97 protein-coding genes, 3 tRNA genes and 3 pseudogenes (2 of these 103 only partly in view) are annotated in these 115,343 nt (G+C 63.8%); 47 read left to right on the top strand and 56 right to left on the bottom strand.

The window, feature by feature from the left end; genetic code table 11:
* Window positions 1-927: the 3' portion of a folate-binding protein gene (locus tag P9239_RS11405; RefSeq protein WP_309750796.1), read on the top strand. Its footprint begins 60 nt before the window's first position; the window shows 927 of its 987 coding nt (coding positions 61-987); its start codon lies beyond the left edge, outside the window; the stop codon is at window positions 925-927.
* 6 nt (window positions 928-933) lie between these two features.
* Entirely contained in the window at window positions 934-1,752 is an 819-nt protein-coding gene (locus tag P9239_RS11410) for an NRDE family protein (protein WP_309750798.1), read from the top strand.
* Between the two features lie 3 nt (window positions 1,753-1,755).
* On the opposite strand, the gene P9239_RS11415 is transcribed toward P9239_RS11410, so the two are convergent.
* From P9239_RS11415 to P9239_RS11450, 8 genes are all read right to left on the bottom strand, one after another.
* Window positions 1,756-2,712 carry an alpha/beta hydrolase gene (locus P9239_RS11415; protein WP_309750800.1) on the bottom strand — a complete coding sequence of 319 codons (957 nt, stop codon included), beginning with the start codon at window positions 2,710-2,712 and terminating at the stop codon, window positions 1,756-1,758.
* Between the two features lie 51 nt (window positions 2,713-2,763).
* Window positions 2,764-3,630 carry an SDR family oxidoreductase gene (locus P9239_RS11420; protein ID WP_309750802.1) on the bottom strand — a complete coding sequence of 289 codons (867 nt, stop codon included), beginning with the start codon at window positions 3,628-3,630 and terminating at the stop codon, window positions 2,764-2,766.
* Between the two features lie 19 nt (window positions 3,631-3,649).
* The gene (locus P9239_RS11425) at window positions 3,650-4,654 is read right to left on the bottom strand and encodes an NADP-dependent oxidoreductase (protein ID WP_309750804.1); all 1,005 of its coding nucleotides are present in this window, start codon (window positions 4,652-4,654) and stop codon (window positions 3,650-3,652) included.
* 14 nt (window positions 4,655-4,668) lie between these two features.
* Window positions 4,669-5,154, bottom strand: coding sequence for a PaaI family thioesterase (locus P9239_RS11430; RefSeq protein ID WP_309750807.1), 486 nt, complete (start codon window positions 5,152-5,154; stop codon window positions 4,669-4,671).
* A 5-nt stretch (window positions 5,155-5,159) separates the two neighbouring features.
* Window positions 5,160-5,462 (bottom strand): Dabb family protein, encoded by a 303-nt coding sequence (locus P9239_RS11435; protein ID WP_309750809.1) that lies wholly within the window; start codon window positions 5,460-5,462, stop codon window positions 5,160-5,162.
* 57 nt (window positions 5,463-5,519) lie between these two features.
* On the bottom strand, window positions 5,520-6,152 hold the full coding sequence (gene pncA / locus P9239_RS11440; RefSeq protein ID WP_309750811.1) for a bifunctional nicotinamidase/pyrazinamidase: 633 nt from the start codon (window positions 6,150-6,152) through the stop codon (window positions 5,520-5,522).
* Between the two features lie 7 nt (window positions 6,153-6,159).
* Entirely contained in the window at window positions 6,160-8,244 is a 2,085-nt protein-coding gene (locus P9239_RS11445) for a 3-hydroxyacyl-CoA dehydrogenase NAD-binding domain-containing protein (protein WP_309750813.1), read from the bottom strand.
* 129 nt (window positions 8,245-8,373) lie between these two features.
* The gene (locus P9239_RS11450) at window positions 8,374-10,032 is read right to left on the bottom strand and encodes a 3-(methylthio)propionyl-CoA ligase (RefSeq protein WP_309750815.1); all 1,659 of its coding nucleotides are present in this window, start codon (window positions 10,030-10,032) and stop codon (window positions 8,374-8,376) included.
* A gap of 117 nt (window positions 10,033-10,149) precedes the next feature.
* Here P9239_RS11450 and P9239_RS11455 point away from each other — a divergent pair, with 117 nt between their 5' ends.
* From P9239_RS11455 to P9239_RS11475, 5 genes are all read left to right on the top strand, one after another.
* Window positions 10,150-11,757 carry a protein adenylyltransferase SelO gene (locus tag P9239_RS11455; RefSeq protein WP_404980028.1) on the top strand — a complete coding sequence of 536 codons (1,608 nt, stop codon included), beginning with the start codon at window positions 10,150-10,152 and terminating at the stop codon, window positions 11,755-11,757.
* A 52-nt stretch (window positions 11,758-11,809) separates the two neighbouring features.
* Entirely contained in the window at window positions 11,810-12,232 is a 423-nt protein-coding gene (msrB, locus tag P9239_RS11460; RefSeq protein WP_309750817.1) for a peptide-methionine (R)-S-oxide reductase MsrB, read from the top strand.
* Between the two features lie 140 nt (window positions 12,233-12,372).
* Window positions 12,373-12,909: a septation protein A gene (locus P9239_RS11465; RefSeq protein WP_175940289.1), complete on the top strand. Its 537-nt coding sequence runs from the start codon at window positions 12,373-12,375 to the stop codon at window positions 12,907-12,909.
* Window positions 12,910-12,926: 17 nt separating this feature from the next.
* A complete protein-coding gene (locus P9239_RS11470; protein ID WP_309754005.1) occupies window positions 12,927-13,220 on the top strand; it encodes a BolA family protein in 294 nt (97 codons plus the stop codon).
* 95 nt (window positions 13,221-13,315) lie between these two features.
* On the top strand, window positions 13,316-14,098 hold the full coding sequence (locus tag P9239_RS11475) for a peptidylprolyl isomerase (RefSeq protein WP_309750821.1): 783 nt from the start codon (window positions 13,316-13,318) through the stop codon (window positions 14,096-14,098).
* Window positions 14,099-14,228: 130 nt separating this feature from the next.
* Here P9239_RS11475 and purL read toward each other — a convergent pair whose 3' ends face one another.
* A complete protein-coding gene (gene purL / locus P9239_RS11480; protein WP_309750822.1) occupies window positions 14,229-18,266 on the bottom strand; it encodes a phosphoribosylformylglycinamidine synthase in 4,038 nt (1,345 codons plus the stop codon).
* A gap of 412 nt (window positions 18,267-18,678) precedes the next feature.
* On the opposite strand from purL, the gene P9239_RS11485 reads away from it, so the two are divergent.
* The 3 genes from P9239_RS11485 to pgi all read left to right on the top strand — a co-directional run bounded on the left by P9239_RS11485 (window position 18,679) and on the right by pgi (window position 23,456).
* Window positions 18,679-19,971, top strand: a complete 1,293-nt coding sequence (locus tag P9239_RS11485) for an FAD-dependent oxidoreductase (RefSeq protein ID WP_309750823.1) — start codon at window positions 18,679-18,681, stop codon at window positions 19,969-19,971.
* A 112-nt stretch (window positions 19,972-20,083) separates the two neighbouring features.
* Window positions 20,084-21,637, top strand: coding sequence for an NAD(P)H-hydrate dehydratase (locus P9239_RS11490; RefSeq protein ID WP_309750825.1), 1,554 nt, complete (start codon window positions 20,084-20,086; stop codon window positions 21,635-21,637).
* Window positions 21,638-21,833: 196 nt separating this feature from the next.
* The gene (gene pgi / locus P9239_RS11495) at window positions 21,834-23,456 is read left to right on the top strand and encodes a glucose-6-phosphate isomerase (protein ID WP_309750827.1); all 1,623 of its coding nucleotides are present in this window, start codon (window positions 21,834-21,836) and stop codon (window positions 23,454-23,456) included.
* A 51-nt stretch (window positions 23,457-23,507) separates the two neighbouring features.
* On the opposite strand, the gene P9239_RS11500 is transcribed toward pgi, so the two are convergent.
* Entirely contained in the window at window positions 23,508-24,323 is an 816-nt protein-coding gene (locus P9239_RS11500; RefSeq protein ID WP_404980026.1) for an ABC transporter ATP-binding protein, read from the bottom strand.
* Between P9239_RS11500 and P9239_RS11505 the strand changes: the two genes are divergently transcribed.
* On the top strand, window positions 24,208-24,885 hold the full coding sequence (locus P9239_RS11505; protein ID WP_404980025.1) for an arylesterase: 678 nt from the start codon (window positions 24,208-24,210) through the stop codon (window positions 24,883-24,885). The two genes, P9239_RS11500 and P9239_RS11505, sit on opposite strands and share 116 nt — an antisense overlap.
* A 119-nt stretch (window positions 24,886-25,004) precedes the next feature.
* Complete coding sequence (locus tag P9239_RS11510; RefSeq protein ID WP_309750830.1) at window positions 25,005-25,346, top strand: hypothetical protein; 342 nt, start codon at window positions 25,005-25,007, stop codon at window positions 25,344-25,346.
* 119 nt (window positions 25,347-25,465) lie between these two features.
* Here P9239_RS11510 and P9239_RS11515 read toward each other — a convergent pair whose 3' ends face one another.
* The 8 genes from P9239_RS11515 to tig form a co-directional block, all read right to left on the bottom strand.
* A complete protein-coding gene (locus P9239_RS11515) occupies window positions 25,466-27,391 on the bottom strand; it encodes a SurA N-terminal domain-containing protein (protein WP_309750832.1) in 1,926 nt (641 codons plus the stop codon).
* A gap of 244 nt (window positions 27,392-27,635) precedes the next feature.
* Window positions 27,636-27,712, bottom strand: a tRNA-Asp gene (locus P9239_RS11520).
* A 38-nt stretch (window positions 27,713-27,750) separates the two neighbouring features.
* Window positions 27,751-27,826 (bottom strand) — tRNA-Val (locus P9239_RS11525).
* 59 nt (window positions 27,827-27,885) lie between these two features.
* On the bottom strand, window positions 27,886-28,158 hold the full coding sequence (locus P9239_RS11530) for an HU family DNA-binding protein (protein WP_309750834.1): 273 nt from the start codon (window positions 28,156-28,158) through the stop codon (window positions 27,886-27,888).
* 223 nt (window positions 28,159-28,381) lie between these two features.
* Window positions 28,382-30,805, bottom strand: a complete 2,424-nt coding sequence (gene lon / locus P9239_RS11535; RefSeq protein ID WP_159836124.1) for an endopeptidase La — start codon at window positions 30,803-30,805, stop codon at window positions 28,382-28,384.
* 187 nt (window positions 30,806-30,992) lie between these two features.
* Window positions 30,993-32,264, bottom strand: coding sequence for an ATP-dependent Clp protease ATP-binding subunit ClpX (clpX, locus tag P9239_RS11540; protein ID WP_106855990.1), 1,272 nt, complete (start codon window positions 32,262-32,264; stop codon window positions 30,993-30,995).
* A gap of 170 nt (window positions 32,265-32,434) precedes the next feature.
* Window positions 32,435-33,088, bottom strand: coding sequence for an ATP-dependent Clp endopeptidase proteolytic subunit ClpP (clpP, locus tag P9239_RS11545; RefSeq protein WP_014191278.1), 654 nt, complete (start codon window positions 33,086-33,088; stop codon window positions 32,435-32,437).
* A 138-nt stretch (window positions 33,089-33,226) separates the two neighbouring features.
* Window positions 33,227-34,573 carry a trigger factor gene (gene tig, locus P9239_RS11550; protein WP_309750844.1) on the bottom strand — a complete coding sequence of 449 codons (1,347 nt, stop codon included), beginning with the start codon at window positions 34,571-34,573 and terminating at the stop codon, window positions 33,227-33,229.
* Window positions 34,574-35,013: 440 nt separating this feature from the next.
* Between tig and P9239_RS11555 the strand changes: the two genes are divergently transcribed.
* Window positions 35,014-36,165 (top strand): glycerate kinase, encoded by a 1,152-nt coding sequence (locus tag P9239_RS11555; protein WP_404980024.1) that lies wholly within the window; start codon window positions 35,014-35,016, stop codon window positions 36,163-36,165.
* Between the two features lie 27 nt (window positions 36,166-36,192).
* Window positions 36,193-36,318, top strand: a complete 126-nt coding sequence (locus tag P9239_RS11560) for a hypothetical protein (protein ID WP_309750846.1) — start codon at window positions 36,193-36,195, stop codon at window positions 36,316-36,318.
* A gap of 2 nt (window positions 36,319-36,320) precedes the next feature.
* On the opposite strand, the gene P9239_RS11565 is transcribed toward P9239_RS11560, so the two are convergent.
* The 3 genes from P9239_RS11565 to P9239_RS11575 all read right to left on the bottom strand — a co-directional run bounded on the left by P9239_RS11565 (window position 36,321) and on the right by P9239_RS11575 (window position 40,636).
* Entirely contained in the window at window positions 36,321-37,736 is a 1,416-nt protein-coding gene (locus P9239_RS11565) for a PepSY domain-containing protein (protein ID WP_309750848.1), read from the bottom strand.
* A gap of 31 nt (window positions 37,737-37,767) precedes the next feature.
* Complete coding sequence (locus P9239_RS11570; protein WP_309750850.1) at window positions 37,768-40,116, bottom strand: TonB-dependent receptor; 2,349 nt, start codon at window positions 40,114-40,116, stop codon at window positions 37,768-37,770.
* Between the two features lie 94 nt (window positions 40,117-40,210).
* On the bottom strand, window positions 40,211-40,636 hold the full coding sequence (locus P9239_RS11575) for a DUF2946 domain-containing protein (RefSeq protein ID WP_309750852.1): 426 nt from the start codon (window positions 40,634-40,636) through the stop codon (window positions 40,211-40,213).
* 270 nt (window positions 40,637-40,906) lie between these two features.
* Between P9239_RS11575 and P9239_RS11580 the strand changes: the two genes are divergently transcribed.
* Window positions 40,907-40,993, top strand: a tRNA-Leu gene (locus tag P9239_RS11580).
* Window positions 40,994-41,019: 26 nt separating this feature from the next.
* Here P9239_RS11580 and P9239_RS11585 read toward each other — a convergent pair.
* Window positions 41,020-41,406: a hypothetical protein gene (locus P9239_RS11585; RefSeq protein WP_309750854.1), complete on the bottom strand. Its 387-nt coding sequence runs from the start codon at window positions 41,404-41,406 to the stop codon at window positions 41,020-41,022.
* A 215-nt stretch (window positions 41,407-41,621) separates the two neighbouring features.
* On the opposite strand from P9239_RS11585, the gene P9239_RS11590 reads away from it, so the two are divergent.
* Entirely contained in the window at window positions 41,622-42,452 is an 831-nt protein-coding gene (locus P9239_RS11590) for a squalene/phytoene synthase family protein (RefSeq protein WP_309750856.1), read from the top strand.
* A 148-nt stretch (window positions 42,453-42,600) separates the two neighbouring features.
* Here the strand turns inward: P9239_RS11590 and P9239_RS11595 are convergent, their stop codons facing one another.
* Both P9239_RS11595 and P9239_RS11600 read right to left on the bottom strand, forming a co-directional pair.
* Entirely contained in the window at window positions 42,601-43,548 is a 948-nt protein-coding gene (locus P9239_RS11595) for a DUF1501 domain-containing protein (RefSeq protein ID WP_309750858.1), read from the bottom strand.
* 20 nt (window positions 43,549-43,568) lie between these two features.
* The gene (locus P9239_RS11600) at window positions 43,569-43,967 is read right to left on the bottom strand and encodes a hypothetical protein (RefSeq protein WP_309754011.1); all 399 of its coding nucleotides are present in this window, start codon (window positions 43,965-43,967) and stop codon (window positions 43,569-43,571) included.
* A gap of 241 nt (window positions 43,968-44,208) precedes the next feature.
* On the opposite strand from P9239_RS11600, the gene ompR reads away from it, so the two are divergent.
* The 4 genes from ompR to P9239_RS11620 all read left to right on the top strand — a co-directional run bounded on the left by ompR (window position 44,209) and on the right by P9239_RS11620 (window position 47,760).
* The gene (ompR, locus tag P9239_RS11605) at window positions 44,209-44,934 is read left to right on the top strand and encodes a two-component system response regulator OmpR (protein WP_008349770.1); all 726 of its coding nucleotides are present in this window, start codon (window positions 44,209-44,211) and stop codon (window positions 44,932-44,934) included.
* An 84-nt stretch (window positions 44,935-45,018) separates the two neighbouring features.
* Window positions 45,019-46,389 carry an ATP-binding protein gene (locus tag P9239_RS11610; RefSeq protein WP_309750875.1) on the top strand — a complete coding sequence of 457 codons (1,371 nt, stop codon included), beginning with the start codon at window positions 45,019-45,021 and terminating at the stop codon, window positions 46,387-46,389.
* Window positions 46,390-46,591: 202 nt separating this feature from the next.
* Window positions 46,592-47,140: a peroxiredoxin gene (locus P9239_RS11615; protein WP_309750877.1), complete on the top strand. Its 549-nt coding sequence runs from the start codon at window positions 46,592-46,594 to the stop codon at window positions 47,138-47,140.
* A 95-nt stretch (window positions 47,141-47,235) separates the two neighbouring features.
* Window positions 47,236-47,760, top strand: a complete 525-nt coding sequence (locus P9239_RS11620; RefSeq protein ID WP_159836112.1) for a carboxymuconolactone decarboxylase family protein — start codon at window positions 47,236-47,238, stop codon at window positions 47,758-47,760.
* Between the two features lie 52 nt (window positions 47,761-47,812).
* Here the strand turns inward: P9239_RS11620 and ispF are convergent, their stop codons facing one another.
* The gene (gene ispF, locus P9239_RS11625) at window positions 47,813-48,304 is read right to left on the bottom strand and encodes a 2-C-methyl-D-erythritol 2,4-cyclodiphosphate synthase (RefSeq protein WP_206468103.1); all 492 of its coding nucleotides are present in this window, start codon (window positions 48,302-48,304) and stop codon (window positions 47,813-47,815) included.
* 34 nt (window positions 48,305-48,338) lie between these two features.
* Entirely contained in the window at window positions 48,339-48,998 is a 660-nt protein-coding gene (gene ispD / locus P9239_RS11630; RefSeq protein WP_309750880.1) for a 2-C-methyl-D-erythritol 4-phosphate cytidylyltransferase, read from the bottom strand.
* A 203-nt stretch (window positions 48,999-49,201) separates the two neighbouring features.
* On the opposite strand from ispD, the gene mfd reads away from it, so the two are divergent.
* Window positions 49,202-52,684 carry a transcription-repair coupling factor gene (gene mfd, locus P9239_RS11635; protein ID WP_309750882.1) on the top strand — a complete coding sequence of 1,161 codons (3,483 nt, stop codon included), beginning with the start codon at window positions 49,202-49,204 and terminating at the stop codon, window positions 52,682-52,684.
* Window positions 52,685-53,202: 518 nt separating this feature from the next.
* On the opposite strand, the gene P9239_RS11640 is transcribed toward mfd, so the two are convergent.
* The 4 genes and pseudogenes from P9239_RS11640 to P9239_RS11655 all read right to left on the bottom strand — a co-directional run.
* On the bottom strand, window positions 53,203-53,784 hold the full coding sequence (locus P9239_RS11640; RefSeq protein WP_309750884.1) for a hypothetical protein: 582 nt from the start codon (window positions 53,782-53,784) through the stop codon (window positions 53,203-53,205).
* A gap of 937 nt (window positions 53,785-54,721) precedes the next feature.
* Window positions 54,722-55,132 carry a hypothetical protein gene (locus P9239_RS11645; RefSeq protein WP_309750886.1) on the bottom strand — a complete coding sequence of 137 codons (411 nt, stop codon included), beginning with the start codon at window positions 55,130-55,132 and terminating at the stop codon, window positions 54,722-54,724.
* Between the two features lie 10 nt (window positions 55,133-55,142).
* Window positions 55,143-57,545, bottom strand: a complete 2,403-nt coding sequence (locus P9239_RS11650) for a M23 family metallopeptidase (RefSeq protein WP_309750888.1) — start codon at window positions 57,543-57,545, stop codon at window positions 55,143-55,145.
* 3 nt (window positions 57,546-57,548) lie between these two features.
* Window positions 57,549-58,322, bottom strand: a pseudogene (locus P9239_RS11655) (DUF2345 domain-containing protein); the annotation flags it as partial.
* A gap of 678 nt (window positions 58,323-59,000) precedes the next feature.
* Between P9239_RS11655 and argE the strand changes: the two are divergent.
* The gene (gene argE / locus P9239_RS11660; protein ID WP_309750890.1) at window positions 59,001-60,233 is read left to right on the top strand and encodes an acetylornithine deacetylase; all 1,233 of its coding nucleotides are present in this window, start codon (window positions 59,001-59,003) and stop codon (window positions 60,231-60,233) included.
* Between the two features lie 27 nt (window positions 60,234-60,260).
* Complete coding sequence (locus P9239_RS11665) at window positions 60,261-61,265, top strand: threonine/serine dehydratase (protein WP_309750892.1); 1,005 nt, start codon at window positions 60,261-60,263, stop codon at window positions 61,263-61,265.
* 50 nt (window positions 61,266-61,315) lie between these two features.
* Here P9239_RS11665 and P9239_RS11670 read toward each other — a convergent pair whose 3' ends face one another.
* From P9239_RS11670 to P9239_RS11685, 4 genes are all read right to left on the bottom strand, one after another.
* Entirely contained in the window at window positions 61,316-62,134 is an 819-nt protein-coding gene (locus tag P9239_RS11670; RefSeq protein ID WP_309754014.1) for an ABC transporter permease subunit, read from the bottom strand.
* Complete coding sequence (locus P9239_RS11675; RefSeq protein ID WP_309750894.1) at window positions 62,134-63,042, bottom strand: ABC transporter permease subunit; 909 nt, start codon at window positions 63,040-63,042, stop codon at window positions 62,134-62,136. The genes P9239_RS11670 and P9239_RS11675 overlap by 1 nt, the downstream gene beginning before the upstream one ends.
* A complete protein-coding gene (locus P9239_RS11680) occupies window positions 63,039-64,211 on the bottom strand; it encodes a polyamine ABC transporter ATP-binding protein (protein WP_309750895.1) in 1,173 nt (390 codons plus the stop codon). Before P9239_RS11680 ends, P9239_RS11675 begins: the two co-directional genes overlap by 4 nt.
* A gap of 120 nt (window positions 64,212-64,331) precedes the next feature.
* On the bottom strand, window positions 64,332-65,435 hold the full coding sequence (locus P9239_RS11685; protein WP_309750897.1) for a polyamine ABC transporter substrate-binding protein: 1,104 nt from the start codon (window positions 65,433-65,435) through the stop codon (window positions 64,332-64,334).
* A 532-nt stretch (window positions 65,436-65,967) separates the two neighbouring features.
* Here P9239_RS11685 and P9239_RS11690 point away from each other — a divergent pair.
* The 3 genes from P9239_RS11690 (at window position 65,968) to P9239_RS11700 (ending at window position 68,934) form a co-directional block, all read left to right on the top strand.
* Window positions 65,968-67,299: an Nramp family divalent metal transporter gene (locus P9239_RS11690; RefSeq protein ID WP_309750899.1), complete on the top strand. Its 1,332-nt coding sequence runs from the start codon at window positions 65,968-65,970 to the stop codon at window positions 67,297-67,299.
* 127 nt (window positions 67,300-67,426) lie between these two features.
* Window positions 67,427-68,707 carry a phospholipase A gene (locus P9239_RS11695; protein WP_309750901.1) on the top strand — a complete coding sequence of 427 codons (1,281 nt, stop codon included), beginning with the start codon at window positions 67,427-67,429 and terminating at the stop codon, window positions 68,705-68,707.
* A 23-nt stretch (window positions 68,708-68,730) separates the two neighbouring features.
* Window positions 68,731-68,934, top strand: a complete 204-nt coding sequence (locus P9239_RS11700; RefSeq protein ID WP_309750903.1) for a DUF1289 domain-containing protein — start codon at window positions 68,731-68,733, stop codon at window positions 68,932-68,934.
* 214 nt (window positions 68,935-69,148) lie between these two features.
* Here the strand turns inward: P9239_RS11700 and P9239_RS11705 are convergent, their stop codons facing one another.
* The 4 genes from P9239_RS11705 to P9239_RS11720 form a co-directional block, all read right to left on the bottom strand.
* Window positions 69,149-70,741, bottom strand: coding sequence for an ABC-F family ATPase (locus tag P9239_RS11705; RefSeq protein WP_309750905.1), 1,593 nt, complete (start codon window positions 70,739-70,741; stop codon window positions 69,149-69,151).
* 203 nt (window positions 70,742-70,944) lie between these two features.
* On the bottom strand, window positions 70,945-72,390 hold the full coding sequence (thrC, locus tag P9239_RS11710) for a threonine synthase (RefSeq protein WP_309750907.1): 1,446 nt from the start codon (window positions 72,388-72,390) through the stop codon (window positions 70,945-70,947).
* 15 nt (window positions 72,391-72,405) lie between these two features.
* Entirely contained in the window at window positions 72,406-73,722 is a 1,317-nt protein-coding gene (locus tag P9239_RS11715; RefSeq protein WP_309750910.1) for a homoserine dehydrogenase, read from the bottom strand.
* Window positions 73,723-73,747: 25 nt separating this feature from the next.
* Window positions 73,748-74,986, bottom strand: coding sequence for a pyridoxal phosphate-dependent aminotransferase (locus P9239_RS11720; RefSeq protein WP_309750911.1), 1,239 nt, complete (start codon window positions 74,984-74,986; stop codon window positions 73,748-73,750).
* 468 nt (window positions 74,987-75,454) lie between these two features.
* Between P9239_RS11720 and P9239_RS11725 the strand changes: the two genes are divergently transcribed.
* From P9239_RS11725 to P9239_RS11780, 12 genes and pseudogenes are all read left to right on the top strand, one after another.
* Entirely contained in the window at window positions 75,455-75,829 is a 375-nt protein-coding gene (locus tag P9239_RS11725; RefSeq protein WP_309750914.1) for an Mth938-like domain-containing protein, read from the top strand.
* Window positions 75,830-76,126: 297 nt separating this feature from the next.
* On the top strand, window positions 76,127-77,800 hold the full coding sequence (locus P9239_RS11730) for a glycosyltransferase family 39 protein (protein WP_309750916.1): 1,674 nt from the start codon (window positions 76,127-76,129) through the stop codon (window positions 77,798-77,800).
* A gap of 85 nt (window positions 77,801-77,885) precedes the next feature.
* The gene (locus P9239_RS11735; RefSeq protein ID WP_309750919.1) at window positions 77,886-78,257 is read left to right on the top strand and encodes an SMR family transporter; all 372 of its coding nucleotides are present in this window, start codon (window positions 77,886-77,888) and stop codon (window positions 78,255-78,257) included.
* A 36-nt stretch (window positions 78,258-78,293) separates the two neighbouring features.
* A complete protein-coding gene (locus P9239_RS11740) occupies window positions 78,294-79,451 on the top strand; it encodes a DegT/DnrJ/EryC1/StrS aminotransferase family protein (protein WP_309750921.1) in 1,158 nt (385 codons plus the stop codon).
* A 16-nt stretch (window positions 79,452-79,467) separates the two neighbouring features.
* Complete coding sequence (locus tag P9239_RS11745; RefSeq protein WP_309750923.1) at window positions 79,468-80,511, top strand: glycosyltransferase; 1,044 nt, start codon at window positions 79,468-79,470, stop codon at window positions 80,509-80,511.
* On the top strand, window positions 80,508-81,494 hold the full coding sequence (locus P9239_RS11750; protein ID WP_309750924.1) for a formyltransferase: 987 nt from the start codon (window positions 80,508-80,510) through the stop codon (window positions 81,492-81,494). Before P9239_RS11745 ends, P9239_RS11750 begins: the two co-directional genes overlap by 4 nt.
* The gene (locus P9239_RS11755) at window positions 81,491-82,537 is read left to right on the top strand and encodes a bifunctional UDP-4-keto-pentose/UDP-xylose synthase (RefSeq protein WP_309750925.1); all 1,047 of its coding nucleotides are present in this window, start codon (window positions 81,491-81,493) and stop codon (window positions 82,535-82,537) included. Before P9239_RS11750 ends, P9239_RS11755 begins: the two co-directional genes overlap by 4 nt.
* A gap of 9 nt (window positions 82,538-82,546) precedes the next feature.
* A complete protein-coding gene (locus P9239_RS11760) occupies window positions 82,547-83,443 on the top strand; it encodes a polysaccharide deacetylase family protein (protein WP_309750927.1) in 897 nt (298 codons plus the stop codon).
* A gap of 63 nt (window positions 83,444-83,506) precedes the next feature.
* Window positions 83,507-83,968 (top strand): peroxiredoxin, encoded by a 462-nt coding sequence (locus P9239_RS11765; protein ID WP_309750929.1) that lies wholly within the window; start codon window positions 83,507-83,509, stop codon window positions 83,966-83,968.
* Between the two features lie 391 nt (window positions 83,969-84,359).
* Entirely contained in the window at window positions 84,360-86,231 is a 1,872-nt protein-coding gene (locus tag P9239_RS11770) for a PhoH family protein (protein ID WP_309750930.1), read from the top strand.
* 192 nt (window positions 86,232-86,423) lie between these two features.
* A pseudogene (locus P9239_RS11775) lies at window positions 86,424-87,467 on the top strand (NlpC/P60 family protein); the annotation flags it as partial.
* Between the two features lie 750 nt (window positions 87,468-88,217).
* Window positions 88,218-89,024: an SDR family oxidoreductase gene (locus P9239_RS11780; protein ID WP_309750932.1), complete on the top strand. Its 807-nt coding sequence runs from the start codon at window positions 88,218-88,220 to the stop codon at window positions 89,022-89,024.
* A 48-nt stretch (window positions 89,025-89,072) separates the two neighbouring features.
* Here P9239_RS11780 and P9239_RS11785 read toward each other — a convergent pair whose 3' ends face one another.
* From P9239_RS11785 to P9239_RS11820, 8 genes are all read right to left on the bottom strand, one after another.
* Window positions 89,073-90,083, bottom strand: coding sequence for an anion permease (locus P9239_RS11785; protein ID WP_309750934.1), 1,011 nt, complete (start codon window positions 90,081-90,083; stop codon window positions 89,073-89,075).
* A gap of 102 nt (window positions 90,084-90,185) precedes the next feature.
* Entirely contained in the window at window positions 90,186-90,812 is a 627-nt protein-coding gene (locus P9239_RS11790) for a DUF47 domain-containing protein (RefSeq protein WP_159836082.1), read from the bottom strand.
* 138 nt (window positions 90,813-90,950) lie between these two features.
* A complete protein-coding gene (locus P9239_RS11795; RefSeq protein WP_159836081.1) occupies window positions 90,951-92,339 on the bottom strand; it encodes a replicative DNA helicase in 1,389 nt (462 codons plus the stop codon).
* A 121-nt stretch (window positions 92,340-92,460) separates the two neighbouring features.
* The gene (gene rplI / locus P9239_RS11800) at window positions 92,461-92,916 is read right to left on the bottom strand and encodes a 50S ribosomal protein L9 (protein ID WP_309750941.1); all 456 of its coding nucleotides are present in this window, start codon (window positions 92,914-92,916) and stop codon (window positions 92,461-92,463) included.
* A gap of 28 nt (window positions 92,917-92,944) precedes the next feature.
* Window positions 92,945-93,220, bottom strand: a complete 276-nt coding sequence (gene rpsR / locus P9239_RS11805; protein ID WP_007000150.1) for a 30S ribosomal protein S18 — start codon at window positions 93,218-93,220, stop codon at window positions 92,945-92,947.
* A gap of 2 nt (window positions 93,221-93,222) precedes the next feature.
* The gene (priB, locus tag P9239_RS11810; RefSeq protein ID WP_309750953.1) at window positions 93,223-93,522 is read right to left on the bottom strand and encodes a primosomal replication protein N; all 300 of its coding nucleotides are present in this window, start codon (window positions 93,520-93,522) and stop codon (window positions 93,223-93,225) included.
* A gap of 45 nt (window positions 93,523-93,567) precedes the next feature.
* Complete coding sequence (gene rpsF / locus P9239_RS11815; RefSeq protein WP_061117413.1) at window positions 93,568-93,939, bottom strand: 30S ribosomal protein S6; 372 nt, start codon at window positions 93,937-93,939, stop codon at window positions 93,568-93,570.
* Between the two features lie 132 nt (window positions 93,940-94,071).
* Window positions 94,072-95,034: a LysR substrate-binding domain-containing protein gene (locus tag P9239_RS11820; RefSeq protein WP_309750959.1), complete on the bottom strand. Its 963-nt coding sequence runs from the start codon at window positions 95,032-95,034 to the stop codon at window positions 94,072-94,074.
* 171 nt (window positions 95,035-95,205) lie between these two features.
* On the opposite strand from P9239_RS11820, the gene gcl reads away from it, so the two are divergent.
* Genes gcl through P9239_RS11835 form a run of 3 tightly spaced genes read left to right on the top strand, consistent with a single transcriptional unit; the run spans window position 95,206 to window position 98,763 of the window.
* The gene (gene gcl / locus P9239_RS11825) at window positions 95,206-96,981 is read left to right on the top strand and encodes a glyoxylate carboligase (protein ID WP_309750961.1); all 1,776 of its coding nucleotides are present in this window, start codon (window positions 95,206-95,208) and stop codon (window positions 96,979-96,981) included.
* Between the two features lie 44 nt (window positions 96,982-97,025).
* Entirely contained in the window at window positions 97,026-97,826 is an 801-nt protein-coding gene (hyi, locus tag P9239_RS11830; protein WP_309750964.1) for a hydroxypyruvate isomerase, read from the top strand.
* A gap of 28 nt (window positions 97,827-97,854) precedes the next feature.
* Window positions 97,855-98,763, top strand: a complete 909-nt coding sequence (locus P9239_RS11835) for a 2-hydroxy-3-oxopropionate reductase (protein WP_309750967.1) — start codon at window positions 97,855-97,857, stop codon at window positions 98,761-98,763.
* Window positions 98,764-98,926: 163 nt separating this feature from the next.
* On the opposite strand, the gene P9239_RS11840 is transcribed toward P9239_RS11835, so the two are convergent.
* From P9239_RS11840 to P9239_RS11865, 6 genes are all read right to left on the bottom strand, one after another.
* Window positions 98,927-99,928, bottom strand: a complete 1,002-nt coding sequence (locus P9239_RS11840; protein WP_309750968.1) for an asparaginase — start codon at window positions 99,926-99,928, stop codon at window positions 98,927-98,929.
* Window positions 99,929-99,961: 33 nt separating this feature from the next.
* A complete protein-coding gene (locus tag P9239_RS11845; protein WP_175940234.1) occupies window positions 99,962-100,888 on the bottom strand; it encodes a CysB family HTH-type transcriptional regulator in 927 nt (308 codons plus the stop codon).
* A 39-nt stretch (window positions 100,889-100,927) separates the two neighbouring features.
* Window positions 100,928-101,998, bottom strand: a complete 1,071-nt coding sequence (locus tag P9239_RS11850) for a sulfate ABC transporter ATP-binding protein (protein ID WP_309750971.1) — start codon at window positions 101,996-101,998, stop codon at window positions 100,928-100,930.
* A gap of 15 nt (window positions 101,999-102,013) precedes the next feature.
* On the bottom strand, window positions 102,014-102,916 hold the full coding sequence (gene cysW, locus P9239_RS11855; protein ID WP_404980022.1) for a sulfate ABC transporter permease subunit CysW: 903 nt from the start codon (window positions 102,914-102,916) through the stop codon (window positions 102,014-102,016).
* The gene (cysT, locus tag P9239_RS11860; RefSeq protein ID WP_309750973.1) at window positions 102,913-103,797 is read right to left on the bottom strand and encodes a sulfate ABC transporter permease subunit CysT; all 885 of its coding nucleotides are present in this window, start codon (window positions 103,795-103,797) and stop codon (window positions 102,913-102,915) included. Before cysT ends, cysW begins: the two co-directional genes overlap by 4 nt.
* Window positions 103,798-103,903: 106 nt before the next feature.
* Window positions 103,904-104,950: a sulfate ABC transporter substrate-binding protein gene (locus P9239_RS11865; protein ID WP_309750974.1), complete on the bottom strand. Its 1,047-nt coding sequence runs from the start codon at window positions 104,948-104,950 to the stop codon at window positions 103,904-103,906.
* A gap of 248 nt (window positions 104,951-105,198) precedes the next feature.
* On the opposite strand from P9239_RS11865, the gene lexA reads away from it, so the two are divergent.
* The 3 genes and pseudogenes from lexA to P9239_RS11880 all read left to right on the top strand — a co-directional run bounded on the left by lexA (window position 105,199) and on the right by P9239_RS11880 (window position 107,029).
* Complete coding sequence (gene lexA, locus P9239_RS11870) at window positions 105,199-105,867, top strand: transcriptional repressor LexA (RefSeq protein ID WP_309750976.1); 669 nt, start codon at window positions 105,199-105,201, stop codon at window positions 105,865-105,867.
* Window positions 105,868-106,014: 147 nt separating this feature from the next.
* On the top strand, window positions 106,015-106,350 hold the full coding sequence (locus P9239_RS11875; protein WP_309750978.1) for a hypothetical protein: 336 nt from the start codon (window positions 106,015-106,017) through the stop codon (window positions 106,348-106,350).
* A 92-nt stretch (window positions 106,351-106,442) separates the two neighbouring features.
* Window positions 106,443-107,029: pseudogene (locus tag P9239_RS11880) on the top strand (DUF2939 domain-containing protein).
* A gap of 36 nt (window positions 107,030-107,065) precedes the next feature.
* Here P9239_RS11880 and P9239_RS11885 read toward each other — a convergent pair.
* Complete coding sequence (locus P9239_RS11885) at window positions 107,066-107,575, bottom strand: universal stress protein (protein ID WP_309750980.1); 510 nt, start codon at window positions 107,573-107,575, stop codon at window positions 107,066-107,068.
* 294 nt (window positions 107,576-107,869) lie between these two features.
* Between P9239_RS11885 and nodI the strand changes: the two genes are divergently transcribed.
* A complete protein-coding gene (nodI, locus tag P9239_RS11890; RefSeq protein WP_309750983.1) occupies window positions 107,870-108,823 on the top strand; it encodes a nodulation factor ABC transporter ATP-binding protein NodI in 954 nt (317 codons plus the stop codon).
* Between the two features lie 7 nt (window positions 108,824-108,830).
* Window positions 108,831-109,679 (top strand): ABC transporter permease, encoded by an 849-nt coding sequence (locus tag P9239_RS11895; RefSeq protein ID WP_404980021.1) that lies wholly within the window; start codon window positions 108,831-108,833, stop codon window positions 109,677-109,679.
* A gap of 55 nt (window positions 109,680-109,734) precedes the next feature.
* Here P9239_RS11895 and gnd read toward each other — a convergent pair whose 3' ends face one another.
* From gnd to P9239_RS11910, 3 genes are all read right to left on the bottom strand, one after another.
* Window positions 109,735-110,724 (bottom strand): phosphogluconate dehydrogenase (NAD(+)-dependent, decarboxylating), encoded by a 990-nt coding sequence (gene gnd / locus P9239_RS11900; protein ID WP_309750986.1) that lies wholly within the window; start codon window positions 110,722-110,724, stop codon window positions 109,735-109,737.
* On the bottom strand, window positions 110,721-112,811 hold the full coding sequence (gene tkt, locus P9239_RS11905) for a transketolase (protein WP_309750987.1): 2,091 nt from the start codon (window positions 112,809-112,811) through the stop codon (window positions 110,721-110,723). The genes gnd and tkt overlap by 4 nt, the downstream gene beginning before the upstream one ends.
* Window positions 112,812-113,136: 325 nt before the next feature.
* Window positions 113,137-114,189 (bottom strand): NADP(H)-dependent aldo-keto reductase, encoded by a 1,053-nt coding sequence (locus tag P9239_RS11910; protein ID WP_309750990.1) that lies wholly within the window; start codon window positions 114,187-114,189, stop codon window positions 113,137-113,139.
* 200 nt (window positions 114,190-114,389) lie between these two features.
* On the opposite strand from P9239_RS11910, the gene P9239_RS11915 reads away from it, so the two are divergent.
* Window positions 114,390-115,343: the 5' portion of an MFS transporter gene (locus P9239_RS11915; RefSeq protein WP_309754017.1), read on the top strand. 495 nt of this gene lie beyond the right edge of the window; 954 of the gene's 1,449 nt are visible here — the first part of the coding sequence; it begins with the start codon at window positions 114,390-114,392; its stop codon lies off the right edge, out of view.

Here is a 115,343-nt window from a genome sequence, read left to right on the forward strand (position 1 = left end):
GTCCACATGCCGCTCACGCAGTTCGGCGTGATCGACGTGAAAGGCGAAGACGCAGTCGCCTTTCTGCATAACCAGCTCACGAACGACGTCCAGCATCTCGATGCCTCCACCGCGCGCCTCGCGGGCTATTGCTCCGCGAAGGGCCGGCTGCTCGGCTCGTTCCTGATGTGGCGTACAGCCGACGCCGTGCGTCTCTTGATCTCGCAGGACATTCAGGCGCCCGTGCAAAAGCGCCTGTCGATGTTCGTGCTGCGCGCGAAGGCGAAGCTCTCCGACGCGACGCCCGAAGTCGCCGCTGTCGGCTTCGCGGGCGATGTGCGCGCGGCGCTCTCGGGCATCTTCGACGCGCTGCCGGACGGCGTCCACGTGAAGGTGGAAGGCCCGCACGGCGCGCTGATCCGCGTGCCGGATGCCGCAAGCCGGCCGCGCTTTCTGTGGGTCGGTCCGAAGGCCGACATCGAGGCGCACCTGCCGACGCTCGACGAGAAGCTCAGGCGCGCGCCCGCCGAGCTCTGGGACTGGCTCGACATTCACGCGGGCGAGCCGCGCATCACGCAACCGACTGTCGAGCAATTCGTCCCGCAGATGGTCAATTTCGACGTGCTCGGCGGCGTCAACTTCAAGAAAGGCTGTTATCCAGGGCAGGAAGTGGTGGCGCGCAGCCAGTATCGCGGCACCATCAAGCGGCGCACGGCGCTCGCGCACGGCGAAACGGCCACGCCCGGCGCGGCGCTCTTTCATTCCGACGATCCCGGCCAGCCGTGCGGCATGGTCGTCAACGCGGCGCCGGCCGAAGGCGGCGGTGTCGATTGTCTGGTGGAAATCAAGCTCGCGGCGCTCGATAACGGCTCCGTGCACGTCGGTTCCGTCGACGGTGCGCGCCTCGACTTTCTGCCGCTGCCCTACGCGTTTCCTGCGGACGTCTGAGCGCCCATGTGCCTGATCGTATTCGACTGGCAACCCGGCGCGCGTTCCGACGACGGCCGCGCGCTGCTGACGCTTGCCGCCAACCGGGACGAGTTCTTCCGCCGCGACGCCCAGCCGATGCACTGGTGGACCGATGCGCCCGGCGTGCTGGCCGGCCGCGACATCACCGGCGGCGGAACATGGCTCGGCGTGAGCCGCGACGGTCGCTTCGCGGCGCTCACCAACTATCGCGCGCCGAGCGAAATGCGCCCTGATGCGCCCACCCGCGGCACGCTCGTAAGCGCGTTTCTTTCGGGCGAACGCGAAGCGCCGCTGGACTATCTGCGGCGCGTCGCCGAGCAAGGGCATCGCTATAACGGCTTTAACTTGCTTTGCGGCGATTTCACGCGACGCGAGCTCGGCTGGTACGGCAATCGTGCCGATGCGCCGCCCACGTTGCTCGACGCCGGCGTGCACGGTCTGTCGAACAGCCTGCTCAATACGCCATGGCCGAAGCTCGTCGTGCAGCGTCAGGCGCTCGCGGACCTCATTCGCGCAGACGAACATCCGACGCTCGATGTGCTGATCGACACGCTGCGCGATCCGCGCATCGCCGATGACGAACATCTGCCGTCCACGGGCATTTCGATCGAGCGGGAGCGCGTGCTGTCGGCGGCGTTCATCGAGACGCCCGAATACGGCACGCGCAGCACGACTGCCCTGCGCGTGCTGCCGACTGCACGCGGCCTTTCGCTCTCGATCAAGGAACGCAGCGATGACGACGGCTCGCATCGCATCGTCAGGCCGGGGAATGTGGAGCGGGCGTTTTCGTTTGAGATTGCGTAAGGCTCAGCTTCCGAACGCCGCCTTCAGCGCCCGCACCGCATCCGCATGTGCCTGCGCCACTTCCGGCACGAAGCCGCCCATCTTGAAGAACTCGTGGATCATGCCTTCATAGCGCGCGAGCGTCACCGGTACGCCCGCGGCTTCCAGCTTCGCCGCATATGCGATGTCTTCGTCGTAGAGCGGATCGTGGTCCGCCGCCGCGATCCACGCCGGCGCGACGCCCGCGAAATCCGGCTGGCCGCCCGCTGCATCGAGCGGGGCGAAGCGCCAGTCGTCGCGGTCGCGGTCATCGCGCAGATACTGAGCGAAGAACCACTGAATGGTCTCGCCCGACAACAGATAGCCTTGCGCGAGACGCGCATGCGATTCGCTCTCTTGCCGCGCGCTCGTGCCCGGATAGATCAGCAGTTGCAGCCGCAGCGCGATGCCTGCGTCGCGCGCCAGCACCGCGCAGACGGTGGCGAGCGTGCCGCCCGCGCTGTCGCCGCCGATCGCGAGCCGCGCCGGATCGATGCCGAGCATCGGCGCTTCGCGCGCAAGCCATTGCAGCGCGTCGAAGGCGTCGTTCACGGCGACCGGGAACTTGTGCTCCGGCGCCAGCCGGTAATCGACCGAAACGACTGTGCAGCGCGCGTCGTGCGCGAACTTGCGGCAGAGCGCATCGTGCGTCGCGATGCTGCCCACCGTGAAGCCGCCGCCATGCAGATAGAGCAGCGCGGGCGCAGGCTCGGCCCAACTCGGCGCGACGGAATGGTAGACGCGCACGCCGATCTCGCCGCCATCGCGCGTGGCAATGCGCATATCCTCGACGCTGTGCAACGGCAACGGCGCGATATCGAGGATGGGCGCGCTCATCGCATAGGCGGCGCGCGCTTCGTCGGGCGTGAGCGTGTGATACGGCGGACGGTTCGCGCGCGCGACCATTTCTAGGATCTGCGCGATCTTGGGATTGAGCGGCATCGGGCAAGCGCGAGGCGGATACGAAGGCTCACGATAATGCCACGAACGCCGCTAGCCCTGCTTCGGCTGCGATTTGAGCGACATCGGATCGCTCGGATTCCGCAGTTGCGCGATATCGTCCAGCCGCAGCCGAATCGACGCCATGATGCCCGGATGCGTGATCACGTAGAAGCGGCCTTCGCGGACCGCGTCGAACGTGAGTTCGGCGATGTCGCGCGCCGACAGCCGCCCGCTTTCCACCGCGCGCGTCAATTGCCGCGCGGCCATTTTCTGCGATGCGGTCAGCGGCGCGTCGTTGGCGAGCGCGTCGGGCCGCGAGCGCTCGGCATCCGCAATGCCGGTCGGCACGAACGCCGGGCACAAAAGCGACACGCCGATGGACGCACCCGCGAGCCGCAGATCGTGATGAAGCGTCTCGGTGAGCGCGACGACCGCGTGCTTCGATGCGTTGTAGACGCCCATCGCGGGCGCGGCGAGCAGCCCGGCCACCGACGCCGTGTTCACGATATGCGCCGGCTCCGCCTGCTTCAGCATGATCGGCGTGAAGGCGCGCACGCCGTTCGCCACGCCCATCACGTTCACGCCGAAGACCCACTGCCAGTCCTTCGCGCTGTTCTCCCAGACGAAGCCGCCCGCGCCCACGCCCGCGTTGTTGAAGAGCAGATGCACGCCGCCGTATGCATCGAGCGCAGCGCGCGCGAGCGCATCGACTTGCGCCGCGTCGGAGACGTCCGTGCGCACGCCGAGCGCGTCGCCGCCTTGCGCGCGCACCGCATCGACGGTGGCGGCGAGCGCGGTGTCGTCGATATCGGCGAGCACCAGATTCATGCCGAGCGACGCAGCCTTGTACGCGAACTCGCGGCCGAAACCGCTGCCCGCGCCGGTGATGACGGCCACCTTGCCTTCGAAGCTGTCCACGCGAATTCCTTTGCTGTCGTCAGATCAGCTTCACGAGTTGCTTGCCGAAGTTCTTGCCGCGCAAGAGGCCGAGAAACGCTTCCGGCGCGCTTTCGATGCCTTCGGCAATCGTCTCGCGATACTTGAGCTTTCCGGACGCGACCGCAGCGCCGAGTTCTTTCAGCGCCTGCGGCCACACGTCCATGTGCTCGCTGACGATGAACCCTTGCAGCTTCAGCCGCTGCGTGAGCAAGAGCGCGGGCGCTTTCATCGGCAAGGGCTTGCCCTCGTAGCCGGAGATCATGCCGCACAGCGCGATGCGGCCGAACGCGTTCATGCGCGCGAGCACCGCGTCGAGCACTTCGCCGCCGACGTTCTCGAAGTAGCCATCGACACCGTTCGGCGCGGCCGCCTTCAGATCGTCGCGCAGGTTGCCGGCCTTGTAATCGACGCACGCGTCGAAGCCGAGCGTCTCCACCACATAGCGACACTTCTCCTCGCCGCCCGCGATGCCGACCGCGCGGCAGCCCGCCGCCTTCGCGAGCTGGCCGACCACACTGCCGACCGCCCCGCTCGCCGCCGATACGACGACCGTCTCGCCCGCCTTCGGCTCGATGATCCGGTTGAGGCCGTACCAAGCGGTGACGCCCGGCATGCCGACCGGCCCGAGATAAGCGGAAAGCGGCACGTGTGTCGTGTCGACGATCTGCATGCCTTTGCCATCGGACGTGCCGTATTCCTGCCAGCCGAACATGCCGACGACCTTGTCGCCCGTCTTGAACGCCGGATTGCGCGACTCGATCACTTCGCCGACGGTCCCGCCGATCATCACTTCGTTGAGCGGTTGCGGCGGCGCATACGATTTTGTGTCGTTCATCCGTCCGCGCATGTACGGGTCGAGCGAGAGAAAGTGATTGCGCACGCGCACCTGCCCTTCGCCGAGCGGCGCGAGCGGCGTCTCGACGAGCTTGAAATTGTCCGCCGACGCTTCGCCTTCTGGACGCGAAACGAGGAGGATCTGACGGTTGATCTGTGCGTCTGCCATGTGGAGTCTCCTTATCAGGCGTCGCTCGGGCCGGGCGTGGCTTCGGGATCGGAACGCAGTTTCTGGCGCACGACGTCGCGGCCTACCGCAAGCCGCTTCATGTATTTGAACGTGCCGAGCGCCTTCGCGACGAAATGGCCTTCGCTGTCGCGGATTTCGCCTTCGCAGTAGGCCATCGTCGTCGAGCGGTGCAGCACGCGCCCGTAGCCGCGCAACTCGCCGCGTCCCGGCTGCATGAAGTTCACCTTCATCTCGACCGTGACGACGCCGACGCCATCGCCCGCGACACTGCGCGCCGCAATGGCGAGCGCGGCGTCGAGCAGGGTCATCGTGACGCCGCCGTGCGCGATGCCCCACGTGTTCAGATGCGATTCACCGAGCGGCAGGCGCACTTCGCCTTCGCCATCGACGGCTTTCACGAGCTGCACGCCGAGCGCGTCGATGAACGGGCTTTCTATCGCGGCGCCGTGGTTCGCGGCGTTGTTGGACGTATCGTTCATCGCGGTCACACCTCGTAGTCGAGGCATTGACGCGCTTCGTGGACCGCTGTCACGAAGTCCTTCACGGCGAGATGCTTCGGGTGGACCTGATACGCGTGCAGCGAAGCGGCGTCGTCGAAGTCCGAGACGAGCACGACGTCATACGTGCAGTCGAAGCCCGGCTGCGCGATGCCGACTTCGAAGTGCCCTTGCCCTTTCACGAGGCTGCGGCAGGTTTCGAGCCTGGTCTTGAGCTTTTGCGCGTTTTCCGCGCGATCCGCGCCCTCGGCGGATTCCTTCAGCTTCCACATGACGATATGACGTAGCACGGCGGCTCCTGTTATGCGAATGAACGAACGAAGCGCCAAGCGTAGCAAAAATCGCGTTCAGCCTTGTCGCAGTACATCGTCCGACTGCACCCGCGCGACGCCCGCCGCGCGCATGTCGGACCACGCGCGTTCCAGCGAGCCGTTCAAGTCGATGGCGCGGCACGCATCTTCGATCACGCTGGCTTCGAAGCCCGCAGCGCGCGCATCGAGCGCGGACCACGCAACGCAATAGTCGGTCGCCAGACCCGCGAGCCACACGCGCTTCGCGCCCACTTCGCGCAGATAGCCGGCGAGACCGGTCGGCGTCGTGCGATCCGCCTCGACGAAAGCCGAATAGCTGTCGACGCGTTCGTGATGCCCCTTGCGCACGATCAGCCGCGCATGAGGCGCGTCGAGATCGCGATGCAGCGCCGCGCCCGGCGTGCCCTGGACGCAATGCGACGGCCAGAGGACCTGTTCTCCATAAGGCATCGCGATGGTTTCGAAGGGCGCGCGGCCCGCATGATTCGTGGCAAACGAAACATGCGATGCCGGATGCCAGTCCTGCGTCAGCACGACGTGCGAGAACGCCTTTGCGAGCCGGTTGATGACGGGCACCACTTCGTCGCCCCGCGCGACTGCGAGCGCGCCGCCGGGCATGAAGTCGTATTGCACATCGATAAGGAGCAGCACGTCTTCGGCTGGTTTCATGTCGGACTCATGCGTTGAAGCGGCCGTTCGCAGCCGCCAGTTCGGTTACGCGCGCCGCCGGTTGCCACGCTTCGCCGTTGCGCTTTTCTGCGTACTTGCGCATGGCGCGCTCCACGTTCGGCAGGCCGAGCGTGTCGGCGTAGAACATCGGGCCGCCGCGCCACAGCGGAAAGCCGTAGCCCGTCAGATACACGATGTCGATATCCGAGGCCTTCGCCGCGATGCCTTCCTCCAGAACCTTCGCGCCCTCGTTCACGAGCGAGAGCACGAGCCGCTCGACGATCTCGTCGTCGCCTATTTCGCGCCGCGTGATGCCCTGCTCCTTCGAATACGCGACGATCATGTCGTCCACCGCTTGCGACGGCTTCGCCTCACGCGAGCCCGCTTCGTAGTCGTACCAGCCCGCGCCTGTCTTCTGCCCGAAGCGGCCCGATTCGCATAACCGGTCCGCAACGCCCGAATAGCGCATGTCCGGCTGCTCGCGATAGCGGCGCTTGCGGATGGCCCAGCCGATGTCGTTGCCCGCGAGATCGCTCATGCGGAACGGACCCATCGCAAAGCCGAAGCGCTCGATCGCGCGGTCGATCTGCGCCGGCAGCGCGCCTTCTTCGAGCATGAAAAGCGCCTGCCGCACATATTGCTCGATCATGCGGTTGCCGATGAAGCCGTCGCAGACGCGCGCCACCACCGCCGTCTTGCCGATTTTTCTGGCAAGCTGCATGACGGTCGCGAGCACGTCTTTCCCGGTCTTCTCGCCGCGCACCACTTCGAGCAGCTTCATGACGTTGGCCGGACTGAAGAAGTGCATGCCGATGACATCTTCGGGACGCGCGGTGAATGCTGCGATCTTGTCGAGATCGAGCGTCGATGTATTCGACGTGAGGATCGCGCCCGGCTTCGCGATTGCGTCGAGTTGACGGAAGACCTGCGCTTTCACGTCGAGATCTTCGAACACGGCTTCGATGATCAGATCGGCTTGCGCGAGATCGGCGTAGTCGAGCGTCGGCTGGAGAAGCGCCGTGCGCGCTTCGAGCTGTTCCGGCTTCAGCTTGCCCTTTTGTACCTGCGCTTGGTAGTTGCGCCGTATCGTGGCGAGGCCGCGGTCGAGCGCGTCTTGTCTGCTTTCCAGCAGCACAACGGGCAAGCCCGCGTTGATGAAGTTCATCGCGATGCCGCCGCCCATCGTTCCCGCACCGACCACGCCGATGCGTTCGATCGTCCGAACCGGCGTATTCGACGGCACGTCCGCGATCTTGCTGGCCGCGCGCTCGGCGAAAAACGCATGGCGCAGCGCGCGGCTTTCCGGTGTCTGCACGAGGAAGAGAAAGCACTCGCGCTCGAAGGCAAGACCGCGATCGAAGCCTGCGTTCGCGCCCATCTCGATGGCATCGATGCACTTGTGCGGCGCGGGAAAGTGCTTGGCTTTCTCGGCAATCGCCTGGCGCGCGGACTCGAAGCAACGCGCGGCGTCGTCATGCGCGATTGGCCGATCGCGCACCTTCGGATGCGGGCCGCTTCTTTCGGCCACGCGGCGCGCGAAGGTAACGGCGGAATCGCGCAGATCGCCTTGCGCCATTTCGTCGAAGAGCGCGGTGTCGGCGAGCTTTTCCGAACGCACCGGCGTGCCGGACACGATCATGTCGAGCGCCCGCTCGAGCCCGACCACGCGCGGCAAACGCTGCGTGCCGCCCGCCCCGGGCAAAAGGCCGAGCTTCACTTCCGGCAGCGCGATCTGCGCGCCCGGCGACGCGATGCGATAGTGCGCGCCCAGCGCGAGTTCAAGCCCGCCGCCCATTGCGACTGCGTGAATCGCCGCGACGACCGGCTTCTCGCTGCCCTCGACGGCCTTGATGACGGTGGCGAGCGTCGGCTCCTGCGTCGCCTTCGGCGTGTTGAACTCGGTGATGTCCGCGCCGCCCGAGAACGCCTTTCCCGCGCCGATCAGCACGATCGCATGCACCGACGCATCGCTGCGCGCCCGCTCGATGCCTTCGACGATGCCAAGCCGCGTCGAATGTCCGAGGCCGTTGACCGGCGGATTGTCGAGCGTAATGACGGCAACGCCTTCACGGACCGTATAGTCGACTGCCATGAATGATTCCCCTCTCGCGTGATGGCTCATTGTGGGCGATCGGGAAAGAATATACAAAGGCGAACGGCCGTTCAATTCGGCTATGCCCGAACGCGATGCAAGCAGGCACGCGCCGCGGCGCAGGGCGTATCAGAGCGCTTTCTCTTCCGCGACAGGCAGCACATGATCGCGGTACTGCTCGCGCAGGCGCACCTTCTGGAGCTTGCCCGTGGCCGTGTGCGGCAGCTCGTCCGCGAAGACGACGTCGTCCGGAATCCACCACTTCGCGACCTTGCCTTCGTAGAACGCGAGCAGTTCATCGCGCGTGAGCGTCGCGCCCGGCCGCAGCACGGCGACGATCATCGGCCGCTCGGTCCACTTGGGATGCGAACACGCGATGCACGCGGCCTCCGCCACTTGCGGATGCGACATCGCGATGTTCTCCAGATCGATCGAGCTGATCCATTCGCCGCCCGATTTGATGACGTCCTTGCTGCGGTCAGTGATGTGCATGAATCCGTCAGCGTCGATGGTTGCGACGTCGCCGGTCGGGAACCAGCCGTCGACGAGCGGGGATTCGTCGCGGCGGTAATAGCGGTCGATGACCCACGGCCCGCGCACGTAGAGATCGCCGAACGACTGGCCGTCCCACGGCAGTTCCTGGCCGTCGTCGCCGACCACTTTCATGTCCACGCCGAAAAGCGCATGGCCCTGCTTTTCGCGCGACGCGCGCTGCTCCTCCGGCGTGCGCTGCTTCTGGCGGAATGACAGGCGCGCGAGCGTGCCGAGCGGCGACATCTCCGTCATGCCCCACGCATGAATCACTTCGACGCCGTATTCTTCTTCGAACGTGCGCAGCATCGCGGGCGGACACGCGGAGCCGCCGATCACGGTGCGCTTGAGCGTTGAAAAACGCTTGTCCGCCTGCTTCATGTAATTAAGGAGTCCGAGCCATACCGTCGGCACGCCCGCCGAATATGTGACGCCTTCGGCTTCCATCAATTCGTAGAGCGACTTGCCGTCGAGGTCTTTGCCCGGAAACACGAGCTTCGCGCCGACGAGCGGCCCCGCGTGCGGAATGCCCCATGCGTTGACGTGAAACATCGGCACGACGGGAAGAATCGCATCGCTCGACGAAGCGCCCATCGCATCGGGCAGCGCGGCGGCGTACGCATGCAAAACAGTCGAGCGATGCGAATACAGCGCGCCCTTCGGATTGCCGGTCGTGCCGGACGTATAGCAGAGAAACGAGGCTTGCCGTTCGTCGAGCACCGGCCATTCGAACACGCCGTCTTGCGCCGCGATGAGGCTTTCGTAGCTCAAGACGGGCACGCTCATGTCGCCAAGATGTTCGGCGATGCACGCGGCGTCGCCTAGCGCGATCCAGCCTTTCACGTTCGGGCAATGCGGCGCGATGCGTTCGACGAGCGGGCCGAACGTCATGTCGAAGAAGACGTACGAATCGTCGGCGTGGTCGATGATGAACGCGATCTGATCCGGAAAGAGCCGCGGATTGATGGTGTGGCACACGGCGCCCATGCCGCTCACGCCGTAATAGCACTCCAGATGCCGGTAGCCGTTCCACGCGAGCGTGCCGATGCGCTCGCCCTGTTCGACGCCGAGCGCGGCGAGCGCCTGCGCGACTTGCTTCGCGCGTTTCTCGCAGTCGCGATACGTGTAGCGATGGATATCGCCCTCGATGCGCTTCGACACGATCTCCGTATCGCCGAAGTGGCGCGCCGCATGCGAGAGCAATGATGACGCGAGCAGCGGGATGTCCATCATCTGACCGTAAAGCGGCGACGCCATGTGTGAAGTCCTCGACGAGTGGATGGTTCCGACAGATGGTCCGACAGCTGCCCGAGTGCCGCCCTGCAGGCCCGCGGGCGCGGAATTACAATATCGTTTAACTCTGAGGCGCTCAACATGTCGTTTTCCCCAAGCAATGCCGTGCGCGCATCGACCGGCGCAGCCGAGCCCGATCTTGGCGAGCAGTCGATGCCGCAGTCGATGGAAGCCGTTGCCGAGTCGATTCAAAGCAACCGTCCCGGTTCGTTCGCGTCGCTCGGTCCCGCGTTTTTCACCCGCCTTCCCGCCACGCCCGTTCCCGATCCGTATGTCGTCGCCGTGTCGCGCGAGGCGGCCGAACTGCTCGGCTTCGACGCGCGCATCGCGGAAGACGAACCAGCCGCGTTCGCCGCTTACTTCGCGGGCAACCCCACGCGCGAATGGCCGCCCGAAGCGCTGCCGTATGCGGCGGTCTATTCCGGGCATCAGTTCGGCGTGTGGGCCGGTCAACTGGGCGATGGCCGCGCGCTCACGCTCGGCGAAGTCGATCGCGCCGGCGCGCGCCTCGAAGTGCAGCTGAAAGGCGCGGGCCGCACGCCGTATTCGCGCATGGGCGATGGCCGCGCGGTGCTGCGCTCGTCCATCCGCGAATTTCTGTGTTCGGAAGCGATGCATCATCTCGGCATTCCGACGACGCGCGCGCTCGCCGTCATCGGCTCGGACTTGCCGGTGCGCCGCGAGACCATCGAGACGGCGGCGATCGCCACGCGCATCGCGCCGAGCTTCGTGCGCTTCGGCAACTTCGAGCATTTTTACGCGAACGAGCGCGTGGACGATCTCAAGACGCTGGCGGATCACGTCATCGAGCGTTTCTATCCGCAGTGCCGCGACGCCGACGATCCGTATCTCGCGCTGCTCGATGAAGTCGTGCGACGCACGGCGGAACTCATGGCGCAATGGCAAAGCGTGGGTTTCTGCCACGGCGTGATGAATACCGACAACATGTCGATTCTCGGCCTCACGATCGACTACGGTCCGTTCGGCTTCATGGACGGCTTCAACGCGCATCACATCTGCAATCACACGGATACGCAGGGCCGCTATGCGTATAGCCGGCAGCCGCAGGTCGGGTACTGGAACCTGTTCTGTCTCGCGCAGGCGCTCGTGCCGCTCTTCGGCGCGAATCTGCCGGAAGAAGGCCGCGCGGAACGCGTGGTGGAGGAAGCGCAGAAGGTGCTCGAACACTACAAGACCTATTTCGCGCCCGCGCTCGAAGACAAGATGCGCGCGAAGCTCGGTCTCGAGACCGCGCGCGAAGGCGACGACAAGCTCGCCAACGGTCTGCTCGAGATCATGCACGCCAATCGCGCGGACTTCACGCTGACGTTCCGCAATCTGTCGAAGATCGCGAAAGCAGACGCTTCGGCCGACGCGCCCGTGCGCGATCTCTTTCTCGACCGCGCGGCCTTCGACGCGTGGGCGGTGCAGTATCGCGAGCGCCTCGCGTATGAATCTCGCGACGATGCGGCCCGCGCGGCGGCGATGAATCGCGTGAATCCGAAGTACGTGCTGCGCAATCACCTCGCCGAGCAGGCCATCCGTCAGGCGAACGAGAAAGACTTCTCGGAAGTTGCGCGCTTGCTTGACGTGCTGCGCCGTCCATTCGACGAACAACCCGAGAACGAGGCATACGCCGGCCTGCCGCCGGACTGGGCGAGCGACCTGGAAGTCAGTTGTTCTTCCTGAGCCCGCCCCCAACTACACTGCCCAGAGCAACGAGAGCAACGAAAGGAAGACCATGAACCGAGACGACACCCCCGGCGCCACCGAGCATCCGCTGCAAAAGGACGACGCGGCCTATCGCCGTGAACTCAACGAGATGCAATACCAGGTCACGCGCCACGCGGCGACCGAACGGCCGTTCACTGGCGAATACTGGGATCATTTCGAGCGCGGCGTGTACGACTGCGTGTGTTGCGGCACCCCGCTTTTCGAATCCGACACCAAGTTCGACGCCGGCTGCGGCTGGCCGAGCTATTTCAAGCCGATCAACGGCGAAGTGATCAAAGAAAAGACCGACCGCTCGCACGGCATGCTGCGTATCGAAGTGCAGTGCAAGAACTGCGGCGCGCATCTCGGCCACGTGTTCGAGGACGGCCCCGCGCCGACGGGCCTCCGGTATTGCATCAACTCGGCTGCGCTACAATTCGAACCCAAGTAAGCGGGTTCAGCCTTGAGCGGACGCGGGCGAGCAGACTCGCTCGTGGCCGCCGCCCGACCCGCGCCCGCTCTTTTCGAGCGGGCGTTCGTTTAGCGTCATCGCGCCCCGCATCGCACCATTCGCCTCATCTCCGGACGCCAATGAAATTCCTGTTCGATCTGTTTCCGATCATCCTCTTTTTCGTCGCTTTCAAGATTTGGGGCATCTATACGGCGACAGCCGTCGCGATCGCGGCGACGCTCGTGCAGATCGCTTGGGTCGCGTTCCGGCACCGCAAGGTCGATCCGATGTTGTGGGTGAGCCTGGGCGTCGTCGTCGTGTTCGGCGGCGCAACGCTCGTCCTGCATAACGACACGTTCATCAAATGGAAGCCCACTGCCCTTTACTGGCTCTTCGCGTTCGCGCTGATCGTCGCGCAAGTCGGCTTCAGGAAGAACCTGATCGAAGCGATGATGGGCAAGCAGATCGTGCTGCCGCATCGCGTGTGGGGACAGTTGAATATCGCGTGGGCGGTGTTTTTCGCGCTGCTCGGCATCGTGAACCTCTTCGTCGCCTATCACTTCACGACCGACCAGTGGGTCAACTTCAAGCTCTTCGGCGCGACGGGCTGCCTCGTGCTCTTTATCGTCGCGCAGAGTTTCTGGCTCGCGAAATACATGAAGGAGGACAATCAGTGAACGCTGCCTTCGATTTCATGGCCGCCAGCGCGCAGGACAAGATTGCGCATCTTGAAGCGCGTCTCGAAGCGGCGCTGAGTCCGCAATCCGTCCATATCGAGGACGACAGCGCCGCGCACGCGGGCCACGCGGGCGCGGCGTCGGGCAGTCACTACACGGTGACGATCGTCGCGGAACGCTTCGCCGGCAAGGCGCGCGTGGCGCGGCATCGGCTGGTGTATGATGCGCTGGCCGAGGAAATGCGGCGCGGCGTGCACGCGCTTGCCATCCGGGCTTATACGCCGCAAGAGTTCGCAGAACAATTCGAATAAATCGCGGTTCGCTGGACTCTCTGCAGTCCGGCGCCTGGCTTCAATCTCGCTAAACCCGCCTTTGAGGCGTCTGTTTGTTCAGTTAGGAACCTCCGATGACTTTGAAAAAAACCCGCGTCTGGGTGTTGCTGGCTGCGTTCGCGGCGGCTCCCGCGTTCGCGCAGAACATCGCCGTCGTGAACGGCACGCCGATTCCCACGGCGCGCGCCGATGCGCTCGTGAAGCAACTCGTCCAGCAGGGTCAGCAGGATTCGCCGCAACTGCAACAGGCCGTGCGCGAAGAACTCATCAACCGCGAAATCCTGATGCAGGAAGCCGCCCGCGAAGGCGTGGCGAACCGCCCGGACGTGAAGGCGCAATTGGCCGTCGCGCAGCAGACCGTCGTGCTGCGCGCGATGATCGAAGACTTCGTCGCGAAGAACAAGCCGACCGATGCCGAAATCAAGGCGCGCTACGACCAGCTCGTGAAGCAGCAAGGCGGCGGCAAGGAACTGCATCTGCATCACATCCTCGTGGATAACGAGGCGCAGGCGAACGACCTGATCGCGAAGATCAAGGGCGGCGCGAGCTTCGAAGACCTCGCGAAGCAATATTCGAAGGACCCGGGATCGGGCAAGAACGGCGGCGACCTCGACTGGTCCGCGCCCTCGGCGTATGTGCCGGAGTTCGGCGCCGCGGCCGAGAAGCTGAAGAAGGGCGAAGTCACGCCCGCGCCGGTTAAGACGCAATTCGGCTGGCACATCATTCGTCTCGACGACAGCCGCGATATCGCGCCGCCGCCGTTCGAGCAGGTCAAGGCGCAAATTGCGCAGCAAATGCAGCAGGAAAAGCTGCAGGCGTTCGAAGAGAATCTGCGCAAGAAAGCGGTGATCAAGTAACTTTCCGCTTGCCGCGAACCTACGCTGCATATAACAAAGCCGCCCTCGGGCGGCTTTGTTGCTTTTGAGATCGCGTAGTTCAAGAAAAACGCCCCGAGACGCCGGGGCGTTCTTCGACGCTTACGCGCGATCAGCCGAGAAAGCGTCGCGCGTTCTGGAACACGCGCAGCCACGGGCTCGCGTCGGTGGTCCAGTCGGCGGGCGTCCAGCTCATCTGCACGTTGCGATGCACGCGCTCCATGTGCGGCATCAGCACCGTGAAGCGGCCATCCGGCGTCGTGACGGACGTGATGCCTTGCGGCGAACCGTTGGGATTGAACGGATACTGCTCAGTCGCGTTGCCGCGATGATCGACGAAACGCATCGCGACGAGCGCGCTCGCCGCATCGCCCTGTTGCGAGAAGTCCGCGAAGCCTTCGCCGTGCGCGACCGCCACCGGAATGCGCGAGCCTTCCATGCCGGCGAAGAAGATCGACGGCGAGCTTTGCACTTCCACGAGCGAATAGCGCGCCTCGAACTGCTCGGATTTGTTGCGCGTGAACTTCGGCCAGGCTTCGGCGCCCGGAATGATCGACGCGAGGCTCGACATCATCTGGCAGCCATTGCAGATGCCGAGCGCGAACGTGTCCTGGCGCGCGAAGAACGCCGCGAACATGTCCGCGAGGCGCGGATTGAAGCGGATGGTCTTCGCCCAGCCCTCGCCCGCGCCGAGCACGTCGCCGTAAGAGAAGCCGCCGCACGCCACCGCGCCCGCGAAATCGGCGAGCGTCGCGCGGCCTTCGAGCAGGTCGCTCATGTGGACGTCGTGCGCGTCGAAGCCGGCGCGGTCGAACGCGTAAGCCGTCTCCAGATGTGAGTTCACGCCCTGCTCGCGCAGAATCGCCACGCGCGGGCGCTTGTTCGTCGCGATGAGCGGCGCGGCCACGTCTTCCGCCGGATCGAACGTGAGCACGGGCGAAAGGCCCGGATCCGTCGCGTCGAGCAGCGCGTCGTATTCGGCGTCGGCGCACGCCGGGTTGTCGCGCAGACGCGCGATGCGCCAGCTCACCTCGCTCCAGGCGCGATGCAGTTCGACGCGCGGCGCATCGAAAATCTTCTTCGCGTCGCGATAGATCTCGACGGCATCGCGCTCGTTCGGCTTGCCGATCACGTGCGAGCACGCCGACAACCCGTGTTCGCGCAGCGCGGCGAGCACCGCGTCGCGGTCGGCTGCGCGCACCTGCACGACGGCGCCCAGTTCTTCGGCGAAGAGCGCGCGGATGGTGCGGTCGTCGCGGCGGCCGCTCGTCTGCTTCGCCCAGTCTTTGGCGTCGCCGTAGTCGGATTCGTGATTGGCGTCGAGCGTCAGCATGTCCACGTTCAGCGACACGCCCACGTGCCCGGCGAACGCCATTTCGCAGACCGTCGCCCAGAGACCGCCGTCCGAGCGGTCGTGGTACGCGAGCAGCTTGCCGTCTGCATTGAGCGACTGAATGGCGGCGAAAAAGCGCTTCAGGTCTTCCGCGTCGTCCACGTCGGGGACGGCATCGCCGACCTGCTGCGTGACTTGCGCGAGAATGCTGCCGCCGAGGCGATTGCGCCCGCGCCCGAGATCGATTGCAATGAGCACGGTGTTCGTATCGGCGACGAGCTGCGGCGTCAGATGCCGGCGCACGTCTTCGACCGGCGCGAACGCCGAGATGATCAGCGACACCGGCGACACCACTTCCTTCTGCGCGCCGCGCGCGTCCTGCCATTTCGTGCGCATGGACAGCGAATCCTTGCCGACCGGAATGCTGATGCCGAGCGCCGGGCACAGTTCCATGCCGATGGCCTTCACCGTCGCATAGAGCGCGGCGTCTTCGCCCGGGCTGCCGCACGCGGCCATCCAGTTGGCGGAGAGCTTGAGCTTGTTCAGCGATTCGATCGGCGCGGACGCAATGTTGGTCACCGCTTCGCCGACGGCCATGCGGCCGGAAGCCGGCGCGTCGATGACGGCGAGCGGCGTGCGCTCGGCCATCGTCATGGCTTCGCCGCGAAAGCCTGCGTAGTCCATCGTCGTGATCGCGCAGTCGGCGACGGGCACCTGCCACGGACCGACGAACTGGTCGCGCGCGGTCGTGCCGCCCACCGAGCGGTCGCCGATGGTGATCAGAAACGACTTGCTGGCGACCGTCGGGTGCTTGAGCACATCGACGGCGACTTCCGACAGCGCGAGGCCGGTGACATCGACCGGCTCGAAGTGCGCGTGTTCGCGCTTCACGTCGCGATGCATCTTCGGCGGCTTGCCGAGCAGCACGTCCATCGGCATGTCGACCGGCTGCTGTCCTTCGTTCTCGTCGTCGATCAGCTTGAGCTGGCGCTCTTCCGTCGCGACGCCGACGACCGCGACCGGGCAACGCTCGCGCGCGCAGATGGCTTCGAATGCGGACAGATCGGCGGGCGCAATTGCCAGCACGTAACGCTCTTGCGCCTCGTTCGACCAGATTTCACGCGGCGACAGGCCGGTTTCTTCGAGTTGCACCTTGCGCAGTTCGAAGCGCGCGCCCTTGCCCGCGCCGTCGACGAGTTCCGGGAACGCGTTCGAGATGCCGCCCGCGCCGACGTCGTGAATCGACAGAATCGGGTTGTGCTCGCCCAACTGCCAGCACGCATTGATGACTTCCTGCGCCCGGCGCTGAATTTCGGGATTGCCGCGCTGCACGGAATCGAAGTCGAGTTCGGCGGTGTTCGCGCCGGTGGCCATCGACGAAGCCGCGCCGCCGCCCATGCCGATGCGCATGCCCGGTCCGCCGATCTGAATCAGGAGCGTGCCGGCCGGCAAGTCTTGCTTGTGCGTGTGCTGGTCCGAGATATTGCCGATGCCGCCCGCAATCATGATCGGCTTGTGATAGCCGCGCACGCGGCCGCCGACGTTCTGCTCGTATGTACGGAAATAGCCGCCGAGATTCGGGCGGCCGAATTCGTTGTTGAACGCCGCCGCGCCGATGGGGCCGTCGATCATGATCTGCAACGGCGAGGCGATGCGGTCGGGGCGGCCATACGGCTCGTGTGCGTCGGCGGGATTGCGCGCGGACGGCGGCGTCGCGCTGTCGCGGGCGTTTTCCCACTTCTGACGCGCGTCGGGCAGGTCCAGATTCGACACGGTGAAACCCGCGAGACCCGCTTTCGGACGCGCGCCGCGGCCGGTCGCGCCTTCGTCGCGGATTTCGCCGCCCGAGCCGGTCGCCGCGCCCGCGAACGGCGAGATGGCGGTCGGGTGATTGTGCGTCTCGACCTTCATGAGCGTGTGCGTCAGTTCGACGTGCCGCTCGTAGTGCTCGCTCTCGCCGCGCGGGAACCAGCGTTCCGCCACGCCGCCCTGCATGATCGCGGAATTGTCCGAATACGCGACGATCGTCCCTTCGTGGTTCAGCTTTTCGGTGTTGCGGATCATCTGGAACAGCGACATGTCCTGCTTCTCGCCGTCGATGGTCCACTCGCCGTTGAAAATCTTGTGGCGGCAGTGCTCGCTGTTCGCCTGCGCGAACATCATCAATTCGACATCGGTCGGATTGCGCTTGAGGCTTTCAAAAGCGTTCACCAGATAGTCGATCTCGTCATCCGCCAGCGCGAGACCCAGTTCCACGTTCGCCGCTTCCAGCGCCGAGCGCCCGGTGCCGATGATATCGACCGTCTGCAGCGGCTTCGCGGGCAGTTCATCGAAAAGATGCAGCGCCTGATCGCGCGATGCCGTGACGCTTTCCGTCATGCGGTCGTGCAGCGCCGCCGCGACCTGCGCGCGCGCCTCGTCCGACAGCGCCTTCTTGCCGCCGAGCAATCCGCTTTTCATCACGACCGAATACTCGACGCCGCGCTCGATGCGCCGCACCTGCGTCAACCCACAGTGATGCGCGATGTCGGTCGCCTTGCTCGCCCACGGCGACACAGTGCCCAGGCGCGGCACGACCAGGAACTTCTCCACATGGCCGCGCTCTTTTTGTTCCTCGAACGGCGTGCCGTAGTGCATCAGCGCGTGAATGCGGTTCGTGTCTTCGTCGCTGAGCGGCTCGGACGCGTTGACGAAATGCAGAAATTGTCCGCGCACGCCGACGATGTTCGCGTCGATGCGGGCGAGCGTTTCGAGGAGACGAGTCTGACGGAAATCGGAGAGGGCCGAAGCGCCGGGGAAACACGAGAAGTGGGCCATTGTGACGGTGCGTCGATGACGTCTGTGAGCCGCTCGATGGCACTCGGCGCGCCGAGTGCGGGAAAGCGGCGTGAGGCGGAGTGAAGACCGCGATTATAACCCGGATGCGTCTCGAAATCGGCCGCGCCTGGGCGGATAGCGCCGTCGCGCTCCGCTTCGCGAAACGCGGGCATCGCGTTGCTTATCCTGAAATTGGCCGCTGGATTGCCAGGCTTCGCGGCGCGCCTATTTCGCGGTCGAGCGGTTCGGGAATACCCGTCCCTGGACGCCGCGTTTGGCGCTATCATGGCGCGCTTTCTTCGGGCGCGGCACGCCGCCGCGCTTGCCGTCTTACCGTCAGGACACGCGGCTTGCCGGGCGCTCGATGCGTCGCGCCGCGCGTGCGTTCTCCCGCCTTCGGGCACAAAAAGTCATGGATGTCATCGTCATCGGCGGAGGAATCGCCGGCATCGCCACCGCTTATCAGTTGCACGCGTCCGGGCATCGCGTCTGTGTGATCGAGCGCCACGCGACGGTCGCGCAAGGCGCAACGTATGGCCAGGGCGGCGCGCTTCTGCCCTCGCCGCTCGACGTCTGGTTCGGACCGACATTCATGGCGTCGAGCCGCGCGAAGCAAAGCGGCATGATCGTGAGAACCGGCTTCGACGGCGCCGCGCGCGATTTCCTCAAGCGGCTCGGCCAGTGGCGCGAACCGCAGGCATTTTCGGCGCAGTACGCGCTCTTGCAGCCGCTCGTCGAGTTGTCGCGGCGGGCACTCGCGGATATCGAAGCGCGGTTCGAACTTGAGTACGAACAGCGCGTCGGCATGCTGCACGTCTTCCGGCACGCCCGCGAACTCGACGACGCGCAAGCAGCCATCGAGCTTTTGAAGCGCTTCGGCGTGCCGCACCGGGTGCTCGATCCGGACGAATGCGTGCGGGCCGAGCCTTCCGTCCCGGACGACCCGGCGTTCGCGGGCGGCGTGTTGCTGCCCGACGAGCGCACGGCGAACTGCCCGCTGTTCACGAAGCAACTGAAGCAATTGCTCGAAGAAGCGGGCGTCGAGTTCCGCATGTGTTGCGAGGTCGCGTCGCTGCGGCTGGAAGAACGGCGCGCGGCGGTCGAACTCGCCCGCTCGAAGGACGACAAGAAACGCCATGCCGGCGCCGACGTGATATCCGCCGACGCGGTCGTCGTGGCAGCGGGGGCGGATACGCCCGCGCTCGTCGGCGGCTTCCGTTCCACGCCGTCGCTTTATCCGCTGCGCGTGCACACGCTGACGGCGCCCGTTGCCTACGAGGAACGCGCGCCGCACATCACGGTGGTGGATTCGGTGAAGCGCATCACGATGTCGCGGGTCAATCAACGGTTGCGCGTCGGTGGCGCGGGCGTTTTCCAGAGTTTCGCCAAAGCGGATAAACCGGCGCACGCCGGCCTCGCGCGCCGCGCCTTCGACGTGCTCGGCCAAGGCACGCACGACTGGATTCCGGGTGCCGCGCGCGTATCGGCTGCGCGTTCCTGGGACGGCTTGCGGATGCTTTCGGCGGACGGGCTGCCGGTAGTGGGCGCGACGCGGCATCCGCGCCTTTTCGTCAACGCGGCGCATGGTCCGGCGGGCTGGGGCCTCGCGTGCGGGTCTGCTAAAGTGGTCGCGGATCTCGTCTCCGGTCTCACGCCCGATCTCCCCGCCGAGACGCTCGCGGCCATCGGCGTCGAACGCTTCTGACGCGCTGTTGACGCGCTTTTGACGCGCGATTCAGCCACCCGACGCGGCGTGGCATGAACGGTGCGAGCCGGGACGCTTTCGCCTCCTCTGCCGACTCCTCGTTCGCGCCGCCATGACCGCATCCGCTTCCTATTTCACGCCCGACGACGACGCGCTCCCGCTCTTGACGCTCGCGGAACTGCGCAGTCTTGAAGCGCGCGCCGCCGCCGCCCTGCCGCCGCATACGCTCATGGCCCACGCGGGCGCGGCCGCCGCGCAGTATCTGCTCGATGCCCTCTCCCGCGATCCCGATGCACGCGCGCTGCCCGTGTGGATCGCGGCCGGTCCCGGCAACAACGGCGGCGATGCACTGATGGTCGCCGAGCATCTGCATCGAGCAGGCGTGGCCGTGCGGGTCTGCATGCCGATAGCGGTCAAGCCCGACGACGCGCGCTGGGCGCTCGACGCGGCGCAAGCGGCCGGCGTGCCGATAGACAGCGAGCCGCCCGCCTCCTTCGACGGTTTCGGCTGGCTCGTCGACGGCATGTTCGGCATCGGACTCACGCGTCCGCTCGATGGCGTCTTCGCCGCGCTCGCCGGGCGCATGTCGCGACGCGCGCAGCAGTCCGGCCGCGTGCTCGCGCTGGATGTGCCGAGCGGCCTCGACAGCGATACCGGCGCGCCCGTCGGCGGCGGCGAGGCGCTGCGCGCGAATGCGACGATTACCTTCATCGGCGCAAAGCCGGGCCTCATCACCGCGCTCGGCCGCGATCTGTGCGGCACGCTGCACGTCGCGACGCTCGATCTGGAGCCGCCCGCCGCGCCCTCGGTCGTGCTCAACGCGACATCGCTTTTCCGGGCGAGCCTGCCGCCGCGCGACTTCGCCACCAACAAGGGCACGTTCGGCACGCTGGCCGTCGTGGGCGGCGACACGGGCATGTGCGGCGCGCCGATCCTCGCGGCGCGCATGGCGCTCTATGCGGGCGCGGGCAAGGTCCACGTCGCGTTTCTGGGCGAAGGCGGCCCGCCCTACGACCCGCCGCATCCCGAACTGATGCTGCATCACGTCGACGGCTTCGCGCTCGACAAGACGGACGCGCTGTCCATCGGCTGCGGCATGGGGAAGACGGATCGCGCGAAACGCGTGCTCGCCGATGTGCTCAAGCTCGACATGCCGAAACTGCTCGATGCCGACGCGCTCAATCTGATCGCGACGGATGACGCGCTGGCGGGCGAAGTCGCGGCGCGCGGCCGCGCGGGCGACCCGTGCGTGCTGACGCCGCACCCGCTGGAGGCCGCGCGGCTTCTGCAATCCGACGCGAAAGCCGTGCAGGCGGACCGCATCTCCGCGGCGCGCCAGCTTTCGGCGCGCTACGCGGCTGTCGTCGTGCTGAAAGGATCGGGCACGGTGATCGCGTCGCCGGATGGCCGCGTCGCCGTGAATCCGACCGGCAACGCCGGACTCGCCACGGGCGGCACCGGCGACGTGCTCGGCGGCCTGATCGGCGCGTTGCTCGCGCAAAAGCTGCCGCAGTACGAAGCGGCGCTCGCGGGCGTCTATCTCCACGGACTCGCTGCGCAGACGCTGACCGGTCGCGGCATCGGACCGGCCGGCCTCACGGCGGGCGAACTCGCGCCCGAGGTGCGCGGTCTCATTAACCGCCTGTTTTATCCGCCGAACGGCTAATGCCGCCGCGCTTGTGACGGGTTGCAAGCATCCCTTCACGCATCGTCGCTATACTCCCTTTGATTCGTTGCTTCGATTCGGGCATCCGCGGCGGCACGCACCGCGTTCACGAACCTTCGATGGTCGCAGTACGCAGCCTCGGCAAACCGTATCCGCACGGACGTTTCCAACTGTCACTCTGGACTATCAGACCGCTATGACGCTCAAATCGCACCCTGCCTGGTCGGCGCTCCAATCGCACTACGATGCCATCTCCGGCGAGCGCCTGCGCGACTGGTTCGCGCCGCAAAACGACACGGCGCCGACGCGCGCCGAGCGCCTGACCTTCGAAGGCGGCGGCCTCACGATCGATTTCTCGAAGAACCGCATCACCGACGCCACGCTGGAACTGCTCGTCCAGCTCGCCGAAGAATCCGGCGTCACGAAGCGCCGCGACGCGATGTTCGCCGGCGAAACCGTCAACGTCACCGAAGGCCGCGCCGCGCTGCACACGGCGCTGCGCGCGCAGTCGCCCGATGCGCCGTTCCACGAACAGGTGCAAAAAGAGAAGGCGAAGATGGCTGCGTTCGCCGACAAGGTCCGCGACGGTTCGTGGACCGGCTATACCGGCAAGCGCATTCGCCATGTGGTGAACATCGGCATCGGCGGCTCGGATCTCGGGCCGAAGATGGTCGTGCATGCGCTGCATCATCTAGCGTCGAAGGAACTGGATACGCACTTCGTCTCCAACGTCGACGGCGCCGATCTTTACAGCGTGCTGCAACAGATCGACGCGGAAGAGACGCTCGCCATCGTCGTCTCGAAGACTTTCACCACGCTCGAAACCATGACCAACGCGCACTCCATGCGCGACTGGTTCCTGAGCCAGGGCTGCCCGGAAGACCAGCTGTCGAAGCACTTCGTCGGCGTGTCGGCGAACACGGCCGAGGTCGTGAAGTTCGGCATCGCGAAGGAGAACGTCTTCGAGATGTGGGACTGGGTCGGCGGGCGCTATTCGCTGTGGTCGGCGGTCGGGCTCTCGATCATGCTGTCGGTCGGGCCGCAGAACTTCGAGGCGCTGCTGCAAGGCGCCGACGCGATGGATCAGCACTTCCGCACCGCGCCGCTCGCGCAGAACCTGCCGGTGCTGATGGGCATGATCGGCATCTGGTATCGCAACTTCTTCGGCTCGCAAAGCGATCTCGTCGCGCCTTATTCGCAGGCGCTGCACTATCTGCCGTCGTATCTCCAGCAACTGGAGATGGAAAGCAACGGCAAGTCCGCGACGCTCGACGGCGGCATGGTCGACTACCCGACCGCCGCCGTGATCTGGGGCGAGCCGGGCACGAGCGGCCAGCACGCGTTCTTCCAGATGCTGCATCAAGGACCGACCATCATCCCGATCGACTTCATCGCGCTGCTGACGCCTGAGCACCCGCTCGTCGATCATCACGCAAAGCTGCTCGCCAACTGCTTCGCGCAGAGCGAGGCGCTGATGCTCGGCCGCACGCTCGAAGAGGCGAAGAAGGTGGCGGGTCCGGGCAAGGAAGAACTCGCGACGCACTTGAGTTTCCCCGGCAACCGGCCGACCACGACCATCCTGCTCGACGCGCTCACGCCGCAGTCGCTCGGCGCGCTGATCGCGCTTTACGAGCACAAGGTGCTGGTGCAGGGAACGGTGTGGGACATCAATTCGTTCGACCAGTGGGGCGTCGAATTGGGCAAGATTCTGGGCAAGGTCGTCGAGGCGGATATCACGGCAGCGAGCGCGGATCCGGCCAAGCACGATTCGTCGACGTCCGCGTTGATCGAGCGCGCGCGCAAGGCGCTGAAGCGCTGAATGCCGTTTGTGCTGACGCCCGCATCTTCGCCGATGCGGGCGTTTTCGCGTCTAGACGGCGAGGCCGTTGACGAGCCGCCCCGCTTCGATCGTGACCGTCGCGTCGCAGCGTTGCGCAAGTTCGGTGTCGTGCGTGACGAGCACGAGGGTCGCACCGTTGCGCTCGTTCATCTCGAACATCAGGTCGATGATCGCGTAGCCGGTCGCGGCGTCGAGGCTGCCCGTGGGTTCATCGGCGAAAAGAATCGCGGGATGCGTGGCGAAGGCGCGTGCGAGCGCGACGCGCTGTTGTTCGCCGCCGGAAAGCAGCTTCGGGTAATGCCCGGTGCGCTGCGAAAGTCCGACCTGGTCGAGCAGCGAGCGCGCACGCTGTGCAATCTGATCGTGCGGCATCTCGGCGCGCAACTCGAGCGGCAGCATGACATTCTCCAGCGCGGTCAGGTGCGGCATCAACTGGAACGACTGGAACACGAAGCCGACCGCGCCGCTTCTGAGCGCCGCGCGCTCGTCTTCGTTCAGTGCCGATAGCTCCTTGCCGAGCAGGCGAACCGAGCCGTCGCTCGCGCTGTCCAATCCCGCGAGCAAGCCGAGCAACGTCGACTTGCCCGACCCGGATGCCCCGACGATCGCCACGCTGCTGCCCTTCGCGATCGACAAGTCGATGTTGTCCAGAATCGTCAGCTCGCCCGTGGCGTCCTTCACCCGTTTGCTCAATCCCCGAACTTCGATGACCGGCTCGATATTGTTTTGCATGGACACCTTGAATAAGAACTGGAGCGCGCGTGATTTCGTGAAGGCTGCAATCGCGAGCGTGATGCTGACGGCGGCTGCTTTGTCGAATGCGCAAGCAGCCGATGCGCAAGCCAAGCCAGCCATCGTCGTGCTGGGCGACAGTCTCTCGGCGGAATACGGCCTGCCGCGCGATACCGGCTGGGTCAATCTGCTGCGCGAGCGGCTGGCGAAAGAGCGTCTCGATTATAGCGTCGCCAATTCGAGCATCAGCGGCGACACCACGAGCGGCGGACGCGCGCGGCTCACCACCGTGCTCGCGCGCATCAAGCCGGCAGTCGTTATCGTGGAACTCGGCGCCAACGATGCGCTGCGTGGCGTGCCGCTCACGACCACTGAAGCCAACCTTCGCGCCATCGTGGATGCATCGCAGGCCGCCCATGCGAAAGTGCTGCTCATCGGCATGTATGTGCCGCCGAACTACGGCCCGGACTATTCGCAAAAGTTCCACGCCGTGTATGAGCGCATCGCGAAGGACAAGAATGCAGCGCTCGTCCCGTTCCTGCTCGCGGGCATCGAAAACAAGCCGTCCATGTTCCAGGCCGACCAGATTCATCCGACGGTGCAGGCCCAGCCATTGCTTCTAGACAACGTCTGGCCGACGTTGAAACCCTTGCTGGGCGCGGGCGCGTCTCGGTAGCCGCGACGCAGCCGCCACAGCACTTCAAAACGCGAAACGCGGCCAGGATTCAGGTGTCTCAGACTCTCGCGTCACTCTTATAACCCGCTCGACATCGAGCGACTCTACAAGGAGGTCACGTGAAATACTTCCCCTTGCTCGCATTGACCGTTGCGATCTCTGCCTGTGCCGCACAGCCGCCTGCCGGCGTGCAGCAAGTCGGCACGAGCCAAAAGGCGCCGAAGGCAGTCGCACAATGCATCTCTCAGCAGTGGGCGACGAAGTCGCAGCAGCAGGTGATTTCGCAGGACACGCTGGCGAACGATCAGGCCGTCGACGTGTTCGTGCCGGGCCAGCAGCCGCCTAACGGCGCCGCGGCCGTGGTGCGTCCGTCGTGGTCCGGTCCGGGTACGTGGGTCGGCTTCCGCGCCTCGGGCGCAGCGGGCAGCGACGCAACCGGCGATATTCAGGGCTGCCTGTAATTGCGCTTCGGTTCCGCGATGTACCGAGACATCGCACTGAACTGATTTCGCGATACTGCAAAAACAAAGCCCCCGCGCCTTTCGGACGCGGGGGCTTTTTCGTTATCAGGCTGCTGTGCTTACTCGTTCGCCGAAGGCGCAGGCGCCGTACTGAGTTTCACCTTCGAGCGCGCCTTGAGCGAGTCGATATAGGCTTCCATCTCTGCCTGCGCATAGACTTGCGCCACTTGCTGCTGCGCGCCTGCGAGGCGATCCGCTGCGACCGGCGCGGACTTCTCGACTCCGTTCACGCGATAGATCGCGTAACCGTCCGCGCCGAGGTCGACGCCGACATACGCCGGCAGTTTGGATGCGTCCGCCTTGAAAATCGCGGCGAGCGCGGCAGGCGGCAAGCCTTGGGCTTCGTTGCGCGAGACCGTGACCGCCGAGGTGAAGCCGTCCGCCGATTTCGACTTCTGCAATTCGGCCAGCTTTGCCTCGCCTTCCTTGTGAGCGAGCGCCGCGGCTTGCTCCGCGACGACCTTCGTGCGCACGGCATCCTTGACGGCGTCGAACGCGGGTACGGTGGGCGCCTTGTAGTCCGTCACGCGGGCCGCGATCAGCGTGTTGTTGCCGACGTCGATAGCCTGCGTGTTGTAGTGCTGCTTCACCGAATCCGGTGCGAACACGGCCGCGAGGAGCTTTGCGTTGTTGAGCGGATTGTCCGGCGGCAACTGCGGGTTCGGCTTCGGTCCAACCGTGGCGGTCTGAATGGTCAGCTTGTACTTGTCGGCGGCGGGCTGCAGCGACTTCTCTTTCTCGTAGACGAGATCCGTGAAGCCCTGCGCGCTGTCCGTGAAGCCCTTCGTGCCTTGCTGCGCGGCATAGTCCTTCGCGACGGCGTCTTTCACTTCGTCGAAGGTCTTGGTGGCAGCCGGCTTTACATCCGTCGCCTGAATGATGTGATAGCCGAAGTCCGATTCCACGATGTTGCTCACTTCGCCCTTCTTCAGGCTGAACGCGGCGTCGTCGAATGCCTTGCCGCCTGCAATCTGGCCGGGCGCGAAGTAGCCCAGATCGCCGCCCTTTTCGGCCGAGCCCTGGTCATCCGAGTTCTTCTTGGCGATATCCGCGAATTGGTCCGGATGCGCCTTGACTTGCGCGAGCAGGCCTTCGGCCTTCTGCTTGGCTTTGGCCTTGTCGGCGGCGCTGGCGTCCTTCGGCGCGTTGATCAGAATGTGGCTCGCGCGCACTTCGCCCTGCGTCCGGTAACGCTGGATGTTGTCGTCGTAGAACTTCTTGAGATCGGCGTCGCTCGGCTTCGACGCCGCCGCGAGCGTAGCCGGCGACAGAACGAGATACTGGATCGTCGCCGTCTCGGGCGTCGCGAAAGCGTTGCGATGCGCGTCGTAGTAAGCATGCAGTTGCGCATCCGTCGGCTGCACTTTCGCGGTGTAGTCCACGGTGCGTAGCGACAGTCCCTGTACGGAGCGGCGCTGCTCCGCCAATTCAGTCAGGCTTTGCGCGAGCGATTTCGACGTGAACGCGCTCTGCTGGATGCTCGAAGGTATCTGGTCGTTCGCGATGGTGTAACGCATACGCTCGTCGTATTGCGCGGGCGTCATGCCCTGCATCGCGAGAAGCTGTTTGTAACGGTCGAGGTCGATGGTGCCGTCCGGCTTGCGCAGCGACGCGATGCCGGGATCCGACAGCAGCGCACGGCGCACGGCGTCGTCGGAAGCCGTGAGGTGCAGGCGCTGCGTCTCGTCGGCCATCACGCGTTGCTGCACGAGGCTGTTGACCATCGCGCTGCGCGTCTCGGGCGAATCGAACATTTTGGGATCGAACTGCGCGCCGAGCATGGCGCGGGCGCGGTCGACCTGCTGCCTGAAGGCGCTTTCGTATTCGGCACGCGTGATCTTGTGGCCATTCACGCTGGCGACGTAGGCGCTTTCGTCGAAGAAGTTGCTGAAGCCCTGAATCCCGACGATACCCAGTCCGGGCACGATGATCAGGATCAGCAGAGCCATCATCAGGCGCTGGTGGTTGCGGAAGAAGTCGAGCATGCGTTGCGCTGCGAGGTTAGACAAAACGCTCGATATTACAACAGCGGGAGAGGAAAAGGCGAAAGCCGGCGGCGTTTTGCGCTTTTTGATGCGGCGATCTTCCGGTTATCCGACGCGCGATGTTTTATCGTCGCCCGAATTGTTGCACGACTTGCAACTTCACAAACCGTTAGGATACTTAACGAAAGCCGCCAAAATGCAAAATCCCGTAAGCGACAATGCTTACGGGATTCTTAGTCGTTCTTGGCGGAGCGGACGGGACTCGAACCCGCGACCCCCGGCGTGACAGGCCGGTATTCTAACCAACTGAACTACCGCTCCAAGATGCTGCTTTGTGCATACTGCTATGCCGCTGGAAGTGGTGGGTGCTGAGAGGCTCGAACTCCCGACCTACGCCTTGTAAGGGCGCCGCTCTACCAACTGAGCTAAGCACCCGGATTTCTGTCCGTTCGGAGCAGAAGGACCAGTGAAAAGCACCGTTCCCAGCGAGTCCGCTAGTTTAGCGCATCCTTCAGGGCTTTGCCAGCGCGGAACTTGGGAATTTTTGCCGCTTCGATGGTGATGGCTGCACCCGTGCGTGGATCGCGGCCCGTGCGCGCGGCGCGCTCACCTACCGCAAACGTCCCGAAGCCGACGAGCGTCAGCGAATCGCCCTTCTCGAGCGTCGCGCGCACGCCGCCGATGACCGCCTCTAGCGCACGTACCGCTGCGGCCTTCGAAATATCGGCTTCATGCGCGATGTGGTCGATCAGTTCCGTCTTGTTCATTGTGTTCCCGAATCCCTATTGGCACGTTGTAATCGATTTTCATATTCGCCGTCGTGACGAACCGCATCGCCTGGCTGCGATGCGCGGCCAGCAAACGCAGCCGAAACTGCCGTGTCAACGAGGGTTGCGCCCGATGCGACGCGCTTTCGAAACGCTTTAGAAGCGACAGTCGAAAAAAAACCCGCGGACGATGCCGCGGGTTCTCGTTGATGCCTTCAACGCGTCAGTGCTTCACGACGTCGCCCGTAGCGGGCTGGTCTTTCTGCGCTTCCGCTGCCACCGGGGTGGCTTTCGCTTCTTCTTCCGGCAACGGCTCCGGCAGACGTTCGAGCGCCAGTTCCAGCACGCGGTCGATCCAGCGCACCGGCACGATTTCGATGGCGTTCTTCACGTTGTCGGGAATGTCCGCCAGGTCCTTCGTGTTTTCTTCCGGAATCAGCACGAGCTTGATGCCGCCGCGATGCGCCGCCAGCAGCTTCTCCTTCAACCCGCCAATCGGCAGCACTTCGCCACGCAGCGTGATTTCGCCGGTCATCGCCACGTCCGCGCGCACCGGAATCCCGGTCAGCACGGACACAAGCGCCGTCGTCATCGCGATACCGGCGGACGGGCCGTCCTTCGGCGTCGCGCCTTCGGGCACGTGGATGTGGATGTCCTTCTTCTCGAACGACTCATCCGTGATGCCGAGACGCCGCGAGCGCGAGCGCACCACGGAGCGCGCGGCCTCCACCGACTCCTTCATCACGTCGCCGAGCGAACCCGTGCGGATCACGCCACCCTTGCCGGGCATGACCGCAGCTTCGATCGTGAGCAGATCGCCGCCCACCTCCGTCCACGCGAGACCCGTCACCTGACCGATCTGGTTTTCCTTCGCGGCCAGACCGAAGTCGTACTTGCGCACGCCGAGGAACGTGTCGAGATTCGAACCGTCCACCTTGACCGCGCCTTCCGCCTTCTTCAAGAGCAGCATCTTCACGACCTTGCGGCAGATCTTCGACACTTCGCGCTCGAGCGAACGCACGCCCGCTTCACGCGTGTAGTAGCGAATGATGTCGCGGATCGCTTGCTCTGCCACGTCGATCTCGCCTTCCTTCAGGCCGTTATTGCGCTTTTGCTTGGGCAACAGATAACGCTGCGCGATGCTGACCTTCTCGTCCTCGGTGTAACCCGAGAGGCGAATCACTTCCATCCGGTCGAGCAGCGGCGGCGGAATGTTCAGCGAGTTCGACGTCGCGACGAACATCACGTCCGACAGGTCGAAATCCACTTCGATGTAGTGGTCCGCGAACGTATGGTTCTGTTCCGGATCGAGGACTTCGAGCAGCGCGGAAGCCGGGTCGCCACGGAAATCCATGCCCATCTTGTCGACTTCGTCGAGCAAGAAGAGCGGATTGCGCACGCCGACCTTCGCCAGGCTTTGCAGAATCTTGCCCGGCATCGAGCCGATATACGTGCGACGGTGGCCGCGAATCTCCGACTCGTCATGCACGCCGCCGAGCGCCATGCGCACGAACTTGCGGTTCGTCGCGCGGGCGATGGACTGGCCGAGCGAGGTCTTGCCGACGCCCGGAGGCCCGACGAGGCACAAAATCGGCGCCTTCACCTTCTCGACGCGTTGCTGAACCGCGAGATATTCGAGAATGCGTTCCTTGACCTTTTCGAGGCCGAAGTGGTCTTCGTCCAGCACGCGTTCCGCATTCGAGAGGTCGTTGTTGACCTTGCTCTTCTTGCGCCACGGCAGGCCGATCAGCGTGTCGATGTAGTTGCGCACGACGGTCGCTTCCGCCGACATCGGCGACATCAGCTTCAGCTTCTTGAGCTCGGCGTCGGCCTTCTTCTTGGCTTCCTTCGGCATGCGCGCGGCGGCAATGCGCTTCTCGAGTTCTTCGAGATCCGCACCCTCTTCGCCTTCGCCCAATTCCTTCTGGATGGCCTTGACCTGTTCGTTCAGGTAGTACTCGCGCTGGCTCTTTTCCATCTGACGCTTCACGCGCCCACGGATACGCTTCTCGACCTGCAGAATGTCGATTTCCGCTTCGAGCTGCGCAAGCAGGTGCTCGAGCCGCTCGATGACCGGGAACATCTCGAGAATGTGCTGCTTCTGGTCGAGCTTGAGCGGCAGATGCGCGGCGATGGTGTCAGCCAGACGACCCGCCTCGTCGATACCGGACAGCGAGGTCAGGATCTCCGGCGGAATCTTCTTGTTGAGCTTCACGTACTGATCGAACTGCGACACGATCGCGCGGCGCAGGGCTTCGGTCTCGGCGCTGTCGGCGTGGTCCGGTTCGAGCGGCATCACGTCGCAGGAAAACTGGGTTTCCTGCTCTTCGATCGAGAGCGTCTTCGCGCGCTGCAAGCCTTCGACGAGCACTTTCACGGTGCCGTCCGGCAGCTTCAGCATTTGCAGGATGTTGGCGACACATCCCACTTCGTACATGTCTTTTTCGGTCGGCTCATCCTTCGCCGCCGTTTTCTGGGCGACGAGCATGATGTGCTTGCCGCCTTCCATCGCGGCTTCGAGTGCCTTGATCGACTTGGGCCGCCCAACGAAGAGCGGAATCACCATGTGCGGGAACACGACTACGTCGCGCAGCGGGAGCAGCGGCAACGTGATGCGTTCCTGCGGGAGGAGTTGGGTTCCTGACATTTCATTTCCCCATTAATGGAATCGGTTCGTTCGTAAGTAAGGCCGTTAAGAGCTATTGCAAGCCTTTATCGGAAGGGAAAAGTCGGTAGTCCAAGTTCGTCAGTAACGTCCACAAGATAAACCGAAAAATAAAAACAAAGGCCGTTCACGTCGCCATGAACGGCCTCTCGCCGACACACAGCCCGATTTAGTTCGACCCTGCTACTTTCGGCGCGTCTTCATAGATGAGCAACGGCTTGCCGTCCCCGTCGATGGTGTTGTCATCGACGATCACCTTCGAAACGCCCTTCATAGTCGGCAGTTCGTACATCACATCGAGCAACGCCTGTTCCAGAATCGAGCGCAGCCCGCGCGCGCCGGTCTTGCGGCGAATCGCCTTTTGCGCGATGGCCTGCAGCGCGGCCGGACGAATCTCCAGTTCCACGCGTTCCATGGCGAAGAGCTTGTGATACTGCTTCACCAGCGCGTTCTTCGGCTCGATCAGAATCTTCACGAGCGCGGCTTCGTCCAGCTTGCCGAGCGTCGCCACGACGGGCAGACGGCCGATCAGCTCCGGAATCAGGCCGAACTTGATCAGATCTTCCGGTTCGACTTCGCGCAGTACTTCGCCAGCGTCGCGATCCTGCTTGCTCTTCACGCTCGCGCCGAAACCGATGCCGGTCTTTTCCGTGCGGTCCGTGATGACCTTCTCGAGACCGTCGAACGCGCCGCCGCAGATGAACAGGATGTTCGTCGTATCGACCTGAATGAAGTCCTGGTTCGGATGCTTGCGCCCGCCCTGCGGCGGCACCGATGCCATGGTGCCTTCCACGAGCTTCAGCAGCGCCTGCTGCACGCCCTCGCCCGACACGTCGCGCGTGATCGACGGGTTGTCCGACTTGCGGCTGATCTTGTCGATTTCATCGATGTAAACGATGCCGCGCTGCGCCTTGTCGACTTCGTAGTTGCAGTTCTGCAGCAGCTTCTGAATGATGTTCTCGACGTCTTCGCCGACGTAACCCGCTTCGGTGAGCGTGGTGGCGTCCGCGATCACGAACGGCACGTTCAGCATGCGCGCAAGCGTCTGCGCGAGCAGCGTCTTGCCCGAACCGGTCGGCCCGATCAGCAAGATGTTGCTCTTCGACAGCTCGATGTCGTCCTTCTTGTCGAGGTGCTTGAGCCGCTTGTAATGGTTGTACACGGCCACCGCGAGAATCTTCTTCGCGCGTTCCTGGCCGATGACGTACTGATTCAGGATGTCGCTGATTTCCTGCGGGCTCGGCAGGTCGGACTTGGTCAGCCCGGCCTCTTCCGCCGCGCCGGCCGCTTCATCGCGAATGATCTCGTTGCAAAGGTCGATACATTCATCGCAGATGAACACCGACGGGCCGGCAATGAGCTTCTTCACCTCGTGCTGGCTCTTTCCGCAGAACGAGCAGTACAGCAGCTTTTCGCTGCTGGAACCTTTTTTGTCCGCCATAAATGTGTAAGCCTCCGGACACTCTTGTTACATGATACGCCCTTCGATTCGGCCACGCAGATTCGACTCCGCGCGCCTGCCACGAAGGGCGTTTTGGCGTTGCGCCGCATGCGCCATCCGCATCTGCCTGGCCTTTCCAAAGAGCCAGTGCGGCGCCGCTCCGGACGCCTTCAGGGACGCTTGTGCAGCACCTGGTCGACGATGCCGTAGGCCTGCGCGTCGTCGCCGGACATGAAATTGTCGCGATCCGTGTCGCGCGCAATGCGCTCGACCGGCTGACCCGTGTGATGCGACAGCAACTGGTTCAGACGCTCCTTCAGGTACAGGATTTCCCGCGCCTGAATTTCGATGTCGGACGCCTGGCCGCGCGCGCCGCCGAGCGGCTGGTGAATCATCACGCGGGCGTTGGGCAGCGCGACGCGCTTGCCCTTCGCGCCCGATGCCAGCAGGAACGCGCCCATGCTGGCAGCAAGCCCCATGCACAGCGTCGAGACGTCAGGCTTCACGAACTGCATCGTGTCGTAGATCGCCATGCCGGCTGAAACCGAGCCGCCCGGGCTGTTGATGTACAGGCTGATGTCCTTGTCGGGATTCTCGCTTTCCAGGAACAGCAACTGGGCCACGACGAGATTCGCCGACTGGTCGTTGACTTCGCCGACGAGGAACACCACACGCTCCTTCAGAAGACGGGAATAGATGTCATAGGCACGTTCGCCACGGCCGCTCGTTTCCACGACCATCGGGACGAGGCCGAGCGCCTGGGCTTCGAAGTCCCGGGGAGCGTGGGACGCCAACGTATCGAGCAATTCAGCGCGAAAGGTCATGCAATTTCCTTGTTCGGAATAGGGGTACTGAACGACGAAGGAACATCCAATGGAACGGCACGTCCATGCACAACTTTAATGCAAAAAAGGCGTGCGGGCCGCCGTCCGACGACCCCGCACGCCCCTTGGCCCTCCGCGTCAGGCTTGCGCCGTTGCGCTGGCCAGTTCCTCGAAGCTGACTTCCTTGTCGGTCACCTTGGCCTTGCCGAGCACGAATTCGACGACGTTGCTTTCCACGACGTACGCTTCCATTTCGGCGAGGCGCTGCTGATTCGAATAATACCAGCGGACGACTTCCTTCGGGTCTTCGTAGCTTTTCGCGAATTCGTCGACCTCAGCGCGGATCTGTTCGGGCTTTGCCTGCAGGTCGTTTGCCTTCACCAGTTCGGCCAGCACGAGGCCCAGCTTCACGCGGCGCTCGGCCTGCTCGGAGAACATTTCCGCCGGGATCGGCGCATCCGCTGCGTTCGGCACGCCGCGTTGCTGCAAGTCCTGACGGGCCATTTCCACCAGACGCTGCTGATCCTGCTCGATCAGCGCCTTGGGCACGTCCAGCTCCGAAATCTTCAGAAGCGCGTCCATGACCTGGTTCTTCACGATCTGCTGCGTGCGGCGCTTGGCTTCGCGTTCCAGGTTGTCCTTGATCTCGGCGCGCATCTTAGTGAGATCGCCGTCTTCGATGCCGAGCGACTTCGCGAATTCCGCGTCCACTGCAGGCATATGGGGCCATTCGATCTTTTTCACAGTGATCGTGAATTGCGCCGTCTTGCCCGCCACTTCCTTGCCGTGGTAGTCCTCCGGGAACTTCAGGTCGAATTCGCGCGATTCGCCGACCTTCAGGCCGGTCGCCGCCTGTTCGAACTCGGGCAGCATGCGGCCTTCGCCCAGCACGAACGCGAAGTCCTGCGCGCTGCCGCCTTCGAATTCCACGCCGTCCAGCTTGCCGACGAAGTCGAGCGTCACGCGGTCGCCGTTCTGCGCCGCCGTGTCCGCACCGCCGTCGCCGTGCTCGCCGCCTTCGCCGCGCGCGTGGAAATGCACGCGCTGCTTGCGCAGAATTTCGAGCGTGCGGTCGACTTCGGCTTCCGAAATGGTGGTGACGGTGCGCTCGATTTCAGCGGTGGCGACATCGCCCAGCTTCACTTCCGGATACACCTCGAAAGTCGCGTCGAACGCGTAGGCGTCAGCGGCCGGCTCGGCCTTCGGCGCGAAGCTCGGCTGGCCCGCGACGCGCAGGTTCTCGGCGCGCGTGACATCGAAGAACTCCTTGCCGACCTTGTCGCTCAGCACTTCGGCCTCGACCTGGCCGCCGTACTGCTGCGTCACCATCTTGAGCGGCACCTTGCCCGGGCGGAAGCCCGGCATGCGCACGTTCTTGGCCAACTGACGGATGCGCGAATCCACTTCCTTCTGCACGGAGTCTTTCGGCAGGGAAATGGTCAGGCGGCGTTCGAGCTTGCCGAGGTTTTCAACTACGTTAGCCATGGCTTCAATCGTCCTAGAGTAATTCGGTGTTCGTTCGGTGGTCGGTTCTTCCGCGGTTCTAAAGGCGCGGGTCCGATGAGCTTGCCGGCGCTCGCCACTTCGACGCCCGATTCGCGAAAGCGCATGAACAGCGCATTTCGGAGACGCTCGGACCGTCGCCGAGCGAGTCAGCCAACAGAGCCCAGCATTTTAGCAAACAAATGAGGGCGGCCTGCTTGCGAGAACGCGCATGGAGCGTTTCTCGGGCGTTTTGGCGGATTTAGGGCGCGGATACGGCGTAAATCCCCGTTTTCCGGACGGTCGCGCCCGCGCACAATTCCCGCTATCGCTCCCCGGCTATTTTGCCGTGCCGGGCGCACTGCTATGCTGGCCGCGCGTCGTCGCCCCAATCTGCGCGCAGCTTTCCGACGCCGTTTCCCAAACAGAACATTCGAGACACCATGCCTATCACGTCCGCCATGCCCGCTCCCGTCGTCGTCATCGCGCCCGATTCGTTCAAGGGATCGCTCTCTGCGGAAGGCGTCGCGAACGCGATCGCTGAAGGGATCAGGCGAGCGAAGCCCGACGCGGAAATCCGCATCCGGCCGATGGCCGACGGCGGCGAAGGCACGCTCGACGCAATGCTCGCGGCTGGCGGCGAGCGCCGCATGCTGAACGTGCGCGGCGCAGCGGCCGCGCGTCGCGACGCCGCGACGGGACTGCTCGCCGACGGCAGCGCGATGATCGAGACGGCGGAGGTCGTCGGGATCACGGACCCTGACGGCATGGCCGTGCCGGTCACCGAACGCAGCACGCTCGGCATGGGCGAGGCGATCCGCGCGCTGCTCGACTCCGGCGCGCGCCGGTTCTTCGTCGCGCTCGGCGGCAGCAGCACGAACGACGGCGGCGCGGGGCTGCTCGTCGGGCTCGGCGTGAAGCTCTTCGATGACAACGGCAACGAACTGACGCCCGTGCCGTCGTCGCTGCTCAAGATCGCGCGTATCGATGCAACGGGGCTCGATCCGCGCGTCAAGGAAGCCGAGTTCGTCGGCATGTCGGACGTGGACAATCCGCTCACCGGCGAGCACGGCGCGACCGCCATTTTCGGGCCGCAGAAAGGCGTGACGCCGGAGCAGATCGCGTCTGTCGACGCCGCCCTCGCCCATTTCGCGGACCGGCTTGAATCGGCCATGGGTCTCGCAAAACGAAACGAACCGGGTGCGGGCGCGGCGGGCGGTCTCGGCTTCGCGCTGCATATGCTCGGCGCGCGCTTCGAAACGGGGGCGGAAGTCGTCGCGCGGGAAATCGGTCTCGATGCCGCGCTGGAAGGCGCGAACTGGCTGATCACGGGCGAAGGCCGCTCCGACGTGCAGACGCTGCACGGCAAGGCGCCTTTCATTGCCTGCAAGCACGCGCGCGCGGCGGGCGTGCCCGCGACGCTGCTGTCCGGCGCCGTCGATCCCGCCGCGCTGCCGCGCCTGTCCGAAGTCTTCAGCGGCTGTTTCTCGCCCGCGCCCGGCCCGATCACGCTCGATGTCGCGATCCGCGACGCCGCGCGTCTGCTCGCCAACGAAGCCGAGCAGTTGACGCGCTTCAAGTTCGGCGTCGCATGAGAAAGAGGCGGCGCTAGATCTGCGCGTGTGACCGCGCCCCGATTCTCGCCCGCGCCCGGCCCGATTACGCTCGATGTCGCCATTCGCGACGCCGCGCGTCTGCTCGCCAACGAAGCCGAGCAGTTGACGCGCTTGAGATTCGGCGTCGCGTGAAGTCAGGCTTGCGCTCGTGAGCGCGCGCGGAATGCGAGGCGGTCCAGACACCAGACGATGAGCATCGTCAAGCCCATCAGCGGAAACACCACGCCGACGAGCGCGAGGCCGCTGCGCCACAAGCGCATCGGCGGGCGTCTTGCGGGCCGTGACGGCGCGCCGAGCGTGCGCGACGGACGGCGCTTGATCCACATCACGAAGCCCGTCACCGAAAGCGCGGCGAGCCCGAGCGAGATCGCCGAGCACACGAGCTGGTTCGCGAGGCCGAAGAAGCGTCCCATGTGCAGCGACGTTCCATACGAGATGACGCGCGCGACCGCGCCATACGTGCCGTACGAGATGTCGGACAGCAGACGCCCGCTGTACTGATCGATGTGCAGCGTGCGTTCGGAACGCGGATCGGCGGGGAAATACGATATGGTATAGACGCCGGTCGGCGATGTAGGCAGCGCGATGCCGTAGTCGCTCGTCACGCCCTCTTTCGCGGCGAGCACGATCACATCGTCGAGCGAGATGCGCGTCGCGGCCGACGCCTTCGCGGTCTGCGGCACGTCGGTCGCGCCGACGGCCCACGGCGTCTGATGCAGCGGCAGATCGTCCATCTTCATCGACATGCCGTGCATCGCATGATCGGCCGGCGCGGTCGAATGCACGTGCGCCTCGCCCCAAGCGCCCTTCGGATAACCGAGCGATGCCGACGTCGCCAGCGCCTTGAACTGCTTGCCCCACGATCCGGACCACGGCAGTCCGCTCAGCACAAAAAAGAGCGCGCCGATGGCAAGCCACACGCCGCCCACGGCGTGCAGATCACGCCACCAGGCGCGCCCTTTCAGCGTGAGACGCGGCAGCCACACGCCGCCCGCGCGACTGCCCGCGCTGCCCCACGGCCACCACAGCGCGACGCCAGTGCCGATCATCACGAGCGTCCAGCATCCGGCGAGTTCCATCGACAGTTCACCTGTCTTGCCGAGCATGAGCCCGCGATGCAGATTGCGAATCTGCTTCATCAGCCGATGTTCGACAGAGAGCGTGCCGAGCACCGCGCCGTCGTACGGATTCACGTACACGCTCTCGCTTTCGCCCGATGGCAGGCGAAAGACGAATTCGGCGCTGCGCGTGCGGCGGGTGTCGACTTGCGCGAGCGTCGGCACCGCGCCGCGCGGCTCGTGGGCGACGCCTTTGGCGAGCAGCGCATCGGTGGAAAGACGCGGGGCGTGCGTATCGGCGATGACCATGCGGTCGCGATACAACATTGGCTCGATCTGCGGCTGAAAGCAATACAGCGTGCCGGTGATGGCAAGCACGACAAGCAGCGGCATCACGAAGAGGCCGGCGTAAAAGTGCCAGCGCCACAGCGTGCGGCGCTCGGCGATGGCGTCGCCCTGCATCGGGGCGGGCGTGAAGGAAGGTGCGTGCATGACGTGTCCTTTGGAATCGAATAAATGGAGATCAGATGCCGATGCGTCCTTCGACATAGAACGTGCGTCCCGCATACGGATGGAACACGTAGTAGCGGCGGTCGAACAGGTTATCGACGCCGATGCCCAGTTCCGTGCGCTTCGTCGGCTTGTAGGAGAACTTGGCATCGACGACGGCGTAGGTGCTCGTGCCGCCATACGTGTCCGGATTGACGTCCGTGTTGGTGAGCGTGTTGTACTGGCGTCCCGAATAGCGCACCGCGAGCGTCGCCGCGGTTCTCGCGTTCGCGCGATACGTTGCGACCGCGTTCGCCCGCCACAGCGGAATGCGATAGAAGTACTTGCCAACCGACGCTGGGTTGCCGCTGTTCGCGATGATCTTCGACTGCGTGTACGCGACGTTCGCCGCGAGATCGAGCCCGCGCAGGATGACGTCCTCTCCTTCGTAGCTCGCCTCCGCGCCGCGCGAACGCACTTTGTCGATATTCTGAAAGTTCGTCACGTTCGGAATGACGGTCGTGTTGGTCTGACTGAGGATGGTGTTCTTGACGTCGTCCTGAAACAGCGTGAAGCGGTATAGGCCACTGCCGTGCTCCCATTGCGCGGTCAGTTCCTTCGAAAGATCGTCTTCCGGCTGCAGGTTCGGATTGCTGTTGACGATCGACACGCCGTTGATCTGCCCCTGGAACAGTTCGCCGACAGTCGGAAAGCGATACGCCCGCCCAATGGATGCGCGCAGCGTCCACTCGTTCGTGGCCTCGAAAGAGAGCGACGCCTTGGGCGACCAGTGGCTCTGGCTGGCATCGCTGTAATCGAGCGATGTCGCGCCGACCGCGCGCGTGCCGTCGTAGGCGTTCCAGTTCTCGTAACGCACGCCGTAGGTGAATGCCCAGCGCGGCAGGAAGCGCCAGGCGTCCTGCGCGTAGACCGCCTGCGTGCGGGTGCGGCCGCCGAACGCATTGGCGAAAGTGACGCCCGCCCCATCGCGCCATGCGGCAGTGTTCGAAGTCACGTTATCGAGAAAGTAGTTGTCGTAGTGATAGCCGAACGCGAGCGCATGCGCGGCGAGTCCCGAGCGCGCGGCGGGCGTCCAGCTCGTGCGCAGGTCGAGCGACTTCCACCCGGATCCGGAGCCGTCCGTGAGCGTGCCGGGGCCGTCGCCCGGCTCGCCCGCGTTGGCGGTGCGCGCGATGCTCTGCGTGATGTCGAAATACGATGCGACGGCTTCCGCGTTCCAGCCGGTGTCGTTGTGCGTGCGCAGCGACAGCCCGTAGAGAAAGTTCTCGCTCGATCCCATGCTCGGCGCGAACGTCGCCGCGGGGAGCGTGTATTCGAAGCCGCCGATGTTCACGCGCCCGCTATACACGGGCTTGCCGGCCGCGTCGCGCAGGAAGGTCGTCGTATCGCTGTTGTACTTTTGATGCCAGTAACCGAGCGTAAAGCCGGCCTGGAGCGTGTTCGTGATGTCGTAGGCGAGCTTCACGCGCAACTGGTCCTGAAACGTGCGCTCGATGCCCTCCGACGACGTGCCGAGCACCGCCGTGCGCGCGTTGTTCTGATCGTTATAAAAAGTCGCGCCGGTGACGAGCCGGTCGGCGGCGCTGGCGGGCGTTCGCGATTGTGCGAGCGTCGCGAATTGCAGCGGCTGCCCGGTGTTTTCCAGATGATCGACGCCGATCAGAAACGACAGCTTGCCGATGCGGTCGCCGACGGTCGCCGTCGTATTCGCACCGTTGAAGCTGCGGTTGATGCCGAAGAGATCGAAGTGCTGCGTGAACGCCTGCACCTTCGCGTCGGATTCGAACCGGGTCGGCATGCGCGTCGTGATCGCGACGGTCGCGCCGATCGAATTGCCCGGATAGAGCGCCGAGTACGGACCGTAGATGACGTCCGTGCGCGCGATGTCGTCGGCGAAGACCATCGACCAGCGCGGCGCGAACGTGAACGTGTTGCCGAGGAAATTGCTGAGCAGAAGGCCGTCGGCATACACGAGGCCGCGCGCCGTCTGCGCGTTGCTCGTGCCGCGCACGGCGATGGGCGCGTTCACGTCGCCGATGAAACGCTTGCGCACGGCCATGTTCGGCGCGTACTTCAACACGTCTTCGGGCGTGACGACGTTCCAGTATTGCGACTCGTCGGAGGTGACGGTCGCGACGCTCTCAGGCAGGTTCGGATCGAGCGGCGAGCGCGCGGGCGAAGACTGCGCGCTCACCATCACCGGCGCGAGCGTGGTTTCGGCGTCGGAAGCCGGCGCTGCGGCGGCGGTGGAAGTGGCGGACCACGCGGCGTGGGCGAACAAGGACAACGGCAATGCGGCGTGCAAGGACGCGACGGCACGACGGCGCGCGTGTCGGCGCGCTCGCGTGAGGAGCGTGAACATGATGAGTTCCTGAATGAGCTGACGAGCGAAACGCGCGCGTCGCCGGGCGCTCAGGCGCCGGGCGAAAATCGCTGCGATCGGACGGAGAACGGCTTCAGGAATCGACGGGCGGCGCGCGGGCAGACGCGGCGTTGTAGGACTTCGAGCACGCGGCGTCGACGACCGCGATGGGCGCCGCGCGCGTGACGCGCTCGATACGCGTGACGGCTTGCGAGGCCGCTGAAGCGACCGGCAAATGATGCGCGAGCAGCCCGCAATACGAGCAGGCGTCGAAATGCCCTGCGCCGTCGTGATGGCTTGCCTGCTCGTCGGCGTCAGCGTGCGAAGTATGGTGAGAAGCGTGCTCGCCGCTTTGCGCGAGCAGTCCGGCGAGCGTATCGACGGTACAGAGGGCGGCTTCGGGATCGAGCGCCTCGTTGCGCGCCGCGATGCTCTGGCTGATGACCGGCGCGACAATGGCGAGCCACATGGCGGCGATGCCGAGCCATGCGACAAAGCGATTGCGCGCGTTGCGGGTCATTGAAAAGCGGGCGAGCCGATCGGAGGGAGTTGTGCAAGATTCTAGGCAGACGACTGCCTTGCCGCAACGTGCGCGCACGGATGTGGTTCAAAGCGAGCGGCGTTATGTCGCGTCGTCCAGCGACCTCTGCCGCAGACACGCGAATTCACAGACATCGCCTGACGAATGCGTTAGAATGCGCGGCTTGGCACAGTGGACCGGTGCCGAACACGGGACGTATGAGCAGAAGCCAGCAGGAACAAACCCGCTGCCTCGCGAAGCGCCCGTGCTGCGAGGATGGCGAAATTGGTAGACGCACCAGGTTTAGGTCCTGACGCCCGCAAGGGTGTGGGGGTTCGAGTCCCCCTCCTCGCACCACTCCCCCAACCGCTCGTTCAGAGCGTCTACAGCGCGATCTCGCTGAGTTCGACCATCATCACTTCGCCTTTCTCCTGCGATCGTCCCGCGAAGTCCACGCCCGTTTGATTCATCAGCTTCCTGATCTCTTCCGGTACGCGATCGCTCGCGCGCGCGGCGGCGATCGGCCGGTCGAGGTTCGAAAGGAATTGGCGCACGCTCGACGGCGGCATATGCACGAACACGTTGAGCGGATACGACAGCTTCGCGTCCGCGTGACGCGCCGCCGTGATGTGCAGCCCGGGCGTCGGCGACACGCTCATCTGGCGCGGGCAGACGCGAAAATCGAAGCCCAGGCCGGTCGCGACGCTTCTCACGATAAGCGGCAGGCACTTGTCGCCAAACTGTTTGTTTTCCGTTTTGCTGAGCGGCATGGCGGTCTCCGTAGGTCTCGCGCTTGTACGTGTTTCGCGCAGTGTTGCGCGGGACGGGCGCGGCGTCGGTGGGTCGGCGCACACGCGAAGGCGGCGCGGCGCCGGCGGCTGCGAAACCCGCGCCGCGATAAAATGGGCGCCCGCCTCGCTCGACGCCTTGCGGCACCACCAGCACAGAACAGCCTGTCCGCCATCGACACCCACAAGCTCCGTCCGTGAATTTCGACGCTTACTGCCAGCAAAAGGCCGCCCCCGAAGGCTCCGGCACGTACTACGCGCTGCGCCGCGCCCCGGCTGCACGTCAGCCGCTTCTCACCGCCCTGTACGCGCTTTATCGCGAGCTGGAGGAAACGGTCAAGGAGACGAGCGATCCGACCATCGGCCGCACCAAGCATCTGTGGTGGCAGAGCGAACTGGAGCGGCTCTTCGCCGGCGAACCGACGCATCCGGTCACGAAGGCGCTCAAAGCTCACGCTGACGGAAGCGGCGTGCTCGACGAACAAGGCCGCGCGTCGCTGGCGACGCTCGTCGACGGTTTCGCGATGGATCTCGATCAGGCGCGCTATCTCGACTGGCCGGGCTTGCGGCGTTATCTGGAGCAGACGGGCGGCGCGTTCGGGACCACCGTCGCGCGTGCCACTGCGCGTGGCGACGTTTCGCCGTGGGCCGCGCCGCTCGGCTCGGCGCTGCTGCTCGCCGAACGCGTGCAGGAGATAGGCGACGACGCGCGCAACGGCCGCGTCTACGTGCCCATCGACGAATTGCAGCGGTTCAACGTCACGGCGGCGGACATCATCAACCGCAAGTACAGCGACGCGTTTACCGGACTCATGCGCTTTCAGACGGAGCGCGCGCGCCGGGCGCTCGACGATGCCCTTGCCGCGATTCCGCCCGCCGAGCGTGCCTCGCAGCGTGTTTTGCGGGCGCAGGCGGCGCTGTCGCTGGCGCGCTTCGATGAAATCGAGCGCGAAGGCTTCAAGGTGCTGCACCAGCGCATCTCGCTCACGCCGATCCGCAAGCTGTGGATCACGTGGCGCACGCGATAAGCCGAACGCTCAGGCGCGAATAAGCAGCAGCGGCTGGAACCGCCGCCCCGAAAAACTGGCGCACGCGCTGAGCGAGACCTCGGACGGGAATAAGCAGCAGCGGCACGAATCGCCGCCCCAAAACTGGCGCACGCGCTGAGCGACAACCTCAGGCGCGCAAGAGCGGCAGCGGCTCGAACGGCCGTCCGAGAATCGTTGCGGGGTCGACGTTCCAGCAACCATCGAGCGCCGTGGCGCACAGCCGCCTGAAATCGACGTCGGCCGTCAGCCCGCCTTCCGCGTCCAGTGCGTCCAGTCGCGGCGCTTCACCGAAGAGACCGCCGCGCACGGCGCCGCCCAATACGAACTGCGGCGCGGCGGCGCCATGCTCGGTACCGCGCGTGTCGTTCTCGCGCGCCGATCTTCCGAACTCCGAACGAGTCATGACCAGCGTGCTGCGCCAGTCGGCCGTCGCGAGCAACGCGCTGCGCAGCGAAGCGATGCCATCGGCGAATTGCGCAAGCAGCGATGCATGACGCGCCGCCTGATGCTCGTGCGTGTCGAAGCCATCGAGCGTGAGCCGTATCACCGTGACGCCCTTCTGCGCGCGATTTGCGACAATCGCGCTTGCCGCCGCCTTGCACGACGTGGTGAACGATCGCGTATCGAAAGGCGCACTCGCCGGATGAACCGGCGCCGTTTGCGACGCCTGAAAGCGCGCAAGCCACGCGTCACGCCGATATTCGTTTGCCTCCGACGCCGTGTGCCAGATCTGTTGCGCGCGGTAATGCGATCGGTTCGGCTGCGCGTAACCGACGCCCTGCACGATCGCGCATTCGCCCGCATGCCACGCGGCCATCAGCGGACGCAGCGCAGGATGCAATCCCGTGCGCTCGTCGATGCGAAGCGCCTGATCGCGGGGAATGGCGAGCGTGGGCCGCAGCGCGTGATATCGGGCGTCGGCGAAGGGAATCACGGTGTTGAGTCCGTCGTTGCCGCCGTTAAAGTCCACGAGCACGAGCGCCCTGATGGGTCGACGCGCTTCCGATGCGCGGCAGAGAGTCACGGGCTGAACGGCGACGACGCTTGCGACCGACAGGAACTCACGTCTGTTCATCGCGCTCGTCCCCGTGTCGATCAGCGTTTGTAGAGATCCCGCACGGCCTCTTCGATGTGCTGCCGCAGAAGGCGCCGCTCGTCGGCGGTCATCACGGTGTGGCGCGGCGGGCGCGCGGGCGGTGTGTCGTCGACCTGCTGCACGGGTTGCAGCGCAGCGGGCCTGGTGTCGCGATCGCGCTTGTTTGCGCCTTTACCCGTGCGTTCCTGCGCACGGATCATGCGTCCGTCGAAGCGGCTGGTGGGCGTGCGCACGGCGCGGTCGAACTCGATAGACGACGGAGACTGCGATTGATCGAGGCGGGAAGATTGCGCGTGAGCATGCTGCGCGCTCAGTACGGCGTACAGCGCACTTGCAATTAGCGTCCTTCTGAGATTGCGCTCGGTGCGCTCAGGTCCGCGCCGCCGCGCTCCCTTCATGTTGTTCCCTTCGTTGCTCGACAACCGGACAGCCTCATTCTTTTCACGCGACTCGCGCAACCTGGTCGTGCTGCGTAAGCCACTAGTCTAATGGAGTATCTACCGAATGGCGGGCTTAGGTAAAGCAGTGTACTGAGAGAACTCCAGCCCCGTGCCACAGCCTCCGTAAATTTTGTAACTAACTGTTACACTCGCTTTTGTTACAAACTCGGCGTTCGAACAAACGCGCTAAGATGCCGCCATGGAAACCAAAAATCCTTCGAAAATTCTGGTAGTCGACGACGATCCGCGCCTGCGCGATCTGCTTCGGCGTTATCTCGGCGAGCAGGGCTTCAACGTGTATGTCGCGGAAAACGCCCCGTCGATGAACAAGCTATGGGTGCGCGAGCGTTTCGATCTGCTCGTGCTGGACCTCATGCTTCCCGGCGAAGACGGCCTTTCCATCTGCCGGCGTCTGCGCGGCAGCAACGACCGCACGCCCATCATCATGCTCACGGCGAAGGGCGAAGACGTGGACCGCATCGTCGGCCTCGAAATGGGCGCGGACGACTATCTGCCGAAGCCCTTCAATCCACGAGAACTCGTCGCGCGCATTCACGCGGTGCTGCGCCGTCAAACGCCGTCGGAATTGCCCGGCGCGCCGTCCGAAACCACCGAAGTGTTCGAGTTCGGCGAATTCGCGTTGAATCTCGCCACGCGCACGCTGACCAAGAACGGCCAGGAGATTCCGCTCACTACCGGCGAATTCTCTGTGCTGAAGGTGTTCGCGCGTCATCCGCGCCAGCCGCTCTCGCGCGAAAAGCTGATGGAACTCGCACGCGGCCGCGAATACGAAGTGTTCGACCGCAGCCTCGACGTGCAGATTTCCCGCCTGCGCAAGCTGATCGAGCCGGATCCCAGCAGCCCGCGCTTCATTCAGACGGTGTGGGGCCTCGGCTACGTCTTCATCCCCGACGGCGCAGCTTGAAGCGCGTCGCGCCGCCCCGTCATATGCACTTGAAGCGAGCCCGATACGCTTTATCCCCTTCACCGAGCGGAACCCGATAGATCCATGCGCATCGACAGGCGGCTTCTGGCGCTTGCGTTCGGCGGCCTATTCTGGCGAACTTTCGCGCTGATCGCGCTACTCATCGCGGTCAGCCTCACCGCCTGGTTTCAGAGCTTTCGCGTGATCGAACGCGAGCCGCGCGCGCAGCGCGTGGCGCTTCAGCTCGTCGCTGTCGTCAAGCTCACGCGCACCGCCCTTCTCTATTCCGATCCCGATCTGCGCCGCGCGCTGCTCCAGGACCTGGAAAGCAACGAAGGCGTGCGCGTTTATCCGCGCGAGACCACGGACAAATACAAGCTCCAGCCGGACGAATCGCTGAATCGGCTGATCGAGCGCGACGTGCGCGGGCGGCTCGGCAACGACACGATCATCGCGCAGTCGGTGAATGACATACCGGGCGTCTGGATCAGCTTCAAGATCGACGACGACGACTACTGGGTCGCGCTCGACCGTGATCAGCTCGACACCGTGACGGGCCTGCAATGGGCCGGCTGGGGCGTCTTCGCGCTGGCGCTGTCGCTCTTCGGCGCGGCGTTCATCACGAGTCTCGTGAACCGGCCGTTCGCGCGGCTCGCGCTGGCGGCGCGCAAGGTCGGCTCGGGCCAGGCGCCGGAACCGCTGCCTGAACGCGGAATGGGCGTTGCGGCCGAAACGAACCGCAGCTTCAACCAGATGGTGCAGGATTTGGAGCAGCTCGAAGCGGACCGCGCGCTGATGCTCGCCGGCATCTCGCACGACCTGCGCACGCCGCTCGCGCGCCTGCGGCTCGAAACGGAGATGAGTCCGTCGGACGAGGCGACCAAGCTCGCGATGATCGACGACATCGAGCAGATGGACATGATCATCGGGCGCTTTCTGGACTACGCGCGGCCGATGCAGCGCATGCCCGAAGCCGTCGATCTCTCGATGATCGCAAGCGAACTCGCCGCACGCTTCCATGCGGACGAAGGCGTCGTGATGCGCACGGATCTGGCGCCCGGCGCGATCATCGAAGGCGATCCGACCGACGCGAGGCGCGTCGTCGGCAATCTGCTCGAAAACGCGCGCAAATACGGGCGCAGCGAACGCGACGACATCGCGCGCATCACGCTGCAAACGCGCGTCGCGCACGGGCGCGTCGAGCTGTCCGTGATGGACGAAGGCCTCGGCATCCCCGACGATCAGGTCGCGCTCATCACGCGACCGTTCTATCGCGTGGACGCGGCGCGCACGCAGGCGAACGGCACGGGCCTCGGCATGGCGATCGTGCAGCGGCTCGTCACGCGGCAGCGCGGCTCGCTCAGGCTGCGTAACCGCACGCCGCTGCCTGGCTTCGAAGTGACCATCGACTTCCCGCAAATGAAGGGCGCGCGCTTCGACGGCCCGCGCGACTGACGCAGGCGCGTGTCCCGCGACTCGGTCGCACGTTCGAAAAAAGCTATCTGTGTCATTGGGCAAACCTTTTGAACCGGTTCTGCCGCGGGGTTATCATGATCCGTTACGACGCGCGGCATTCACGGCCATGCTGTCATGCGCGCGTTACCGCTTTCCGGTAGTTTGGCTTGAGTTGTCCTTTCAACGAACACAGGAGCGTTGCATGAAGACCGTTGGCGATAAAGTCGAAGCATTCACCGTCACCGCTGCAAAACCCGGCTTCAACAACCACGAGGAAAACGGCCAGTCCGCCTTCGAGGAAATTACCGAGCAGTCGTTTCCGGGCAAGTGGAAGATCATCTACTTCTATCCGAAGGACTTCACGTTCGTGTGCCCGACCGAAATCGTCGAGTTCGGCAAGCTCGCGCAGGACTTCGAAGACCGCGACGCCGTGCTGATGGGCGGCAGTGTGGACAACGAATTCGTGAAGCTCGCATGGCGCCGCGAGCACAAGGACCTGAACAAGCTGAACCACTATTCGTTCGGCGACGTGAAGGGCGAACTCATCGACCAGCTCGGCGTGCGCGACAAGGAAGCGGGCGTCGCGTTGCGCGCCACGTTCATCGTCGATCCGGACAACGTCATTCAGCACGTGTCGGTAAACAACCTGAATGTGGGCCGCAATCCCGAAGAAGTGCTACGCATCTTGGACGGCCTGCAAACCGACGAACTGTGCCCGTGCAACCGCGCGGTCGGCGGCTCGACGCTCTAGGCCGAAGGCTCGAGCACATGCGTGAGCCCGCCGTCTTTCGAGTGAATGCTCGGAAGCCGGCGGGCTTTTTCAACGCCACCGAATAGGAGAAATCAATGGAATTTCTGTCTTCGATCAAGGAGCTGGTTCCCGACTACGCGAAAGACATTCGCCTGAACGTCGACGGCACGATCGCCCGTTCGTCGCTGGAAGGCAACGACGCGGTAGGCGTCGCGCTCGCTGCGGCTTACGCGGCCAAGGCGACGAAGCTCGTGTCGATCATCCGCAATGCCGGCGTGCTCTCGCCCGAAGAGACGAACGCGGCCCTCACCGCCGCCGCGCTGATGGGCATGAACAACGTCTGGTATCCGTATCTGGAGATGGCCGACAACGCCGACCTGAAGACGCAGCCAGCGGGACTACGCATGAACGCGTACGCGTCGCATGGCGGCGTGGACAAGCGGCGCTTCGAGATGTACGCGCTTGCGGCGTCGATCATCGGCAAGTGCCATTTCTGCGTGAAGTCGCACTACGAGAATCTCGTGACCGAAGGCATGTCGACGACGCAACTGCGCGATGTCGGCCGCATCGCTGCGGTGATCGGCGCGGTGGCGCTCACGATCGAAGCCGAAGGAAAGTAACGCGCCGCTCGACGCAGGCAGACGCCACGTCGTCGAACGTGGCGTCGCTCGTTCAGTGGTCGATCGACGTGCGCCGCAACAGCACGGCCGCCTGCGCCTCGATGCCTTCCTTGCGCCCGAGATAGCCGAGCTTCTCGTTGGTCTTCGCCTTCACGTTGACGCGATCGACGGGAAGATCGAGATCGGCGGCGATGTTCTCGCGCATCGCCTCGATATGCGGGCTCAGTTTCGGCGCCTGCGCGATCACGGTGCTGTCCACGTTCGCAATCGCAAAGCCCGCTTCCGACACGCGCTTGGCCGCCTCGCGCAGCAGCACGCGGCTGTTCGCGCCCGCGAACTCAGTCGCCGTATCCGGAAAATGCCGGCCGATATCACCGAGCGCCGCCGCGCCGAACAACGCGTCGGTGATGGCGTGCAGCAGCACGTCGGCATCCGAATGGCCGAGCAGGCCGCGTTCGTAGGGAATCGTCACGCCGCCGATGATGAGCTCGCGCCCTTCGACGAGCTGATGCACGTCGTACCCCTGTCCGATTCTGAAATCCATCGATGCCACCTAGCAGTAGAGAGTGAGCGGTCCGTCAGGCGCGCGCCGAGAGGATCGCGCTGGCGAGACCGAAGTCTTCCGGATAAGTCACCTTGAAGTTGCGCAGGCTGCCCTGCACGAGCTTCGGCGAGTGGCCGAGCCATTCGATGGCGCTGGCTTCGTCCGTGAGATCGTGGCCGTCACGGCGCGCACGATCGATCGCTCCGCGCAATATGCCGAGCCGGAACATCTGCGGCGTCTGCGCCTGCCACAAGCCGTCGCGCGATTCTGTCCGCGCGATGCGCGCGCCGCCCGCCGGCGCATCGGGCATGGTCGGTGCGACGCGCTTCAACGTATCCGCGACCGGCAGCGCGAGAATGCCGCCGACGGGATCGTCGCGCAATTCGGTGACGAGCTTGCGAATCAGTTCTGGCGTGATGCCGGGGCGCGCGGCGTCGTGTACGAGCACCCAGTCGTCGTCGCGCGCGCCGAATTCCGCCAGCGCGACGAGGCCGTTATAAACCGACGCCTGCCGCGACGCCCCGCCCCGGCGCTGCACCACGAAGCGCAGGCCGGCGAAGCGGCGCGCGTCGAAGTGATGATCGTCCGGTGCGAGCACGACGAGTGTCTGCGAGAATTCGGGGCACGCGTCGAATGCGGCGAGCGTGAAGCCGAGCATCGGCCGTCCCGCGACCGTCTGGTATTGCTTGGGCATCGGCGCGCCGGAGCGGCTGCCGGTTCCGGCGCAGGGAATGAGCGCGAAAAGACGCGCAGTGGTAGACGGGGCGGCGGGCGAAGTCACGAGAAAATCATGTGGCCAAGTCAAAGTGAAGCCCGGATTTTATAATAGGTCCTCCGCGACCACGTCCGGCGTGCGGCAATTCAGTCGCAGCGCACGGGCGGTTCAATGCACACCTTATGTCTTCGAAAGCCGTCAACGCGCAGTCCACTTCCCCCATCGCGCTCGTCAAGGCAGGTCAGCGTTTCGTCTTCGACGGCGCTTCCGGCTCCGCCGATGCGCTCGCCATCGCGCGCTATCTCGCCGCGCATCGCGAGGCGGTGCCGCTTCTGACGGTGGTGTGCGCGAGCGCCGTCGATGCGCAGCGCCTCGCGGCCGAGTTGCCCTACTTCGCGCCGGACGCCCGCGTGCGTCTCTTGCCCGACTGGGAAACGCTGCCGTACGACACGTTCTCGCCGCACCAGGATCTCGTCTCGGAGCGGCTCGCGACGCTGCACGATCTCGGCGAAGGACGCTGCGACGTTCTCATCGTGCCGGCGACGACCGCGCTGTATCGCATGCCGCCCGCTTCTTTTCTCGCGGCCTACACGTTCTCCTTCACGCAAGGCGAGCGTCTCGACGAAGCCAAGCTCAAGGCGCAATTGACGCTCGCCGGCTACGAGCACGTGAGCCAGGTCGTGCGGCCGGGCGAATATTGCGTGCGCGGTTCGCTGATCGACCTGTATCCGATGGGCTCGCCGCTGCCGTATCGCATCGACCTGTTCGACGATCAGGTGGATTCGATTCGCGCGTTCGATCCCGACACCCAGCGCAGCCTCTATCCGGTGCGCGACGTGCGTCTGCTGCCGGGCCGCGAATTTCCGTTCGACGAAGCCGCGCGCACCGCGTTTCGCAGCCGCTGGCGTGAAGTGTTCGAGGGCGATCCGAGCCGCTCGCAGATCTACAAAGACATCGGCAACGGCGTGCCGTCGGCGGGCATCGAATACTATCTGCCGCTCTTCTTCGATGAAACCGCGACGCTCTTTCACTATCTGCCGCAGGGCTCGCAACTCGCCTTCATCGGCGATCTCGACGCCGCGATCAAGCGCTTCACGAACGACACGAAACAGCGCTACGAATTCCTCTCGCACGACCGCGAGCGTCCGCTTCTGGAGCCGCGCCGACTTTTCCTGACCGACGACGACTTCTTCACGTTCGCCAAACCGTTCGCGCAGCTGAAGTTTCCGTCGACGCCCGAAGGCGGCTGGGCCGTGCCGCTGCCGGGCCTCGCCATCGACCGTCACGCGGACGAGCCGCTGCTCGCGCTGCGTCACTATCTGGAGCAGACGCCGAACCGCGTGATGCTCGTCGCGGAATCGGCGGGACGGCGCGAGACCATTCAGCAATTGCTCGCAGACAACGGCTTGCGCGGCGAATTGCACGATACATTCCAGGAATGGCTCACGAGCGAGGCGAAGTTCACGCTCGGCATCGCGCCGCTCGCGAGCGGTTTCGCGCTGACCGCCGAGCAGCTCGCGATCATCACGGAGACCGAACTGTACGGCCCGCTCGCGCGCCGCGCCGGCCGGCGGCGTCAGGAACAGGCGAGCAACGTCGATTCGATGGTGCGCGATCTGGCCGAACTGAAGGTCGGCGATCCGGTCGTGCACGCGCAGCATGGCATCGGCCGATACATGGGGCTCGTGTCGATGGACCTCGGCGAAGGCGAGACCGAGTTTCTGCACCTCGAATATCAGAACGAATCGAAGCTGTACGTGCCGGTCGCGCAGTTGCACGTGATCTCGCGCTACAGCGGCGCGGACCCGGAAAGCGCGCCGCTTCACACGCTCGGCTCCGGCCAGTGGGAGAAGGCGAAGCGCAAGGCCGCGCAGCAGATCCGCGATACCGCCGCCGAGTTGCTGAACCTCTATGCTCGCCGAGCGGCGCGCGAAGGGTTCGCGTTCAAGCTCGATCCGCGCGACTACACCAAGTTCGCGGAGAGCTTCGGCTTCGAGGAAACGCCGGATCAGGCGGCGGCGATTGCATCGGTCATCGCGGACATGACGAGCGGCAAACCGATGGACCGCCTCGTGTGCGGCGATGTCGGCTTCGGCAAGACGGAAGTCGCACTGCGAGCAGCGTTTATCGCGGTGATGGCGGGCAAACAGGTAGCGATTCTTTCGCCGACGACGCTGCTCGCCGAACAGCACACGCAGACTTTCACGGACCGCTTCGCGGACTGGCCGGTGCGCATTGCGGAGTTGTCGCGCTTCAAGAGTACGAAGGAAGTGTCGCAGTCGGTGCAGCAGATCAATGAAGGTTCCGTCGATATCGTGATCGGCACGCACAAGCTCTTGTCGAGCGATGTGAAGTTCAAGCGGCTCGGGCTCGTCATCATCGACGAGGAACACCGCTTCGGCGTGCGGCAGAAGGAGGCGCTCAAGGCGCTGCGCGCCGAGGTCGACGTCCTCACGCTGACCGCGACGCCTATTCCGCGAACGCTCGGCATGGCGCTCGAAGGTCTGCGCGATTTCTCGGTGATCGCGACCGCGCCGCAAAAGCGTCTCGCGATCAAGACGTTCGTGCGCCGCGAGGAAGACGGCGTGATCCGCGAGGCGATGCTGCGCGAACTCAAGCGCGGCGGCCAGGTGTACTTCCTGCACAACGAAGTGGAGACGATCGACAACCGCCGCGCGATGCTGGAAGCGCTCGTGCCCGAAGCGCGCATCGCGGTCGCGCACGGGCAGATGCACGAGCGCGAACTCGAACGTGTGATGCGCGATTTCGTCGGCCAGCGCGCGAACGTGCTGCTGTGCACGACGATCATCGAAACGGGCATCGACGTGCCGAGCGCGAACACGATCATCATGCATCGCGCGGACAAGTTCGGCCTTGCGCAATTGCATCAGTTGCGCGGGCGCGTCGGGCGCTCGCATCATCAGGCGTATGCGTATCTGCTCGTGCATGATCCGCAGTCGCTGACGAAGCAGGCGCAGCGTCGACTCGAAGCCATCCAGCAGATGGAGGAACTGGGCTCCGGCTTCTATCTCGCGATGCACGACCTCGAAATTCGCGGCACCGGCGAAGTGCTCGGCGACAAACAATCGGGCGAGATTCACGAAATCGGCTTCCAGCTTTACACCGACATGCTCAACGACGCGGTGCGCGCGCTGAAGGACGGTCGCGAGCCGGACCTGAACGCGCCGCTCGCCGCGACGACCGAAATCAATCTGCACGCGCCCGCGATCTTGCCCGCCGAATATTGCGGCGATGTGCAGGAGCGTCTGTCGCTCTACAAGCGGCTTGCGAACTGCGAATCGAGCGATGCGATCGACGGCATTCTCGAGGAGTTGGTCGACCGCTTTGGCAAGCTGCCGCCGCAGGCGCATGCGCTTGTGGAGACGCATCGGCTGCGTTTGGCCGCGAAGCCGCTTGGCATCTCCAAGATCGACGCGGCGGAGTTGTCCATCGCGTTGCAGTTCGTGCCTGATCCGCCTGTTGATGCGATGAAGATCATCGAGATGGTGCAGAAGAACAAGCACATCAAGCTCGCGGGGCAGGATAAATTGCGGATTGAGACGCGGAGTCCTGATCTTGCTGTGCGGATTGCTACTGTCAAGGAGACTTTGCGGGCGCTGGGGGGGCCGGTGAGGAAGCCGGTTGCTGCTGCCGGTGAGCGGTAGTGCCCTTCTCCCTGTTGTCGTGTCGGTTTTTTAGCGTTGCATTTACCGTGGACGGTGGTTACTTTCTGGCGCTGCCCGCTGAAACACCGGACACGGGCTCCTACCTTAAATAAAGGTACGATAAAACTGTATTCTGACTGATACCAGGCAGGAGTTGACACAAAGGGGTAACCGTGGCCGCGAGTGGGATACCTACCGCAGCCCGTCGTGAGCGATCGGATTCAAACGGCGTCGCTAATACCGTCCAACGGCCCCAATTGCCGACTCCGGGTCTAACGAGTGCAACGAGCAGGCAACATTGATTTTGTTTCACCCCTTCGTCACCGCACTGTTTGACTATCATCCCGCGTCCACCCTGGCAAGGCAAGCGACTAAGTTCGGTTCGACGTGACATTTTTGGAAGAACCGGAGGCTTGGACAGCACCGCCCGGGTGAGCCCTTCAAAGGCAAGAAACACCGTCAGTTTGATGAGAAACCAATCCGAAGATCTGCGGGGTTCGCATTCGGATCCCTGGCTGTCAATTGTCGCTTTCCACGAAGTGGCCGTTAGTCATCTTATACAACCGGGTCCGCTTAGCTCCTTCCCAATCTCTTGCCCATGAGACCGAAACGCTAGCCGGAGTGCCTACCCATCTGATCGATGCGTACGGGGAATCTGCCCCATTGTCCTCAAGTTCAATATTGTCAAGGCAGCTACTGACTTTAGTCGAAAGGCCTATCTTGGCGGTGCGGCCATCTTTTTCCAACACATAGAGTTCGTCCTCGGTGCCGGCGCCGCAATAGCTGAGCGGCCAGCTAGACGAAGCAAATTTCAGCACGACGAGTATCACATCGTGACCATCCAAACGACGCGACGACGATTCCGGGAAAACGATATCCGTTGAAGTTTGCAAGGCTCTTTGAAAAGAAAGTGACAACTTCAAATTCCGTTTGTCACCCGGTGCAGCGACGATAGCTTTCCCATCGCTTATTGTGACTTTCGCTCCATCAGACAGCATCACACTGCCTGGTAGTTGCTGTGCCGCAGACGAATCATTCGCCAGTACCGCGACGGCAAACAGACACAATAAATCACTCACTGCCTTCAACATGGTCGGCATAGCAACTCCGCTGTATTTCCAAGGATGGTCCGTTGTTTGACCCGCTCTCATCTTTCCGTATTCATCTCTATCTCGTTCGTGTAATTCGTCGGTGGATTTGTTCTGATTCGCAGGAACGCTCGTGTCCCATCCAGTATTCCTCGTCCGCGGATTGCAAAGCCTTTCCGGAGTGCGTATCCAAGTCTGCGTACGCTCGTTTGTAGAGCGCTGCGCCGCCACGGACGTTTGCTTTCCAATTTCACGCTTGCTCGTAAGTTGGCGAAGGGTGGGTTAGCTGCGTCATTCCGCACGTCTCGGACCGCTACAGGTTCGTTGAGCTCTTCCACTTGGTCTGCGCTCGGATTATTCGCAGATAATCACGGTTCGTCTGAACGGGTCGCTTCTCGGAGTCACCGTGACAGTGGGCTTCCCTCGACGAACTTAGAGTTGAAAGCAGATTCTCGGGATTTTGTCTTGCCAGCAGAAATTGAAAGACTCTCTATGGGATTCAGCCTCCTGGCCTGTGAGCGCGCCCCTTGAGCTCGCTGACTTGAGCGTTCCAACTAACGTTTCACTACGTTATAAGCGGGCCGCTCCGGACTTAGGCTCGAACAAAATCTCAGGAAAGCTGCTTTCTCGTGGATAGAATCTCTCGCCGGCGTCCGGTCTCATCCATTTGCCCGAGTCCTTCATCAGAACGACTTCACTAAGATTGAGAATCGCTTGCCATACTTCTTCCTTGATCGGCGGCGGCGCGGCGTAGAGTGACTATTGACGCCGCCGTAGTCGGGCGGCGTCATTGGCGCGGACTTAGTCTTACAAACAACGTATTGCGCTAAACATCGGTCTACGAATGCGGCGTCCCGAGGGAATGGAAGACCGACGGCGGCCCTTCGTGCGCTCAATGCAAACTGGCGTCGCTGAATACGTCGAACGGACTCGAATGCCCACTCTCGGTCTAACGATTGCAACGAGCGGCTATTAATTGAAGATTGATTAGCCGTTGTTTCGCGAAATTCAACTTCATCTCGCTACCGATCCAGCCTGGCAGGCGGTCTGCAACTTCAACAGTGTACTGTTCCATGCGCGATGCGTCCTCTAGATATTTTTTGGCCAGTTCAGCACATGGACCACCGTTCGTTCTCTGTAGGCTTGACAAGATGACACTGATCTTGTTTTCCACGTCGGCGACAGCTTCGTCATAGCACTGTTCGACTATCATCCCGCATCCTGCCTGGCACGCCGAGCGACTCTGTTCGGTTCGATGCATACATTTTTTGAAAATGTCAACATCTGATTCCTTCGCGAAAGCGGCGAAACATTCGGTTGCAATGAGAAGAAACAGAAGAATTCGAAGAAAGTAATTCATGAGATGTCCTTCATGCGGGCCTCGTCAAGTCGACCTCTACGGCAATTGTTTTAGGCGTTGTAATGGTTACTTTATTTGCTGGCGGCACCCAGTCCGTGAATACGTCCCTCGTGTACCAAGAGAAAGCGAACCTCTCGAAATATCCAAATGATCCACCGTTTACCAGTTTATTCACCTTGTCGATTGTTCTTTCTTGAATGCCGTCATCAGCCACCCTGCTGATGCTCCTCGCTCCGCTATGGTGCTTCCACACCCAATAAAAGCCGCCGCTGTCGCACCCTATCGCTGCATCGCTTGCAAGCAGATCAGGGTTGTACCTTGGTGCCCGTCTCTTGGGACTGCCGGTGACGCCGATGACCTTTCCCCGCCCATCTCGCTTGGTCGGGTCATCCCAATAGTGGAGGGAGGTTTGGGTAATCCTACTCTCCCCGAGATATTCACCTGAGATGTTAGGAATTGCTTTGAAGTCACCGTAAGCTTCATAGTTCGCAGCCCACGTAAGTTGCATGATCCCCCGGCCATAAAATGCAGCATAGTATCTGGCCATTGGGATGGCGTCGTTCGGCGCACCCTTTCCGTACTCTCGCAGCGTCTTCCAGCGATCAGTCTCAATGTATGTCTGCGCCAGAAAAGTGGCAATCCTGTCGGGCGAACTGTCTAGTGCGTATTTTCGAATAGTTTCATTGAGATTCCGCATGTACGGGGATAGGCGCCCGACAACCTGGCTCAGAGTCATCGAACTGGCTAGAGGTTTTCGAAGCGTCCCATCTTGTGTAAGCCACCCATGAGCCGGCATCATTTGCCCAACTTCCTGCCGCCCGATCCATTTGCACTTCCTGAAATGCCGAATGAAAGCGAGCGGATGAAAAAACCAGAACTTCTTCCCGCCAGCCAACTGCGGAACCTTGTCCAAAAACTGAAGCGTCTTGAGGAAGCTAATGAATTTGTCATAGCCGGCCGGGTCCGTTGCCTTTCGCTGGCCGAAATAGCCGTCAGGCTTGTTCAAATCTTGATACCGGGCCACGTTGTTGGCAGGGTCCCACTCGCTCATCGTGTGACATACAAACCCGGACATTGTGCTTCGCGCACCGTCGGTGCCTTGTACGTAGTTCGAGACTTGTCGATCAAGAGCCCTTGGATTGGACGCCCCAGACGCCGCGATTGCCGGCTGAGGTGTATCGTTGATAAGTCGGCAAAGCTTGTCGTAATCGAATAAGCCATCCGAGCCTACGGGTGCACTTGCGGAGTCGATCTTCTGCCAGCCCGTGAAAAACGGAAAGTCAGCATCCGACAGCTTGACGATCGATGTTTGAGCAAGATTCACGTAGCCCTGTCTGCCGTCGGCACAGAACGGCACCGCAACCCACGTCGCTGTATCGGCGGCGGAAGTTAGCGTGGGAGTTCGCGAAAGGATGCGCCCAAACCGTAGTAGCTCATAGCCGTCGCTCGCGCATTTTGGATAGAGGGCCATCGCGCGCTCATACAGTTTGTATTCGTAGTCGTCGTACCGGTCTTTGATTGGATCATGGGTGAGTAGCACGCAATTGCTATCACCATGTTCATCCAACCACGCACGTGTATAGCGTTGCCCCAAGTGAAAATATGCCTCGACGTAGAGCTTACTTCTGTCGTTCGGCAATCGACCGGCGGCCAACCTGGGGAACCAGGGATCGTCGTGTTGCGTCCCGGGGCGATCGACGAATTGAACTGACGCCGGAATGACGAAGTATGCATGTCCCCACCAATCGTCCGATGTCGGCTGTCTCGGGTTCTTCTCGCCCAACTGCACTTCGTGACCAGCTTTCTGAAACCAAGCGTTGAAATCTTCTTCGGTCATGAATATTTCGAAATGCAAGTGCCGCAGTCCTTGCGACTGCCCTTGATACCCGAGGATATCCTTTCGACACACCTTCTTTCCGTTTCCTGGCTTGACATTTTCCCCAGCCTCGAGCAGCCAAGACGAAAGCGCAGTCGGCGAGGTCTTTTCAGGCGGGTTCCCGACCTGCGATGAGATCAACGCATGCTGAGCCGTGAGATCGAGCAGGTGCATATATAGCGAGTAAAAGGTCAGATTGCGTTCTTCTCCCGTCTCGGTGACGTGGCGAAGAAGCACGAACCCCGTGTTCGTGTTCAGCACCTGGCGTCCTGTCGTTTGGTCAACGTGACCATCGGAAATCGGATTTTGACTGATACGGTAGGCGACGACCTCCCCGTCCGCGATGGCTCGAACGGGCTCTGACTGCGACGCAGGCACAAGATGGATGCCACAATGCCAGCGGCGGTCGACTGTCACCGGAAAGCAGCCGTGATATCCCGCCTCATATGCTTCGACTGCGGTCATCATTGCATCGGGATCGGCAGTGTTTCGGGCATTAAGCGCGGACTGCGGTAGAAAGGGGGGGCTGATAATCATGGCCTAGCGCGAATGATGATAGATGTCTGTTGTTCTCAAGTTGCCTTGGGGCATGGCTGGAGCCGGCTCCAGCTTCGTATCGGGCCCCGGCACGTCCCACGACGCCCCTTTTTCCAGAATCGCCCCCGGCGAGCCATTGATAATCCCGCTACCGTTGATCTGGACATACGATCCGCCTGCCCCAATCCACACCTCCTTCGACGCGGTAATCACGACTCTCCCGTCGGTGCTGCTGATCGTGACGTCCTTCAGCGCCGCGAGCGCCATCTGATCGCTTTGCGCCTGAATCTCGACCTTGCCTTTCGCCGCAATCAGCTTGAGCCCAAGCTGATACGCAAACATTGAGATCGCCCCGCGCACGGAAGCGAACAGTGAGCGCCCGAGCGACACGCTCATGTCCCGCCCGGCGGTGATGGCATGATCTGCGCTGCTCGCCTGATGGGTACTATCAGCCGCAGTCGTCGCAATCCCCGCGCTGCTCGCGAGCACGACGTCGGGTCGCGTCATCTCCGGCGACGGATTGTCGTGCGCCTTCGCGCCGCCCTTGATCGCCTCGTTTTGCGTTTTGATGGCTTGCGCCGCGTCGGCCTGGCTTAGCTCGGCGGTTTGCGCCAGATGCTGCTGCGCGAGCCGCCCCAGGTCCTCATGCTGCCCGCGCGCCTGCGTGAGCCGCGCCACGGTCTCGCCCATGTCCTTGACGGGCGACATCGCACCGGCCCGCGCTTCCGTTGTCATCAAGAGACCAGCGTTGGCCCGAAGGACAGCCACCGCTCTTGTCCTTGAAAGCAACTCTTGTCGCTACCAGCGAGCGCGGACGACGATGAGAGTGTGAGCGGAAACGCTGACGACGGTTGGCTGAAGCCGGTCGAACGCAAGTCATCTCTTTGCCCCAAGCGCCACCTTAAAGAATTATGTAGATCAGACACATCGGGGACGGGTTATCTAGGGCGGGTCCCAGGCAGGCTGCACTTGACGCAACTCGACCAAGGTTGCCTCGTCATCGGCCTCTATACGCGACGGGCTAAAGACGGGACGCCAGCATCGAGCGGCCAGTGCAGTGTCGGCTTGCTGGTAGCGCCCCTCCACGTGAGCCGTCTTCGCGCTAATGCCGTACTTGGCGACGCATGACGCATGGCGCGTCGATTTGGCACCTTCTTGGCCGGCGACTTCGCGCATACAAGCCGCAGTTCCATGACGTTCTTACCTAAGCAGGTCATGATCGACTCGGGGGCGAACCGTTCGTCGGAAGTGTTACCTATGTCCCGACATACCTGTTATCAATCTCTCCGGTCTACACGGCAGCAAGGAACGTGATCCGGGCTCGGATGGAAGAGAAACGTCATAGGCTGTACGAATCCAGGTGCCCCGTCGCAGCCGAAGGCAAAGCCCCCTCCCCCGCCCGACCAGCCCCATTCTTTTCCGCTATGATCAAACCCTACCCGCAGGAGAGAAAAAATGTCACAGGTCGCTGACCCGGCGCGTCATCAAAACGAAGCCGCAACAAGCCAGAGCACTCCGAAATCCCTGCCGTGGATCGAACGGCTTATTTCCTTCGATACGGTCAGCCGCCATCCCAACCTCGGCCTGATCGAAACCGTCCGCGACGAACTGCGCACGTCGGGCATCGAGGCCGTCATCACGACGGACCCGCGCGGTCAGTGGGCGAACCTCTTCGCGACCGTACCCGCGCACGACGGCGAAACGAACGGCGGCATCGTGCTGTCGGGTCATACCGATGTCGTGCCGGTCGACGGCCAGGACTGGACAAGCGATCCGTTCAAACCCGAAGTGCGCGACGGCCTGCTCTACGGCCGCGGCGCGTGCGACATGAAAGGCTTCATCGGCGCGGCGCTCGCGATGCTGCCCGTCATGCAGTCGACCAAGCTCGCCAAGCCCATCCACTTCGCGCTTTCCTATGACGAAGAAGTCGGCTGCGCAGGCGCGCCGCTCATGATCGAAGACCTCAAGAAGCGCGGCGTGCGTCCGGACGGCTGCATCGTCGGGGAGCCGACGTCCATGCGCCCGATCATCGCGCATAAGGGCATCAACGCTTTCCGCTGCTGCGTGCGGGGCGCGGCGGCGCATTCGTCGCTGACGCCGAAGGGCCTGAACGCGATCGAATACGCCGCGCGCCTCATCTGCTTCATTCGCGACGTCGCCGACGAATTTCGCGCGAAGGGCCCGTTTGACGAACTGTACGACGTGCCCTTCACCACTGCGCAGACAAGCACGATCAAGGGCGGCAACGCGCTCAACACCGTGCCCGCCGAATGCAGTTTCGACTTCGAATTCCGCAATCTTCCGACGATGAACCCGGAAGCTATCTTCGCGCGCATCGAGTCGTACACGCGCGAGACACTCGTTCCGAAGATGCAGAGGGAACATGCGAACGGCGCCATCGAGTTCTCGAAGATCGCGTCCGCGCCGGGGCTCGATGCCACCGAGCAGGCCGCCATCACGCAGCTCGTGCGCGCGCTGACGGGCAATCAGGAGAAGCGCAAGGTCGCCTACGGCACCGAGGCGGGACTTTTCGCGCTCGCGGGCGTGCCGAGCATCGTGTGCGGGCCGGGCAATATCGAGCAGGCGCACAAGGCGAACGAGTACGTGTCGATCGAGCAGCTCGCCGCCTGCGAAGCGTTCCTCGGCAAATTCATCCACAGCATGTCGGTCGACGCGCAGGCGCGCTGATCGTCAATCGAAAACGCATTCAACGCCATGTCCAGCGCCATACAGCCTACCGACAATACGATCGACGGCACGCCGATCCCGACGCTCGACGAAATCGCCGAACAGCATATGGCGCTCGCGCCATGGGTCGCGCGCACGCCCGTTTTCGAGCGGCACGACTTTCCGAAGCTCGAAGGCACGCCTGTCACGTTCAAGTTCGAGCTGCTGCAGGCAAGCGGCACGTTCAAGGCGCGCGGCGCGTTTTCCAACATCCTCGCGCTGACCGAGAGCGAGCGCGCGGCGGGTGTCACGTGCGTGTCGGCGGGCAATCATGCGGTCGCGGTCGCCTATGCGGCGCAGCGCGTGGGCGTCGGCGCGAAGGTCGTCATCATCAAGACGGCGAACCCGGCGCGCGTCGAGTTGTGCCGGCGCTTCGGGGCGGACATCGTGTTCGCGGAGAACGTCGCCGAAGCATTCGATGTCGTGCGGCGCGTGGAGGCGGAGGAAGGCCGCGTGTTCATTCATCCGTTCAACGGCTATCGCACGGTGCTCGGCACGGCGACGCTCGGCTACGAGTGGACGTCGCAGGCGCCCGATCTCGATGCGGTCATCGTGCCGATCGGTGGCGGCGGACTGGCGGCGGGCGTCTCGACCGCGATGCGCCTCGCGAATCCCGCGCTGCACGTGTACGGCGTGGAGCCGGAAGGATCGGATGCGATGAGCCGCAGCTTCTCGGCGAACCATACGGTGAAGATGGGCGCAATGCAAAGCATCGCCGATTCACTGATGGCGCCGCATACCGAGCAGTACAGCTACGAGTTGTGCCGACGTCATATTGACGCGGTCGTGACCGTGTCGGACAGCGAATTGCGCAACGGCATGCGGCAGTTGTTCAGCGAACTGAAGCTGGCGGTCGAGCCGGCGTGCGCGGCGGCTACTGCCGCCCTCCTCGGCCCGTTGCGCGAGACGTTGCAAGGCAAGCGCGTAGGCGTGCTGCTATGCGGGACGAACACCGACGCCGCGACTTTCGCAACGCACATGGCGACGCCTTGATAAGCGAGCGGCCCTTCCGGGGCCGCCATTCGCTGCGCAGCGCAAAAAGATCAACTCACCGCAGCAAGCCGCCGCCGCTCACTGCGCTGCATGAAGACATTCGCGGCGATCACGCCCACCGTCACCAGCGCGATAAAGAGCGTCGCCAGCGCATTCATCTCCGGATTCAGCCCCAGACGCACGCGCGAGAACACGACGAGCGGCAGCGTCGTCGATCCCGGTCCGGACAGAAATGCCGACAGCACGAGATCGTCGATGGACAGCGTGAACGACAGCAGCCACCCCGCGATGAGCGCCTGCGAAATCAGCGGCAGCGTGATCGAGAAGAACACGCGCAGCGGCGTCGCGCCGAGATCGAGTGCGGCTTCTTCCAGCGACGGATTCAATTCCCGCACGCGCGATTCCACGATGATCGCGACATACGAGATGCACAGCATCACGTGCCCGATCCAGATGGTGAACAGACCGCGCCCCGCAGGCCAGCCGATCAGCTTCGCCATTTCGACGAAAAGCAGCAGCAGCGAAATGCCCTGAATAACTTCGGGAATGACGAGCGGCGCGTTGATCATGCCGGTGTACAGCGTGAAGCCGCGAAAGCGCCCCATGCGCGCGAGCACGAAGCCCGCCCACGTGCCGATCACGACCGACGCGCATGCCGTCAGGAACGCGATGCGCAGAGAAAGCCATGCGGCGTTGATGAGTTCGTCATCGGACCAGAGCGCGCGATACCACTTCAGCGAAAATTCGGTCCACACGGTGACGAGCGGCGAGTCGTTGAACGAGTAAACGACGAGGCTGATGATCGGGATATACAGAAACGCGAACCCGATGCCCAGAAACGTGATTTGCAGTGAACGGCTCGGCTTGATCATCGCTTGTCCTCCAGTTGCTTCGCCTGGAAGTGCTGGAAAAGCGCCATCGGCACGAGCAGCAGCAGGACCATCGCACAGGTGACGGCGGAAGCCATCGGCCAGTCGGCGTTATCGAAGAACTCGTTCCACATCACGCGGCCGATCATCAGCGTATCCGCGCCGCCGAGCAGTTCGGGAATCACGTACTCGCCCACCGCCGGAATGAACACGAGCAGGCATCCCGCGATGATGCCGTTCTTCGACAGCGGCAGCGTGATCTGCACGAACGCCTTCCACGGCTTCGCGCCCAGGTCGTAGGCGGCTTCGAGCAAGGTCAGGTCCATCTTCACGAGATGCGCGTAGAGCGGCATCACGAGAAACGGCAGATACGAATACACCATGCCGATATAGACGGCGATATTCGTGTGGTAGAGCTCGATCGGCGTATGAATCAGGCCGATGGACATCAGAAAGTTATTCAGGAGTCCGTTGTTCTTGAGAATGCCGATCCACGCATACACGCGAATCAGGAAGGACGTCCAGAACGGCAGCATCACGGCCATCATCAGCAGATTGCGCGTGGCCGGATTCGAGCGCGCGATGTAATACGCCATCGGATAGCCGATCAGGAGGCACAGCACCGTGGAGACCGCCGCGACCAGCAGCGAATTCATATAGGTCGCGAAGTACAGACTGTCGGTCAACAGGAACGCGTAGTGCGAGAAATCCAGCGCGATGTTCATCACGCCGTCTTTCATCGCCACGAGTTGCGTGTACGGCGGAATCCCGAGTTCGCTGTCCGCAAAGCTGATCTTCACGACCAGCAGGAACGGCACGAAGAACAGCAGCAGAAGCCACAGATATGGCCCGGCGATGACCGCGGTGCGCCCGCTCACGCCGATACGCTTGAGCACGTTCATCATCATGACGTCAGCACCACGCCCGCTGACGCGCTCCATCGCACGTAGACTTCGTCGTCGAAAGTCGGCGATTCTATCTCGCCGATCGCAAGGCTCGACAGATTCGCGACCACCGTCTTGCCGCTGTCGAGCGTCACGTGATAAAGCGTGTAACCGCCCATATAAGCGATGTTGCTGATCTTGCCGTGTCCCCAGTTGAACACGCCCTCGGGCGGCTTGCGGGTGAGCGCGATGCGCTCGGGGCGCACCGAGATGGTGACCGGCATGCCGAGCGGCCCGGTGATGCCGTGGCTCACGTACAGGCGCACCGGCAACTCCGCCGATTCCACGAAAATGTGGTCCGGCTCGTCTTCGACGACCGTGCCGTCGAAGAGATTCGTCGAGCCGATGAACTGCGCCGAGAAACGCGTGTTCGGATATTCGTAGACCTCGTGCGGCGTGCCGAGCTGCACGATTCGCCCTTCGCTCATCACGGCAAGGCGATTGGCCATGGTCATCGCTTCTTCCTGATCGTGCGTGACCATGATGCAGGTGACGCCCACCTGATCGAGAATATTCACGAGTTCCATCTGCGTGCGCTGACGGATCTGCTTGTCGAGCGCGGACATGGGCTCGTCGAGCAGAAGCAGCTTCGGACGCTTGACGAGACTGCGCGCGAGCGCCACGCGCTGCTGCTGGCCGCCGGAAAGCTGGTGCGGCTTGCGCTTCGCGTACTGCGCCATCTGGACGAGTTGCAACGCGTCCTGCACGCGGTCCTTCAGTTCGGCGCCCTTCACGCCTTCCTGCTTGAGCCCGAACGCGACGTTCGACTCCACGCTCATGTGCGGAAAGAGCGCGTAGGACTGGAACATCATGTTGACCGGCCGGCGATACGGCGGCATCTTCGCGAGGTCTTCGCCGTCGATCAGAATCTGCCCTTCCGTCACGGATTCGAGGCCGGCGAGCATACGCAGCAGCGTCGACTTTCCGCATCCGGAACTGCCGAGCAGCGCGAAAAGCTCGCCCTTCTTCACCGACAGATCGACGCCCCGAACGGCCACCGTCTCGCCGAATTTCTTGACGACGTTCACGACCTGCACGAAGTTGTCGTTCGCGCCCGGCCCCGATACCGTACTTCCCGGCTGCGGCCGGCCCGATTGTGGCGCTGCCTTCAACGCGCTCGACTGCTCACTCATGATCGCCTGTTCAACTCCTGCGTCTATCGTTCGCGTCTCCGTTCACTCGGACGGATCACGAACAAAGCCCCCGGAGGTCCGAGGGCTTCGTCATTTCAATGAATAACCGGTTCTCTCGACTTAGCGGCCGGACTTAAATTCAGTCCAGAGCCGCGTCTGCAAACGCTGGATCTCCGGCGGCAGCGGCTTCAGCAGGAACAAGGTCTTGATGACGTCCTGCGGCGGATACACCGCCGGGTCGTTCGCCACGTCCTTGTCCACGTACTTGCGCGCTTCGACGTTCGCGCTCGGGTAGTACACCGCGTTCGTGATGGCGGCATGCACCTGCGGCGTCTCGATGTAGTTGATCCACTCGTGCGCCGCTTCCTTGTTCTTCGCGTCCTTCGGAATGGCCATCACGTCGAACCAGATCGGCGCGCCGCCCTTCGGAATGTAGTAGTCGATCTTGAACGGCTTCTTCGCCTCGACGGCGCGGTGCTTCGCGATCACGACGTCGCCCGACCAGCCGTAGGTGAAGCAAATGTCGCCGCCGACCATGTCGTTGATATAGCCCGACGAATTGAACTGCGTGATGTACGGGCGAATCTTCTTGAGCATCGCGAGCGCTTCGCGATAGTCCGCCGGGTTCGTGCTCATCGGGTCTTTGCCGATGTAATGCAGCGCGGCGGCGAACATCTGGTCGGGCGCATCCAGCACGGACACGCCGCACGCCTTCAGCTTCGAGATGTTCTCCGGCTTGAAGAGAACGTCCCAGTTGTTGAGTTCGACGTTCGCGCCGAGAATCTGCTTCGCCTTGTCGACGTTATAGCCGAGCCCGGTCGTGCCGTACGCCCAGGGCACCGCGTACTTGTTGCCGGGGTCCGCGCCCGCGACGAGTTGCATCAACGTGGGATCGAGATATTTCAGGTTCTGCAGCTTCGACTTGTCGAGCGGCGAGAAGATATTCGCGGCGATCTGCTTGCCCGCGTAGTTGCTCGTCGGCACCACGATGTCGTAGCCCGAATTGCCCGTGAGGAGCTTCGCCTGCAGGGTGTCGTCGCTGTCGTAGTTGTCGTACTTCACCTTGACGCCGGTCTGCTTGGTGAAGTTCGGGATCGTGTCCTTGGCGATGTAATCCGACCAGTTGTACACGTTGAGCTGCGTGTCTTTCGCCGATGCCGCGAGCGGCAACAGCGTCGCGGCGCATCCGAGCGCGCCCGCGAGCTTCGCCAGTTTCTTGTTCATCTCGATTCTCCCTTGTTCCGACTTCTCGATGGCATCGCGCCACGCGGGTCCGCCTTGTCCGGTCGAACGACCCGCGACTCCCTGTAAAAACCCGAAAACTACCACTAAACCGAAGTGCGACAAAAAATAATGCGCCGCTTGTCGCGCAAAGCACACGGGGAAGAACGCCGACATTCACCGCCCGCCGCCGCCCGCAAAAGTGCGCGCATTTTAGCCCCTAATCGCCTGCGGCGGCACCTGATAAAACCATACGCGCGCAAGGACGCCGGGCCGAAAGCGTGCGGTAATGTCAATATTGATGGCAGTCGTTCCCCGCCACCTGGCGCTCGTTCGCAACGCCGGGAAGAGCGGCGCGTGCCGAGACGGCGGACACCGCCAGCCGCGGGGAACGGTCAGCGGAACAGTCGTTGCTTATCTCTCCCGCGTGCGTCGCGGAAAAGCGTCGCCGTCGTAACCGTCACGCACGCTGCCATGGCGGCCTCGGGAGCCGCCCGAGCGCGCCGTTGCACCGCACTCCGAGGCCACCGTCTGCATGAACACCAACCCGTCCGCGCTTGCCCAACTCTCCGCCTCGAAGTCCGACGCACCTTCCCGCCCCGACACGCGCGAGGTGCCGCCCCGGCGGCCGCGCGGCCGCTGGTACTCGTTCGCGGGTGCCGGCGCGCTCGTCGCCGTCGGCTACATGGACCCGGGCAACTGGGCGACGGCACTGTCGAGCGGCGCACGCTACGGCTATCAGTTGCTCTTCGTGGTGCTGCTCGCGAGCCTGATGGGCATGTTGCTCCAGTGGGTCGCTTCTCGCGTGGGCGTCGTGACCGGGCGCGATCTCGCGCAACTGTGCCGCGAACGCTACAGCCGCCGCACGACGCTCGTGCTGTGGGTTGCGTGCGAGGTCGCGATCATCGCGTGCGATGTCGCCGAAGTGGTCGGCAGCGCGGTCGCATTGCAGATGCTTTTGGGCGTCTCCCTGACGGCGGGCGTGCTGATCTCGGCGGTCGGCACCTTCGCGATGCTCGCGCTGCAAAGCCGCGGCAAACGCCCCCTGCAACGCGCCGTCACCGCGCTGATTTTGTTCGTGAGCTTGTGCTTCGTCATTCAGCTCGTGCTCGCGCATCCGGCGTGGCACGAAGCGCTTGCGGGCTTCGCACCGCCGCGCGCTCTCGTGCGCGATGCCGGCATGCTCTGGCTCGCCGCCGGCGTGCTCGGCGCCACCGTCATGCCGCACAACCTTTACCTGCACTCGTCGCTCGTGCGCGATCACGCGCCGTCGGGCGACGACGAAGCCATCGGCGATGCGCTCTCCGGCGTGAATATCGACACGTTTGCGTCGCTCGCCATCGCGTTCATCGTCAACGCGTCGCTGCTGATCGTGGCGGCAGCCGTTTTCCACGCGGCGGGCCACGCCGAAGTCGACGATCTCGCCGACGCGCATCGGCTCATCGCGCCGCTCGTCGGCAGTCACTGGGCCGGCATCACGTTCGCGGCCGCGCTGCTCGCGTGCGGCCTCAATGCGACGGTCACGGGCACGCTCGCCGGACAGGCCGTGATGGAAGGCTTCCTGAACCTGAAAGTGGCGCGCTGGGCGCGTGCGCTGCTCACGCGCGCCCTGGCGATCGGGCCCGCGCTCGTGGCGGTCGCGAGCTTCGGTCAGCACGGCTCGAACGCGCTGCTCGTCGCCACGCAGGTCGTGTTGAGCCTGCAACTGCCGCTCGCGGTGATCCCGCTCGTGCGTTTCGCCTCCGATGCGGGGCTGATGGGCCGCTGGCGCGTCGCGCGGGTGCCGCTCGCGCTGTCGTGGGGCTGCGCGGGCGCCATCGTCGCGCTCAATGCCGCGATGCTCTGGCAGGCGGCCACGGGCCATTGACGCTGGCCATGCGGGCAAGATCGGCGTCATCCAGTTAGGATCGAAGGTTCTTGCGCTTTGACGGACGCGGTCTGCGCGCCGTCCGGCGCTCCCTTTCCCCCTCTTAGCCGAACAGGATGCCGACTACATGGCTTCAGGCCCGCGATCGCTTGCAATCCGCATCAACGTCGAAACCCGCCGCCGCGCTCTGCGGTGGTCCTGCCTTGCGTCGGGTCTCCTGCTAGGCACCGCGGCGCACGCGACCGTTGCCGTGCTGCAACCGGCGCGCGAAGCGGCGGCGGCTCAGCCGCTCGAACTGACCCTGCTCTACACCGACGACGACAACAAGCCGCTCACCGTGGACGTGCCGAAGGAACTCACCGTGCGCCTGACCAACGGCGACCTGCCGCCCGCGCCGCTGACGCTTGCACGCGATCCGAAGACGCCCGATCGTCTGCGGCTCGCGCCGGGGCAATATCGGCGGGTGCGATTTTCGGCGGCGTGGCCCGATTCGGCTCGAGGCACGGTGAAGATCGATCCGGTCGGCTTCGATGCCTCGCCGATGCTCGTCACGCTGAATCGGGGAGCGGATCAAACGCAGGTGGCCGCGGCCGAGCAGCGCGAGACGCAAGCGGCGACGCCGGCGCAGCTTGCCAGCGCGACGGCCGTGGCGCACACGTCCGACGTGCCGACCACGACGAACGACACGATGCTCTCCGGCCGCTTCTCGACCTTCGAGCCGATTTACTTCGCCGACGGACGCAACGGCGACAACCTCGCGAAGTTCCAGTTCAGCTTCAAGTACCGGCTGCATTTGCCCGACGATCCGCGCTCACGCGGCTTTCTCGACAACCTGTATTTCGCGTACACGCAGACGTCGATCTGGAATCTTTCCGCGCCGTCCGCGCCTTTCCGCGATACGAGCTATCAGCCGCAGCTTTTCTATTACGTGCAGGACACCGGCTGGAAGAGCCCGCTCTTCACGCGCATGGGCGTCGCGGCGGGCATCGGGCATGAGTCGAACGGGCGAAGCGGCGCCGAGTCGCGCGCGATCAACATCGCGTTCGTGCGCCCGACGTGGGATTTCGGCGACGTGAACAGCAATCACCTGACGCTGTCGCCGAAGTTCTACTACTACCTGTCGAAAAGCGGCAACGAAGATATCGCGGATTATCGCGGCTACGTGGATTTCCTCGTGAAATACGGCAGCCCGGATAGCTGGCAACTCGCGACGACACTGCGCAAGGGCACGAAGCACTGGTACGGCAGCGTCGAGTCGCAACTGACGTATCCGCTTGCGAAACTGATCGGCAGTGCGTGGGGCGGCTATGTCTTCGCGAGCTATTTCAACGGCTACGGCGAGGACATTCTGGACTACAACCAGCGGCATCACTGGATTGCGCGGATAGGCTACAGTATTGCCCGTTGACTCTTTCCCCGACCATTCCGTTCATGTCTTCGATCCTTCACGACCTTCCCGACAGCCCTTGCATCGGCGTGTGCTCCACGCTTTTCGACGAAGTCTGCAAGGGGTGTGGCCGCACGGCAGGCGAAGTGTCGAACTGGGTATTTCTGAGCGACGAGGAGAAGCGCGCGATTTGGGAGCGGATCACGCGCGAGGGAACGGCAATGCGGTTCCGGAACGACAACCTGTGAGTGTTGGCCGGTTGGCCGAGTTGATTACGCGGCTGGCGCTGCTCAACATGCGATGGGCGGACCCAGAAAGCGGCATCCGCCTCCGTCATGGCGAAACCTGGGATGGGCTGCCGATGCGAGGTTTGCCGGTTACCTGACACAACAAAACCGGCGCCTGCAAACGAAAAAAGCCGCGAACGCGGCTTTTTTCTCTTCTGCGGCTGACCTCTCCGACTTACTGAATTCCCTGGCTCGCCAGGAAATCCTCGTAGTTCCCGCCGAAGTCCCGCAGCGTGCCATCCGTCTTTACTTCGATGATCCGGTTCGCCAGCCCGCTCACGAATTCGCGGTCATGCGACACGAAAACGAGCGTGCCCTCGTACTTGTCCAGCGCGATCTGCAGCGACTCGATCGACTCCATGTCCATGTGGTTGGTCGGCTCGTCCATCAAGAGCACGTTGTGGCGGCCCAGCATGAGCTTGCCCCAGATCATGCGGCCCTTTTCGCCGCCCGACAGCACCTTCACGTTCTTCTTGATGTCGTCCGCATTGAACAGCAGACGGCCGAGCGTGCCGCGCACCATTTGTTCGTCGTCGCCTTCCTGACGGTATTGGTCCACCCATTCGGTCAGCGTCTCGTCCTTCGGGAACTCTTCGTACGTGTCCTGCGGCATGTAGCCGACGTTCGCGTTCTCCGCCCACTTGATCGTGCCGCCGTCGAGTTGCAGCGCGCCCTTCAGCGCCTTGAGCAGCGTGGTCTTGCCCGCGCCGTTCTCGCCGATGATCGCAATGCGTTCGCCCGGCTGCACGCTCAAGTTGAAGTTCTGGAAGATGGTGCGGTCGTACTTCTTCGTGATGCCTTCGGCCACCACCGCGATGTTATGCAGCTTTTTCTCGAAGTCGAAGCGGATGAACGGGTTCTGCCGCGACGACGGCTTGAATTCCTCGATCTTGATCTTGTCGATCATCTTCAGGCGGCTGGTGGCCTGGCGCGCCTTCGACTTGTTGGCCGAGAAGCGGCGCACGAAATCCTGCAAGTCCGCCACGCGTTCCTTCGCCTTGGCGTTCGCGGCCTGCTGGCGCTCGCGGGCCTGCGTGCTCGCGAGCATGTAGTCGTCGTAGTTGCCCGGCCAGATCTTCAGCGTGCCGTAGTCCATGTCCGCCATGTGAGTGCAGACCTGGTTCAGGAAGTGCCGATCGTGCGAGATGATGATCATCGTCGAGTTGTACTGGTTGAGCACGTCTTCCAGCCAACGGATCGAGTTGATGTCCAGGTTGTTGGTCGGCTCGTCCAGCAGCAGCACGTCAGGCTTCGAGAAAAGCGCCTGCGCGAGCAGCACGCGCAGCTTCCAACCCGGCGCGATGTTGCTCATCGGCCCGTTGTGGTCGGCGATATTGATGCCGATACCGAGCAGCAGTTCGCCCGCGCGTGCTTCGGCGGTGTAGCCGTCGTATTCCGCGAACTTCGCTTCAAGTTCGGCGGCGCGCATGTAGTCGTCGTCGGTGGCGTCCGGGTTCGCGTAGATCGCGTCGCGCTCGGTCATGGCGGCCCACATCTCGGTGTGGCCCATCATGACGACGTCGAGCACGCGCATGTCTTCGTAGGCGAACTGGTCCTGACGCAGCTTGCCGAGACGCACGTTCGGCTCCAGCATGACGTTGCCGGACGAGGGTTCGAGATCGCCGCCCAGAATCTTCATGAACGTCGACTTGCCGCAGCCGTTCGCCCCGATCAGGCCATAGCGATTGCCTTCGCCGAACTTGACCGAGATGTTCTCGAAGAGGGGCTTGGGCCCGAATTGCATGGTGATATTGGCGGTAGACAGCACGGCGCGTCCTTTCGAATGGAGTACGGCGAAAAACCTGAGATTTTAGCAGCTTTTGACGGCTTTTTCGCCGTCTGACGCCTTTGTCCGGGCGGTTGTCCGGTCTGGCGACCGGCAAAAATGCCCGCGATGCGCGCGCCGAAAGCGCCGCGGGGGCGCGGCCCCCGTTCAGGCCGCGCCCCCGCGCGTCGTGTGGCTCCCGAAACTCAGGTCCGCTCGGCGATATAAGCCTTCACGACGGCCGCATCGGCAGGAACGATATCGAACCTTTGTGGCAGTTTTTCAAGTCCCACGAAGGCCGCCGGGCGCTCGGGCTCGCGTTCGAGCGCCTCGCGGATGGTTTCGCCGAATTTGATCGGCTGCGCCGTTTCGAGGACGATCATCGGCACGCCGGGCTTGAGATTCTCGCGGGCGACCTTCACGCCGTCCGCCGTGTGCGTGTCGATCATCGTGTCGTAACGCTCGAAGACATCGCGAATGGTCCGCACGCGGTCGTCGTGGCCGCTCTTGCCCGACACGAAGCCGAACTGCTTCACGCGCGCGAAGTCGCCACTCGCCGCGAGATCGAAGCCGCCCTGCTCTTCGACATCGCGGAAAAGCTGCACGACGCGCGCCGGATCGCGACCGAGCAGGTCGTACACGAAACGCTCGAAGTTCGACGCCTTCGAAATGTCCATGCTCGGCGACGTCGTGTGATACGTCTCCGCCGCCCCGCGCACGCGGTACACGCCGGTCCGGAAGAACTCGTCGAGCACGTCGTTTTCGTTCGTCGCGACGACGAGCTGATCGATCGGCAGGCCCATCATGCGCGCGATGTGCCCCGCGCACACATTGCCGAAGTTGCCGGACGGCACGGTGAAGGACACGCGCTCGTCATTGCTCTTCGTCGCGGCAAAATAGCCCTTGAAGTAGTAGACGACCTGCGCCACGACGCGCGCCCAGTTGATCGAATTGACCGTGCCGATCTTGTGCTTCGCCTTGAAGGCGTGATCGTTCGATACGGCTTTCACGATGTCCTGGCAGTGGTCGAAATTGCCTTCTACCGCCAGATTGAAGATGTTCGGATCTTGCAGCGAGAACATCTGCGCGGTCTGGAACGCGCTCATTTTCTTGTGCGGCGACAGCATGAAGACACGCACGCCGGTCTTGCCGCGCATCGCGTATTCGGCGGCGCTGCCGGTATCGCCCGACGTCGCGCCGAGGATGTTCAGTTCCTCGCCGTGCTTGGCCAATGCGTACTCGAACAGATTGCCGAGCAGTTGCATCGCCATGTCCTTGAACGCGAGCGTCGGACCGTTCGACAGCTCCAGCAACGAAAGCGGCGCGCCGTTTTCCACGCCGAGCGTCTTGAGCGGCGTGATCTGGGACGCGCTTTCCTCGTGACGCACGTTGCTGTAGACCTGCGCCGTGTACGTCTTGCGCGTGAGCGAGCGCAGGTCGTCGGCGGGAATGTCGTCGCTGAATTTCGACAGCACTTCGAACGCGAGATCCGCGTACGACAGCGTGCGCCAGCGCGCGAGTTCATCGGCCGATACGCGCGGATACTCCGCCGGCAGATACAGGCCGCCGTCCTTCGCGAGCCCGCCGAGCAGGATGTCGGAAAACGTGTGGCGCTCGCCGGTGCCAGCGCCGCGCGTCGAAATGTAGTTCATGTCGCTTTCCTGCGCTTAATTGAGGGCTGCGATGCGCAGCTTCGTCACGTTCGAGACCACCGTCGAGAGCGCCTCGATTTCCGCGATGGCCGCGTTCGCGTTCTTTTCCACGGTCTCGTGCGTGATGAGGATGATGTCCGTCTCGCCCGCCTGCGCGCCGTCGACCTGTTGCGATTCCTTTTGCAACAGCGCGTCGATGGAGATGCCCTTGTCCGCCAGAATGCGCGTGATGTCGGCGAGCACGCCCGTGACGTCCGCCACGCGCAGCCGCAGGTAATAGCCGCTCGTGACCTCTTCGATGGGCAGAATCGGCGTGTTCGAAAGACTGTCGGGCTGGAAAGCCAGATGCGGCACGCGATGCTCCGGATCGGCGGTATGGAGGCGCGTGACGTCCACGAGATCGGCGACCACGGCGGAGGCCGTCGGCTCCGCGCCCGCGCCCTTGCCGTAGTAAAGCGTCATGCCGACCGCGTCGCCGTGCACGACGACCGCATTCATCGCGCCTTCGACGTTCGCGAGCAGGCGCTTCTCCGGCACGAGCGTCGGATGCGTGCGCAGCTCGATGCCCTTCTCCGTGCGCCGCGCGATGCCCAGCAGCTTGATGCGATAGCCGAGGTCCTCGGCGTAGCGAATGTCGATGGCCGCGAGCTTGCTGATGCCCTCCACATACGCGCGGTCGAACTGCACCGGCACGCCGAACGCAATCGCGCTCATGATCGTGATCTTGTGCGCGGCGTCGACGCCTTCGATGTCGAAGGTCGGATCGGCTTCGGCGTAGCCCAACTCCTGCGCGGCCGAAAGCGCCGTCGCGAAGTCGATGCCGCGGTCGCGCATCTCGGAAAGAATGTAGTTCGTCGTGCCGTTGATGATGCCCGCAATGGCCTCGATCCGATTCGCGGTCAGCCCCTCTCGCAGCGCCTTGATGATCGGAATGCCGCCTGCCACCGCCGCCTCGAACGCGACCATCACACCCTTCGCGCGTGCCGCTTCGAAAATCTCCGTGCCGTGGACCGCGAGCAGCGCCTTGTTCGCCGTGACCACATGCTTGCCGTTGGCGATTGCGCGCAGCACCAGCTCCCGCGCGAAACCCGTTCCGCCGATCATTTCGCACACGATCGCGATGGAAGGATCGTCGACGACCGCATGGAAGTCGTCGGTGATGTCGACGCCTTCAGCGGCCTTCGCCTTGGCCGGCGTGCGGACCGCGATGCGCGCGATCTCGATGCCGCGGCCCGCGCGTCGTTTGATTTCTTCCTGATTGCGCCGCAGCACCGTGAAAGTGCCGCTGCCTACCGTGCCGAAGCCCAAGAGTCCTACTTTGATCGGTTCCATACTGCGCGAGTCTTATAAAGGGAAATTAAGCGGAGTGCCGTTTGCGATAGCCGTCGAGGAAGCGCGCGATGCGGTTGATCGAATCGGCCAGATCGTCGATGTTCGGCAGGAAGACCACGCGGAAATGGTCCGGCGTCGGCCAGTTGAAGCCGGTGCCTTGCACGAGCAGCACGCGTTCTTCGAGCAGCAGATCGGTGATGAACTGCTGGTCGTCGGCAATCGGGTACATCTTCGGGTCGAGCTTCGGGAACATGTAGAGCGCGGCCTGCGGCTTCACGCAGCTCACGCCCGGAATGGCCGTGAGCATGTCGTAGGCGAGATCGCGCTGCTTGAAAAGCCGCCCGCCCGGCACGATCAGGTCGTTGATGCTCTGGTAGCCGCCGAGCGCCGTCTGAATGGCGTACTGGCCGGGAACGTTCGGGCACAGGCGCATGGACGCGAGAATGCCGAGCCCTTCCAGATAATCTTTCGCGCGGCGACGGTTTTCTTCGATCAGCCCGGAAATCGCCATCCAGCCTGCCCGATAGCCGCACGAGCGATAGCTCTTCGAGAGGCTGTTGAACGTGACCGTGATCACGTCTTCGGAGAGCGCGGCCATCGACGTGTGCGTCTTGCCGTCGTAGATGATCTTGTCGTAGACCTCGTCAGCGAAAATGATGAGACCGTGCTCGCGCGCAATGCCGATCAGTTCGTGCAGCAGTTCGTCCGAGTACAGCGCGCCCGTCGGGTTGTTCGGATTGATGACGACGAGCGCCTTCGTGTTCGGCGTGATCTTCGCGCGGATATCGTCGAGATCCGGCATCCAGCCGTTGCCTTCCTCGCACATGTAATGGCGCGGCGTGCCCGCAGAGAGGCTCACGGCGGCCGTCCACAGCGGATAGTCGGGCGCGGGCAGCAGCACTTCGTCGCCGTCGTTCAGAAGCGCCTGCATGGCCATCACGATCAGTTCGGACGCGCCATTGCCGATAAAAATGTCGTCCAGTTCGACGCCCGCCACGCCCTTTTGCTGCGTGTAGTGCATGATCGCCTTGCGCGCCGCGAACACGCCCTTCGAGTCCGAATAGCCCGACGAGCCGGGCAGATTGCGGATCATGTCCTGAATGATCTCGTCGGGCGCCTCGAAGCCGAACGGCGCCAGATTCCCGATATTCAGCTTGATGATGCGATGCCCTTCTTCTTCGAGGCGCTTCGCGTGTTCGAGCACGGGCCCGCGAATGTCGTAGCAGACGTTTTGCAGCTTATTGGATTTAAGGATGGGTTTCACGGCTAGCGGCTCTTTTGTTGAACGGGCTGTCGGGTTCGCTTATTGTGCGGCTGCTGAAGCGGGCGATTTCGGCGGCTGCCGCGCCGTTCGACGCGCGGCACCGCTCGAAGTATCGACGAAACGGCGGCGAACAGGCAAAGCGGGGTGTTGCGGAGTCGTGCGGCCGACCCAGCCGCTTGATTATGCGCATGGCCGGCGCCGCGATTGACGCCGGGCCAGATAGGGCGAGGGCGCTGCCGGCCGGTTTGCGTGTCGAAGGCGGCTTGTGGCGGCACGCGAGCGCAACGGGCGCCGCAAGCGAACCCGGCGGCCGGAAAGTTATAATTTACTGATTATGGCTCAGTTCCGCAATGCACCATCGTGCACCATCGGCGGGAGCGTTCTGCCCCGCCGAAGGGCCGCGCCGGATCGGGCGCTGGGCGTCAGCCGGAACCGGGCCGCCCCCTCTTTCCTTGCCGGATCATCGTTTTGAAACTTCATCAGGAATCCAGCGGCGCGCTCAACACCATCACGAGCTACGGCGAAGGCTTCGTAGCCGTCAATCTTCAGCGCCACGAAGGCAGCGTGATCGTGGTGCCGGATGCGCCCGTGCAGGACTGGCCCGTCGCCGCGTTCGACGCCCTCACTCCCGAAAATTTCGATGCGCTGGTCGAGGCCGCGCCCGAGGTCGTGATTTTCGGCAGCGGCTCGAAATTGCGCTTCCCGCATCCGCGCCTGACCGCGAATCTGGCGAAGCATCACATCGGCGTCGAGACAATGGACTTCGGCGCGGCCTGCCGCACCTACAACATTCTGATGTCCGAGGGGCGGCGCGTGGCGGCGGCGCTGCTGATCGAAGCCTGAACGCGGATTAAGCGTCCGATAAGCCCGCGTGAGGCACACTCGCGCGGCTTCGACGGCCGGCGCGCACAGTGTCCGTGCGCCAAATTGACGAATCGCGGCTGCCCGTGCGATACACTCCCGCCCGGCGCGCGCCGCGCAGCCGGCTCCCGGGCGCGGCTCCCGGCACGCTTCGCCGTTGCAAGCGAACCCCCGTGCCTGAGCGTCCGGCGCATGAAGCCGCATGTACGGGCCTCGCCACGCGCCCAAGCCATTTCGTTTCACTAGCGCCGCAATTGCGGCATCGGACAGGTCGACTTCATGAACGATACGCCTTCGCGGCTACCGCTCACACGTCTTTCGCTCATTCTTCTCGTCCTCGCGCTCGCGATCATCTGGTTCGCGCCGCTCGGCTGGCGCCATCTGGTGCCGAGCGACGAAGGCCGCTACGCCGAAATGGCGCGCGAGATGTTCGTGACCGGCGACTGGATCACGCCGCGCTACAACGGCTACAAGTATTTCGAGAAGCCGCCGCTGCAAACATGGGCGAACGCGCTGACGTTCGCGTGGTTCGGCATCGGCGAATGGCAGGCGCGGCTCTATACCGCGCTCACCGGCTTCGCGGGCGTGCTGCTCGTCGGCTACACCGGCACGCGCGTGTTCAACGCGATGACCGGTTTCGCCGCCGCCGTGATCCTCGCGACGTGCCCGTACTGGAACCTGATGGGCCACTTCAACACGCTCGACATGGGCCTGTCGTTTTGGATGGAAGTGACGCTGTGCGCGCTGCTGCTCGCGCAGCGCCCCGGCCTGCCCACGCGGCAGGTGCGCCTGTGGATGTGGCTCTGCTGGGCCGCGATGGCCGCCGCCGTGCTCTCGAAGGGTCTGGTCGGGCTGATTCTGCCGGGCGCGGTGCTGGTGCTCTATTCGCTGGTTTCGCGCGACTGGGCGCTGTGGAAGCGGCTCTATATCGGCAGCGGCCTGATCGTGTTCCTCCTCGTCGCCGCGCCGTGGTTCGTGCTGGTGCAAATGAAGAATCCCGAATTCTTCGATTTCTTCTTCATCGTCCAGCAGTTCAAGCGCTATCTGACGCCCGAGCAGAACCGTCCCGGCGCGTTCTATTACTTCGTGCCGGTGCTGATCGTCGGGTTTCTGCCGTGGCTGTCCATTGCGTTTCAGAGCGTGCGCCACGGCATCAAGACGCCGCGCCAGCCGAACGGCTTCGCGCCGGTGACGATGCTGCTCGTCTGGTCCGCGTTCATTTTCGTGTTCTTCAGCGCATCGCATTCCAAGCTCATTTCCTACGTGCTGCCGATTGCGCCGGCCATCGCGCTCGTGTTCGGGCTGTATCTGCCGTCGCTCACGCGCAGCCAGTACCGCCGGCATCTGATCGGCTATGCGGTGCTCCTGATCGCCGCGGCGTTCGGCGCGATTTTCCTCGGCCGGGCCGGCAGTGGGAATACGCCGAACGGGCTGTATCGGGCGTTCCAGATGTGGGTTTACGCCGGACTCGCTGTAGCGTTTGTCGTGACCATCGTCGGGCTTTGGCTGAACCGCCGCAGCGTGCTAGCGGGCGCGGCGGGTCTCGGCGCTGCGTGGCTGCTGCTCGGCACGATCGCCGGAACCGGCCACGACGTCTTCGGCACCGACAGCTCGGGCGTGAAGCTCGTGCCCGCCGTGAAGGCCGCGATGGCCAAGCTGCCGCCCGACACGCCGTTCTATTCGATCGCCAAGCTCGATCACACGATGCCCTTCTACCTCGGCCATACGATGATCATGGTGAAGGAAGCCGACGAACTGAACTTCGGCGTCCATGCTGAACCGCAAAAGTGGCTGCCGACCCTCGACGACTGGATCAGGCAGTGGGACGCCGACCGTTACGCGCTTGCGCTGCTGCCGCCGTCGCGCTATGACGAAATGCTCGCGCGCCATGTGCCGATGCAGGTCATCGCCCGGGACGCGCGCCGCGTGATCGTCGAAAAGCCGCAGCCCTGAACACGCGCGGCGCCCCCGCCGAAGTGCCGCCGGCGCACGGCCGTGCGGCATCCGGCGGCGAACCGAGTATCCTTATTCTTCATCGATGAACCCGATTTCCTTCACTTGCATCGTCATCGGCGTATTGTTGAATGCTTGCGCCCAATTGCTGCTCAAGGCGGGCGTGAATGCCGTCGGCCATTTCGACATGACGCCGGCGAACATTCTGCCGGTCGGTTTCAGGATCGCGACGCAGTGGCCTATCATCGGCGGCCTCGCGTGTTACGTGGTGAGCGTGGTCGTGTGGATCGTCGGGCTATCGCGCGTGGACGTGTCGCTCGCTTATCCGATGCTCTCGCTCGGCTACGTCGTCAACGCCTTCGCGGCATGGTATTTGTTCGGCGAAGTACTGTCGGTGCAGCGGCTCGTGGGCATCGGCATCATTCTCGTCGGCGTGGCCGTGCTGGCGCGCGGCTGACCCCAATTCTCTTCACCCTCTTTAAGCAAACACTCCATGACTCAGACCTCGCGGCCGTTCCTGCCCTTCGTCAAGCCTGAGATCGACGAGGAGACCATTCAGGGCGTCGTCGACGTGCTGCGCTCCGGCTGGATCACCACCGGCCCTCAGAACCAGCAGTTCGAAGCGGAGCTGTCCGAGTATTTCGGCGGCCGCCCGGTGCGCGCGTTCAATTCCGGCACCTGCACGATGGAAATCGCGCTGCGGATCGCGGGCGTCGGCCCGGGCGACGAGGTCATCACCACGCCGATGACCTGGGTCTCGACCGCGAACGTGATTCTGGAAGTGGGCGCGACGCCGGTTTTCGTCGATATCGACCCGGTCACGCGCAACATGGACCTGAACTTGCTGGAACGCGCGATTACGCCGCGTACCAAGGCGCTCATGCCCGTCTATCTGGCGGGGCTGCCCGTTGACATGGACCGGCTCTACGGGATCGCGCGCGCACACAAGCTGCGCGTGATCGAAGACGCCGCACAGGCGGTCGGCGCGAGCTGGCGCGGCAAGCGCATCGGCTCGTTCGGCGATCTCGTGTCGATCAGCTTCCACGCGAACAAGAACGTGACGTCGATCGAAGGCGGCGCGCTCGTGATGAACAACGAAGAAGAAGCCGAACTCGCGCGCAAGTACCGGCTGCAGGGCATCACGCGCACGGGCTTCGACGGGATGGACTGCGACGTGCTGGGCGGCAAATACAATCTCACGGATGTCGCGGCGCGCGTCGGGCTGGGCTCGCTGCGCCGGATCGAGTCGATCACGGAAAGCCGCCGCGAACTGGCGCGTCTTTACTTCGACGCGTTCGAAGGCGGCGCGGCGGTGCGGCTCGGCGTCGGCCTGCCGGTGCAGAACTTCGCCGACAGCAACTGGCATATGTTCCAGATCGCGCTGCCGCTCGAAAACCTGCGTCTCACGCGAGCGGAGTTCATGGCGCAACTGAAGGAGCGCAACGTCGGCAGCGGCGTGCACTATCCGGCGCTGCATTTGTTCACGCTGTACCGTGAGCGCGGGTACAAAGAAGGCATGTTCCCGCACGCGGAACGTTTCGGCGCGAGCACCGTGACGTTGCCGCTCTTTCCCGGCATGAGCGCGGACGACGTCGCGCATGTCGTGAAGTCCGTCGATGAAATCTGCGAGCAGTATGGACACAATCGTTAAGGAAACGCACAGCCACATGAGTCATACGGATTTTCCGGCGAATTCGCCCGAGGTCTCGGTCATCATTCCGGTGTACAACGAGGAAGACGGTCTCGCCGCCCTCTTCCAGCGTCTGTACCCGGCGCTCGATGCGCTCGGCGCGTCGTATGAAGTCATCTTCATCAACGACGGCAGCCGCGACAAATCGGCCGCGCTCCTCGCGCAGCAGTTCCACGCGCGCCCCGACACCACGCGCGTCATTCTGCTCAACGGCAACTACGGCCAGCACATGGCAATTCTTGCGGGCTTCGAGCAGTCGCGCGGTGAGATCGTTGTGACGCTCGACGCCGACCTGCAGAACCCGCCGGAGGAAATCGGCAAGCTCGTGGCCAAGATGCGCGAGGGCTACGACTACGTCGGCACCATCCGCCAGCAGCGGCAGGACAGCCTGTGGCGCAAGAAAGCGTCGCGCGCGATGAACCGCCTGCGCGAGCGCATCACCAAGATTCGCATGACCGACCAGGGCTGCATGCTGCGCGCGTACAGCCGGCACATCATCGACACGATCAACCGCTGCGGCGAAATCAACACGTTCATTCCGGCGCTCGCGTACACGTTCGCGCAGAACCCGATCGAAGTGGACGTCGCGCACGAGGAACGCTTCGCGGGCGAATCGAAGTACTCGCTCTATAGCCTGATCCGCCTGAACTTCGACCTCGTCACCGGCTTTTCGGTGGTGCCGCTGCAATGGCTGTCGTTCATCGGCGTGATTCTGTCGGTCGGCTCGGCGGGCCTGTTCGTGCTGCTGCTGATTCGCCGCTTCATGTTCGGCGCGGAAGTTCAGGGCGTGTTCACGCTCTTCGCCATCACGTTCTTCATGCTCGGCGTGATCATCTTCGCGCTCGGGCTGCTCGGCGAATACATCGGCCGGATTTATCAGCAGGTGCGCGCGCGTCCGCGTTATCTCGTGCAGACCATTCTCGAACAACGCGACGGGCTGTCCATCGCTAATAAGCCGATGCAGGAAGCCGTGCAGCCGGTGGCGGCTGCCGTGATCGGCCGCGAGGAACCGGGCCGATGAAGCCGCGCGCTGTCGTCTTCGCGTATCACAACGTCGGCATGCGTTGTCTGCAAGTGCTGCTCGCGCGCGGCGTGGACGTCGCGCTCGTCGTCACGCACGAGGACAGCGCGAGCGAGAACATCTGGTTCGGCAGCGTCGCGCAGGTCGCGGCGGAGCGCGGCATCGAAGTGATCACGCCCGCCGATCCGAAAGCGCCGGACGTGCACGAAGCCGTGGCCCAAGCCGCGCCCGATTTCATTTTTTCGTTCTATTACCGGCACATGCTGCCCGTCGCGCTGCTCGCGCTCGCGAAGCGCGGCGCATACAACATGCACGGCTCGCTGCTGCCGAAGTATCGCGGCCGCGTGCCGACGAACTGGGCGGTGCTCAACGGCGAGACCGAAACCGGCGCGACGCTGCACGAAATGGCGGAAAAGCCCGACGCCGGCGCGATCCTCGCCCAAACGCCCGTGCCGATCCTGCCGGACGACACCGCCGCGCAGGTCTTCGATAAAACCGTGGTCGCCGCCGAGCAGACGCTCTGGCGCGTGCTGCCCGCCCTGCTCGCGGGCGAAGCGCCGCATCTGCCGAACGATCTCGCGGCGGGCAGCTACTACGGCGGCCGCAAGCCGGAAGACGGCCGCATCGACTGGACGCAGCCAGGGCAGCGCGTCTACAACCTGATTCGCGCGGTGGCGCCGCCTTATCCGGGCGCGTTCACCGATATCGGCGAGCATCGCTTCATCGTCGCGCGTGCGCGTCTCGTGCCCCAAACGGGCGCGCCCGGCATGCCGCCCGCGCGGCTCGCGGCAATGGCCAGTTTGCCGCCGGGCCTGACGGTGACGGATAATGCGCTGTTTGGCGTCTGCGGCGATGGCCGCGTGATCGCCGTGTACGAGCTGCGGCATCGGCTGCTCGATAGCGCGTCGCAACCTTTGGGCGAAGAACGCACCGTCGATTCCGCCGAATTCGGCCGACTCATTCAATCCTCTCGTCATTCATGAAAAAAGTTCTCATCCTGGGCGTCAACGGCTTTATCGGCCATCACCTGTCCAAGCGCATCCTCGAAACCACCGACTGGGAAGTCTTCGGGATGGACATGCAAACCGATCGTCTGGGCGACCTCGCGAATCACGAGCGGATGCACTTCTTCGAAGGCGACATCACGATCAACAAGGAGTGGGTCGAGTATCACGTGAAGAAGTGCGACGTGATCCTGCCGCTCGTTGCCATCGCCACACCCGCGACCTATGTGAAGCAGCCGCTGCGCGTGTTCGAACTGGACTTCGAGGCGAACCTGCCGATCGTGCGTTCGGCTGTGAAGTACGGCAAGCATCTGGTGTTTCCGTCGACGTCCGAGGTGTACGGCATGTGCACCGACGAGCAGTTCGACCCGGAGAACTCCGTGCTCTCCTACGGCCCCATCAACAAGCCGCGCTGGATCTATGCGTGCTCGAAGCAGCTGATGGACCGCGTGATCTGGGGCTACGGCATGGAGGGGCTCAACTTCACCCTCTTCCGCCCTTTCAACTGGATCGGCCCCGGCCTCGACTCCATCTACACGCCGAAGGAAGGTTCGTCGCGCGTGGTGACGCAGTTCCTCGGCCATATCGTGCGCGGCGAGAACATCAGCCTCGTGGATGGCGGCGCGCAGAAGCGCGCGTTCACGGATATCGACGACGGCATCGGCGCGCTGATGAAGATCATCGAGAACAAGGGCGGCGTGGCGACGGGCAAGATCTATAACATCGGCAATCCGAAGAACAACTTCTCGGTGCGTGAACTGGCGAACAAGATGCTCGCGCTCGCGGGTGAGTTCGCCGAGTACGCGGAGACGGCGAAGCAAGTGCAACTGGTCGAGACGTCGTCGGGCGCGTACTACGGCGCGGGCTATCAGGACGTGCAGAACCGCGTGCCGAAGATCGACAACACCATGCAGGAGCTCGGCTGGGCGCCGCAAGCCACCATGGACGACGCGCTGCGCAAGATTTTCGAGGCGTATCGCGGACAGGTGGGCGAAGCCCGCAAGCTCGTCGAACAGGCATAAGACCGCAGCGTGGCCCGCATCGTCCTCAAGATCGACGTCGATACGCTGCGCGGCACGCGCGAAGGCGTGCCGAACCTCGCGCGTCTGCTCGACAAGTACAACGCCCGCGCGACGTTCCTGTTCAGCCTCGGCCCGGATCACACCGGCTGGGCGCTGCGCCGCGTGTTCCGGCCCGGCTTCCTGCAAAAGGTGTCGCGCACGTCGGTGGTCGAGCACTACGGCATAAAAACGCTGATGTACGGCGTGCTCCTGCCGGGGCCGGACATCGGCCGGCGCGCGGTGTCGGAGATGCGCGCGATCCACGAAGCCGGCTTCGAATGCGGCATCCATACGTGGGATCACGTCTACTGGCAGGACAACGTGCGCTCGCGCGACCGCGCGTGGACCGTCGCGCAGATGCAGCAAAGTCACGCGCGCTTCGTCGAGATTTTCGGCGCGCCGCCCGTCACGCACGGCGCGGCCGGCTGGCAGATGAACGGCTACGCGTTCGAGCAGATCGACGCCTGGGGCATGCGCTATGCCTCCGATGGCCGGGGACACACGCCGTACATTCCGGTGCTGGATGGCCGCACGCTCGCGCACATTCAGATGCCGACCACGCTGCCCACGCTCGACGAAGTGCTCGGCGTGGACGGGGTCGACGAGAGCAACGTCGCGGCGCACGTCTTGCGGCATACGGCGAACAATCCGCACGATCAGGTGTTCACGCTGCACGCCGAGCTGGAAGGCCAGAAGCTCGCGCCGGTGTTCGAGCAGCTGCTCGCCGGCTGGCGCGCGCAGGGACACAGCTTCGCCACGATGGGCGACTATCATGCGACGCTCGACCGCGCGAGCTTGCCGTCTTATCCGGTGACCTGGGGTGAAATCCCGGGCCGCGCGGGCGAGCTGATCGTGCAGCCGGGCTGAGACTGCCGTTTCTACATCGGCGATTCATAGACAACACAAAAGTGAACAACAGGAGAAACCTTCGTGCCAGTCGCAGTCGACCAGCCCGTTCCCGACTTCACCGCGCCCGCCACGGGCGGCGAGTTCACACTTTCGAGCCTGCGCGGCCAGAAAGTCGTGCTCTTCTTCTATCCGAAGGACAACACGCCGGGCTGCACCACGGAGAGTCTGCAATTTCGCGACCACTACGACCAGTTCAAGGCGGCGGGCGCGGAAATCGTCGGCATCTCGCGTGACAGCGTGAAGTCGCACGACAACTTCAAGGCGAAGCTCGAACTGCCCTACACGCTCGTCTCGGACGCCGACGAAGCCATTTGCTCGCTGTTCGACGTCATCAAGATGAAGAAGATGTACGGCAAGGAAGTGCGCGGCATCGAGCGTTCGACGTTCCTGCTGGACGCACGAGGCGTGCTGCGGCGGGAGTTTCGCGGCATCAAGGTGCCGGGGCACGTAGAGGCCATCGTCGAGGCTGTACAAGCCATCTGAGGCACGCTATATTGGTTCGCAATGAGCGCCTGTCCACCCCATTCCTCAAGCCTTTGCGCGAGCCGCCGTGCGCCTTTCGGCGCGGTCGGCATGGACCCGGGCTACGTGGAAGGGGCACGGCGCAGGCGCTCTGAAAGAGAAGTCAGCCGCTGGTTCCGATAGCCGGAACGGCGGCTTTTTTATTGGTGTCGCGCGTTTTCCCCGCTTCTTTGGCGGGCGCGACGCGACGGACGCATCCTCAAGGAGCAGATCGAAACTTAGGCGAACCGGCGTTTTCGACAACGAAGCGCGCCACCGGGCGCAAACTGCGGCACACGTAGCTTACGGGCGGACGAGCAGGATGCGACAGGCGGCGCACGATACACGACCCGATTCCTTTCGAGGGAACACCATGCCTTTGCCTACCGCCCCGGCCAAGCTCGGCCATCTCCTTCCGGCCGAAGAGTACAAGGCCAAAGCCCGGCCTTCGAAGCAGCCGAAAAAACAGGCTGCGGCGAGCGACGACGACGCTGTCGGCTCGGTCGAGACCGTGACCGCCGAGCGCCCCGCAGCCGCCCATTCCGCGAACGCCGCCAACACGCTGCGCTCGATCGCCAGTGACGTGCTCGCGCAGGCGCCGCAAGACGCATCGACCGAAACACCCGCCGCTGCCGCGCCCGCTGCGCGCGGCCGTCGCACGAAGCAGACTGCCGCTCTCTTGCAACCGGTGCCGGCCGCTCGCGAAAAAGAGGAAACGAGCGAAGAAGCCCGCCCCGCCAAACGCGAGGCGCGCACGGACGCGCCCGCCGCGACGCCGACTCCGAGCGCCGCTCCCGCCAAGGACACGCGCACGCAGAACAAGCGCCGTCAGCGCGGCGCGGTCGAGGAGGAACTGAGCAAGCTCTTCGTGCTCGACACGAACGTGCTGATGCACGACCCAAGTTCGCTCTTTCGCTTCGAGGAACACGACGTCTATCTGCCGATGATGACGTTGGAAGAGCTCGACAACCACAAGAAAGGCATGTCGGAAGTGGCGCGCAACGCGCGTCAGGTGAGCCGCACGCTAGACGCACTCGTCGCGCACGCGGGCCAGATGTCGGAGGGCATTCCGCTTGCCGCGCAGGGCAACCGCGACGCGCTCGGCCGCCTGTACTTCCAGACGACGCTGACCGATATCGAGCCGGTCGAAGGCCTGCCTATCGGCAAGGCGGACAACCAGATTCTCGGCGTCGTGCGCGCGCTTCAGAAGGAGCGGCCGGATCGGCAGGTCGTGCTGGTGTCGAAAGACATCAACATGCGCATCAAGGCGCATGCGCTCGGCCTGCCCGCCGAGGACTACTTCAACGATCAGGTGCTGGAAGACAAGGACCTGCTCTATTCCGGCGTGCGCGCGCTGCCCCAGGATTTCTGGACGAAGCACGCGAAGGGCATGGAAAGCTGGCAGGACACCAAGACCGGCACCACGTACTACCGCGTGACTGGGCCGCTTTGCCCGTCCATGCTCGTCAACGAGTTCGTCTATCTGGAGCCGCAGAATGGCGAGCCGTCGTTCCATGCGGTCGTGCGCGAACTCAACGGAAAGACGGCGCTCTTGCAGACGCTGCGCGACTACGGGCATCACAAGAACAACGTGTGGGGTATCACGGCGCGCAATCGCGAGCAGAACTTTGCGCTGAATCTGCTGATGAATCCGGAGGTCGATTTCGTCACGCTGCTCGGTCAGGCGGGCACCGGCAAGACGCTGATGGCGCTTGCCGCCGGCCTCGCGCAAGTGCTCGACGACAAGCGCTACAACGAGATCATCGTGACGCGCGCGACGGTGCCGGTCGGCGAAGACATCGGCTTTTTGCCGGGCACCGAGGAAGAGAAGATGCAGCCGTGGATGGGCGCATTCGACGACAACCTCGAAGTCCTCCAGAAAACCGACGATGCCGCCGGCGAATGGGGCCGCGCAGCCACGCAGGAACTGATCCGCTCGCGGCTCAAGGTCAAGAGCATGAACTTCATGCGCGGGCGCACGTTCGTGGACAAGTACGTGATCATCGACGAAGCGCAGAATCTGACGCCCAAGCAGATGAAGACGCTCGTCACGCGCGCCGGTCCGGGCACGAAGATCGTGTGTCTCGGCAATATCGCGCAGATCGACACACCCTATCTGACCGAGGGTAGTTCCGGGCTGACCTACGTGGTCGACCGCTTCAAGGGCTGGACGCATAGCGGGCACGTGACGCTTGCGCGCGGCGAGCGGTCGCGGCTCGCGGACTACGCTTCGGACATTCTGTAAAGCACGCGCAGTCGGATGAGATGGCCCGGCGGAGCGATCCGCCGGGCTTTTTCTTTGTGCGCGCGTTCCGCTCCCGCAACACTTATCGCACCAAGTTAAAGTGGAACCTCACGATGTCTTGCCGCACGGCCGTGCGGCGGGCTAGTATCGGCGGACTGTCTTCTCTTCGGCGAGTGCGCTCGCTCGTCTTCAATGCGTCGAATCTGGCTACCGCTTCTCGTGTCCGTTCTGCTTGCCGCGTGCGGAAGCGCGCCGCAGCAAGCGGCGCGTAAGCCTGCGGTCTCGGCCAGCACGACGCCCCGCGCCTACAAGCCGCCGTCGGGCTTTCCTAACTTCGTCGATCACAGCGTGGGGCGCGAGGAAATCTCGATTCAGGCGATGTCGCTCGTCGGCGTGCCCTACCGCTGGGGCGGCAATACGCCAGAAGCAGGCTTCGATTGCAGCGGGCTCGTGCGCTATGTCGTGGATCGCGCGGCATCGGTGAATCTGCCGCGCACGACCGCCGAGATGAGCGGACGCGGAGAGTCTATCGACCCGGACGAAGTCGCGCCCGGCGACCTGATTTTCTTCAACACGACCGGGCGGCCGCATTCGCACGTCGGCATTTATGTCGGCAAGCTGCGTTTCGTGAATGCGCCGTCGACGGGCGGCACGGTGCGGCTGGATTACCTGACGAATCCCTATTGGGCGAAACGGTTCGACGGTATTCGGCGCGTCGCGCCGCCGAAGAGCGCGCCGACGCCGTTCGATGCGCCGACGTATCTGGCCGGGCCTCGGGACGCAGCGTCTTCGCGTCAGCCGGCGCCAGCAACCGCCAGCGCGATTGCGGTCGAGCGGCCGTCGATGTCGATTGGCGCAGCGCAGCCGCAAACGTCTACTTTATCGGCTTCTGCGGGGCGGGCGCCGGTCTCAGCCGCGACGGCCGGTGCTTCGGTCGCCATGGCCGAACCAGCGAGCGCCGGGCAGCGTCAATCGTGGTCAGCAGGTTCGGCCTACGCCCGGCAAACGCCTGCCGCGACCGCCGGCACGGACGCTTTCGAGCCGCCGCCAGCGTCAATGAGCGTTGCGCAGCGTCAATCGTCGGCTGTGGCTTCGGTATACGCACGTCAAGCGCCCGGCAGAGCCGCCAGCGTCGATGCGTTCGAGCCGCCGCCAACATCGATGAACGCTGCGCAGCGTCAATCGTCGGCTGTGGCTTCGGTCTACGCGCGTCAAGCGCCTGGCGCAACTGCCAGCGTCGATGCGTCCAAACGTCCGCCAGCGTCGATGAACGCTGCGCAGCGTCAATCGTCGGCTGTGGCTTCCGTCTACGCGCGTGAAGCGCCTGGGACAGCCGCCAGCGTCGATGCATTCGAGCCGCCGCCATCATCGATGAACGCCGCGCAGCGTCAATCGTCAGCGGCGGTTTCCAGTTACGCGCGCAATGCGCCCACCGGAGCGGGCGCGGACGCCTTTGAACCTCCGCCCGCAACGTTGAACGCAGCACAGCGTCAATCGTCCGCCGCAGCTTCGGCCGACGCGCGCCGCGCCCGAGCGGCAACCGCAAGCGCGGACGCCTTCGAACCGCCGCCGACGACGTCGAGCGCCGCACAGCGCCAAGCACAAACGGCCGACGCAAGACTGCCCGCCTCCGCGAACGAAGCCGTGCCCGATCCGATCCAGGCCGCTGCCGACGCCTTCGAGCCCCCGCCGCCGTCATCCCGTGCCGCCCGGCTGCAAGCACAGGCCGCGCAATCAGCCACGCCGACCGCGCGCGCCGAGCCGCCCGTGCGGGTGATGCGTGCGTCCACGGGTTCGCTGACCGCGCCGCGCGCCGCTCCCAACGACGACCCGATCGCGCGGTTTGCCACCGGCGCCGACTGACGCGCCGCAAAGCGCGTGATGCGCCCGAGCGCCGCCTTGGTCGCGACGGCCGCGCGCCCGCTCTGCTATCGTGTCCGATACTTCCTCGACAGCGACATCAAAGAACGAAAGGAGCGCAAGACCATGGATCTGGGACTGGCCGGCAAAGTTGTGCTGATCACGGGCGGTAGCAAGGGAATCGGCTTCGCGTGTGCGAAAGCGTTTGCAAGCGAAGGCGCGAAAGTCGCGATCGTTTCCCGCGATGCCGCGAATCTCGCCCGTGCACGCGAACAACTCGCGGCCGACGGTCATCACGTTCATCTTGCTCGCGCGGACCTGCACGAGGCGCACAGCGCCGAGGACGTGGTCGAAGAAGCGAGCGCGGCGCTCGGCCCCATCGACATTCTCATCAACAGCGCAGGCGCCGCCCGCCGCTACGATCCCGATACGCTCGACGCCGCCGCCTACAAAGCCGCGATGGACGCGAAGTACTTCTCGTATGTCTATCCGCAGCAGGTCGTGCTGAAGCGCATGGCCGAGCGACTGCGCAACGATCCCGCGACGGAGCCGGGTGCGATCGTCAATATTGTCGGCATGGGCGGGAAAATCGCAACGGACATCCATATTGCGGGCGGCGCGGCCAACGCAGCGCTGATGCTCAACACCGTCGGCCTCGCGCATCATTACGCGAAGCTCGGCATTCGCATCAACGCGATCAATCCCGGCGCGACGCTCACCGAGCGCGTCGAGGAAGCGTTGCAACTGGAAGCGCAACGGCAAGGCGTCACGCGCGATCAGGTGCTCGCCGAGAGTCAGACCAAGGTGCCGCTCGGGCGATATGCGAAACCGGAGGAAATTGCCGACGTCGCCCTCTTTCTGGCAAGCCGCCGCGCGAGTTATGTGTCGGGCGCGATCATCCCGATGGACGGAGTGTCGTCGCCGATCATTTGATGCGCCGCGGCCCGCGCTGTAACGCGGGCCGCAGGCTGAGTCGACGTGCTACAGGAAGCGGTGTCCGAGCCACCAGCCCGCCGCGGCGAGCGCCGAGGAAGCCGGGATCGTCAGAATCCACGCCCACACGATATTGCCCGCGACGCCCCAGCGCACCGCGCTGAACTTCTGCGTCGCGCCCACGCCGACGATCGCGCCGGTGATGGTGTGCGTCGTGGAAACGGGAATGCCGAGGAAGGACGCGACGAAGAGCGTGATCGCCCCGCCCGTCTCCGCGCAGAAGCCGCCGACGGGCTTGAGCTTCGTGATCTTCTGGCCCATCGTGCGCACGATGCGCCAACCGCCGAACAGCGTGCCGAGTCCCATCGACAGATAACAGAGCCCGATGACCCAGATCGGCGGCGCGTCCGAGCCCACGGAGGCGTAGCCCGTCGCGATCAGCAGCATCCAGATGATGCCGATGGTCTTTTGCGCGTCGTTGCCGCCGTGCCCGAGCGAATACAGTCCAGCCGAAAGCAATTGGAGGCGCCGGAAACGCCGGTCCACCTTCGACGGCGGCGTGCGGAAATACAGCCACGACACCAGCAGCATGAAAAACGAGCCGAGCACGAAGCCGAGCAGCGGCGAAATGAAGATGAAGGCCACGGTCTTGAGCAGCCCGTCCCAGTTGAGCGAGCCCCAGCCCGACTTCGCGAGCGCCGCGCCCACCAGACCGCCGATCAGCGCATGGGACGAACTCGACGGAATGCCGTACACCCACGTGACGATGTTCCAGCCGATCGCGCCGACGAGCGCGCCGAATATGACGTAGTGATCGACGATATCCGGGTCGATCGTGCCCCTGCCGACGGTCGCGGCGACCTTCAGGTGGAAAATGAAATACGCGATGACATTGAACGCGGCCGCGAACGCGACGGCTTGCTGCGGCTTGAGCACGCCGGTCGAAACGACCGTCGCGATGGAGTTGGCGGCGTCGTGAAAGCCGTTCATGAAGTCGAACACGAGTGCGACTATGACGAGCGTAGCGACTGCCCAGATTGCGAGTTGAATCGAATGCATCAGTTGGTGTGGTATTGACCGGCGCTGTACTGACGGCCGGTCTGTGTCGTCATCGCCCGCCGCATGCGATGAGTCCTGCGCGAACGGGCTCGGGCGGCATGATCAGGCGTTTTCCAGCACGATGCCTTCGATGATGTTGGCGACATCCTCGCACTTGTCGGTGATCGTCTCCAGAAGCTCGTAGATCGCCTTGAGCTTGATGAGCGTCTTGACGTCGTCTTCCTCGCGGAAGAGCTTCGACATGGCCGAGCGCAGCACGCGGTCAGCGTCCGACTCCAGGCGGTCGATCTCTTCGCAGATCTTCAGGATTTCGCTCGCGCGTTTCATGTCTTCGAGCAGACCCACGGCCTGCTGCACGCGCAGGCACGTAGCCGTGCAGATGTGCGCGAGCTGGCTCGCTTCCGATGTCACCGCCCGCACGTCGTAAAGCGAAATGGCGGTGGCGACGTCCTCCATCAAGTCGAGGATGTCGTCCATCGTGGTGATGAGCTTGTGAATCTCGTCGCGGTCGAGCGGCGTGATGAACGTCTTGTGCAGCAGATCGATCGTTTCGTGCGTGAGCTTGTCGGCACGCTTTTCGTTCGTCTGGACGTTCTGCTTGTGAACCTCGGCTTCGTCGAGGTTATCGATCAGCAGTTCGAGCTCGCGGCTGGCATCCACCATGCATTTCGCGTGCGCGTTGAAAATCTCGAAGAATTTGCCCTCGGTGGGCATGAAACGACCGAACATGAAAGTCCCGATAGATGGGTCAATGAGGCTGACATCAAACCGACATATTGTACCTGCGCGCAGCACCCGGCGCACCGCGCTCGGACGTCGCGTGCATAGGGCTGTGATCGACGGCTTGACAGTCTTACGCGAACGAGGCTATTCGCCGCCGTAGAAGCTTTGAACGCCGGCGAAATTGTCGAACTTCGTGTATTGGCCGTGGAACGTCAGGCGAACCGGCCCGATGGGACCATTACGCTGCTTGCCGATGATGATTTCCGCGGTGCCTTTATCCGGACTGTCCGGGTTGTAGACTTCGTCGCGGTAAATGAAGAGGATCACGTCCGCGTCCTGCTCGATAGCGCCGGATTCGCGCAGGTCCGACATGATCGGACGCTTGTTGGGACGCTGCTCCAGACCGCGATTGAGCTGCGAAAGGGCGATCACCGGCACGTCCAGTTCCTTCGCGAGACCCTTCAGCGAACGCGAGATTTCCGAAATCTCGGTCGCGCGGTTCTCGCCGCCGCCGGAGCCCGACATCAGCTGCAAATAGTCGACGATGATGAGCCCGAGCTTGCCGCACTGGCGCGACAGGCGCCGCGCCCGCGAGCGCAGTTCCATCGGGTTCAGGCCGCCGGTTTCGTCGATGAAAAGCTGCGCCTCGCTCATTTTCTGCACCGCGTGCGTGAGCTTCGGCCAATCTTCGTCGGTGAGACGGCCCGTGCGCATACGGTGCTGATCAAGGCGTCCGACCGAGCCGAGCATACGCATGGTCAACTGCGTGCCCGGCATTTCCATCGAAAAGACCGCGACGGGCAAGCCGTACTCCACGGCCACGTATTCGCCGATGTTCATCGAGAACGCGGTCTTACCCATCGACGGACGCCCCGCCACGATGATCAGCTCGCCGCCGTGCATGCCCGAGGTCATACGGTCGAGGTCGACGAAGCCGGTCGGCGTGCCGGTGACATCGCTCGGATTGGCCGTGTGATAAAGCGTATCGATGCGCTCGACGACCTGCGTGAGCAGCGGTCCGATTTCGAGGAAGCCTTGCGTGCCGCGCGCACCGTCCTCGGCGATGGAGAACACCCGCGCTTCGGCTTCGTCCAGAATTTGCCGGACTTCCTTCCCTTGCGGATTGAACGCGTCGGCGGAGATTTCATCCGCCACGGACACGAGACGGCGCAGCACCGCGCGGTCGCGCACGATTTCGGCGTAACGGCGGATGTTCGCCGCGCTCGGCGTGTTCTGCGCGAGCGCGTTGAGATACGCCAGGCCACCCACTTCCTCGGCTTTGCCGGCCATCGTCAGCGCTTCGTAGACCGTGATGACGTCGGCCGGCCGCGTCGACGCGATCAGCTTGCCGATGTGCTCGTAAATGATGCGGTGGTCATAGCGATAAAAGTCGCTCTGCGACATGACGTCGGCGATGCGGTCCCATGCCGCGTTGTCCAGCAGCAAGCCGCCGATCACCGATTGCTCGGCTTCGATCGAGTGCGGCGGAACCTTCAGCGCGTCGAGTTGCGGATCTTTGGACGGTGCGTTCATGGGGTGGAATTATCGACGAAATCCGCCATGCGGTGTATTGATCGGACAAACAAAAAGGCAGGAACCCGCGAAGGTTCCTGCCCTTTCTTACTGCTCGCGAAGCCGAAGCCTCGCTTAAAACTTAGGCGTGTTCGCCGAGCACCGACACGGTCACGTCGACAATGACGTCCGTGTGCAGCGCTACTTGAACCGGATGGTCGCCAACCATCTTCAGCGGGCCTTGCGGCAGACGCACTTGCGCCTTTTCCACTTCAGCGAAGCCTTGCGACTTCAGCGCTTCGGCGATGTCCGCGTTCGTGACCGAACCGAACAGACGGCCGTCGACGCCAGCCTTTTGCGAGATCTGAACCGTGAAGCCGTTCAGCTTGTCGCCTTGTGCTTGCGCTGCAGCCAGCTTTTCAGCGGCGTTCTTTTCGAGTTCGGCGCGGCGAACTTCGAATTCGGCGATCGCGTCCTTGGTCGCGCGGCGAGCCTTCTTGCCGGGGATCAGGAAGTTACGTGCGTAGCCGTCCTTGACCTTGACGATGTCGCCCAGGTTGCCCAGGTTGACGACCTTTTCCAAAAGAATGATTTGCATTTTTGGCTATTCCTTATGCGTCGTCTGATTAGGCCTTGTGCAGGTCGGTGTACGGCAGGAGCGCGAGGAAACGCGCGCGCTTGATTGCCGTGTCGAGCTGGCGCTGATAGTGCGCCTTCGTGCCAGTCAGACGAGCCGGCGTGATCTTGCCGTTTTCGCCGATGAAGTCCTTCAGCGTTTCCGTGTCCTTGTAGTCGATGTACTCGACACCGGCTGCCGTGAAACGGCAGAACTTCTTGCGCTTGAAGAGCGGGTTTTGTTGCTGACGACGCTTGTCGAATTTCTTACCAGTCGGGCGGGGCATGTTCAGTCCTTTCCAATGTCCTGCAATTCTGTGATGTGAAACACCAGGGTTCGGGAGTTACGGCCTTTTTTCGCCAGAAAGCCCGTGAAGCGCGTTTCGACGCCCATCGGACAGCTTTCCAGCCTGCCGCTCGCTTCTCCGGCCGCGACCGCGGGCATTGTCAGTTCGATCTTCCGGGCGATGCCCGCTTCGACGACTTCTGCCGCGTGTTGCAACGTGCAGCTTGCGATTGGAATGCCGGCGGGCGTATATCGCACCGGTTCGCGTTCCACGACGCTCGCTGTCAGTTGCAGCCGGTTCACGAGTGAGTTTCGGTTCCCTGGTGGCTTGACAGTGTTGAACTGTCCTTAAGCCTGCGCTTCGGACGGCTGGCTGGCCGCCTTCTTGGCTTCTTCGCGCTGCACTTCCTTCATCATCGGCGACGGGCCGGTTTCGGCCTTCTTCATCTTGACGATGAGGTGGCGAAGAACGGCGTCGTTGAACTTGAACGCGTGTTCCAGTTCTTCGAGCGTCGCCTGGTCGCATTCGATGTTCATGCAGACGTAGTGAGCCTTCGCGAGTTTCTCGATCATGTAGGCCAGTTGGCGGCGGCCCCAGTCCTCGATACGGTGGATCTGGCCACCGTGCGACGTGATCGTGCTCTTGTAACGCTCGATCATCGCGGGCACTTGCTCGCTCTGATCGGGATGCACGATAAAGACGATTTCGTAATGACGCATATTCACTCCTTTTGGATTAAAGCCGCCCGAGCGTCGGACCGGTGCGGCAAGTGAGAAGCCAGCGAGTATATACCGTTTCGCCCTCAGGCAGCAAGCCAAACCGGAGTTTTCCGACTGACTTTCGCCGCTTTTTCAATCATTTAGCGCGCCCGCGTTCGCCTGCCGATGGGTTTCGCCGGGCGGCTCGACGCGGCGGCTCCAGTATCCCGGCTGGGCGTAGATTTCTCGCAAATAATCAATGAAGTACCGCACGCGCGCCGGCACGTAGCGTTGTTGCGGGTAGACAGCCAATATGTCGTAGTTCGGCAGCTCGTACTCGTCCAGCACGGTTTCCAGTTCGCCCGCTGCCAGTTGGCGCTGAATCTCCCAGGTAGAGCGCCACCCGAGCCCGAGTCCCTCCGACACCCAGCGATGCAGCAGTTCGCCGTCGTTGCAGTCGAGGTTGCCGCTCACGCGCACCGTCGCGAGCTTGCCGTTGCGCCGGAAATACCAGCCGCGGTTCTGCCCGCCTTGCAGGTTGAACGCGAGGCAGTTGTGATTCGGCAGATCGTCGAGCGATTTCGGCTTGCCGTGCTTGCGGAAATACGCGGGCGTGCCGCACACCACGCGCCGGTTGCTCGCCAGCTTCACCGCGACGAAGTTCGGATCGACCGTGCCGCCGATGCGAATCGACAGATCGTAGCCCTCGCGCACCAGATCCACGACGCGGTCGGTCAGGTTGAACGACATCTGCAATTCGGGCTTGTCCGCAAGGAACGCCGGCGCGTGCGGGGCGACGTGCATGCGCCCGAATGCCGCCGGCGCCGACACGATCAGATGCCCGCCGACCGCGCGCCGCCCCGCCGCGAGTTCGTTCTCCGCCTGATCCCACTCGGCGAGCAGATTCTTGCAGCGGTCGAGAAACGCCGCGCCCTCTTCGCTCACGACGAGCCGCCGCGTCGAGCGATACATCAGCTTGACGCCGAGGCGCTTTTCGAGCGCGTCGATGCGCCGTCCCAGAATAACCGGCGACACGCCCTCCTCCAGCGCCGCCGCCGCGAGGCTGCCGGCTTCCGCGACGCGCACGAACGTCTCGATCTGCTTGAAGCGGTCCATTTCCTTGTCTCCTGTGCCGAGCCGCGCCGCTGCATCATTCGAAACTTTTTGTTTGGGAAAAAGCGACTCTAACTCATCTTATCAAACCTTTTTCACAATCTTAAAGTGCAACGGAACCCTGCTTCGATGCAGACAGCGATAACGGAAAGAGACTGAAGGAAGGAGACATTCATGGCCAAGATGAGAGCCGTCGACGCAGCCGTCCTCGTGCTGGAAAAGGAAGGGATCGACACCGCGTTCGGCGTGCCGGGCGCCGCCATCAACCCGTTCTACTCGGCGTTGCGCAAGGCGGGCAGCATTAGTCACGTGCTCGCGCGCCACGTCGAAGGCGCATCGCACATGGCCGAAGGTTATACGCGCGCCGCGCCCGGCAACATCGGGGTATGCATCGGCACGTCGGGACCGGCGGGCACGGACATGATCACCGGCCTTTACTCGGCTCAGGCAGATTCGATTCCGATTCTCGCGATCACCGGTCAGGCGCCGCGTGCGCGCCTCTACAAGGAAGACTTCCAGGCGGTCGATATCGAATCGATCGCCAAGCCCGTCACGAAGTGGGCCGTCACCGTGCGCGAGCCGGCGCTCGTGCCGCGGGTGTTCCAGCAGGCGTTTCACCTGATGCGCTCGGGCCGCCCCGGCCCCGTGCTGGTCGATTTGCCGATCGACGTGCAACTCGCCGAGATCGAATTCGATATCGACACTTACGAGCCGCTGCCGGTCTACAAGCCGAAAGCGACGCGCGCGCAGATCGAGAAGGCGCTCGCGATGCTCAACGACGCCGAGAAGCCGCTTATCGTCTCCGGCGGCGGCGTGCTCAACGCGGCGGCGGAAGACCTGCTCGTGCAATTCGCGGAAACGCTTGGCGTGCCGGTCATCCCGACGCTGATGTCGTGGGGCGCCATTGCTGACGACCACCCGCTCATGGCCGGCATGGTCGGCTTGCAGACGTCACATCGTTACGGCAACGCGACGATGCTCGCATCGGACTTCGTGCTCGGCATCGGCAATCGCTGGGCGAATCGGCATACGGGCAGCGTCGAGGTCTATACGAAGGGCCGCAAGTTCGTTCACGTCGATATCGAGCCGACGCAGATTGGCCGCGTGTTCGGACCGGATCTCGGCATCGTCTCGGATGCGAAGGCGGCGCTCGAACTCTTCGTCGAAGTGGCGAAGGAGTGGAAGGCCGCGGGCAAGCTGAAGGACCGTAGCGCGTGGGTCGCGGACTGCCAACAGCGCAAGCGCACGATGCTGCGCAAGACGCACTTCGACAACGTGCCGATGAAGCCGCAGCGCGTCTACGAAGAGATGAACCTCGCGTTCGACCGCGACACGTGCTTTGTGACGACGATCGGTCTTTCGCAGATTGCCGGTGCGCAGTTCCTGCATGTGTTCAAGGCGCGCAACTGGATCAACTGCGGTCAGGCCGGCCCGCTCGGCTGGACCATTCCCGCTGCGCTCGGCGTGCGTGCGGCGGATCCGCAACGCAAGATCGTCGCGCTGTCGGGCGACTACGACTTCCAGTTCATGATCGAAGAGCTTGCGGTGGGCGCGCAGTTCAAGCTGCCGTACGTGCATGTCGTCGTGAACAACTCGTATCTCGGTCTCATTCGTCAGGCGCAGCGCGGCTTCGACATGGACTACTGCGTGCAACTCGCGTTCGACAACATCAACGCGCCGGAACTGGAAGGCTACGGCGTGGATCATGTCGCGGTCGCCGAAGGCCTCGGCTGCAAGGCACTGCGCGTGTTCAAGCCCGAGGACATCGCCGGTGCGCTGAAGCAAGCGCAAGCGCTCGCGGCGGAGCATCAGGTGCCGGTCGTCGTCGAGATGATTCTCGAACGCGTGACCAACATCGCAATGGGCACCGAGATCGACGCCATCAACGAGTTCGAGGAACTCGCCGAAAGTAAGGCCGACGCGCCGACCGCCGTCACGCCGCTCGACTGAAGCATCAACTGACGACCCACTGACCGACCATCAGGAAAAGAACAATGCCGAAATTCGCCGCGAATCTGACGATGCTCTTCAACGAAGTCCCGTTCCTCGACCGCTTTGCGGCGGCGGCGAACGCGGGCTTCAAGGCAGTCGAATTCCTGTTTCCGTATCCGTATTCGATCAGCGATCTGAAATCGCGCGTGAAGGACAGCGGCTTGCAGATCGTCTTGCACAACCTGCCCGCCGGTAACTGGGAAGCAGGCGAGCGCGGCATCGCGTGTCTGCCGGATCGCGTCGCCGAGTTTCGCGACGGCGTGCCGCGCGCCATCGAGTACGCGAAGGCGCTGAACGTGCCGCAACTGAACTGCCTCGTTGGTATTCCGACGGCGGGCGTCTCGGCGCAACAGGCGCGCGAAACGATCATCGAGAACCTACGTTTCGCCGCCGATGCGCTGAAGCAGGAAGGCATCCGTCTGCTCGTCGAGCCCTGCAATTCATACGACATTCCGGGCTTCGCGCTGAACCGTTCGCACGAAGGACTCGACGTCATTCGCTCGGTCGGCTCTGACAATCTCTTCCTGCAATACGACATCTATCACATGCAGCGCATGGAAGGCGAACTGGCCGCGACGATCAAGAAGAACCTGCCGTCGATCGCGCACATTCAGCTTGCCGACAACCCCGGCCGCAACGAACCCGGCACCGGCGAAATCAATTACGCGTTCCTATTCGATCTGCTCGATTCAATCGGCTACGACGGCTGGATCGGCTGCGAATACAAGCCGCTCGCGGGCACGGAAGCCGGGCTCGGCTGGCTGCGCTCGATCGCATCCAACAAGGCGCGCGCCGCTGCCTGAACCACGACACAAAGGAGGAGCACATAGTATGGCAACGATCGGTTTCATCGGCCTCGGCATCATGGGCGCGCATATGGCGCGCAACCTCATTAAGGGCGGTCACGCGCTCGTCGTGAACGGCAAGTATCCGGTGCCCGACGATATCCGCGCGCAAACGAAAGTCGTCGCGGACTCGACGGCCGTCGCGCAGGCAAGCGAGATCGTCATCACGATGGTGCCCGACACGCCCGATGTCGCCAACGTCCTGTTCGCCGATGACGGCGTGGCCAACGGCTTGAGCCACGGCAAGCTCGTGATCGACATGAGTTCCATCAACCCGCTCGACACGCAGGAGTTCGCGAAAAAGATCAACGCGCTCGGCTGCGACTATCTCGATGCGCCCGTGTCCGGCGGCGAAGTCGGCGCGCGCGAAGCAACGCTCACGATCATGGTCGGCGGCCCGGAGAAGTCGTTCAACATCGCCAAACCGCTCTTCGAATTGATGGGTAAGAACATTTCGCTTATCGGCGACAACGGCGCGGGCCAGACCTGCAAGGTGGCCAATCAGATCATCGTCGCGCTGAACATCGAAGCGGTCGCGGAGGCGCTGCTGTTCGCATCGCGCTCGGGCGCCGATCCCGAACGCGTGCGCAAGGCGCTGATGGGCGGCTTCGCGTCGTCGCGCATTCTCGAAGTGCATGGCGAGCGCATGACGAAGCGCACGTTCAATCCCGGCTTCAGAATTGAACTGCATCAGAAGGACTTGAATCTGGCGCTCGATGGCGCGCGCAAGATGGGCCTCGCCCTGCCGCACACCGCGAGCGCGCAGCAGTTGTTCAGCGTGTGCGCGGCTAATGGCGGCAAAGCGTGGGATCACTCGGCGCTCGTGCGCGCGCTCGAAATCATGTCGAACTTTCAGGTAGCGGACGAGCCGCAGCAAGCCAAGGCTGCTGCGTAATCACGCACCTGAACCGTGGGGCGTCCCGCGTATGGGCACGCGGGACAAATGTCGCTCTGGGCTGAGGGCGGCAAGTGGGGTCCGAGAGCGGCACCCGGCGGCGCGCCGGGTTAGCCTTGGTCGGTCAGACGGTTTGCCGTCGGGTGTCCGCGTCGGATTGCGTTCAGTAGGTATCGAAGAGGCGTTGCAGCGCCGCGGCGTCCTTCATGCCGGCCGATAGCGCCAGCATCAACAGCACGCGCGCCTTGTACGGATTCAGCGTGCCTGCGCAGACCGTGCCGAGCGCATCGTCGCAAGCGGCGCCATTGCGCATCACATGTCCCGAACCGACGCGCGATGCCCGCACCACGGCCACGCCCGCCTTTACGGCATCGCTGACGGCTTCCGTGATGCGTTCGTGCATCGAACCGTTCCCCGTCCCCGCGATGACGATGCCCTTCGCGCCCGCCGCGACGAGCGCATCGATGCCGATGCGCGAAACGCCCGCATAGCTCGCGACGATCTCGACCATCGGCCAGTTGTTTGGCACGGCGAACTCGCTTGCCGTCGTATGCGGCTTCGTGACCGCACGCTGAAATTCGACGCGTCCGTCCTGCACGCAACCGAGCACGCCGGTTTCGGGCGAGCGGAAAGCATCGACGGCATACGTGCTCGTCTTCGTCACATCGCGCGCGCTGTGAATCTGGTTGTTGAACGCGACGAGCACGCCCTGCCCCGATGCTTGTTTGGAAGCCGCGACCGTCACCGCGTTGAGGAGATTGAGCGGGCCGTCGGCGGATAGCGCAGTCGATGGCCGCATCGCGGCGGTCAGCACGACAGGCTTCGAAGTCTTCACCGTCAGATGCAGCAGATACGCCGTTTCTTCCAGCGTATCCGTGCCATGCGTGATGACGATACCGTCGATATCGTCCTGTGTGGCGAGCGCGTCGATGCGCGCGGCGAGCGTCGTCCAGAGCGCCGGGCTCATGTCCTTGCTGTCGATGCTCGCGATCTGTTCGGCATGAATTCGCGCGACGGAAGCGAGCGCAGGCACCGCGTCGAGCAGCTTGTCGACGCCTACGACGCCTGCCTTATAACCCGCCGTGGATGAAGCATCGCCGGCCTGTCCGGCAATCGTGCCGCCCGTTGCAAGGACGGCGATGCGAGGAAGAGTCTGTGTGTTCATGCCGGCGATTGTAAATCAGCCGGCATGCCTGTTTCAGGCCGCTTCGCGCAGTTGCGCGGCGATCTGCGCTTCGTCGAGTTGCGGCGCGAACATTTCGATCAGCCGGTACGCATACGCGCGCAGGAACGCGCCCTTGCGCAAGCCCACGCGCGTCGTGCTCGCTTCGAAAAGATGCTGCGTGTCGAGCGCGACGAGTTCGGTGTCGCGCTTGGCGTCATAAGCCATCGCAGCGACGATGCCGATTCCCATGCCCAGTTCCACATAGGTCTTGATCACGTCGGCATCGATGGCGGTGAGCACGATGTCGGGCATGGCGCCCGCGCTCGCGAACGCCTGATCGACGTGGGAACGCCCCGTGAAATCCTGATCGTAAGTGACGATCGGATATTCGGCGATCTGCTCCAGCGTAATGTCCTTGCGCCCGACCAGCGGATGGTCCTTCGGCACGACGACCGTGTGATGCCACGAATAGCAGGGAAACGTGACGATATCCGGATAGCGGTCGAGCGCTTCGGTCGAGATGCCGATATCCGCTTCGCCGTTCACGATCATCTGCGCGATCTGTTGCGGACTGCCCTGCCGCAGCGCCAGATGCACCTTCGGAAATACTTCGGTGAACTGACGGATTACTTTGGGCAGCGCATAGCGAGCCTGCGTGTGCGTCGTGGCGACCACGAGATGTCCGTTGTCCTGATCCGCGAACTGGCGCGCCACGCGCCGCAGATTCTCCGCATCCAGCAGCATGCGCTCGATCAGCTGATGCACCTGCTTGCCCGGCTCGGTCAGGCCGGTGAGCCGTTTGCCTCGCCGAATGAAGATATCGACGCCCAGTTCGTCTTCGAGATCCTTGATCTGCTTGGACACGCCCGACTGCGACGTGTACAGCACGTTCGCCACTTCCGTCAGATTCATGTTCTGACGCACGGCCTCGCGCACGAAGCGCAATTGCTGGAAGTTCATAGTCCGCCTCTCTTGTCTTGCTGCCGTTTTATGGATGTCTCATTGCGCCGGAAAGACGCGCAGCGCGCGCGGCACGGCGCGCACGCCATCGCCGATATCGAGCTTCAGCGCGCGCCACGCTTCACGATCCAGTTCCGCTTCGAGCACGCCGCCCGCGTCGCCTTCCAATTCCACACGCACCGAACCGCCGAGCGTCACGACGCGCCGCACGCCGACCACGATGCCGTCGCGATGCGCGAAGCCCTCGGCATCGTCGGCACGGTACAGCGCGAGATCGTGCGGACGCACATAAGCGAGCGCACGGCCGCTGAAATGCGCCTGGGCTGCGATGGCTTGCGCCGCGCCATCCGCGACGAAGCCGCCTGCATCGACATGTCCCTGAAGGCGGTTCGCCGCGCCGAGAAATTCATACACGAACGACGTCTGTGGATGATCGTACACATCCTGCGGGCTGCCGACCTGCTCCACGCGGCCATGATTCATCACGACGATGCGATCCGCCACTTCGAGCGCCTCTTCCTGATCATGCGTGACGAAAAGCGTGGAGATATGCAGGTCGTCATGCAGGCGGCGCAGCCAGCTTCGCAATTCCTTGCGCACTTTCGCGTCGAGCGCGCCGAAGGGCTCGTCGAGCAGCAGTACTTTCGGTTCGACAGCGAGCGCGCGCGCGAGCGCGATGCGTTGCCGCTGCCCGCCCGAAAGCTCCGAAGGAAACCGCTGCGCGAGCCAGTCGAGCTGCACGAGCTTGAGCAACTCATGCACTTTCTCGCGGATCACGGCTTCCGACGGACGCTCGCGGCGCGGTTTCACGCGCAGACCGAACGCGACGTTCTCGAACACCGTCATGTGTCTGAAGAGCGCGTAGTGCTGGAAGACGAAGCCCACTTGCCGGTCCCGTGCGCCCACTTGCGCGACGTCTTCGCCGTTCAGCACGACCTGACCGGCATCCGCATATTCGAGGCCCGCGATCACGCGCAGCAGCGTGGTCTTGCCGCATCCCGACGGTCCGAGCAGCGCGACGAGTTCGCCCGCGGGAAAGTCGAGCGTGACGTTGTCGAGCGCGGTGAAATCGCCGAAGCGCTTCTGCAGATTGCGAACAATGATGCTCATGATGTGTCCTTTGCCTTAGTTCGTCGCGCCGCTTTCCGCGAGCGATTGCGACATGCGGCGTTCCGCGACGAGCTTCAGCCCGAGCGTCACGAGCGCGAGCAACGCGAGGAGCGACGCTACGGCGAACGCGGCCGAGAAGTTGTATTCGTTGTAGAGAATCTCGACGTGCAGCGGCATGGTGTCGGTCTGTCCGCGAATGTGGCCCGATACCACCGAAACCGCGCCGAACTCGCCCATGGCGCGTGCATTGCAGAGAATCACGCCATACAGCAGGCCCCACTTCACGTTCGGCAGCGTCACGCGGCGAAAAATCTGCCAGCCCGAAGCGCCCAGCACATGTGCGGCTTCTTCCTCGTCGTTGCCTTGCGCCTGCATCAGCGGAATCAGTTCGCGCGCGACGAACGGAAACGTCACGAAGATCGTCGCGAGCACGATGCCCGGCACCGCGAAAATGATCTGCACGTCGTGCGCCGCGAGCCACGGACCGAACCAGCCCTGCGCGCCGAACATCAGCACGTAAATAAGGCCAGAAATTACGGGCGAAACGGAGAACGGCAAGTCGATGAGCGTGGTCAAGAGCGCCTTGCCGCGGAAGTCGAACTTCGCGATCGCCCACGATGCCGCAAGGCCAAACACGACGTTGAGCGGCACCGCAATAGCCGCAGTCGTCAAGGTGAGCTTGATGGCGGACCACGCGTCAGGATCTTTCAGCGACTCGAAGTAATAGTCGATGCCCTTCGCGAACGCCTGCGCGAACACCGCGACGAGCGGCACCACGAGAAAGAGCGCAAGAAACACGAGCGCGATGCCCGTGAGGAGCCAGCGCACCGCGCGCGATTCGGTGACGGGATCGAGCGTTCGCGTAGCGCGCGGTGCGGCGGTGTTCATCGCGATGGCTTTGGTGTCCGGCGTGCTCATGCTTGGCTCCCTTGCGCCGATAGTGCGTGCGCAGGGACAGCACCCGTGCGGCTCGTGCGCCGTTGCAGGAACCATTGCAGCGTGTTAATCAAAAGCAACATCAGAAAGGACACGCACAACATGACGACGGCGAGCGCGGTCGCGCCCGCATAGTCGTATTGTTCGAGCTTCGTGATGATGAGAAGCGACGTGATTTCCGACTTCATCGGCACATTGCCCGCGATAAAGATGACTGAGCCGTATTCGCCGAGCGCGCGCGCGAACGCGAGCGCAAAGCCCGTCAGAAGCGCCGGAAAGAGCGACGGCAGCACCACGCGGCGAAACGTCAGCCAGCGCGTCGCGCCGAGGCACGCGGCGGCTTCTTCCTGCTCGCGCTCGAAGTCCTCCAGCACCGGCTGCACGGTACGCACGACGAACGGCAAGCCGATGAACGTCAGCGCCACGAGCACGCCGAGCGGCGTGAACGCGACCTTGACGCCGAGCGGCGCGAGGAACTGACCGATCCAGCCGTTGCCCGCATAGACGGCCGCGAGCGATATACCCGCGACGGAGGTCGGCAGTGCGAACGGCAAATCGACGATGGCGTCCACGATGCGCTTCATCGGAAAGGTGTAGCGCACGAGCACCCACGCGACGAGAAAGCCGAAGACCGCGTTGATGAGCGCCCCGCCGAGCGCCGCGCCGAACGTGAGCCGATACGACGCCAGCACACGCGGCGATGTCACCGCGCGGACGAACTGCGCCCAGTCGAGCGTCGCCGTCTTCGCGAACGTGGCGGCGAGCGGGATCAGCACCACGAGGCTCAAGTACGCGAGCGTGATGCCGAGCGTCAGGCCGAAGCCCGGTAGCGCGCTCGGCTTGCGCCAAGTGAAAGTCGTCATCCTTGCTTTCGTCCTGTTCCAGTGCGCCGGGGAGCGCGTTCATCGAATGCTTGTGTGACCGGCGGCGTCATGGCGCGCCGCTTCGGTTTGCCTACGTATCGCGCGCTTACTGTGGCTGATAGATCGAGTCGAACACGCCGCCATCCGCGAAATGCGTCTTTTGCGCTTTCGCCCAGCCGCCGAAGGTGTCGTCGACGGTGTAGAGCTTGATCTTCGGGAACTGCTTCGTGAGTTCGGCAGGCACCTTGTCCGAGCGCGGGCGATAGAAGTTGCGCGCCGCGATCTGCTGGCCTTCGTCGCTATAGAGATACTTCAGATACGCCTCGGCGAGCTTGCACGTGCCGTGCTTGTCGACCACCTTGTCGACCACGGCGACGGGCGGCTCGGCAAGAATGCTCGCCGACGGCACCACGATCTCGAACTTCTCCGGCCCGAACTCCTTCAGCGACAGAAACGCCTCGTTCTCCCACGCGATCAGTACGTCGCCCTGGCCGCGCTGCACGAAGCTCGTCGTGGCGCCGCGCGCGCCCGAGTCGAGCACGCCCGCGTTCTTGTAAAGCTTGGCGACGAAGTCCTTCGCCGTCTGCTCGTTGCCGCCCGGCTTGTGCTGCGCGTAGGCCCATGCGGCGAGATAGTTCCAACGCGCCCCGCCCGAGGTCTTCGGATTCGGCGTCACGATCGAGATGCCGGGCTTCGCGAGGTCGTCCCAGTCCTTGATGTGCTTCGGATTGCCCTTGCGCACGAGAAACACGATCGTCGACGTGTACGGCGAAGCGTTATCCGGCAGGCGCTTTTGCCAGTCCGCGGCGACGAGCCCCTTGCCCGCGAGCGCGTCGATGTCGTAGGCGAGCGCGAGCGTCACGACGTCCGCCTGTAGGCCGTCGAGCACTGCACGCGCCTGTCCGCCCGAGCCGCCGTGCGACTGCTTGAACGTGACGGTTTCGCCGGTCTCGGCCTTCCACTTCTTGGCGAACGCCTGATTGAAGTCCTGATACAACTCGCGGGTCGGGTCGTACGACACGTTCAGGAACGACGTCTGAGCCTGTGCCTGCGCGCTCGTTCCGACAATCGCGCCGATGCCCGCCGTCGTCAGCGCAAGCGCCGTCAACGCGCGGCGTAAGTTGGTCCCTAATCCCGCTTTGATGCTTTGCATTCCCCGTTCTCCGTCTTATCCAATTGACGGAATCAGTCTATCGGCGGCCCTATATGAACAGAAATAATCGTTTTTCAGTCTTTTATATCGAAAGCTGCTAAAGCGGACGCGTACGCCCGACGGGCGCCATCGTCGTGGCTGCACGCGACGTTTCGAGCCGAACTTAAAGTAATGCTTGAAAAACGCGAAGTACTGTATAAAAATACAGTCATCTGTTGATCCATACAGTGCACGAGAGGCCCGAGCCAGTGACCAGATCCTCAAAACTTACCGCGCGCCAGCAGCAAGTGTTCGAACTGCTTCAGCGCGCAATCGAGCGCACCGGCTTTCCGCCTACACGCGCGGAGATTGCCGCCGAACTTGGCTTTAGCTCCGCTAATTCGGCGGAAGAGCATCTGCGCGCCCTGGCGCGCAAGGGCGTCATAGAGCTGGCGGCGGGTTCGTCGCGCGGCATCCGGCTCATTGGGGACGCGGCCCGTTCGGAAGACGTTCCACACCAGTTCACCCTGCCGCACGCGAGCATCATGCAGCTCTCGTTGCCGCTCGTCGGGCGTGTGGCGGCAGGTAGCCCGATCCTCGCTCAGGAGCACATCTCTCAGCACTATGCGTGCGACCCGGCGTTCTTCTCCAGCAAGCCCGACTATCTGCTGAAGGTGCGCGGCTTGTCCATGCGCGACGCGGGCATTCTGGATGGCGATCTGCTCGCCGTGCAGAAGCGGACCGAAGCGAAAGATGGGCAGATCGTCGTCGCGCGCCTCGGCGACGACGTCACGGTCAAGCGTTGGAAGCGCCGCCCGGACGGCGTAGAGCTCATCGCGGAGAACCCGGACTACGAGAACATCTTCGTGCGCTCCGGGAGCGGTGACTTCGCGCTCGAAGGCATTGCAGTCGGCCTGATCCGCTCGGGCGAATTCTAGTAGAAGGCGGCAGCGCTCAGAGCGCGTTGACCGCCCCTTCCACGCCTGTTCACGCCACGCAAGACGCGGCGCGTTTCGAGTACATCTAGCACGGACGGCAGCCGCTCGCGGCATGCCGTGGTGCGTCCTATCGTCTGGAGAGTCATGATGGAACGTTTTGCCCGTTTGCTGCCCTTTCGCCAGTTCGGCCGCCTGCGTCATCTGCGTGCGTTGATCTCCTGCGGCGGCGCTACGCCTGCGCGGGCCGAGGCTGCGCCGGATCTTTTCGATTCCATGCCCGCGCTTCCATCGCGCCAGCCCGCTTTTGCGCGCGTGTCGCTGACGCAGACGGTGCACGCGGAGCCGCAACGGCCCGCGCCCGTACGCGTGTATCGCAGCGAGTCGCGGCTCATTCTGGTCGGCAAGATCGGCGAAGTGTCGCGCATGATCGACCGCTGCATCGACGAAGAGCGCGCCGGCCTCTCAGGCGGAACGCTCGCCTGAGAACGCGTATGTTGGCGTTGCGGTCGCGGAATCATTCGATAGCGGCGTGGTCAATCGTGCAATGACCTTTTCGTAGACGCTTGCGCCACCGCATGTCCCGCACCGCTCGCTTCGTTGTCGCTGCACTCGCCGCCGTGTTGCTCGTTGCGGCGCTCGGTTTCGTGTACGCCTCGCCGTATATCGCGCTGGATCGCGTCAAGCGGGCCGCCGACGCGCGAGACGCCCAGACGGTAAGCGAATACGTCGATTTCCCGGCGTTGCGCGCAAGCCTGAAGGATCAGATAGCCGCGCTGCTCACGCGGCGCATCGATCTTCAAAGAGCGGCAACCCGCTGGCGATCATCGGCGCGATGATCGGGGCCGCGCTAGTCGGCCCGCTCGTGGATTCGTATGCGACGCCGGATGGTGTCGCGGCCATCCTGAACGGCATACCGCCGCGCGGCAATCCCGGCGAACGTCCGCCCGCGCCCGGCCAAACGAGTGCGAACGCGCCCACGCCGGCAAGCGCGCCTGCGCCGGAAGCGTCCCGGCAACCGCCGCAGACAACGGCCGGCTATCGCGGGATCAACACGTTCGTCGTGACGTACCGGCACGGCGCGGGCGATGCCCGGTATTCCGCCATCTTCCACCGCAGCGGTCTGGTGTCATGGAAGCTCGTCGCCGTCGAACTCAACGGCTGACGCGCTGACGCGCCCGCGCGATCAGTCGTCGGAAGCTCAGGCGCCCGCTTCGGCCTTCGCCGGCTTCGCGGCATACGCAGCCGCATCTTCCGCTTCAGCCGATTCGCCCGCCTGACAAACCGCAACCAGAATGCTGCACGACACGCGATCCAGCAAAGGCGTGTTGCCGGCGCCCATCCACCAGCGTGCGAGGCCGCTACGGCAGCGATGCCCGACCACGACGAGATCGACCTTGAGGCTGTCCGCCAGCGCAGCAATCTCGTCGATCGGATGGCCGAACGCGAAGTGTCCCTGCGCCGGCACACCGCGTTCGCGCAGCCAGTCGACACCTTCTTGCAGAATGTCGCGTGCCGCATCCTCGAAGCGCCCGCACGCCATGTCGGTCAGCAATCCGGCGCTCTGCGCGATGCTCGATCGCATATCCACGACCGCGAGCACGTGCGTTTCCGCGTTCAGGTCGAGCGCGAGATTCGCGCCCTGGCGCAGCGCCTTGCGGCCCTCTCGGGAGCCGTCGTAGCACAGCAGAATTTTTTTGTAGCTCGTCATCATGCCTCCCTGCCGCAACGCACATTGACTGCGGCGTAACTTCATAATCGTGTGCCGCGACAGCCGTGGCAACGATGGAAAACGCTAACAAAAGGCAAGCACACCGAAGGCGCCCGCAGTCCGAACGGTGACAAGCTGGACCCGTGCCAGATCCGCGCGATGCCCGCCGCGCAACGCCGGCGGCTTTCGCGGTGTCCGGAAGATGCGCCAGAAGCACCGCTCCGGCTCGTCCCGAGCGCCGCACTGGTGCATTCGATTACACTAGCTCGCTGGATTTCTCCAGCCAGGAAACGCATGACACAGCGCAACTCGCCGCAGCGCGCAGCTGATGCAGACGGCGCGCCCGCAATCGATTTCAGCGAAGTCATAAAACGCTACGGCGCAAAGAACGTCGTCGATGGCCTCTCGTTCGACGTGCGCCCCGGCGAATGCTTCGGGCTGCTCGGCCCGAACGGCGCAGGCAAGACGACGACGCTCAGAATGTTGCTCGGCATGACATCGCCCGATAGCGGGGCCATCCGGCTCGTCGGCGAACCGGTGCCGTCGCGCGCGCGTTTCGCCCGTGAACGCGTCGGCGTCGTGCCGCAGTTCGACAATCTCGATCCCGACTTCAGCGTACGGGAGAACCTCGTCGTTTTCGGCCGCTATTTCGGCATCGCGGGCGCGCGCATGGACGCGCTCGTGCCGTCGCTGCTCGAGTTCGCGCGGCTTGAGAACAAGGCGGATGCGCGCGTCGGCGAATTGTCCGGCGGCATGAAGCGGCGGCTGACGCTGGCGCGCGCCCTCGTCAACGATCCGGACGTGCTCATCATGGATGAACCCACGACCGGTCTCGATCCGCAGGCCCGCCATCTCATCTGGGAGCGTCTGCGCTCGCTGCTGGCGCGCGGCAAGACCATGCTGCTCACCACGCATTTCATGGAAGAAGCCGAGCGCCTGTGCGACCGCGTCTGCGTGATCGAAGAAGGCCGCAAGATTGCCGAGGGGCGGCCGCGCGATCTGATCGCGTCGGTGATCGGCTCGGACGTGATCGAAATTTACGGCCCCGATCCGCAGGCGCTGGCCGCCGAACTGGCGCCGCTTGTCGAGCGCATGGAAGTGAGCGGCGAAACGCTTTTCTGCTACGTCGACGATCCGCAAGCCGTTCATGCGCGCGTCAAAGGGCGCGAGGGCGTGCGTTATCTGCATCGTCCGGCGAATCTGGAAGATGTTTTTCTGCGCCTGACCGGCCGCGAAATGGTGGATTGAAAACGAGATGGAAACCTACGATCAGCCGCGCGTCGCAACGAAGAACCCCGACGAGACGCACTCGAACGACGTCGCGCCGTTCACGAACGCGCTGCCCGCGAACGCAACGCACTGGATGTCCGTCTGGCGGCGCAACTACCTCGTCTGGAAGAAGCTCGCGGTCGCCTCGATGATCGGCAATCTCGCGGACCCGATGATCTATCTGTTCGGCCTCGGACTCGGTCTCGGGCTGATGGTCGGGCATGTCGAGGGCGTGTCGTATATCGCGTTTCTGGCGGCGGGCACCGTGGCGTCGAGCGTCATGATGTCCGCAAGTTTCGAAGCGATGTACTCCGGTTTTTCGCGCATGCACGTTCAGCGCACGTGGGAAGCGATCATGCACACGCCGCTCACGCTCGGCGATATCGTGCTCGGCGAAGTCGTCTGGGCGGCGAGCAAGTCCGTGCTCTCGGGCGTCGCGATCATGCTGGTCGCGGGCGCGCTCGGCTACGCGAGTTTTCCGTCGATGCTGCTCGCGCTGCCCGTCATCGTGTTGACGGGGCTGGCGTTCGCGAGCACCGCGATGATCGTCACCGCCATTGCGCCGAGCTACGACTTCTTCATGTTCTATCAGACGCTCGCGCTCACGCCGATGCTGCTGCTCTCCGGCGTCTTCTTTCCGGTGGCGCAACTGCCCGCGCTCGCGCAGCACGTGACGCAGGCGCTGCCGCTCGTTCACGCAGTCGAACTGATACGCCCCGCGATGCTCGGCCGTCCGCTCGATGGCTTCGCGCTGCACGCGGGCGTGCTCACCGCGTATGCCGTGCTGCCGTTTTTCGCGTGCGCGTGGCTGTTCCGCCGTCGCATGATGAAATGAAAAACGGCGATGGACCGTAGCGGTCCATCGCCGTCTCACCGGAGCGCCGGGTGCGTCACTTCACCGGAAACTCCTTGTGGCCGCCGAAGCCGAAGCGCATCGCGGAGAGCATGCGCTCGGGGAACAGGTCGGCGTCGCGCGAGCGGAAGCGCGTGTACAGCGCCGCCGAGAGCACCTGCGCGGGCACGGCTTCCTCGATCGCCGCCTCGATCGTCCAGCGCCCTTCGCCGCTGTCCGCCACGATGGTCGAGAAGTGTTCGAGCGCGCCGTCGCTGGCGAGCGCGCCCGCCGTCAGGTCCAGCAGCCACGACGACACTACGCTACCGCGCCGCCACACTTCCGCGATATCCGCGAGGTCGAGCGAATAGCGTTCGTTCTCGGGAAGGTCCGTCGATTCCTTGTGCTTCAGAATGTGGAAGCCTTCCGCATACGCCTGCATCAGCCCGTACTCGATGCCGTTGTGCACCATCTTCACGAAGTGCCCCGACCCGACCGGCCCGCAATACATGTAGCCGTTCTCGACGCGCGGATCGCGTCCTTCGCGGCCGGGCGTCGCGGGAATGTCGCCGCGTCCCGGCGCGAGCGTCGCGAAGATCGGATCGAGCCGGCTCACGACCGCTTCGTCGCCGCCGATCATCATGCAGTAGCCGCGCTCCAGCCCCCAGATGCCGCCTGACGTGCCGACATCGACGTAATGCACGCCCTGCTCCCTGAACTGCGCGGCGCGACGGATATCGTCCTTGTAGAAGCTGTTGCCGCCGTCGATCACCACATCGTCCGCTTTCAGGATCTTGTGCAGATCCGAAAGCGTGTCCTCAGTGATCTTGCCGGCAGGCAGCATCAGCCAGATCACGCGCGGGGCGGCGAGCTTCGAGACGAGATCGCCCAGGTCCTGCGCGCCGGTCGCGCCTTCCCTCGCGAGCGCGTCGGTGGCTTGCGGATTGTGGTCGTAGACGACGCATTCGTGTCCGTCGCGCATCAGGCGGCGGCCGATGTTGCCGCCCATGCGCCCCAAACCTACGATGCCGATTTGCATATCGATCACTCCCCGGCTGTTTTGACGCGCTCGATCTGCTTTTTCGCCGCTTCGTAGACGCCTTCGAGCGTGAAGCCGAACTTCGTCTTCAGCGCCTTCAGCGGCGCCGACGCGCCGAACGTATGCATCACGATGGTCGCGCCGAAGCGGCCCACGTAGCGGTCCCAGCCGAGCGTCGCGGCCTGCTCGACGGCCACACGCGCATGAACGTCGGGCGGCAGCACCGAGTCTTTGTACGCGTCGTCCTGCTTCTCGAAGATGTCCCACGACGGCATCGACACGACGCGCGCCGCGATCCCCTCGCTCGTGAGCTTCTCCCATGCCTCGACGCACAGCGACACTTCGCTGCCCGTCGCGAGCAGCAGCACTTCCGGCTTCTTGCCGCCCTCGGCATCCGCGAGCACGTAGGCGCCGCGCCGCACGCCTTCAGCCGACCCGAACTTCGTGCGGTCGAACGTCGGCAGCGGCTGGCGCGTCACGACGATGCACGACGGCTCCTTCGAGAACGACAGCGCCACGCGCCACGCCTCGCTCACTTCGTTCGCATCGGCCGGACGCAGCGTGCAGAGTCCCGGCACGCCGCGCAGCGAAGCCAGTTGCTCGATCGGCTGATGCGTCGGGCCGTCCTCGCCCACGCCGATGGAATCGTGCGTGAACACGTAGATGACCGGCACTTCCATGATCGCGGAGAGCCGGATCGGCGGCTTCATGTAGTCGCTGAAAATCAGGAACGTGGACGCGAACGGTCGCATGTTCGAGAGCGCGAGCCCGTTGGCGACCGAGCCCATGCCGTGCTCGCGAATGCCGAAGTGCAGATTGCGCCCAGCGTAATTGTCGTGCTCGAAACTGCCCGCGCCTTCGAACTTTAGATTCGTCTTGGTCGACGGCGCGAGGTCCGCCGCGCCGCCGATCATCCACGGGATGCGCTTCGCGATGGCGTTCAGCACCTTGCCCGACGATTCGCGCGTCGCCATGCCCTTTGCGTCCGCGTCGAACGTCGGAATGTCGGCGTCCCAGTCGTCGGGGAGCTTCGATTCCAGCATCTGCCAGAGTTGCTTCGCCAGATCCGGGCTCTGCTTTTCGTAATCGTCGAAGCGCTGCTTCCACTCCGCATGCGCCGCCTTGCCGCGCGCGCCCATGCCTTCGGCGAAGTGCTGCATGACGCCGTCGGGCACGAGGAACTGCGCGTCTTCCGGCCAGCCGTAGAACTTCTTCGCGAGCTTGATTTCCTCGTCGCCGAGCGCCTCGCCGTGGGCCGCCGCCGTGTCCTGCTTGTTCGGCGCGCCCCAGCCGATGATGCTCTTCACGACGATCAGCGTCGGCTTGTCGGTCGTCGCCTTGGCTTCGTTGAGCGCGGCTTCGAGCGCGTTCGCGTCGTTGGCGTCGTCGACGTGCAGCGTGTTCCAGTTATAGCCGCGAAAGCGCGATTCCACGTCGTCGCTGTACGCGAGGTCGGTGTGGCCTTCGATCGTCACTCGGTTGCTGTCGTAGATCCAGATGAGATTCGAGAGCTTGAGGTGCCCGGCGATCGATGCGGCTTCATGCGAGATGCCTTCCATCATGTCGCCGTCGCCGCAGAGCGCGTAGACGCGGTAGTCGAAGAGCGGCGCGCCCGACTTGTTGAAGTGCGCTTCCTTCCAGCGCGCGGCCATCGCCATGCCGACGCTGTTGCCGAGACCCTGACCGAGCGGCCCGGTCGTCGTTTCGACGCCGGTTGTCATGCGAAATTCGGGGTGGCCGGGCGTCTTGCTGTCGAGCTGGCGGAACTGCTTGATATCGTCGAGCGACACGGCCGGGTTACCGGTCGGCTTACCGCTTTCATCGACTTCCTTCACGCCCGCCAGATGCAGCAGCGAGTACAGCAGCATCGACGCGTGCCCGACCGACAGCACGAAGCGGTCGCGGTTCGGCCAGAGCGGCGCGTCCGGGTCATAGCGCAGATGGTATTGCCAGAGGTGGAACGCGACGGGGGCGAGCGCCATCGGCGTGCCGGGGTGGCCGGAATTGGCCTTCTGCACGGCGTCCATCGACAGCGTGCGGATGGTGTCGATCGTGAGGCCATCCAGATCTTGGGACTGCGGCGTTGCTTGAGACATGAGCGACGACTCCTTTCGCGAAGAGCGCGCTGAGGCACGACGGGCGCCTCAGCGGCAACCAGGACCATCGAGCAAGCGCAGTGCCTTGCTAAAGGCACCGCGCCCGGATGCGGGCGGCCGCGCGCAGCCGTTTCATGCTGGCGCGGCGACTTTCGGCAGGACGCGAACGCGCGATATTCGGCTGCGCATTCGGTGTTTCAGCCGGGCGACGCGATGCAAAGAAGGCGCATCGCCCGGATAGTGCATGCGGCTTCTAAGCCGCTAAAGTGCCGGAACGTCAATGCTGACACATTCGCGGCGCAGTGGCCCGAATCATGGCTATGACTTACGGCGCGGGATTCGGCTGGCGCTCGTGCAGCGCTTCGATCTCGGCGAGGATTTCATCGGACAGTTCGATGTCCACGCTCGCGATATTCTCCTTCAACTGCGCCGTCGACGTCGCGCCGATGAGCGTGCTCGTCGTAAATGGCCGCGAGTTGACGAACGCGAGCGCCATCTGCGTCGGACTCAGGCCGTGGCGCTTCGCCAGTTCGACATAAGACGTCGTCGCGGCGATTGCCTGCGGCTTGCTGTAACGCTGGAACCGCTCGAAGAGCGTGATGCGCGCGCCGGCCGGACGCGCCCCGCCCTCGTACTTGCCCGAAAGCCAGCCGAACGCGAGCGGCGAGTACGCGAGCAGACCGATGCCTTCCTTGTGCGTGAATTCGGACAAGCCGAGTTCGAAGGTACGGTTCACGAGGCTGTACGGATTCTGAATACTGACGATGCGCGGCAGTCCGGCCTTCTCCGCTGCACGCAGGAATTGCGCGACGCCCCACGGCGTTTCGTTCGACACGCCGACGTAGCGAATCTTTCCCGCCTTCACGAGATCGCCGAGCGCGGCGAGCGTTTCCTCGATCGGCACCGTGTATTCATCGTCGATATACGGATACGCCGACCGGCCGAAGGTCATCGTGCTGCGGTCCGGCCAGTGCAACTGGTAAAGATCGACGTAATCCGTCTGCAGGCGCTTGAGGCTGCTGTCGATCGCCTCGTTGATGTTCTTGCGGTCGAACTGGTTGCCCGCGCCGCGAATGTGACGCGGATTGTGCGGCTGGCGCGCGGGCCCGGCGATCTTGGTGGCGAGCACGATGTCGCCGCGCTTGCCCGCGTTCTTCGCGAGCCACGTGCCGATGTACTCCTCAGTGCGGCCCTGCGTTTCGGGGCGCGGCGGGACCGGGTACATTTCGGCGGCGTCAATCAGGTTCACGCCTTGCGCGAGCGCATGGTCGATTTGCTCGTGCGCCTCGCTCTCGGTGTTCTGCTCGCCCCAGGTCATGGTGCCGAGCCCGATGAGGCTCACGTCGACGCCCGAATCGCCCAGTTTCCGATACTTCATCGCTTGGTTCCTTTTTGTTGACGCCTGCTGGCGAGTATCACGGCGGCATTGCCGACAACCGCAGAAACTACCATAGCCGCGCGAGGTTTGCTCCGCCGATAGAATGCAAGGCTCAACGATGCCCGCAACCGGTGCGCAGGCTTGCAATTGGCTTGATGCGCATGACGAAACTCGCTCTCAACGACGAAACCACGCAGCCGATGTCATCCTCCACGACGCCCAGCCAGTCCGACGACGCGAAGTCCGGTTCGTCGCTGATCGTTTCCCTCGTCGCCGCGACATTTTTCATGGAAAACTTGGACGGTACGATCATCGCGACCGCCATGCCGCAGATGGCGCACTCGTTCGGTGTGCATCCGGCGGACATGAGCCTCGGCATCACCGCGTATCTCCTGACGCTCGCCGTGTTCATCCCGATCAGCGGCTGGGCGGCCGACCGCTTCGGCCTGCGCACGGTCTTCGGCAGTGCGATTGCCGTGTTCACGGCGGCCTCCGTGCTGTGCGGCGCGACTTCCACATTGCCGGCGTTCGCGGCGGCGCGCGTGCTGCAAGGCATCGGCGGCGCGATGATGGTGCCGGTCGGCCGCCTGGCCGTGCTGCGTGCGACACCGAAAGACGGACTGATGCGCGCCATCGCGATCATCACGTGGCCCGGGCTCGTGGCGCCGGTCATCGGACCGCCGCTCGGCGGGTTCATCACGACGTACTCGTCATGGCGCTGGATCTTCTATCTGAACGTGCCGCTCGGCGTGATCGGTCTGCTCCTGACGCTGCGCCACATCGACAACGTGCGCGAAGACGCGAGCCGCCGCTTCGATTTTCCCGGCTTTGTGCTGTGCGGCGTCGCCTGCACGACGCTTCTTTACGCGATGGAACTCATCGGCCGCAGCGACGCGCCGTGGACGCTGGTCGGCGCGCTCGTGGCTGTTGGCGCGGCCGCGGGCTTCGCATCGTGGCGATACCTCGTGCGGGCGGAACAGCCGGTCGTCGACTTGTCCGCGCTGAAGGTGCACACCTTCGCGGTCGCGATGGGCGGCGGGTCGCTCTTTCGGATCGCGATCAGCGCCGCGCCGTTCCTCTTGCCGCTCATGTTTCAGGTCGGTTTCGGCATGAACGCGTTCGAGTCGGGCCTACTCACGCTCGCCGTCTTCGCG

The sequence above is a fragment of the Caballeronia sp. LZ062 genome (genome assembly GCF_031450785.1).
Taxonomy (GTDB): Bacteria; Pseudomonadota; Gammaproteobacteria; order Burkholderiales; family Burkholderiaceae; genus Caballeronia.

Excerpts from the sequence above, each read along its gene's own strand:
- P9239_RS11410 (WP_309750798.1), top strand. The coding sequence starts at position 934 with ATGTGCCTGATCGTATTCGACTGGCAACCCGGCGCGCGTTCCGACGAC.
- P9239_RS11415 (WP_309750800.1), bottom strand. The coding sequence starts at position 2,712 with ATGCCGCTCAATCCCAAGATCGCGCAGATCCTAGAAATGGTCGCGCGC.
- P9239_RS11425 (WP_309750804.1), bottom strand. The coding sequence starts at position 4,654 with ATGGCAGACGCACAGATCAACCGTCAGATCCTCCTCGTTTCGCGTCCA.
- P9239_RS11430 (WP_309750807.1), bottom strand. The coding sequence starts at position 5,154 with ATGAACGATACGTCCAACAACGCCGCGAACCACGGCGCCGCGATAGAA.
- pncA (WP_309750811.1), bottom strand. The coding sequence starts at position 6,152 with ATGAAACCAGCCGAAGACGTGCTGCTCCTTATCGATGTGCAATACGAC.
- P9239_RS11445 (WP_309750813.1), bottom strand. The coding sequence starts at position 8,244 with ATGGCAGTCGACTATACGGTCCGTGAAGGCGTTGCCGTCATTACGCTC.
- P9239_RS11450 (WP_309750815.1), bottom strand. The coding sequence starts at position 10,032 with ATGGCGTCGCCGCTTTACGGTCAGATGATGGACATCCCGCTGCTCGCG.
- P9239_RS11455 (WP_404980028.1), top strand. The coding sequence starts at position 10,150 with ATGTCGTTTTCCCCAAGCAATGCCGTGCGCGCATCGACCGGCGCAGCC.
- msrB (WP_309750817.1), top strand. The coding sequence starts at position 11,810 with ATGAACCGAGACGACACCCCCGGCGCCACCGAGCATCCGCTGCAAAAG.
- P9239_RS11465 (WP_175940289.1), top strand. The coding sequence starts at position 12,373 with ATGAAATTCCTGTTCGATCTGTTTCCGATCATCCTCTTTTTCGTCGCT.
- P9239_RS11470 (WP_309754005.1), top strand. The coding sequence starts at position 12,927 with ATGGCCGCCAGCGCGCAGGACAAGATTGCGCATCTTGAAGCGCGTCTC.
- P9239_RS11475 (WP_309750821.1), top strand. The coding sequence starts at position 13,316 with ATGACTTTGAAAAAAACCCGCGTCTGGGTGTTGCTGGCTGCGTTCGCG.
- purL (WP_309750822.1), bottom strand. The coding sequence starts at position 18,266 with ATGGCCCACTTCTCGTGTTTCCCCGGCGCTTCGGCCCTCTCCGATTTC.
- P9239_RS11485 (WP_309750823.1), top strand. The coding sequence starts at position 18,679 with ATGGATGTCATCGTCATCGGCGGAGGAATCGCCGGCATCGCCACCGCT.
- P9239_RS11490 (WP_309750825.1), top strand. The coding sequence starts at position 20,084 with ATGACCGCATCCGCTTCCTATTTCACGCCCGACGACGACGCGCTCCCG.
- pgi (WP_309750827.1), top strand. The coding sequence starts at position 21,834 with ATGACGCTCAAATCGCACCCTGCCTGGTCGGCGCTCCAATCGCACTAC.
- P9239_RS11505 (WP_404980025.1), top strand. The coding sequence starts at position 24,208 with ATGGACACCTTGAATAAGAACTGGAGCGCGCGTGATTTCGTGAAGGCT.
- P9239_RS11515 (WP_309750832.1), bottom strand. The coding sequence starts at position 27,391 with ATGCTCGACTTCTTCCGCAACCACCAGCGCCTGATGATGGCTCTGCTG.
- P9239_RS11530 (WP_309750834.1), bottom strand. The coding sequence starts at position 28,158 with ATGAACAAGACGGAACTGATCGACCACATCGCGCATGAAGCCGATATT.
- lon (WP_159836124.1), bottom strand. The coding sequence starts at position 30,805 with ATGTCAGGAACCCAACTCCTCCCGCAGGAACGCATCACGTTGCCGCTG.
- clpX (WP_106855990.1), bottom strand. The coding sequence starts at position 32,264 with ATGGCGGACAAAAAAGGTTCCAGCAGCGAAAAGCTGCTGTACTGCTCG.
- clpP (WP_014191278.1), bottom strand. The coding sequence starts at position 33,088 with ATGACCTTTCGCGCTGAATTGCTCGATACGTTGGCGTCCCACGCTCCC.
- tig (WP_309750844.1), bottom strand. The coding sequence starts at position 34,573 with ATGGCTAACGTAGTTGAAAACCTCGGCAAGCTCGAACGCCGCCTGACC.
- P9239_RS11555 (WP_404980024.1), top strand. The coding sequence starts at position 35,014 with ATGCCTATCACGTCCGCCATGCCCGCTCCCGTCGTCGTCATCGCGCCC.
- P9239_RS11565 (WP_309750848.1), bottom strand. The coding sequence starts at position 37,736 with ATGCACGCACCTTCCTTCACGCCCGCCCCGATGCAGGGCGACGCCATC.
- P9239_RS11570 (WP_309750850.1), bottom strand. The coding sequence starts at position 40,116 with ATGTTCACGCTCCTCACGCGAGCGCGCCGACACGCGCGCCGTCGTGCC.
- P9239_RS11575 (WP_309750852.1), bottom strand. The coding sequence starts at position 40,636 with ATGACCCGCAACGCGCGCAATCGCTTTGTCGCATGGCTCGGCATCGCC.
- P9239_RS11585 (WP_309750854.1), bottom strand. The coding sequence starts at position 41,406 with ATGCCGCTCAGCAAAACGGAAAACAAACAGTTTGGCGACAAGTGCCTG.
- P9239_RS11595 (WP_309750858.1), bottom strand. The coding sequence starts at position 43,548 with ATGAACAGACGTGAGTTCCTGTCGGTCGCAAGCGTCGTCGCCGTTCAG.
- P9239_RS11600 (WP_309754011.1), bottom strand. The coding sequence starts at position 43,967 with ATGAAGGGAGCGCGGCGGCGCGGACCTGAGCGCACCGAGCGCAATCTC.
- ompR (WP_008349770.1), top strand. The coding sequence starts at position 44,209 with ATGGAAACCAAAAATCCTTCGAAAATTCTGGTAGTCGACGACGATCCG.
- P9239_RS11610 (WP_309750875.1), top strand. The coding sequence starts at position 45,019 with ATGCGCATCGACAGGCGGCTTCTGGCGCTTGCGTTCGGCGGCCTATTC.
- P9239_RS11615 (WP_309750877.1), top strand. The coding sequence starts at position 46,592 with ATGAAGACCGTTGGCGATAAAGTCGAAGCATTCACCGTCACCGCTGCA.
- P9239_RS11620 (WP_159836112.1), top strand. The coding sequence starts at position 47,236 with ATGGAATTTCTGTCTTCGATCAAGGAGCTGGTTCCCGACTACGCGAAA.
- ispF (WP_206468103.1), bottom strand. The coding sequence starts at position 48,304 with ATGGATTTCAGAATCGGACAGGGGTACGACGTGCATCAGCTCGTCGAA.
- ispD (WP_309750880.1), bottom strand. The coding sequence starts at position 48,998 with ATGCCCAAGCAATACCAGACGGTCGCGGGACGGCCGATGCTCGGCTTC.
- mfd (WP_309750882.1), top strand. The coding sequence starts at position 49,202 with ATGTCTTCGAAAGCCGTCAACGCGCAGTCCACTTCCCCCATCGCGCTC.
- P9239_RS11640 (WP_309750884.1), bottom strand. The coding sequence starts at position 53,784 with ATGCCGACCATGTTGAAGGCAGTGAGTGATTTATTGTGTCTGTTTGCC.
- P9239_RS11645 (WP_309750886.1), bottom strand. The coding sequence starts at position 55,132 with ATGAATTACTTTCTTCGAATTCTTCTGTTTCTTCTCATTGCAACCGAA.
- P9239_RS11650 (WP_309750888.1), bottom strand. The coding sequence starts at position 57,545 with ATGATTATCAGCCCCCCCTTTCTACCGCAGTCCGCGCTTAATGCCCGA.
- argE (WP_309750890.1), top strand. The coding sequence starts at position 59,001 with ATGTCACAGGTCGCTGACCCGGCGCGTCATCAAAACGAAGCCGCAACA.
- P9239_RS11665 (WP_309750892.1), top strand. The coding sequence starts at position 60,261 with ATGTCCAGCGCCATACAGCCTACCGACAATACGATCGACGGCACGCCG.
- P9239_RS11675 (WP_309750894.1), bottom strand. The coding sequence starts at position 63,042 with ATGATGATGAACGTGCTCAAGCGTATCGGCGTGAGCGGGCGCACCGCG.
- P9239_RS11680 (WP_309750895.1), bottom strand. The coding sequence starts at position 64,211 with ATGAGTGAGCAGTCGAGCGCGTTGAAGGCAGCGCCACAATCGGGCCGG.
- P9239_RS11685 (WP_309750897.1), bottom strand. The coding sequence starts at position 65,435 with ATGAACAAGAAACTGGCGAAGCTCGCGGGCGCGCTCGGATGCGCCGCG.
- P9239_RS11690 (WP_309750899.1), top strand. The coding sequence starts at position 65,968 with ATGAACACCAACCCGTCCGCGCTTGCCCAACTCTCCGCCTCGAAGTCC.
- P9239_RS11695 (WP_309750901.1), top strand. The coding sequence starts at position 67,427 with ATGGCTTCAGGCCCGCGATCGCTTGCAATCCGCATCAACGTCGAAACC.
- P9239_RS11700 (WP_309750903.1), top strand. The coding sequence starts at position 68,731 with ATGTCTTCGATCCTTCACGACCTTCCCGACAGCCCTTGCATCGGCGTG.
- thrC (WP_309750907.1), bottom strand. The coding sequence starts at position 72,390 with ATGAACTACATTTCGACGCGCGGCGCTGGCACCGGCGAGCGCCACACG.
- P9239_RS11715 (WP_309750910.1), bottom strand. The coding sequence starts at position 73,722 with ATGGAACCGATCAAAGTAGGACTCTTGGGCTTCGGCACGGTAGGCAGC.
- P9239_RS11730 (WP_309750916.1), top strand. The coding sequence starts at position 76,127 with ATGAACGATACGCCTTCGCGGCTACCGCTCACACGTCTTTCGCTCATT.
- P9239_RS11735 (WP_309750919.1), top strand. The coding sequence starts at position 77,886 with ATGAACCCGATTTCCTTCACTTGCATCGTCATCGGCGTATTGTTGAAT.
- P9239_RS11740 (WP_309750921.1), top strand. The coding sequence starts at position 78,294 with ATGACTCAGACCTCGCGGCCGTTCCTGCCCTTCGTCAAGCCTGAGATC.
- P9239_RS11745 (WP_309750923.1), top strand. The coding sequence starts at position 79,468 with ATGAGTCATACGGATTTTCCGGCGAATTCGCCCGAGGTCTCGGTCATC.
- P9239_RS11750 (WP_309750924.1), top strand. The coding sequence starts at position 80,508 with ATGAAGCCGCGCGCTGTCGTCTTCGCGTATCACAACGTCGGCATGCGT.
- P9239_RS11755 (WP_309750925.1), top strand. The coding sequence starts at position 81,491 with ATGAAAAAAGTTCTCATCCTGGGCGTCAACGGCTTTATCGGCCATCAC.
- P9239_RS11770 (WP_309750930.1), top strand. The coding sequence starts at position 84,360 with ATGCCTTTGCCTACCGCCCCGGCCAAGCTCGGCCATCTCCTTCCGGCC.
- P9239_RS11780 (WP_309750932.1), top strand. The coding sequence starts at position 88,218 with ATGGATCTGGGACTGGCCGGCAAAGTTGTGCTGATCACGGGCGGTAGC.
- P9239_RS11785 (WP_309750934.1), bottom strand. The coding sequence starts at position 90,083 with ATGCATTCGATTCAACTCGCAATCTGGGCAGTCGCTACGCTCGTCATA.
- P9239_RS11790 (WP_159836082.1), bottom strand. The coding sequence starts at position 90,812 with ATGTTCGGTCGTTTCATGCCCACCGAGGGCAAATTCTTCGAGATTTTC.
- P9239_RS11795 (WP_159836081.1), bottom strand. The coding sequence starts at position 92,339 with ATGAACGCACCGTCCAAAGATCCGCAACTCGACGCGCTGAAGGTTCCG.
- rplI (WP_309750941.1), bottom strand. The coding sequence starts at position 92,916 with ATGCAAATCATTCTTTTGGAAAAGGTCGTCAACCTGGGCAACCTGGGC.
- rpsR (WP_007000150.1), bottom strand. The coding sequence starts at position 93,220 with ATGCCCCGCCCGACTGGTAAGAAATTCGACAAGCGTCGTCAGCAACAA.
- rpsF (WP_061117413.1), bottom strand. The coding sequence starts at position 93,939 with ATGCGTCATTACGAAATCGTCTTTATCGTGCATCCCGATCAGAGCGAG.
- P9239_RS11820 (WP_309750959.1), bottom strand. The coding sequence starts at position 95,034 with ATGGACCGCTTCAAGCAGATCGAGACGTTCGTGCGCGTCGCGGAAGCC.
- gcl (WP_309750961.1), top strand. The coding sequence starts at position 95,206 with ATGGCCAAGATGAGAGCCGTCGACGCAGCCGTCCTCGTGCTGGAAAAG.
- hyi (WP_309750964.1), top strand. The coding sequence starts at position 97,026 with ATGCCGAAATTCGCCGCGAATCTGACGATGCTCTTCAACGAAGTCCCG.
- P9239_RS11835 (WP_309750967.1), top strand. The coding sequence starts at position 97,855 with ATGGCAACGATCGGTTTCATCGGCCTCGGCATCATGGGCGCGCATATG.
- P9239_RS11840 (WP_309750968.1), bottom strand. The coding sequence starts at position 99,928 with ATGAACACACAGACTCTTCCTCGCATCGCCGTCCTTGCAACGGGCGGC.
- P9239_RS11845 (WP_175940234.1), bottom strand. The coding sequence starts at position 100,888 with ATGAACTTCCAGCAATTGCGCTTCGTGCGCGAGGCCGTGCGTCAGAAC.
- P9239_RS11850 (WP_309750971.1), bottom strand. The coding sequence starts at position 101,998 with ATGAGCATCATTGTTCGCAATCTGCAGAAGCGCTTCGGCGATTTCACC.
- cysW (WP_404980022.1), bottom strand. The coding sequence starts at position 102,916 with ATGAGCACGCCGGACACCAAAGCCATCGCGATGAACACCGCCGCACCG.
- cysT (WP_309750973.1), bottom strand. The coding sequence starts at position 103,797 with ATGACGACTTTCACTTGGCGCAAGCCGAGCGCGCTACCGGGCTTCGGC.
- P9239_RS11865 (WP_309750974.1), bottom strand. The coding sequence starts at position 104,950 with ATGCAAAGCATCAAAGCGGGATTAGGGACCAACTTACGCCGCGCGTTG.
- P9239_RS11875 (WP_309750978.1), top strand. The coding sequence starts at position 106,015 with ATGGAACGTTTTGCCCGTTTGCTGCCCTTTCGCCAGTTCGGCCGCCTG.
- P9239_RS11885 (WP_309750980.1), bottom strand. The coding sequence starts at position 107,575 with ATGACGAGCTACAAAAAAATTCTGCTGTGCTACGACGGCTCCCGAGAG.
- nodI (WP_309750983.1), top strand. The coding sequence starts at position 107,870 with ATGACACAGCGCAACTCGCCGCAGCGCGCAGCTGATGCAGACGGCGCG.
- P9239_RS11895 (WP_404980021.1), top strand. The coding sequence starts at position 108,831 with ATGGAAACCTACGATCAGCCGCGCGTCGCAACGAAGAACCCCGACGAG.
- tkt (WP_309750987.1), bottom strand. The coding sequence starts at position 112,811 with ATGTCTCAAGCAACGCCGCAGTCCCAAGATCTGGATGGCCTCACGATC.
- P9239_RS11910 (WP_309750990.1), bottom strand. The coding sequence starts at position 114,189 with ATGAAGTATCGGAAACTGGGCGATTCGGGCGTCGACGTGAGCCTCATC.